The sequence below is a fragment of the Pedobacter insulae genome, from assembly GCF_900113525.1.
Classification (GTDB): Bacteria; Bacteroidota; Bacteroidia; order Sphingobacteriales; family Sphingobacteriaceae; genus Pedobacter; species Pedobacter insulae.
In genome coordinates this window covers 1-115,343 of record NZ_FOPP01000010.1, presented here as the reverse complement: position 1 = coordinate 115,343, position 115,343 = coordinate 1, and the positions used below count along the sequence as shown (strand labels likewise).

Genomic DNA, 115,343 nt, shown 5'->3' with positions numbered 1-115,343 from the left:
GACTCTTGGTATAAAATTGGCAGGAAACGTAAATGGTAATACCGAATTTAGAGATGTATTAAAAGCACCGCGCATTTCCGACAATCTAGAAATAGATTCCCTTTCCTTAAATGAAATCTATATCGGCAAGCTAACCGATACAACTAATTTTGATCAGTCGAGAAACCTGGCAAACGTTTATACTAAAATTGTAACCAACGATAAAGAGACCTTTAGAATTACTGGAGATCTAGATCTTAAAGAAAAACAAATAGATCTGAATGTTAAAATGGACGAAAGCAAATTAACAATACTTGAGCCATTTGTTAAGAAACTGGTGTCCAATTTAAAAGGGAACGTTTCAGCAGATTTAACAGTAAAAGGAGCTTTAAGTAAACCGGAAATTAATGGAGATGTGTCATTTGATGAAGGTCAGGTTACGGTAAACTATCTTAAAACATCTTATAAATTAAATGATGAGGTTAACGTAAGTAAGAGCGTAATCAATATTGATGATCTTACGTTGACGGATTTAGACGGCAATAAAGCAACCGCCAATGGAACCGTCGATCTAAACGATATAGACAATCCTAATATTCAGGTAAAATTGATAGCCACTAATTTTATGGCTTTAAATACAACGTCGAAAGATAATGCTGTTTATTATGGTAAAGCATATGCTACCGGTAATTTTTCCTTCGAAGGGCCTACCAATAATATGCTTATTAACATTGATGCAAAAACGGAAAAAGGTACAGTTTTCAACCTTCCGTTAAATAGTACCGAAACCGTATCAGAGAAAGATTTTATCACTTTTGTAAGTAAGGATACTACGCGCATCGTTAAACGCAAAAATAACTTTGATGGGCTAAGAATGAACTTCAAGTTAAAAGTTGACCCGAATAGTACTGCGAATATTTATACAATCTTAGGAAAACTAAGCGGTAAGGGAAATGCGGAACTCGACCTAAATATTTCAAGTGCGGGAGATTTTGAAATGAAGGGAGATTATATTATTGAAACAGGAAATTTCGATTTTACTGCGCAAGAGGTCATCAATAAACGCTTTGAGATTAGACAAGGAGGAACAATCAGATGGACCGGAAATCCTGCAAATGCACAGATTAACCTAAAAGCAATCTACGCTTTGCGAGCAAGCTTAAAAGACTTGTATACTGCAGCCAATAGAGATGTAAGCACCTACTTAACCCAACGTGTGCAAACAGAGGTAGAGATGGGGTTAAGCGGACTTCTTTTAAAACCGGAGATTAAGTTGGATATATTTTTCCCCGCAAGTCCCGCAGTAAAAGAAGAATTGCAAGCTTATCTTAGTGACGGGGATAATACCAAATACCAAGCGTTAAGTGTTATCATTCAAAGACGTTTCGCACCTGGATCTGGTAAAGAGAATATTGCTAAACAGTTAGGTTCTGTAGGTACAAGTACGGCAACAGAATTAATATTCAACCAAATTAATAGTATACTCTCATCTCTCAACTTAAACTTCGTCGATGTTAACATTAGGTCGTTTAATGATGCGAGCGCATCCTTTAAGTTCTTTGGAGATCGCGTTATTGCAAATCTGGGGATTGTTGACCGTGAAAGTGCGAATGATTTCTCACCAATCGGATTTAATAACGACAATATAGGACGTGAAGTTGAAATTCTTGCCTTAATCAAAAAAGACGGGACTTTGATTGGTAAATTGGCAAATAAACCGCCTACCCAACAAAGTGTATTCGCAAATCCAGGAGTTGACCAAAGTCAGAACGTAACGTCTCTTGGATTAATTTATAACCAGCAGTTTGATACTTTCAAGGAATTCTTCCAAAAAATTACCGGAAAATACCGACGTGATCAAAAAAAGAAAGCAGCTGAAGCAGAAAAACTAAGGCTAAGCAAGGAAGCCATTATAGATCAAAGCAAGAAAAATCAAAAGAAATAACTGAGATAAGTTATCCCTTCATGATATGATGCCCCATCTTGTCTCTTTTGGTTTTTAAATAAGACTCGTTATGTTTGTTGCTTTCAATTTCAATTGCAATGTTTTCAACTATCTCAAGACCATAACCGATCAAGCCAGCCCTTTTAGCTGGATTATTAGACATTAGACGCATCTTCGTTACTCCCTGTGCCCTTACAATCTGGGCACCAACACCATAATCACGTTCATCTCCCTTAAAACCCAATTCAATATTTGCTTCAACCGTATCTAAGCCTTTATCTTGCAAATTATAGGAACGTAATTTATTGATCAGCCCAATACCTCTACCCTCTTGATTCATATATACAATTAACCCCTTACCTTCACGCTCTATCATTTGTAAAGCGGTATGCAACTGAGGACCGCAATCGCATCGACAAGAACCAAATATATCTCCTGTAACGCATGAGCTATGGATACGGGTTAGAACGGGTTCATCAATACTCCAATCGCCTTTACTAATGGCTAAATGCGTAGCATTATTACTTAGTTGGGTATAAGCAGTCATTTTAAATTCGCCCCATGCAGTAGGCAAATCAACGGTTACTTCTTCTCTAATTAAACTCTCGGCAGCTAAACGATAAGAAATTAGATCTTTTATAGAGATGATTTTGAGCTCATGCTGCGCTGCAATCTTCATTAAATCAGGTAGGCGAGCCATGGTACCGTCTTCATTCATGATTTCGACCAACACGCCTGCTGGCTCAAAACCAGCTAAACGTGCAATATCGATTGTAGCTTCAGTGTGTCCGGTTCTTCTGAGCACTCCTTCGCGTCTTGCCTTTAACGGAAATATATGTCCTGGCCTGCCCAAATCTGATGGTTTAGTAGCAGGATCAATTAAAGCCTGAACGGTTTTCGCACGATCATGAGTGGAAATCCCCGTAGTACAGCCATTTCCAATCAAATCTACCGATACTGTAAATGGCGTTTGGTGCAAGACCGTGTTATTTTGAACCATTAAGTCCAATTCTAGTTTAACACAAAGGTCTTCAATTAATGGTGCGCATATTAAGCCCCTGCCATATTTAGACATGAAGTTAATTACCTCTGGAGTTACATTTCTCGCAGCGGTTATGAAATCACCTTCATTTTCGCGATCTTCATCATCAACAACAATAATAATCTTGCCAGCTTTAATATCATCCAGCGCCTCTTCAATCGAATTTAACTTGATTTCCATTTCCTGTATTTCTGACACAAAGTTACAATCTTTAACTACAAATTTTTAAGTAAAATATCATTGGGAAGTAAGTATTCTCCGCCTGTTTTAAGCTGTCCCCTGTGTCTTCTGCCTAAATACTTTCTTAAATAGATTAACCAAGATTTGCTTATAATAATCTATATCAAATATTGCAGAATCAACAGTCGCCTTATAGGTTAAAAATATACCAAGTGGAGTTAAAACAATGACCGCCATCCACATGCCAAATACGTGATCCAATGAGCCTTCCTTAGCCGATTTTTCTGCTACAGTTGATATAATATGGTAAATTAAAAAGAAGACAACTGCAATTACAACAGGTAATCCTAGGCCGCCTTTTCTTATAATAGCTCCCAAGGGGGCACCAATGAAGAATAATAGCAGACATGATACCGCAAGGGTAAATTTTCGCTGGTATTCAATTTTTGACTTTAACACTTCCTTCTGTTTCAAATCATATTCCATTATTCGATTATTCACTACCTGCTGGAGGCTAGAAGTTAAATCAATTGCATTTTGTATTGTGGAATACCTATCCTTTGGCGGTATAACATCGATAATGTTCTCCCTAATTCGCTTAATTGCTGCCTTAGTTTTAGTGTAGCCTTTTACGTAGTGATTTTGTTTATAATAGCTGCCCGCATTCACTTTAGTTGCTTTATTTAAACTATCTATAGTTTTAGATAAAGAGTCGGCACGTTTCGTAAGCCCCCTAAGGTTAAGCATGGGGGCATTGTCCTGAAACTTCTCCTCATCTGTTCGATTAAAACTAGTAAAGCTGGAAAAATCTAACTTAACCTCAGTTTCTTGAAAACGCATCCGGGTATATGCTTGACGAGGGTTATACGCAGTACTTCCATTCCCTCTCGACTCTTCGTACCTAATCCCATCAATTAACTTCAAGATCATTGTACTTCCATCTTCGGTTTTAATCATCCTACCTTTTTTGGCCAAAAGAATTGTCGGAACACCACGTGGATCATTTACCTTAGTATGATCGTAAATCATGATACCGAAAAGCGAATCTGGATTAACTAACCCCTTTCTATCTACCTTAATGGCATAATTCGTAATACTGGTATTAAAAACTCCCGGCTTGATTAAAAATGACAGTTTCTTATTCCTCATATCGTATAGCAATGAATAATATTTACTATTGGCTTTGGGAAGCATATAATCGGAAAAGAAAAAGGATGCAACAGACAGGGAGATAACAAGCACAAAAAGAGGTCGCATCGCCTTTTGCAAAGAAATACCTGCTGATTTAATGGCCACCAGTTCGTAATTCTCTCCCAAGGTACCAAATGTCATGATAGACGACAAAAGAATAGCCAATGGTAAGGCCATCGCCACATTAACGGCAGATTGATACATCATTATCTCTAAAATGGTGTACCACTCGAAACCCTTTCCTATAAATTCATCGACGTATTTAAATAGGAAAAACATTAATAGGATAAACATCACAATAAAAAATGTGACGGTAAAAGGCCTAATAAATGACTTAATCAGCAGTAAATGTATCTTTTTCAATATGCAAAGATAGGTAAAGCCCGCAAATTTTTAGGCACCTATTACGCTTAACAGATAGGTAATTTGATTGTCCCAAATTTTTGTTCTTTCAGCACGCGTTTCATCGGTAGCAAAATCCGTAATAGCTAGGGCAACATCGTTTGTTAACTCATCCTGAACAATTTCCATTTCAAAATAACAATGAGGTTCATCATCAAGCCATTTAAATTTTACCAATTTATTTTCTTTGATGCTGAGCAGTTTAGCTTTTTGAACTTCATCATCCCATGTAAATGTATAAACCTGATCCCTAAAAATCACATCGTCTGCAAACCATTGCGACAAACCATTGGGCTCGCTAATAAAACTAAACAGTATGCGCGGAGATGACCTCAATTCATATTCTAATGTAAATTTTTTCTTTTCTGACATCCTATACACGGCTAATTCGTAAAAATATTGGACTATTTTTTATTTATTATTTCTAAAGAAAAGTAATTTATTCTATATTTGCAACTCTTTAAAAAATAGTATTCCACAATCGGGTTATTATTTTCAAATTGGCGGGGTAGCTCAGTTGGTTAGAGCGCAGGATTCATAACCCTGAGGTCACGAGTTCAACTCTCGTTCCCGCTACCAAAGCGGCAAAAGCGGCATAATTCAGACCCAGTTCTGGTATGCCGCTTTTATTTTTAGTCAAAACCTGCTGTAAATTAGCAACATACGCAAACAGCGAATTTATTCTTGGGGTTCGACATTCATCATTTTTCTTATCATATCCAATACCTTCCGGAAATATCAAAAACTGCAATCGCTGTTTTGTGTAATAATCCGCTGTAAGCCATCTGGACTGCATATTAAGGGCAAAATCAATGGTCAAATCAACACATTCAGAAAGGTTCGACACCCTTTTTGAAGTCTTTAATAAACCACTCTCTATTTCCTTCTTATCGACCTGATATTTTTCAAGATACTTGAGGTATAATTCTCTTGTAATCTCCTCCTCAATAAAACGTTCTTCCAACCGTTCAATCTTTTTATTTAACTCAACTAGTTGTTGGCTTAAGTCTTTATAAACGTCTTTACTTTTTTCATTTCCATCATTCAGTTGATTGAATGTTGTTAGGGCCTGCTTTTTAATAACACCAATAAACTTTTCCGATACTCCGAGATTAAAGTATCCTAGAATCTTTTCAAATCGTTTATTTAAAGCATCAGCATTTTTATTATTGCTACATCCAATTGTACTGCACTTATAATAATGTATTCCCTTTCTTTGAACAATATACCCTCTCATTAGCTTACCGCATGTATGACAATGAAGGAAACGTTTCAAGGGAACGTTTTCGTTATTCTCGACTATTTTATATCCATGTGTATTAAGATCAAGAAGACCATTTACCTTAAGGAAAATTTCCTTTGAGATGAGTTGCTCATGTTTGCCTTCGACAACTGTGCCATCAAGCATCCTATGAACAACAAGGCCACAATAAAAAGGATTTCTGAATATTTCAGGGACTCTTTGATGACAAACCTTTAAGCCTTTTTCGATTAGTCTCTGACGTATTGCCTCATTTGACAATTTCTCTTCAGCCTTCCAAATGAAGGCTTGCCTTAACAGCTTGCCCCTGGAATTTACAACTATTTTCCGCTTGCCATTAACCCTGACAGAATCAAAACCCAACGGTGGTTTTGTAGGCCATTCACCCCGAAGAAGAACCTCTTTAATTCCGGCCATGCATTTTTGCTTGCGCAATTGATTATCAAATTCGCCAAACAAAAAAAGCATCTTCTGCTGCATTTGGCCTGATGGATTTGAAGTGTCGATTGGTTGGGTAACGGAAACAATCTCAATACCCAGTTTCCGCAATTGTCCGCTTAACCATATTGAGTTATCATTACGCGAAAACCTTTCAAGGCTATAAACAATTATGTATGCTATTTTTAACTTGCTTTTTTTAACGAAAGATAGCATGGAGGCAAATTCTTTCCGCTCATCGGTCTGAGCGCTTTCGTACGTTCCTCCAAAATTCGCCAAAACTGAATAACCACATTTCTCAGCATATTTTAAGCAAGCTTTACCCTGTGTCTCCAGACTCAGATTGTTATCCGCCTGCTCTTTTGTACTTACACGGGTATAAATAACACAATTTGTACTTCTTTTGGTGCTGGCTATTTCGCTTCCTTTTGCGAACGATTTAAACAATGAAATCTCTGTCATAATCACGGTTTTAATTTCAATAATTTCCTATTTACAAGATACGAATATTGATTGCAATTATGACTGTTTCTGTTTGCTTTTTTTGTAGAAATTATAAACAATAACAGTTAATTCTTTCAACGTTTTTATCACTTCAAGCGATTCAGCATCAGATAAATGGCTGAACTCATCACATGCTCTTATTTCATCAATAGTAACATCATGCATTCTTTTATTACTGGTCTTTTTAGAGCTATTAAAATCCATTATTTTTTTCACCATCACTGTTCCCTCTCCACAATAATTTATTAAAAAAAATACCGGAGCAAAACTGTCCGGTATTTATACATGCAAAACCAATAGCAGGCTACAGATAGACCCTGCTTCCTTTACGGTCAAATCTTGCCTCATAACGGATATATCCCCCTGCAACAAGATCTTTCAACAATCTGTGGTAAGTTGAAATGCCTGCAATACGAGCCATTGACATAACCTCTATGCGCTTAATTACTATCGGTTCCTTATATCCTTTTTCTTTCTGAAGTTCGATAAGTGCAGCATAAAAACTTACATGCGATGGACCGATACAGGGATTGTTCTGTATTGCCCTAAAGAATTCAGAAAGCAGACTACCGGTTTCCATTATTACATTTTCGCTCCGCGCTTTTTCGCTTGTTTCTTCTGTGGCTTTGAATTTTCATCATCACCTGCACTTTGCTTTTCAGTCTTTTTTTTTGACTGCGATGAAGACTGGTTTTGATCCTGTTTTTTATCTTCACTGTGCCTTACCTCTTTTCCGCTTTCATCAAACAACTTAACAGTCTTAAACTGCGGAACTGCTTTTATACTGCCTTTATGTTCTTCCCCGTCTTTGATATAAGTAACAGTATGCAGGTTGCCTCTTTCCAGCGACCGGATCATCTGTGCTTTCTTTTCTACATCATCAAGTTCCTTGATCGGTTGTTTAGCCAGTTCATCAGGCAGATTAAAACCATAGTTATCATGGTAGTATTTCATTTTAAACTGCCCGTTGCTATCAGCATCTTCAAAATCAAGCTGCACCCATGCATTATACTTTTCGCCTGTACCTTCATAACGGGCATTTTGTCCTTCACCAACTTTCTGAAGTTTTTCCAGTTCCTTATAAACGGACTGCCCGCTCATCAGGTTAAAGGCTTCCTTAAGCGTAAAGTTATTTTCTTTGCCCATATAAAATGTTTGCTTCAGTGTATCCGCTGATTGCTTGACCTCGAGTTCGTACCTGTTAAAGAAAACCATTCCTGTTTCTTCAGAACGCCTGAAGTGCAGCGTAGCCTTTACATCGCCATCTCCGAACTCCGGCTGATGTACTAAAGTAAAAGCAGGTTTTTTTCCGGCTATCTCTGATTTTAAAGCATCGGTCAGGTTATCACCAAACCCGCTGTATTTTACCTGATTGGACAGGTATTCAACATTATCATCATTCATAATTTTTATTTTTTGATTGTTATTAATTAATTGTTCATTTTCCAATCGTTGATATCGGTTGGCTACCATCATGGAAACATCTATACTTCCGTGCTTTTCAATCAGCAGGGAATGATTTTCGTTGGCTTCCGCCATTGCCCTGTATGCAGATCGAATGGCCAGGTAGCCATATTTATCCTGATCTGTCGCCATTTCATAGCAAAACTCCTGCGCTTCATAATCTGTCGGGAAACAGGATAACTCTTCTTTATGAATAGCAGAAAAGCTATTAGGAAACGCTACAAATTCCTGACCTTCCCAACGGTTCCTTTGCAGGTAGTCAAGCACATCCCGATATTCTTCTTTTCTAATCAACATAGTTCACCGTTTAAAGATGCTCTCCTCAGAACTTCATATTTTCCAAATACAATACTTAAAATCAGAAAGAGACGGAACGCATCAGATGCTTGTTGTTTAATCTCAGTGTTAAATGCCGTCCACCATTTTTTTCCATGAGCTGAATAATCAACTCCTTTTTATCGGGAATGGTAAACTTCTGTAAGGCGATAACGAGGTACTGTGTTGATTGCTGATGAAGTATAGTTACATTCCCATGAATGTGCAATGGGGTTTGCTCCAGTTCCTGGGACGCAGTGCGCTTACTTTTTTTCTTATCACGGATAAAGAAACGCAGTTGCTCTATATCATAACTGATATTACTTTTGTTACGAAGTTCCAACTGGTAATACATGATGTTATCTTTAATGTAAAGCCCGTTCAATCCCATGCCTACGCTAAACTTATTATCTCTTGGCCCTCTTATTGATTTTAGTTTCCCTGAAACGTATTCAGATGCAGTGAGTATCTTCTGCTGGTTATCATGCTCCCTTGTGAAAATTGCAACCGGTTCATAGCCCATTGGTTTATCGGCAAGTTCCAGATTGAGCGTGGTAGGCTGCTGTGCAAAATGCAACACGAATGAATACAATGATCCGTCTGCTGTAATGATAGAAAGGTTTGTTTCTTTGAAGCTATCCTTAGCAGCTTTTAACTGCAATACATTCTCAACCCCTTTTGCTTTTTGAACCAATACCTCGGCACTTCCACGGTCTACACTTTTAATCGCATAGGGAAAGATCAGGTTTGTTGTCTTCTGATAGGAAATAGCCAATTGAAGAGGTTCAATTCTGGATTTCGTATCCGTTGCAAAGGTCAGCTCCTGAGCATTGCCGTGCAGTGTGAACAGCACAACTGCGAAGGCCAATAATGATTTGAAATTTTTCATACTTTTATGTTTTATTAAATTGAATTATTTGTTTTTGTTCTGCTTCTCATCAAGCAGCATAATCCGATAGCCGGCCTTCACCATTACTTTCACCAGCTTGATTTTTTTGCTTAACAGGTTTCGGGTAATCTCCATGCCCGCATTGGCTGCCTGTGCACCAAGCGAAGGATCGAGCGAAGCCATACTAAATCCCTGAATGGAACGCTCACCACCCTGTTTGGCGACATCCCTTGTGATCGCTCCGGGGATATAAATTCCGGCAAGCCCATCCATATCGTAAACATTAAGCTCCACCGGAAAAAGTTGGTTATTATTTCTGATGCTTGTAATGGTGATATTCAATCTTTCTCCGCTCAGGCTAACAACCCCGAACACAAACTGATCTTTTGGAATGAACACACCATTGATATATACCGGATCAATAAGGCGAAGCTTTATCGTGCTTCCATTCACCAATGTCTGTGTTTCGTGTACAACAGCATTGATTGCAGTATTGCCACTTGCGTTTAATTGCGTTCCGGGGTTATCCAAACCAAAGAAACCATTAGAAGCAAAAAGTTGCGAAGACTGATTTTCTCCCAATGAACCAATAGGCTCTTCGGATTGGGAGGCGGAGACAGCATACACATTGCCACGGTTTTCTTCCGATGCTTTTTTGATGCGTTGCTGAACCCTTTCCGGATGCTGGAGATCCAGTATGCTTTCAAGCAGGTCACCAGCCTGTTTCATCTGTGGGTCTTCCTGTGCTGTGCTGTTGTTCATGCGATCCATCATATCCTGTAACTGTTTAAGGTCTCCTTCTACCACCTGATTTCCGGCCATGTTATTTGAAGCCATGGGTGGAGTGATGGTTTCGGGCGGCTGGTTTATCGCACGTTGCAACTGGTTCAGTTTCTCATACACCTGCTTTTCATCGGGATCATAAGAACCGCCATCTGAAACGCGGGCAGAACTGTTCTTCGTTATGGGTGCGAAGGATTCATTTGTCAAAAGTGTTTCAGGGCTATCAGGCTCAGCATTGTAATAAGGGTCATTCTTTTGCTGCTTTTCCTTTTCCAGTGCATCCTTTTCTGCCTGGGTGTAGAAACCCATTTTGTCAAGCGGTTCTTCCTTGTTTTTTGCCCCTGGCAATTCTGCATTAAATCCGGCAGGATTCACCTTGCCTTGTACCTGATTGCCACTACCGCCACCAAGCGCCCAAAAAATAAGCGTGATGAAAGGAAGGACAAGGACAGGAAAAGCAAACAGCATCCTACGCTGCTTTTCGATTTTTTGATTTTGTTGTACCATAATGATATTATTTAGAGTGATTAATTATTTGTTCGAGCATGGCAATCGTATCCATGATTCCCGGATGCCTTTGAAGAATACTATCCCTTTGGATTCTACCTGCCGAAGTTTTGCTCAGGCTGTCCATGTGGTACCGGAATTTTGAGATATACCATGACGTACTTCTGTTCTTCATTGGTACATCCGGATCAGATCTCAACACAGCAGCTTTGCTTATGCCTGCCGGTTTTTGAAACTCATAGCTTATAGCGCCAAGGATGAGCCCGACAGCATACGCACATAAAAACAGTGCGATACTGAACAGGATGATTTTTCGCGTGCGGGGTGCCTGCTTTTCAGATTGTGTCCTGAGCCAATCTGCCAGCTTTCTTTTTTGTGTTTCCATTATTGACGTTGTTTAATTTCTACATCATTGTTTGCTATAATCTTCCAGTTTTCGATCAGGAAGCCATGGGGATTATTGTCAGAGCGGTTGATGTTTCGCAGGTAGCCTTCGGTAACCAGGTTGCGCTGTACAATACTTGTAGACCGGATGATTTCCAGTTTAGCAATGCACCGGAACAGGTACGGGTGCGTATCTACGTTAATCAGTATACTGTCTACCCTGATGATCTGGCTTACGTTTCCGGAAATGATATTGCTGTAATAGCTTTTTTCCTTTAGGTTGTCATACTCCCGTTTGGCACTTTGGTCGGCCAGGTACAAAGACTTGCCAATATTCTCTTTGATCAGCTTATCATCCGGATCAAGATTGAAAAATAACCGGTGAAACGTCCGGATATGATCCCTTGCTTCAACCGGGATGTTGTCCTTTCTTTCAGAAGCAAAAGCTTCCAATGCTTTACCGTTTGCAAGCACATACACTTTTTCCTGCATGGTAAATACCAGTTTGAAACTCTTGTATATTGCATAGCAGCAAATGATCGCACTGGTAATGATGACCACAAGGGAGAATGCCCTGATGTGTCTGAATGCTGTATCTATATTTTTTGTTTTCCTGAACATAATATTGCCTTGCTTTACGTTATGAATTTTTATTGCCTGAGAGCTTATCATGTACATAGCTGCCTCCGTAGCCTAATGCATTACCCATCGAACCTGCCATGCCCTTTCCGGTAGCCTGGCCGCTGAGGCCCTCATTAAGAAATTTATCTGCATGCATGATATTACCGGCAGTAGCTCCGGCCGCACCTGTAATGCTGCTGGTACCTGAACTGAATGCATTGGTTACTTTTTGCTGCAATGCACCGCCACCTGCTGCATGTACTATGTAGTTTGCCACTGAAGGAACAGTAAAGTAACCTGCAATGCCGATGACCAGAAATATGAGATACCCGATGTCGGTGGCGCTAAAAAAAGTATCTCCGGCAGCTTCGACCTGCCTGATGTCCATCTTGATCATATTCTCCTGAATTTTGGCGATGACAGCCCCGAAGATATTTGCAACGGGAAGCCATAAAAAGATGTTGATGTACCGGGCAAGCCATACGGTAAGCGTGTGCTGAAAACCATCGAAGACCGCAAGGCCAAATACCAGCGGGCCAAGTATGGCAAGTACGATCAACTGGAATGTACGAAGTGTATTGATGCAAAGCGAAGCGGCTTCAAACAAAATTTCAAGCACCTGGCTTATCGCATTTTTTACTGCATTTCTAAACCCATAGGCCATCTTTTCTGTAGCGAACCGCACATCGTTTCCAACGCCTTCCACCCAGCCTTCCTCCTCATCCCCGTAGGTGTACTTATACCATTTTTCACGGTTTCCGTTTCCATCCGGGCCGACATACATCTGCCATTTGCTGGTTTTTTTAAGTGCTTCCTCTTTTTGTTTCAGCAGCAGTTTGATGGCATTGTTAGACCCTTCAACCATAGCCGCAGTTCCTGAAACGGTGGGCTTCATCACACCATTAATGACACCGATCACCGCAGGAAAAAACAGGATGCATAAACCAATACCAAACGGCCTTAACAACGGATAAAAATCTATTGCTTCAGCGTTTGCAAGGTGCTTCCAGATTCGGGATGCGATATACCAGAGTGCTGCAAAGCCTGCTATTCCCTGGCCTACGCCAATCAGCCTGCTACAAAGCGGCAGCATCTCATCGTACAGTTGTTCGAGCACCCCATGAAGTCCATTTATTTCATTTGCTACGCCTTGTGCAGCACAGATTCCAGGTAATAGCATCCCTATTGCCGTAATCATTACGGCTCCAAATTTTGCTTTCATCATATCTATTTGTTTAATCCGTTTGCTTTTTGAGAAAGGCGTATGTCATGCTGTATTTTTTCCCTTTGCAGCGCAAGCACCGTGGTCTGGTTATTAAAGTAGCGCAGGAACATCACCTTATCTTCCATATCTGCATAGATTGCATCTATTGCCTTCAACCTTTCATCATCACTCATGCGCAACTGGCCTGCCGTCATAATCATGGTCAGTTCTTCAATATTGCGCAGGCTGCTTTTAAACAACCTTTCATGGACACTTGCCAGATAAGCAATTTCATCAGGGCTGAATACATCTGTTTTTTTAAACCTTGCAAAAGCCGCTTTATACTCCTTGATCAATATGATCTGGTATTCGATAATCTCTGCCACCCTTCGGTACTTGCGTACCTGCGGACTCACAGCATACAGCGCATCAAGAAAATTCTTATGAATATTAAAATTGCCTTCCGAAATATCCCTTACCGTTCCATATCCCTTGCTCACAATCTCATAGCCTTTTTTAAGATCGGTAAGTATCTGTTTGAACTGGGCCAGCTTCTCTATGTTCAGGGCCAGTTGTGCAATTTCATCCGCTTGCGCATTAACTTTTCCGATACTGCCCATTGCAATAAAAAGCAGGGCGATAACCTTTAAATTTTTCATATTCTTATTTTTTTAACCCGTTTAAAATCCTGCTGTTTTCAATAGCCTTTTTCTCATTTCTTCTTGATATGGCCAACCGGATAGCAACATTTCCGAAACTTTCAGTGGTCAGGTAGTTTTGCTGCATCCGTTTATAAAGGGCATTGATCCTGGCAATGCGTTCATCATCTTTCATCTCCAGTTTATTGGAAGTGGTTACTGTTTTCAGTTCATCAAGAACCTGGTCGCAGTCTTTCTGTATCCGTTCAAAAACCTGATTCACATAGGTGGTTTCTTCAGCAGTGAGATTGCCTGACTCATCAAGCTGTTTCTTAAAGGTGGCCTGGCTTTTCAGCATGGCTGCCTGTAAGCCGGTAATACCGGCAACCTGCGGATATTTACGGACCAGCGGGTTTACATTTTTCAGTGAAATAAAAAAGGCATTATGCAGGTCAAACTCTCCTTTTGCAGCCTTACTGATAAAGTCCAAACCATCTTTGGCTATTTTGTAACCCTTTTGGATATAGCCGATCTGAACCTGAAGGGCAGCAATCTGCTCCAGCAGGTATTTCTTTTGCGTGGCCTTCTGGTTTATCCATTCATCAGGTGTCTGAGCTTTGGCATAAGTTGACAGCAAACCGGCCAGCATACATAGTATGGTGATTACACGTTTCATTTTTTTAATTATTCAGTTTGTTATTTTATTCCGTAAAGCCGTTTCACAAATGCCCTGTCATGATCAGACTTCGAACGGCTGAGGCTCAGCATCGCATTTTCTTTATTGAACTGGCGCAGGTCATCATAGTTCGTATCGACCCGGTCAGCAGCAGCGTTGATTAGTTCCAGCCGTTTAGCATCGCTCATCTGGGTTTTAAAACTGTTTACAATGAGCATCATCTGATCTACATTCTTTATTGTTTCGGCAAGCATACCCGCATATACTTTGCCCATGTAAATAATTTCTTCGGGCTTAAAATGCTTATCGCTTTTAAGCAGTTTCCATGTACGCTCAAACTCTTTCACCAGCATGACCTGTTTTTGTGTGACCTCCCGGATACGTTTATAATAGCTGATCATTGCTTTTACCCGCCACAGTTCATCATAATATTTACGGTACTGTTCTTTTTGTTTTTCAGTCCAGTTACTGATCTCGTCCAGTTTGAGTTTGCTCATTGTATTTTCCAATACCTTCTGTGCATTCTGCAACCAGATTACCTTATTCTGTTCCCGCTGGATCGCCAGATCGGCTGCCTTAACAGCCTTGATAATAGCCTGACGGATGATCTCAAAAAGAGGGAATGCGTGTGCCTGTTTCACATGTCCGAACGTTCCCATCAATACGATCATCACCACCAATAAAATCTTCTTCTTCATATCAACCTCCTTTGTTATTTATTGCGTAAATCATCTGCCATTGCAGCAATCCCTTTGCGTATGTCTCCGCCAAATTTTTCAGCATACTCCATCAGCTTTACTTTTTCGGTCTGTTCTGTGGTATAGGCGAGGTATTCTTCCAGACTTACCTCGGTGCGATAAACCTTGCTGAGCATACCACCCAAACTGATAAAAACCTCCTTGTATTGTTTTGTGGGATCATTTGCTTTGTTTACCGAAAGCACCAAAGCCTTTTCCTTTTCGGTCAACCCGAGCAGTTCCTGTATCTGATCAAACTTGTTCTGATACTTGCTCTGGTCAAGCAGGATTTTACAGTCTGAATTATTGATGATGGCCTGCTTTACTACAGGGGAGGAAATGATGTCTTCGACTTCCTGCGTGACTACGATAGCTTCACCAAAAAACTTTCGTACTGTTTTGAACAGGTACTTAATATACTCTGCAAAGCCTTCTTTCATCAATGCTTTCCATGCTTCTTCGATCAAAATCATCTTACGGATACCTTTCATTTTTCGCATCTTATTGATGAATACTTCCATGATGATGATGGTTACCACAGGGAACAGGATCGGATGGTCTTTGATGTTATCCAGCTCAAAAACGATAAACCTTTCCTTTAAGAGATTCAGGTTTTCAGTTGCATTGAGCAGGTAGTCAAATTCGCCACCTTTGTAATACGGCCTGAGCACATAAAGAAAATTATCTACATCAAAATCCTTTTCCTTTACTTTATCATCCAAGAGCACGTTGACATAGTCCTCTTTCAGAAATTCATAAAAAGTATCGAAACACGGGAACAGCTCCGGCCTCTTTTCCAGCAACGCATAATAACCGCTTATCGAATTGGATAGCGCCACATATTCCGAACGCTTAAATTCCTCATCATCTTTTTTCCATAATGCCAGCAGCAGGGTTTTTATGCTTTCTTTCTTTTCTGTATCCAGGCTATCGCCCTCACCGATAAAGAATGGGTTAAAACGAATGGGGTTTGCTTCAGAATACGTGAAATAATAACCATGCACCATATCGCACAACCCTTTGTAAGAATGGCCTACATCAACCAATACGATATGGGTTCCCTGTTCATAATAGCTTCGCACCATATGATTGGTAAAAAACGATTTGCCGCTGCCCGATGGGCCGAGGATAAACTTGTTGCGATTCGTGCATATGCCCATTCTCATGGGTTCGTCTGAAATGTCCACATGAACAGGCTTTCCTGTTAAGCGGTCTCCCAAACGGATGCCCATCGGGCTTAAAGAGGAGCGGTAACCTGACTCCAGATTTAAGAAACAGCTTGCCTGTTCCACGAACGTATCAAACGTATCATTCATTGGAAAATCAGCAGCATTGCCGGGAATGCCTGCCCAGAATATCTGTGGCGACCCAACGGTTTCCTGTTTGGCAACTGCATCCATCTGGGCCAGTGCAGAAGACACCATGTTTTTCAGTTCTTTTAACTGTTCCTTTACTTCTGTCCATACCATCACATTGAAATGAGCCTTTACAGGTAAGCGTTGCTGGCTGATCGCCTCGTTTAAAAAATCATTGGTTGCATCGCGGGCAATCAGGTTTTCCCTGCTGTAAGCAGATAGCGATTGCAGGCGAAGCCGCTTGCTTTCCAGTTTTTGAATGGTCTTCTGTGCATCATCAATAAACAGGTACTGGCTGTAGATATGGTTACAAGGCAGCAACTGTCCAAGCGTGCAGGCAAAACCTACACTGAACTTGGTACGGTCTGTGGAATACCTGTCGTAATTGATCCGGCTTCCACAGAGTGCAGGAAGATCAGCAGCATCCCCAAGCGTGTAAAGCTGGCAGTATTGATCACCGACCTTTAACCCTTCATCAAAAACGATGTCCTTTGTCAGCAACGCACCATTGTTATCAGCAAGTGTGAAGTACTGCTCAATTAAGCCCAGCTTTCTGCGCTCACTTCTTAATTCGTCCTCATGCATCCGGGTTAGTTTTACAAAACCACTGTCCTCCATGATGCGCCTGAACTGGCCGCAGGTGTCCAAGAAGTCTTGCAGCAGTTGTGCATTAAGCGTTTGCTCCGGTACAATTGTCCTGCGAAGCAGACTTGAAAAAAGAGAGGTGACCATCTTTCTTCCCGCAGGTTTTTTAGTCAGCATGATATAGCAGTTATGGTCAAGATAAGGACGCTCGTTAAAGAAGCGTTCGCTGCTACGGCTCAGAAAGCTGGTATCATCTTTTGTAAAATCCGGCCTGTGCCTGCTTTCACGAAACCAATCCTGTTTATAGAAGATGCTGTTTTTAGGCAGCACCTTAATGGCCTTGATCCATGCCTGATGAAAAGCTTCATACTCCTGATCGGACAGTGTAAATATTTCCGGCAGGTCAGCTTTGAATACAATTGTTATATCTCCCTGCCTGCTTAAAATGCAGTCATGTTGCACATCCATTATTGGTAATAATTCTTCTAACACGTTTTCCATCTCACTTCGCTTTACCTATATCTTTATTCAATTAATTTGAGGCCATGAATGCCTTTCTGCTTTTTACTTTAATTACTTTCGGAACCAGCCTGCGTGCCATTGCTTTCATCATCCCGTGCTCTCCATATTTGTTGCTCATGCCATAGATCTGAACAACAAGGCCGCTCCCGGTCAGGGCAATAACCCCGATGCAGATATAGGGTGGGAGGCCTATGATATACATGGCCGCAAACAATACCAGCAATGCAATGACGCCACCACCCAGATACCAGATGTATTGCGCTTTCAATCCTTTGAACTCAATGCTTTTGTTAATGCCTTTATTAATCTGATATACACTGTTTGCCATAATCATTACCATTTATTTCTCATCCTTCTTCCTTTACGCATTTCAGCATACATAGCTTCCTGCGTTTTATCCCTCTGCACCGGAACAAGCTGCATCACCTTTGATTGATGACTGTCCTCCAATTCAACTTCAACCGTTTCAGTCTGCCTTTCCTGTTGTTGCTTTAACTGATTCTCCTGTATTTTAATGGCAATCTGCCTTTCCAGATTTGCCAGTTCACTTTTGAGTTCCTGTAATTCGGATTCCTGTAAAAAAGGTTTTTTGATAAGCTGTTCCAGTTTTGGTATTTCCTGATCCATTTCTGAAACCAATTTCTCATATTTTGCCTTCAGGCTTTCCACACGGTCAATAGCATTCAGAAAATGACGGGCTGCAAGCTTGGGGTTATCTATATTTGGAATGCCGTTGTTATAGGTATATTTAATTCCATCGGATGATCGCTGCGCATAAAAACTGTTGGCATAGTAATATTCTATTTTTCCTTTTGACTCGTACACATCCCGATGCCTGCGGATATAAAGGTTGAAGCCGTACAATGTTCCGATTTGTTGTTCCTGTTCGTTGATGTTTTCCGGTTTCCAGTTTTTATACAGGGTGATAAGGTGCTTACCGATGACCTCTGTTGCGGGTGAAGAAACACCCGCAAGCACTACCGGATTTTTCTTTACGCCATCATTTTCAAACTGTAGTTTTTCCTTGTAGTTCTTTTCGTCATCAGTAAGTTTTTTCAAGGTGCTTATGGATGATGCCCGTTCATTTTGTTGCCGTTCGAGTTTTTGTTTGTTTCGGGACACTTCCCTGAAATGGGATACCTTCAGGCTTTCCATTACGGCAACTTTCTTTTCGAGTTTTGATTTCTGCAACAAGGTCGTATCACCCGAAAGGATTGCGATATATTCCGAGAAGTTCATTCCGCTTTTTTCATCAACCGAGCCCTCATCAATGGTGCGGACGTTTAGTTCACAATTTTTCATTTGTGATATGAAGGGCTGTTTGTTTTTAAGCAGGTTAAACTTGTAGTTATCCAGTGACTGCTCTGTTGCATAGATGAAGTTCCGTACCTTGTTTCCGAAATATTGTTTTGCAACCAGGTTGCCCTGCCTTGCCCCACGACCGTTACGTTGTTCCAGTTCAGATGGCTTCCATGGTATATCCAAATGATGCATGGCCACTACACGTTCCTGTACATTCAGTCCGGTACCCGCTTTTTCTGTACTGCCCAATAAAATTCGTATTTCACCCCTGTTCATTTTGCGGAACAGCTCCGGTTTTCTTTTATCTGTCCAGTCATGAATAAAGGTGATCTCATGTGCAGGAATATTGAAATCTTTAATGAGCTTATCTTTTAGTGAATCATAAATATTAAACTCATTTGGCTTAGGTGTTCCAATGTCCGAGAATACGATCTGCGTTCCCTTATATTGGGAACTTTCATTGTAGATCTGCGAAATATTTCTGCCACATACATTTATTTTGTTATCGGTATGATCGCTATATTCAAAGGCATTGATCAGGCGCATATCAACTGCCATCTTTTTGGCGTAGTTGGTTGCGATCAGCATTCGTCCCTTATCTTCTTCACGGGTGAGTGGCCCGCGACCTATCAGGTTCCCATCACCGGTTTTGGCAAAGGCCATCAGGTTCTTGATGAACTCGCGTTGCTCAGGAGTAGGTTTAATGTTGACCAAAGTTTCAACCAGTTCCGGTTTGTCGAGGTTAATATGCCTGGCCGTTTTGTAGTCGGTGATCTCATTGTAGAACAGTGCCAGTTCCGGCACCTTAATAAAATGCCTGAAACGTTCTTTTGCGATAATTTCATTGGTGACCGAAAATTCAAAGTCTGTTGTTTTGCGTGCGAACACCGCTGCCCAGCCATCAAAGTTCTCGATACGCTGCCGCTCCATTTCCTTTGGCCGCAGGTATTTAAAGAGCAGGTACATTTCGGTCAGGCTATTTGAAATGGGTGTTCCGGATAGAAATGTTGCACACAGGTCACTATCATTTCTTTGTTGCAGGGTACGCACCGCAAAAAGCATATTTAAAGCTTTTTGGCTACCTTCTGTATTTCCCAACCCTGATACCCGGCTGTGCCTGGTCGTAAAAGTGAGGTTCTTGAATTTATGCGCTTCATCAATAAATAAGTGGTCAATGCCCATTTCTAAAAAGTTGATTCCGCTGTCCTTCTTTTCCTCAATATTCCTTAACACGGTGTTCAATTGTCCTTCCAGATTGTTCTTACGTATCTCCAGTCCCTTGAGCATCTTCTTTGAAATCTCACCACCCAATTCCCTGATGGTATCAAGATCACGTTCGATATTATCCAGCTCAATCTGAAATATCTCTTTTTGCACTTGCGGTGACTGTGGTATTTTGCCAAACTGGTCGTGGGTCAGAATGATGCAATCCCAGTTGTTGTTTTTGATCTCATGGAAGAGGCGAAGCCTTTTAGCCGGGCTGAAATCATTCTCGTTCGGAAAAAGAACCCTTGCCTTAGGATAGGCCAGCTTATAGGTTTCGGCAATCTGTCCCACATTGGCTTTCAGGGCAAGAATCATGGGCTTATGAACGATGCCGAGCCTTCTCATCTCCTGAGCAGCTACAATCATGGTCAGTGTTTTACCTAGACCAACCTCATGGTCAACCAGCGCACCCTGGTTCTGTATGATGCGCCATGTAGCATTTTTCTGTGAGCTATACAGGTCATCAATGTCTAATGCTTTTTTATTAAGGCCCGGAAATACCAGATGGCTGCCATCAAATTCCCTTAGTACATAGCAATTAAAAGTATCATTATAAAGCCCTGCTAATAACTGTTTCTCTTTATCGGGAAGATCATGAAGCCAGCCGATAAATGAGCTGCGGATCTGTTCGATTTTCTGGTGAGCCAGTTGTATCGCTTCATTATCCGGTATCCTGATGGTTTTACCATCACCAATCGAAACTTCATAAGTGAAAAATGGTGTTGTATTTTCCAATGCATGTTCCAGCATGGTATAACCATAGGTGGTTCTGCCGCTTTTTGGAGTAACGGCATATTCTGTATTCACTTTTATATTATTGCCCGTTCTTACCTTAAAGGCATCTACTGATGGAAAATAACTGATGCTTGCATCCTGTTCAAAAAGTTCGGTGGCAAACCGCTCGTAGAAACTAAGCGGTATCCAACGTTCGCCCAGGTTAAAATCCAGCAGTTCAAAAGGGATGGCTTCCGGCTGTACTTTTCGCAGTGCTTCCACGCTACGCCCATACTGGTAATTTTGCAAAACCTGTTCAGGCAAGTTTTCAGCCTGCTTTAATTTTGCCACTACGTTTCCGCTCAGAAACTCATCGGCAGTTTCCCAGGTATTGCTAAGTGGATTAAGATAGATGTGGTTGCCCAATCCGGTAATCGCTTCGTCCCTGTCTGTTTCCAGCGCAGCACTGATGAATTCCAGATCAACCCTGCCCGTATCATTTAAACTGTGGGCGAGAGCTTCTACAGGATCGGTTGTAACAAAGCGTTCCTTTGTTTTCTGTACCGACTGTATTAAAATATCAGCTTTGACAAAATGTTCACCTTCCCTGCGCTCCAATGAGGAAAGCATGGCAAGCCCGTATGCGGTATCTTCAAAAATCCGTGCTTTATTCTGATTACTGTTCAGCAATCCGTTTTGTGAAATGAAACTGCTGTAAAGCAGATTGAGCTGATTACGCTCTGCTTCGCTGATGCCCTGTCCTTCTATTTCATTGGCAGATAGCTCCAGATATAAATCCCTTACAGCAATGTAATCCATGTAAAAGGCATGATGTGACTGGTCAATGATAGGGATGAACGGAGCGGTATTATTCTCCGTATCCGGAGCACCGATCTTTCCGATAAGTCCTGCATGACTCACCAATGCACCCTCTTTGTAAAATGGTTTTGATAAGGCAACCGAAACATCTTGCTGTCCTGATTCGAATAGCCCTCTGAAAGCATTGTCACCCTCATATGTAAAAGTATTGGAATAACCCTTTAGCTCTTTTGCGAGCTGTTGAAGTTCATGCGCCAATTCGCCTGCCTCTTTCCAGTTTGAAGTAAGCTGGTCGATTTCTTTTGCATTGGAATACAAGCGGTACAGATAGCGGTTGCTTTTGTGCTGTTTGGCGGCAAGCAGTACGATGGTATCATGTTGCGGATTATCAATGCTGCGAATGGTGCTGATGATACGCGCAGTGCCCTTTTGTACCACCGTCTCATCCGCCTGGCTGATATAGGCCATTGCTTTATTCAGGGTTTCTGCCGGAGCAATATCGAACAGCCCAAGCTGTACTGATAATGTTTCTGTTTTGCTTTCTGGCATCGGCAAATAGGTCAATGTTCGCTTTGCCTCCCGGGTAATTACGGACTGCTTTTGCAGTGCCTGCTCAAACCCTACATGATTAAAACGATTGATAAAATCTTCATGGAGTACCTCCTTCATCCGGTCTCCTATATCAGAAATATCACCATGTTGCCAGACACTTTCATGAAGCTGACCGTACTGGTTTTTATCTACTTTCACCTCGCTGCCCACAAATAACTCCGGATGAAGATCCAGATAAGCATTCTTTTGAAATTCGGTCAGACCGTGGGCAACAGCGATGGTAGAAGTAAGCAGTACCTCATTTTCCGAAAGCTCTTTTTTATTTACATTCTTCTGAACGATCAGCAAATGGTTTGGCGCTTCGGTATTTCCGGTATCCTTCATCAGGTTGTCCGGCATAGCAATCAGGCTTATAAAATCGGCACGATCAAAAAGGTATTCCCGTGCTGTTCTGTTAGAAGGGCTGTTTAAAAACCCATCCGTTGTGATATAGGCCATCAGGCCCCCATCCGCCAGCTTATCCAATCCTTTTGCAAAAAAATAGTTATGTATTTTTCCTGATACAGCTTTATCAGGATAGGATTTATCATATACTGAAAAATTTCCGAACGGAATATTGCTTACTACAAGATCATACGTTCCGTTCTCTTTATTTCCGGTGTTTTCTAAACCGCTGACTTGTGTATCGTTTTTAATCGCTAATGAGCTATTGATTGCCTGTAACACCAGGCCGCTGATGCTATCCTTTTCTACAGCAGTAATATGCTCCAGTTCTGCAAAAGCTTTCACCGCTTCATCAATAAACACACCTGAACCGGCAGAAGGCTCATAGATGCGTTTAGGTTTGATGTTGTTTGCTGCCAATACACTATACAATGTCTGCGGAACAACCGGAGGGGTATAAAAAGCGGTAAGTACACTATTGCGGAGCGAACTGATTACTTCTCCATACGCTTTATCACGGAAGTTCTCTTTGAGCAGTTCATGCAACTGCATCATATCTGCATGAAGTTTCAGGTCCTGGTTGGTGGCACCATTCGCTTGCCATTCTTCCGTTGAGCCATTTGGATAGAGTATGGCTTTGATGCCGCCAAAGCCAGCATATTTGCGCAGGTCGGTCAGATCCGCATCGGATAAAACCGCACCATTCCGGTAGCCGATAGCCAAAAGGATTGCCCGGATATTATCCCTTAACTTATTTGAAACATTGTAAGCCATTGCTGCACATTTTTCTCACTTCACTTCTTGGCATGTTTAATTCAGGTAGTTTGCTATGTCTGCAATTATCGCATAGCGCAACAACCGATTGTCTTCATTTTGCTCTGAAAATCTGAAAGCGGTAAACGTATCCCTGCACACTTCAATTAAATTCACGAGCTCGTAGGTAAGCACTCCTGCTTCGGTAAACTTTTCAAAATCATCCTTAAATTCTTCTTCCAGTATCCTGTTCAGAAACAGGTATTTTGAAGGCCGAAGCTCACTGGTCATTTCTTTTAATGCCCGTTGCTGTGTTTCGTGCAACTGCACCCCATCAGCCAGCCATTGCCTGACCTTTGGCATCACAACTTCTATCTTATCATTGATGTAATTGCTCACCTTAAAATCTTCCTGTAAACTGAGCAGCAGTTCCGGGTTATGGTCAACGATGTATTGATGAAGTTTTGTTCTCAATGCTGTCTTCATAATGCTTGCTTTTTATATGCCAAAGAATGAACGGATGACCGTTGCCACAACAACAAGGAACACACAACTGCCAAACCATGCACTGGCCACCTTGCTGGTATCGGGGTCGCCATTGTTCCATTTCTGGTAAACTTTTATTGCACCGATCAGCCCCAGTATGGCACCTATTGCATACATCAGGTTGGTGCCGGAGTTAAAATATCCGCGCACTTCATTGTTTGCCGCATCAATGCCGGCATTTCCGTTCTGCGCATAGCATATCACCGTGACCGCGATAAACAGGCCCGTAAGCCATACCTTTTTTTTATACTGCTTCATAATTATTCTGTCTTAAAATTTTGCTTTTTAAAAAGGGAGGGCAGCACATCTCAATCTCCTCAAAACCTACCCACGGCCGCCCTTTCCCTTTACGCCCGGTTGTTACATCAACTTTCAAACACACCAATCTTGAACCGGGCAATACATTAGCGGGATAAACTCTTCCACGCCTCTTCCAATTCTTCCTCACTTAGGTTTATCCCGCAATTCTCTCTGGCCTTTTCCATGATATAATTATTAAGGGCATAGCGGTAGCCGGGGCGGCTTAGCCCGCCAAAGTTTGCAACGCTGGCCTTAAGCTGATCAATCAGCTCAGGTTTTGTTGCCTTGTTGCCCGGCACCAATATGCTATGTCCGATTTCTTTTACCGTGCGCTCCAGGTCATCCATCAGTTCACCTCCGGTGTTTTCATTCAGATCCCCATCCGATTGTATGGGTTCATCTTCATCTGAAACATCCTCTTTAAGGCCTAACTTTTTCCATACTTCTTTTCTGAAATACAGCAGTAAAACCAGCAGGTAATAAATAAATGCAGCACCACCAACTACAAGCAGGTATTGTGTCCATGTAATGTTTTTAAATAGCTCGTTCATCATTTTATCGTTTATGCTTTTTCAAATTCAACAGGACAAAGTTGCGGTGGTTCAAAACCCTTTTTTCCCAATATCAACCAAGCTGGGGAAGATTTTTATTTTCACTTTTTTGAAAGTTGAACGGGAAGAAAAAGTTCAACCATATTAGAAAAAACAGAGGATTTGCGGTTTTAAACCAAGAAGCATGTCTAAATGCAAAAATCTATACCAGAAAGCGATCAATGAACAACACAACATTGTCCAAAGTTGGTGTTAAGATTATCGCAGTAAAAACCAAAAAAAAATGTGACCATGGTATAAAAAACCTCGGCAAAGAATCATTACGCCAGCCAGAAGTGGCACATAGAATTTTGTAATTTGAAACATATTTGCCCTCATAATGTTGAATGTACTCTGAACACAGGAATATGGACAACGGAATATTTATATTTACCTGTAAATACGAGCCCAATAAAGTTTCTCACTTATTCGATAACCGGGCTTTTGTGTCGTTAGAGAACTTCAATCAGGTTCTCAATGCTAACTTATCCTTTGTTTGCCAGAAATTTTTGCCTCCGATCCAAGCAATACTCATTTTAAAAATTGAACCCAAACTTACCCTTAGAGATAAACCGATGCTGGTTTTTTATTCACGACCTGTATTATTTACAAGCCATGAAAAAGGTTATTTGATTATGATGCCGGCCATTTCTAAAGCACCTGTGTTATTTGACATTGATGCAACATCAGATTATTATGAACTTGAAATAGAAAAGATTTAGACGAATAAAAGTTGAAAATAGGTTTATTTGCGTATTGATTGCACGGCACAGCCGTGACATTTCATACAGAAATATGGTTGGGTAAAGGTCCTCGGAAGAGGGCCTTTACTGTTTGTAATACCATTAGATTTTTTTCCATTACAATTGATGATGTTGCTCATAACCTTTCATCCATCCTGCGTTCCAGGTTCTCTTTAAGGCTGTCTAAAAAAGGTGTCCTTCCTTTCTTGCGGTTGGAAAGATCGGTAAACGTACGATAGTAGTTTCCTGCCTGAACATTGAACGCAATTTCCAATGCTTTCATAATCTGGTTCAGGTCTGCCTTGCCATAATTTGCTGATCCGCGTGCAAGCAACGCATAGGCAAGTTCTACCAATGCTGCTTTGCTATCTGTCCACAGCAAGTTGGTTCCCTTTATATCAGGTTTGACGGGCAGCAGTTCTGCACCGGACTTCAGTTGTTCAATGATTGTTGCCAGCCAGCCATTCAGTTTTTCAAAGCCGAGCAATTTAGAAAGTACAGCACTGCTTTTGGTTGAAAACATTGCATCCATATCTACATCACATTCGGGATAGAAAGAAGGGTGATTGACATTGCGCAGGAACCATTTATCATCTTCGCAGGTATGGCCGAGTGCATGGTACACATGCAAAATCTTGTGCCGTTCCATGAAATCGCTGTTCCTGTCTATGGCTTTACGGTAATAAGCGATAATAACTTTCCTGTCACCCTGAGGTTTATTGCTCTCTATAAAGGCAAGTTCTTCATAATAGATCAACAGGTGATGGAATCCGGGTTTGATCTCTTTGAAAAAAAGTACTTCTTCTGAAATGTCTTTAAACTCATAAGACCTGATGAATTCTTTTAGTTTGCTCAATGTAGCTTCTACAATCTCAAAACAAGCTTTAGCTTTAAATGCCTCACGCCCGGTTACCATTGCCAACAGGTTTAGTTCCTGTTCCATTTGGTCGTACAATTGACTGGTAAAGTGTATCATGGCTGTATGTGTTAATGCCTCGTTTAGGAGGCGCTAAAATGCATACAGGCAAGGGAAAGTAAAGATTAATAAACGTGTCAATTCATCCGAAACACATCAAAATGAATATTGAAATATTTCAGTTTGGATTGAAGTATGATATATCGGAACTAATGTTTAAGCTGAATTAAACGGATGTTGTTTTGTAAAAGCATTGAATTTTCATTTTTTGTAGGGATTTATCCCTACAAAAAATCAGATTTAGCTGAAATTTCTTGCTTAGTACCTCTGCCCAAATAAATTTACCGTATGAACCTATGGAACACGATCAGGATTGCTTACGTAGAAGATCAGACTGGAGTGCGGAATTCAGTATGCAGGTTTTTAAACGCACAAGCGGATACCGAAGTAACTTATGATACAGATAGCGGTAAAGAATTGCTGATGCACCTTCAACATGTGGTGCCTTTGCCAACTATCTGCATTCTTGATATATCAATGCCTGAGATGGATGGGCTTACCCTTTTAAAGAAAATTCGTAATAAATGGTCAAAGCTTCCATGTCTTATTTATAGCATGCACCAGGGAGAGCTAACAATCGCTAAGGCAATTCACCTTGGTGCAAATGGTTACTTTTCTAAAAGACACAGTTATGAGGAACTGTATCAGGCTGTAAAAGATATTGTAAGTAACGGTGTAGCCTATAGCAAAGATGCGGATAGCACTATGTTCGAACAAGTCTTAAACAACGAGATCGAAGTACCTAACTTATCAGATCGGGAAATGATATTTATAAAATACGCAGGCTCTGAACTTTCTTATAGCGAAATAGCCACAGCTATGCAGATTTCGGACAAGACCGTTGAAACGTATAGAAGCAGATGCTTCAGCAAACTTAACGTAGCAAGCAGAGTAGGTTTAGCAATCAAAGGCATTGAATTGGGCATAATTAACATCTAATCAAATATGAATATGAAAAGACACATTTATTTTATTCTCACACTTTCAGTATGCTATGCATGCACGACAAAACAGGACAGCACAGATAAACAGCATGTAAATTCGGTCACACCAATAGACAGTTTCTTTGTTCCTGTAGATACTGCTGATGAAATGACATCCAGCTATATTGCCAGTCTGGGTGGTGATGCAGATACCGACCTCAATTATTGGACTGTTGATGCAGATGCCTTACGCGATTATCTTACGAATACCGACATTAAAAAAATGAAAATTTCTCTGGCCCATACCACTGAATATATCAATAACGGCAATTACGGAGTGCCTGCCGGTTACTCTCCTGCGGCCTTAACAATTATAATGACTGGCGTTAACAATGATGGCGGAACGGTCAACTACAATTCGACATGGGCAATGGACCGCGCTAAACCTTGTCCGCCCGTTTGCCTTATAGAGGTAGCCAGTAAACACTAGTATATATGTATCTCAATTTTATATTTTACGGCATCTATCTTTTCTGCCTGATCTTTTGTCTTATCGCTGGCGGAATGAATTGGCACGTCATGCAGCCATCGCTGAAGATTTTCTATGTGTTTGTGTTACTCGTATTTATTGGCGAAGTCGGAGCACTCATAATGGAATACCATACAGGAAACAATACCCAGCTTTATAATTTCGCTGATATTGTACAAGCAGTTATTGTTTTCATATACTTCGGACATAGCCTGAAAAAGCCGGTTACAGGAATCGTGCTTGCCCTGATCAGTTTGATTTTTGGCATTTATAACTATTACTGGCTCCAGGAATCTGACCTGATCAACAGCAATTTTCTTTTATGGAGCGGTCTGGTTGTTATCAGCCTTGCTTTGTACAGCCTGATTTTTCTTTATAAAAAGGATGGAGTAACAAAGCTCAGCCGTTTTGCGCTCTTCTGGATTTCATCAGCACTGCTTCTTTATTGGATGTTTAACCTTTTAAGCCTTCAGGTGTTCAATACCTTTGTGCAATCTAACCTGAACTATGCGCTTATACTCAATGCCGGACATATTGCAAGCAACGTAGTATGTTACTCCATTATAGCTCTTGTATTTCATTTTACTCCCCGATTAAATCAATAACACCATGAATTTGGACAATAAGACCCTGTTGCTTTTAGTCGCTGCTTTTACAACAATACTTTTATTGCTTACCGCAGTTTTTGTATATGTGGTATACCTGTTCCGCAACCGTAAAGGAGAAGAATATTCTGCGGAGAACATTCGCCTGATGGAGTGGAATAAATCTATGGTAAGTGAGCACGAGAGATACCTTAAGGAATTGTCTACCCGGTTCCATAACAAAGTTCAGCAACAGACCCTGCATATTAAGCATATGTTTGGAATGGCCAGGAAACAATACGGGAAAAGTCCGGCAACTGATTTCGATGAGATCAGCGAACTGCTCGATGAGCTTTTCGATGATGCTTCACAACTGACCAGCTCAATGAATCTGGAGTACCTTCGCTCACAAAGCCTGGTCAATCTTATAGAAAGAGAGCTGGAAGAAGCTAAGAGGCTCGACAATATTGATTATGAACTGGATTTTGCAGACGAACCCCACCTTACAGAAGATGTAAAGATCATTGTATATCGTATTGCGCAGGAGGCGATAGCAAACATACACAAGCATGCAATGGCTTCTTTCATAATTGTTTCTATGTTGCATTCCAATGGAAAATTTATCCTTTCCATAGAAGACAATGGGAGCGGGCTCAACAGGGAACAGATTTATGGAGCAGTAACGCATGGCATTACCAATATGCGCAACAGGGCTGCCATTATCAATGCTCGGTTTGATATCAGTTCCGAAGAAAGGAACGGAACTAAAATAACATTACAAATGACTGTTTAGCGATGCGCGTTGTACATGATCATATCGTTGCACTGAAAGAATTCATCGAAGGTCATTTGGATGAGACGCTTTCAATATCTGTAATTGCGGACAACTATTGTGTCAGCATTTCAACTCTGCGCAAACAATTCAAAAAGCAATACAGTATACCACTCTACAAGTTTATTTTAAAGCAACGTATGGAACGAGCAATGTTAATGCTTAAAGAAAGACGACATTCTATTACCGACATCTCGTTGATGGTTGGGTACAATGACCTTTCTAATTTTACTCATGCGTTCACCAATTACTTTGGCGCAACACCGAGCTGCATCGTCAAAAATTTTGATGAGACAGCTAAATAGATATGTAAAAACCACGTTGGTCAGAATTCACAATATATTGGTCACAATTCACAATAAATTGGTCAGAATTCATAAGTCTATGCCAGCAATGTTACTATAGATTTGTTTTATAATAAAACCCAATTTATTATGAACCCAACTGTTGTCAAAATCATTTCATACTCACTTGTTCTGCTCTTCATTTACGCAGCAGCCAATAAGCTATTAGACTACCAAAAATTCACTGTCCAGATCGGACAGTCTCCCATACTAATAGGTTATGCTGGTTTCATAGCATGGTTCATACCAGCTATAGAAATTGTTATAGTGCTATTGCTTTTTCATCCTAAAACATTGCTTATCGGCCTTTATGCATCGTATGGGCTGATGGCAATGTTCACGGGTTACATTGTGGTAATTCTGAATTTTGCAGAACGCGTGCCATGCTCTTGTGGAGGGATACTGGATAAGATGGGTTGGCATGAGCACCTGATCTTTAATATAACTTTTACCATTCTGCCAGTGATTGGCATTTTTTTACAGACCCATCGCAACAAAAAAAAATACGAAGCTTATTCGCATACGATATTCTTTGGCCAAGGAACAGGGGTTGCCGAAAACCTGTAAAAGAGTAGGCACATTTCTTTTAAAATTAACAAACAAATTTATGAAAAAACAAATTTTAACACTGGCAGTTCTTGCCACATTAGCCGTTGGTGGAGCAATTGCCGCTACAAAAATGGCTGCTCCTCCTTATTATAACTCTAACGGGGACGAAGTGGACTGTAGTGGAAGTACAACCTCATGCGAAATCATCGAGCTTTACAGCGAGCCTGATCCGGAACTCCAGGGTCCTCAAAACCGCATCCCAACCAGCGAAGTTGAAGGCCTATCATTTGACGAAAACTAAATTCTATGTGCTGCCTGTCATTGCAGGCAGCACTTCTTTATGAAAAAAAAATTAAGTATCATATTAATAATAGCCGTTGTTATCCTAGTGATAACTTCCATCTTTTTATACAATGTTGTAGATAAACGTCATAATGGATTTTCACGTTCAATAATCAAACTGGACTCAAAGTTAGATACTATAATAGATGTAGCTAATAAGAACTATTTTTTTCATGAGGACCAAAATGATGATCGGATCATATTAAAGACATTCAAAAAATGCAACCAGCTTCTAGAAATAAGACGGCTAGATGGTATACTATCTGTAAGAAATATCGAAGTATTGCCTGCTTACAATTTGAATACGAGATTTTCTAATTGCACAATAGCAGATTCGGTTATCTTCCTAACCAACTCCGCTGGTGAAGTGCTAAGAATAAAGCCAAATGGTGTTTCGGAGTACTTTAAGGTACCAGGGCTTATCTTTGACCAGTCTCACGCTATTTCACCGCAAACGATTATTGTACGTGCCATTAAAAAATATGGTCAAATTAAGCAGAGAGAAATTTGCCGGATTGAGCTGGTAACATCAGCTGTGGTGACAGCAAGTTTAACACTTCCAAAACAAGTAGATGGCTATTTCTGTACGGATGGGTGGATGCGATATAATAAAGAGTCATCCAGCTTGTTGTACATGTTCTATTATAGAGGAGAGGTATTAAAAATGGATACAAACCTTAGTAAAATCTCAGTGATTAAAACCATTGATACAATCTCTACAGCAAGAATAATTACACAAATTCACCAAAAGCATACATCACAGGGTATAACTGAGAAACATACTAGCATGCGTACTTCTCGAAGTTCTGTTAACTACTTTTTTGCTATGGACAAAAATAAATTATTTATCCTTTCAGCTTTAAAGGCAGAAAATGAACCGTTACAGTTTATAAGAAAGAAACAATTTATTGATGTCTATGACATCAAAGCAGGGAAATACCTTTATAGTTTTTCCCTGCCTTTTTATAAGGGTTTTAAAATCCGAGACTTTTCCATCGATAATAGGAAGCTTAACGCTCTGTACGGCAACTACCTTATCTCATATGACATTAAAGAATCCCAATGGTGAAATTACAATGCATCAGGGTGGTCGCTTAACCTTGCAGAGATCATTCTTTTATCGCAGAAGAGATAACTTTGATAATATCATTGTTCTCTATTGACAGATCAAGTTTCTGATAGATATTGCCTTTTTTATCGACAATAAGCACAAATGGCAATGCATTTACATTGAGCTGCTTTAAAAAGGGATGGGACAAGCCTTGTCCACCCGTATTTAGATTAAGATGCCTTCTTGTACTATATTTACCAGTATTTAGGCTATTAATCCAATTTTCCGTCCTTTTATCAACGTTTATAGATACGACTTTAAATTGCTGTTCTCCCTCGAAAGAAGGGCTGATATCCTGGATTAATCTCCTCTCAAAGTCCATGCATCCACCGCAACCAGTTGCCCAAACTTTAATTAATAAAACTTTTCCTGTTAGGGTTTCCAGGTTAAAAGGATTACCAAGTAAGTCAGTAAAAGTTGGCTCAGTAAGTTTATTCCCTCTTTTCAATCTGCTTCTATAGTCTAATGCTTCAGAAAGAAGTTCAGATTTGCCAAGGTACCTTCGGGCGTCAGCGACCAACGAATCAAAAGAAAGGCTTGCACTAGAAGTTATATTTTGTAAAGTATAATTGCTCATAAAAAATTCGGCTAGTAAACGCTCTCTGACGGGACCGCTATACTGATTTGTGATAGCATGATAATACTGTTCTAACGGTATCGACCCAACGTTATTTCCCATCAATCTATCTGCTCGAACCCGATCAAACAACGCTCCTATGTATCTATGGCAATTTATACTACCGGCAGTAGGCAGTTGAGTGAAAATTGGACTAAATTTCAAATATGAAGCCCGTATCTGATCTCTGACTTCCTGACTAGTCTTCTTGAAAACAAACAGATTGGAGAGCAACCATGACCAGTCACCATAATAATTGGCAAATTGCAAATTAATGAGTTCTTTCATTTCCGGGGATAGATTAGATTTTTCAATATGCTCTTGTTTCCTACCGTTGTAGTCTTGCACCATTTGTGCATACTTCTCTAAAGCACTTTCAAGATTTTCTGTAATCGTTAATTTGAGTTTACTTCTTTCACTAAAATATTCTTTAAACTCGTCTTCTAGTTGATTCACTAGGTTGTACTTTTCTGATCCATTCCCAGAGAAAGCAATTGAATCTCTTTGATTGTTTCTAAATACTTCGAAGTTTACATTATCTGTGTGCTCCATAAAATAACTATAGGATAACCTTTTATTTCCTTGCTTTATTGTGATCATGATCATGACAGGTTTCTTAAATTCTTCCAATTCAAAGCGAAACTTGCCTTTCTGATATGCTTTAAAGTATGACACCGGATAGTCAGAGTATGTCCAGTTCTTGGTAAAGGTTTTCACAATTAAACTATCAGGAGGTTTTGTATAGTTGAGTTGTGCTGTGAATTTCGCTCCACCTTCGTAAAATGCCAGGCATTGAAAAGATGAAACAATGCTTATTAGTACTAAAATTGTATGTTGTATCTTGCTCATTTTAATATCCTTTATTTTGTACCAGACTTTTATTGCGGGTAATTTCAGCGCTTGGTATGGGATATAGTTGATCGGTTGATTGCCATTTGGCTTTGATAGGTGCCAATATTTGATCAGCTTTTCCACTCCGTTTTATATCGAACCACCTATGCCCCCATTCGGCAAAAAGCTCAACCCGTCTTTCGTTTTCAATAGCCTGCAAAAGATTAGATTGAGAAATCGAAGGATTAATGTTTTTAATCAATGATAAACCTGCTCTGCTTCGGATTTGATCAATATCGTCAATGGCTGAACTTAACTGATTTAAGTGCCCTCTAGCTTCCGCACGTATTAGATATTGCTCTGCAAGTCTAAAAATCATGCTATATTCAGATATGGTTGAGGAAGTTTTAACCTTATACTTGAATGGATAGTAATAAGTCCCTGTAGTATTTGTGTAGGTTCTAACCCAAGCAGCTTTTCTTTTATCATTTGCCTCAAATGCATTTTGAACAAAGTCTGGGCGCAGAGATGCAAACGTAGGAGTTGCAGTCAAGATCATTACACTACCATCAGCAGTATTTCCGCCAGCGGTTGGTACGAGCTGCCAAATAGCTTCCTGGCTGTTTTTGAGGAATATGTCATCATACGCTACAAGTTTGTATGTAGCTGTTTTGGCAATTACCATACTTGCATATTTATCGGCATTCGCCCAATCTTCATTATACAGATACACTCTTGCCAGCAATGCCTGCACCGCACTTTTATTTGGGCGCACACGTTCCGTTGTAACATAGTTTTCAGGAAGCAAACCTTCTGCCTCTCTAAGATCTTTAACTATCTGCTGATATATTACGTCAACCGAAGAACGCGGTTCTACCGCCATGATGCGATAGTCGGTATTTAGATTTAGCGGAACAGGACCAAATAAATTAACAAGGCAAAAATTTGCAAATGCTCTTACAAATAGCGCTTCTCCCCTTAGTTGGGCTTTAATAGGTTCTGAGACACCATTTGGAGATGATAAGCCCTCAAGAACTGCATTTGCTGAATAAATAGATTTGTAAGGACTTTGCCATAATGTTGTGATTGTGGTGTTTGTAGTGGGAATGTCATTCTCATAAAAATTAAGGGTTGTTACATAACCAACTAGGTCATCAGCACTAAGCCCTGTGATAACAGATATACTTCCTCCGTTGCCAGAGGCATATCCGGTCAATGCCATTTGACTATAGATACCTGTAATTGCGGTTGTCGCTAGTTCATCTGTTTTAAATATTTCCGATTGTACGAGACTCTGCTTTGGAGGGCCTATTTGTAAGAATTTTTCACAGGAACAAAAGCAAATTGCAATAATTCCAAATATTAATGATTTAAGTTTCATAGTTTAAAAATTAAAGGTTAATCCTTGCCCCAAGTACCCAACTTCGCAATGGAGGAAGGTTGCTAAGGCTTTGCGTTTCTGGATCTAGACCAATGTATTTTGTTATGGTAAAAACATTCTGTGCCTGTAGAACTATCTGGGCATTCTTTACTTTTATTGAATTCATCCACTGCTTGGGAAGATCGAAGGAAAACGATACGTTGCGCAACCTTACAAATGACGCATCAGTGATACTCAGACCACCTAATTCGGCTGCGTCCGAGTAACCGACCGATGTTTTGGTTATGAATCGTTGGATCATTGTTTGATCGTCTGCTTTTTGCCACCTATTCAGCACTATAGTGGGTTGGTTCTGTGGATTTGTTGCAGACCATCTGCCTGGTGCGTTGAATATCCCAGACATATAATTGTTACCTGTTTGCTTTGTAAATGACCATGTAAAATCGAGATTGAATTGTTTGTATTTAATCGAATTTTGAAGCGCACCATAGAAGTATTGCCCAATGTATTTTATGATATATTGATCACTTATATCTATTCTTCCGTCTTTGTTATAATCCTCAAATTGGTATAATCCGGTTGATTGATTAATTGATGTATTATAGACTTTTAAAATGCTTAACGGCTCACCTATCGCGTATCTCCAATAGTTGTTCGATTCTGCGAGTCCGGGATAATTAATTAATTTATTTTTTGGCACCGTGAGGTTATAACTGGTTGACCAGCTCCACTTGGGATTTTGAATGACATTCCATTTAACATCTATTTCAAAACCCGTATTTTGTACAAGTGCAGGTAAATTCGCCTGTATTGTTTGTAGTGATGCGCTTAAAGGCAAGGTATTACCCACCAACTGATTTGAAGACCTGTTCCTGTAATAAGCGGTTTCTAACCGTAACCTGTCTTTTAGAAATCCAATCTCTAATGCGGCTTCCAACTTTTTATTGGTCTCCCACGCATAATCAGGGTTGCCCAATCTTACGGGCGTTAAGGTTTGATTTCCCTGATAAGTGCCGGCAGAGTTATTCCATAGCTGCAAATATTGATAGTCTGGAATTTGATCATTGCCAGTAATACCTACACTTCCTCTTAGTTTACCGAAGGAAATAAAGCTCAGCCTATTCTTAAAGAAGGATTCACTAGAGAATACCCATGCTGCACCAATTGCACCGAAGTATGCAAACTTCTTTCCAGGCCCAAATCTTGAAGAGCCATCTCTTCTTCCTGTAAGATTTATAAAATATTTATCAGCCAAACTATAATTCAATCGGGCAAATCCAGCAATGTAACGGTATTGTACATATTTAAGTTCGCTAACTGTAATCGTTGAAGCTGATGCGAGATTTTCTAACAGGTCATCGCTCGAAAACCCACTGCCATTAATCGTCCTTAGCTGTGATGTACTTTCTTGTATACTCAAGCCTGCAAGTGCATCTATTTTCCCTGGACCTACCTTTCCATTATAATTAACCTGTGGTTCGACCAGTAAGCTGTTCCTGAAATTATCCGAATATGCGGCAGTTCTGCCAAGTGGAGAATTGTAATTAGCATTTGATGGCGCTAGAACAGAGGCTGGGGATTTTCCAAGTTCGTTTCTGCTAATTGTTGTATAACCACCGGACACCTTTAAATTTAAGCCTTGACTTAATTTATAATTAAGTGTAAGGCTTGCCACAAATGTATTAGTGCCAGATTGATTAGTTCGAGCTGTATATGCTAAAGGATGATTTATTACGGTATTGTTTTCAAAATTTATCTTACCACTTTGATTTAACAAACTAGGAAAATTCGGAGGGAGCAAAATTAATGAGGTAAGATCAGACCGAAGGGTTGTTGCAGCAACATGACTGTAACTACCATTAAATTGCGCACTAAGTTTGCTTTTTGAGGAGCCAAAACCTAAGCTGGTATGTAGCCCGACTCTTTCATAACGTGAATCGCCAAGGAATACTGTTCCCTCTTTGTAGTAATTTCCACCAAGCAGGTAATTGTTGTTATCGTTCCCACCCGAAGCGCTTACTAAAGCATTGGTTGTGTTCGCTCTGTTACCAATCAAAACCTCTTGCCAATCTGTATATCTACTTTTATCCCATGCACCATTTATATCATATTCGGTGCTTGCCGGTTGTAAACCGTCATTTGAAAGACCCTCCATACGCATAGCTATATATTCTTCAGTATTTAATAGCTTCATCTTGTTCGCAACTTGATTTACGCCCTGCATGACAGATGCGTTAACTTGAGGTGATGAGCTTTTGCTATGTTTTGTTGTAATTAAAATAACACCATTTGCCCCTCTTGAACCATAAATTGCTGTAGCATCTGCATCTTTTAGTACTTCAATGCTTTCTATATCATCGGTATTTATTGTGCTTAATGGATTAGCGGCAACATAAATCGAATTTGATGTAGACCCTGAAAGTGTTTCCGAAGGAAAGATTACACCATCAATTATGTATAACGGATCTGTGCCATTTGATATGCTGTTCCTGCCGCGAATTTGCACTGTGAACCCACCGCCTGGAACTCCAGTTTGTTGCGTAATCATGACACCAGTCATTCTGTTCTGCATGGCCATTAATGGATTATTAACCGGTTGTTTTGAAATAATCTCAGAGTCAATTCTTGAAATAGAGCCTGTTCGCTCGCGGTCTTTAACCTTGTAATAACCAGCATTGATCTCCACTTCTTCCAGCTTTGAAGTAACCTGTTGTAATGTGATGGTCAGATTGGCTTTGGCTTTAACCTCCTGTGTGATATAACCCAGGTAACTAATTTCTATGATGGCATCCTCTGCAATATTCTCTAAATAAAATTCTCCATTTGCATCAGTTATCGTCTGCAAGGTGGTGGCTTTAACTTTTACGGTTGCACCGGATAAAGCCTGCCGGTTTTCATCCATTACTTTTCCTTTGACATCAATGGAACTAAATGCATCCATTACCCGGTCTAAAAAGTTTTTTTCCTTTTCCTTTAACACGATGGTCTTATCGTTAATGGTATAGGTCAGGGGCTGGTTTTTTATGCAGGCATCAAGGGCTTCCTTAAGTTCTGCATTCTTGAGGTCCAGTGTAACTTTTTTTGTGTTCTTTAACAGGTCGTCCCTATACCAGAAAAGATAGCCTGTCTGCTTTTTTATTTCAGCAAAGACCAAACTGAGTTCGGCATTTTTTGTCCTGAGCGTAACATTCTGCCCACGCACATTAGCCGCGACATTCATGAATGCCAGTCCGATAATAAATGCTGTGAGGTATACGCGCATGATAATTTGTTTTAGGGGGTGGTTTATCCGTATCTGCTTTAAAAGCAGATGCGGGTTATGCTGCTTAAGCCAATCGTAAAAGGCATTGCAGCGTATAAAAAAATTCATACTTTTGTTAGGTTAGGTGGTTGATAATTAATTCTGTTACGGACGGTATTAGTATTGACGTTTCACCCGGCACTCCCGCTTGTGTTCGTAGCACAAGCGGTTTTTTATTGCCGGGCATCATTAACTAATTAACCTAAATTATTAAACTGATTTACTGCATAGGCGCTGGGGTTTTAGTCATAAATGTTGTTGTTTTATTTAAGTGTTTCATTGTTTGATCACCAATGTTTTATTATTGGCATTTTCCTTTAACTCGAAGTTGATGCCGTTATCTTTGAGTACGTTCAGCAGTACCGATAGCTTACTGTTCCTTGAAATCCCTCCGCTAAATAAGTTTGGGTTTGCCTTTCCCTCGTAAATCACTTCTATATTGTACCATCGCTTTACCTGCCGCATAATCTCATTTATGGTAGCACTTTTAAAGATGATGTTTCCGTTTTTCCATGCTAGTGCGGTTTCCATATTGGCAGCCTGAACTTGAAGTTTCCCGCCTTCGTTAACAGATTGTTCCCCTGGTTTGATGATCTTTGAGTTTGCAGACGAAGCAATTTTTACCGAACCTTCTTCAAGGGTCGTGATAATTCTGCCTTCATCAGCATAACTGTTAATATTGAAATGGGTGCCCAATACCTCTACGGTCTGAGTTGAAGTTGAAACCAAAAAAGGCTGACGTGCATTATGTGACACTTCAAAGTAGGCTTCGCCAATTAACTCTACCATGCGCTCTTTCCGGCCAGAAAATGACACAGGGTATTTAAGCGAGGAAGTGGCGTTGAGCCATACTTTTGTGCCATCAGGCAAACGCACCTGATAAGTTCCCCCATTAGGAGTTTGGATTGTATTGAAGGTGCTGGCGGAAGCCGAACTTTCCGCCATACTGTAGGAGATTACACCTTCTGAATTTTTCGTTGCTATTGCTCCGGATTCATTTGCAAGAGTACCGGTTGCTGCATTTTCAAGATTGATTTCCCGGCCATCTGAAAGGATAAGTTTAGCTCTGTTACCTCCAGGATCAACATCAATAACAGCAATTGAAGAACCAGAGGATATTTTTTCCTTGCCATAATGATAGATGAGTACCCCACCCAGCGCGACAATGATGGAGGCTGCCGCTGCAACGACACCAAGCCTTAACCTCCTGATCGGTCTGAACTGGTTATCTTTTCGGATTAAAAGGTTAAGTTTTTTTTCAACACGATCTGTTAAAGGGTTAAGCCTTGCTAGTATATCCGCATTGGCTTCAACACCTTCATCGAATTTTTTATCTACAAGTTCATAAAGATAGTTGCGGGCTGGGTTACTTTCAAAAAGCTTTAATAGTTCACGGGTTTCTTCCGGATTGGTTTCCCCTCTCAAGTATCTATCGAGTAGCTCTGATATATATCGGTTGTCCATTTTCGTAACGGTTTTAATGTATTACGAATGGGAGAAAATAAATCACGGTCGGGGGCGCAAATTATTTTGAGAACAGGACAGCCAAAAGAACATAAAGCTGAAAGCCTGGTCTGCTTGTAAGAAATATTTTAATAGAGTGCATGGATTTTTGGATATGGTCATTGACGGTTGTTGTTGAGATGTGATACTCTTCAGCAACTTCTTTATAGCTTTTCCCTTCTATCTTGCAATGGACAAATATTTTCTTACGCTGTGGTGGCAACTGATCAATTGCCTGTTGCAAAAAGGCTTCATTCTCCTTTTTAAACAGGCTTTGTTCCACATGCTCGTACAGTTCACTTGTTGCAGCAATGATCTGTTGTTGGATATGTTGTTCTTTTGCTGCTCTCCGCAACAGGTCTATGACCATATTTTTTGCGATCTGGTACAAATAGGCTCTTATTGATTTATCGGGGTCGATGTTACCACGCTGAATCCAAAGGCGCATGAAGAGTTCCTGCAACAGTTCTTCAGTGAGCATCTCCGACTTCACCATGCGAAGGATGCGGATGCCAAGTTCCGTTTTGTACTGCTGGTAGATTAAATTGAACGCATGATGGTCACCCTGCTTCAATTGCTGAAGCACAAACAGGTTGTTATTTATGGGACTATCGGCTTCCATAAATCATAATTATTAGCTTGAATAGCCGAGTTCAAAACTGAGTTCGCCAGTTGCTGTTATATTTCCTGAACCCTGCCACCTCGGAGCTATTGGTTCCTTATCCTGGAACCATTTGCCATTGCCTGCAACCGAAGGCACTTCCAATGAAAATGGCAATCTGTTCTTAAAGGCGATTGCTGTCTTTGCCGACAGGTAATCAATAAACAATTGATCAATATCCGACAACCATTCGAGTTGTTGCGATGTGAGCTCTATATGGTCATCAATCCAACCAACAAAGTCCTGGTGCACGGCATCGGCTTCATCAAAAAGATCCGGATCAGAAAGGGAATACAGGTTGGTCTGTAATGTAGTGATGCCCGCAGTCGTTAAAGGTACTTTAGTGTCGCTCATATCGCTTAAGGTTGGTGTAACCCTAAATTTCCGAAATTTTTCCCTTTCAAACGGTAACAATATTGTTACAATAGAACAATGTCAAAGCTAAGCTTGTTCAATAAACTGCTAAAAACTGTCTATGCAGGATTCATCTTCACAGCTACTGATAATAAACTATAGGGATCTGATATTTCGCCTGATCGTTTGTCTTATAGGGGCACACATTATCATTCTGACCGGAGAGGATATTTCTACGCTTAAAGCTTTTACGATTAAATCATACTATCCCGTTCTTGCCATAAATTATGCGATTGCTCTTATCCTGGCATGGATTGTAAGAAGGATTACGATTAAGTTAGATAGGCATTTTAGTTGGGAAGTTAATCTGTGGTTACGTTTTCTTATGCAGTTTTTGTTTGGGATTATATTGGTATCACTTGCCTGTTTTATATTGGTTTTTATCTATTTCCGTTCCTTTGATAGAAGTATAATGGAATCAGATTATATGGTTTACCAGTTTCCCCTTTCTATCGCACTGATCGCACTATTGAATTCTTTTTATGTGATCTATTACTTTTATCACCGGGTAAAATTTCTTGCTGCCACTGTAACCTCAAATGAACAGAGCTACCGTAGCTATATTGCAGTATTAGATGGAAAGCAAACGATTTCTTTACCATGTGAAGAGATTGCGTACGCCTATATTATCGGCAGGGAGGTGTTAATTCGTACATGGGACAAAAAAGACTACTTATGTGATCCCAATCTGGATGAACTAGAAGGCCACCTTGACCCGAACAAGTTTTTTCGTATCAATCGGAGGCTCATTGCACACCGTTCCGCATGTCAATCCTATCAGCCATTAGAATACGGCAAGCTTAAAATAGAACTTGTTCCTGTTCCTATTGAAGATGTTACTGTAAGCCAGCGCAAAGCAGGAGCATTCAAACAATGGATCCAATAAACGGTATCTCGACAGGATATATCGCTAACAGGTAGAAGCATGGAGGTGAGTATTTCAATGTTTATTTTCTTCCATATTTACGGAACGCAGCAATAAACTGATAGATAAAGAAACCTACTACAATTTTTCCTGTCCAATCAAAAAATGCAGACCATCCGTTCAGTTCGTCTTTAGCAGCCAAAAAATCGTTCCTGTGGGTTATATCTACAAAACTAAAATAATAGCCAATTAGATTCCAATCAAGAGGATTGCTGGTAAAAAGTCTACCTATGCTCCATAAATACATTGAATAAATCGGAATCGAAAACATGAAAAACCCCTTTATGGCCCTTTTAATGGATAAGCCGTGATCATTTGAAAAGCTGTTAATCCACAAAATTGCTTTGTCCCAGGAATGTAGTCCTTGTATATTTTTTAACGCCTCATGTGATATTGCATGCAGTTTCTGCGCTTCGTATACATTGCCGGTTTCTTCAAGTGCTTTTTTCAATTGCAGAAACATCTCATACTGTCTCTTTTCATAGTTCTTAGGCCTTTGTTCAGCATAATGTACATTTGGCAGGTTCATGAATCTCGAAAACGCATTATAATTGTCCGGGAAATCACAGGATGTAAAGATCGCTTTAGAAAACCTGGTCCTAAAAAATGAAATTGCATTATAGCTTTCAAAAATAACCCGGTCAAACTTTACATGGTCAAGATTACTGCTATGAATGCCTATCTTTTTTGAGGCACCACCAACAGGCTCAATATCATAAAATGCTACCTCGCCTTTGGGCTCAAAGTCGCTGATATACCATTCGTCAATCTTTGTATTGTCCACTAATATTTTTCCATTAGATGAGCCTCGCAGCGAAAGAGACTGTAAGGGTATATCGGTAATAAACGTTAATCTGTCATGTATTTCAGAATCATAAGAAATGCTTAGAATAACTTTCAGATCCCATGGGAGTTTCTCGGTTTCAAAATTCGAACTGCAAATGATCTCTGTCGTTTTATCTATTGAATATCTTTGAATACTTTCAATAACATCCTTGATTTCGGTATTGTTAAAATAGTATTGAATAAACATGCTTTTCCATTCGCCCTCATTAAAGTTCTCGTTGGTATACTTTATATTAACTTTCTGTGCACCATTTATGAATACTCCACTTGTGGTTACACAATTGTTAAAAGTGATATCTAAAAGATTTTCTCCGCTTATCCGTGCATTTACAACACAACTAAAAAAAGATAAGGTCAGATTTTTCGATTTAATCTTTTCTATCACCAGACCGTCTATAATACAGTTGAAAAAAGCCATGTGGATAGTCCCAAACTCGATGTCCTCAATATTTTCGATGGTAAGTTGAATAAATCTGCACCGTGAATAGTTAAGCGTAGTAGTTCCTTCCTTATAGGTTGTCGCACTGAAATCTTCATTCCTGACAGAAAGCAGAGCCGGCCCAGGTTCTATGTTCCTGATGGTTTGGTAAGGGTTTGCTCGTAATAATGAAGGCATGGTGCTCATGTAAGTTAGTGCTTTAGTTTAATCTCCTATTTTATATTCCTTAATTTCAATTGAGCCATCGCTGAAAGTTTGATATATTTTTAACCTATTTCCAGTTTCCTCAAAACTGATTCTTTCGTCATATTCCCCGTCACGCCATCGACCATCGACATTGGCCCAAACTAGCGTATTACCATCAATCTTGATTTTGTAGTCAAACTTTTTGGAATCAGATTTTCTCATATAAGAAACATAATAAAGTTCATTCTCAGATCGAACTTTGATGTTCTTTGACGATTGTCCCATTATTGATGAAATGGCAAACCGTGCCACATCAGACTTGGAAAAATTAATCAAATCTGCTTTTGCTGGTTTATAAGTTTCGACAATACCTGTTTGCTGATTAATTGATGCCCGTTCCTGTTGTGGTGCCGAAGAACCACCACAAGCTGTTATTGAAGCAGCGATGATTAACAATAGGATATTTTTAATTCGTTTCATATTTGATATAGTCATGATTCTGATTAAATTTAAATTAGTTCCTTTCAAAAGGCCACTGCGCTACTTTGATCTCATTCATTAAACTAAAAAAGTCATTGAATTCAGCTGTATATGCTCCACCGATAGTCCGCTTCATTTTATCATTCACCAGATCTTTTGAAGCATTGTAATAGGAAGTCTCCCTTTTGCTGTCAATATCCCAAATATCAGAACTCCTTTCTGATAAATGAACATAAGGTATAAGTACCGAATCTCCGATAATGTCCAGAATTTTTTTCAGGTTCGCTCTCATCTCCTGTGAGAGGTCTTTTAGATGATCAATCGAAAGCACAACCAGTAAAATAAAATCAGTAAAACGGGATGCGATCAGATTTGCCTCATACCCGCCATAATACATCGGCTTGAATGCAAAACAAATACTGCTTAATTGCTTTATGTTATTATCGGGAGCATCAAGCAAATACAGTAGCACATACCCGAGTGTCCTTTGATATTTTTCATTTAAGAATTCAGTAGAACGAAAAGGATCTGAATTGTTATCAGGAGCAACGTAGGTCACCAGATCATTTACGATCTTTTGTACTGCTGTTAAAAGAGACGTAGTTATCAGATCTCTTTTAACTTTGGGAACGTTCGTGAACGGGACATCGTTTTCAATCGCCCACCAAAAAAATGCGATATAGGTATCAGGAAGATCAAACTCTTGCAGCCAAAGCACATCAGTCGCATCATTAGGCTGTATTCGTTCCAAAATGACTTCATGAAGTAACTGCTGTAAACTCTTGAAGAGTTCGTTTTCGTTCTGGTTTCTGTAGCTGATGCCATATACATGCACAAAAAGTGCCTTTCCGATTGTTTCCCAGTATTTTTTAACAAAAACTTCGACAATCTCTCTGTTCAACCATGCAGGAGCTTTTCTTTCCGGCCCTATATCATCTAAGATACTTGCGGCAACAAATGCGGCCTCTGTAGGACTCGTGGAAATAGCTTGCAGTACCTCCTCAGTAGTTGCTTCCAACTGAAAATTGTACCATCCCATCAAAGTTGCGCGCAACAAAGGCTTCATCACAAGGATATGCCTGTATGCTAAATGAAGACGTTTGTTAGGTTGGACAAGTTTTTTAACATCAATAACGGGATCGGTGATATTGTGAAATCCCTGAGAGCTCCTAAAAATGTCCAACCAATCCTGAACTGTTTTCGGTTCGCTCCCCCAATAGTGATGATGGTTAAAATAGTCTTTGTTTAAGGCGACAATTAACCGGTTATAAATGGTTTCGCACTCCCCATCGATAATCGCTTTAAAATCATCTTCCAGACTTTTGGTAAATTTATCGTTGCTACTAATCTGACTTAGCACGATATAAATATTGCATAAGGCAAGCTCGTTACCTTTATATAGCCTTACAAACTCGATGAATCCCTGCCTGAAATCCTTCTCTGCACTGGCTTCAACGCATAAATAACCCTGATGCGCCTGAAACGGATACTCCCTTGTTCGCGGGCCATCATGAAATGAAAAATGTAAATCCTTGTTGCCTTCGTAATGTTTGTCCAATTCTTTAAGGATAAACCAGTCGGGCTTGGTTTTGGAGTCAATGACCGAAGACAACGATTTGAAGAAGTCTGAACTTTTAGATGCTGAGCTCATTTTTCGAAAACTTTAGTAGATTGAAATATTTCATAGTAATCTGTGTTAATTGCGCTTGATCGGTTATGGGCAAGAAATCGACCTCGAACATATTTCCTATACTGGTTGTAACAACAATGCATTTTTCCAATTTCTTTCTGTCGGCAGAAAGAGAAAACCAATATCTGTTGTGAAAATCATTTGGAGCGTTGTTAAATTTGATTGAAGAATCAGCCAGATAATCCCCTAATTTATTGCTGGCAATAAAATTCCTAAACAAAGTTTCGTATCGAACAAACCGTTGTTCAGTAGTTGTTCCTGTAGAATCTTCGTCCCTATCAAAATGCTGGTTCGCCCTTGAATTATATCCCAGTATGGTAAGTTCCGAAATTTCTCCCATTACCGCAGCAGTAGCTATAGCATTCAGCATGCTTAATTGGCAATCGGTCAGCATAAACTCTTTGGTAAGCTCGTTTAGCTTTATATTATTTATAAAGTATGGATCAGCAATTACAAGATTTGGCCCCAGGTAGTTGAACAATTCCTTGAACGTGTCCGATAGCTTGATATTGCCGTCCTCCGGATTGGCATAGACATCCTTCTGCCAGGTATAAGTGCTGAATGTCTCAGGCCTGGGCTTGCTTTTCTCTATCTGCATATGGCTGCGGCCATATATGTCATTTAGGGTTCCCGATGCCATGTTAACATCAAATTTGATGTCCTTTATCAATGTATAATCTATCTTTTTGAGTGCCATATCATCAACAAGAATTGTAACACTGCCCTTTCCACTTTGATCATCGAATGCAGCCCTAAAAATACCGTTAGACCTGTCGATTTCAGATCTTCCGCTTTCTACACCATTTTTATCGGAGAATATCGCTGCATATTTCTTTTCCGCCATAAAATCCTCCTGATAAAACCCGATCATTCCCGCCAAAGAAGCACGGGTCCTGCTTCTTTCGCCAATAGGCTTTCTTTTATCTATCACTTTTTCTGCTGCTTCTTTTGAACGCGATCCGTGAAAGGTCAAATATGCTTGGCGCATTTCAACTGATCCGAAATTTTTTTTTGTCAGGTTCTTATACAATTCATTTTTTTCATACAGCCCAACAGGATACAAAGCTTTGATGTCAGTCGTTGATTTTTGATAACCAGATAATATTTGGAGGTTTTCCTTCTGGAGGAATGCCTGTGGGAAATGCGACATATCTGCAACTAACAACTGCACAGTTTCATTTTGGTTCCTGTCATAAAATGGATCAGGAGTATACATCTCCTTTGTAAAGGAAGGGAGGCGAAATTTTACCAGTTGGCCATCTATTTCACAAGACTTCGTTAACAGGAGGTGATCATATCTCTGCTTTATCAAATCGTCCTTTCCACAAGCAAACCAATGTTTTACTTTAAGCTTTTTCCAGACAATCGCAGCACTCCCTTTCCTGCCTGTGCCGGGATACCAAAACAGTGTATCCATCCCAAAATAATCGGGAACGGTTCTAACTGAAATATACAGTATATCGTTATCATACCTTATCCCATTTTCCTCATGGTCATACGTGAGAATGCTCAGCACACTTGCGTTGGGAAATTTATTTCGTTGCTTCATAATCTGTGTAGCAGGTTTATAGTCCTGTTGATAGCCCTAAAACGAATGTAATAAATTTTAGATGGTTTACTTAACTTTTTGGGCTGTTCCCTGCGGGCGGGCTTTGTGCTCATAGTCCTCGCTGCGCTGCGGGCTAACCGCTCCAATCCCTAACAGGTTTCTTTTACTGTTGATCAGGGTACATTTATGCCCGCAACATGCCGCCTGTATACAGGCATGATTGATCTTCTTTTCCAATCAAAACGGTTAAAAAGGACAGCGAAGTTTGTACAGGCCCAACCGCACCATGCCGCAAAAGACTACGGCATAAACACCACCTTCCCGCAGCCCCTCCTTTATTCCGTTTCCTTTTGCCTTTTACTCAAAGCCTGTACACTTCCGGAGCTTTCTTTTTTACCGTTTTTTCTTTTGAAAAAGTTTTGCTTTTAGGTGGCAGACGGGATTAAGGAAAGAATAAAAAGAGGATTTAACAATTAATTCAGAAAACTATGAACATCATCGGACGGCTTACAAGGGATGCGGAAGTGAACACCCTCCCAAGCGAAAAACAGGTAGTCAGATTTTCGGTAGCAGTAAACGACAGTTACCGAAACAAACAGGGCGAACAGGTAAAACTCACCGAGTATTTTAATTGCGCCTACTGGTTAGCTCCAAAAGTGGCGAAAGCACTGACAAAAGGAACACTGGTGGAACTAACAGGCAGGGTAAGCGCATCGGCATGGCTTGGCAGGGATGGCGAGGCACATGCATCACTCAATTTTCATACTTCAAACATCAGGTTCTTTGGAGGTGGCAGGAACAGTGAGGCAGTAGCAGATCGCAGCGCAGGTACTCCCAAACCGTCCGCTAAGAAAACCAAAGATAACAGTGCAGCAGAGGACGACCTCCCATTTTAATTCAAATCAACATTCAATCATTTAATAAATAAAATTATGGCACACAATCTTAATTTCAATGAGCAAACAGGCAGGTACAGTTTCTTCAGCGTACAGCAAAAGGCATGGCACAATCTCGGGCAGGTCGTAAAGGACTACCCAACAAGCAGCGAGGCAATCAAACATGCAGGACTTGATTACGAGGTCATCAAGTCACCATTATTCACCAAAGGCAACGGTTTATCGGTGAACGATAAAAACGAACTGGCAGAGGGCAGCAGCATTTTGCTCCCCGACAATTTCGCTACCATGCGTACAGATACAAATGCAGTTTTTGGTGTGGTTGGCAAGGACTACCACATCGTGCAGAATGCCGATGCATTTTCATTCTTTGATGCCATAGTGGGCGGTGGGGATGGTATCCTGTACGAGACGGCAGGGGCTTTGGGAAAAGGTGAACGGATTTTTATTACCGCCAAGCTGCCCGGTTATATCCGTGTAGGTAGTGGCGATGATGTTACCGAAAAGTACATCTTCCTGACCACCTCGCACGATGGAAGCGGAAGCATAACCGCTGCATTTACCCCTATCCGTATCGTTTGTCAGAACACGCTCAATGCTTCGCTTCGCAGCATGTCCAATGTGGTGCGCATACGCCATACTTCGGGCGCAAGGCAAAGGTTGGAAGATGCTCACAGGGTAATGGGGCTCGCAAATACAATGACTGACCAACTGGAAGGGATTTTTAACCAATGGGCAACCGTGCGCATTACCGATAAGGATGTGAAAAAGCTGATACAATTGGCACTATGTCCCAACAAAGAAACGATGGACTTCCTTAAAAAGGGCAGCGAGGATGAAATATCCACCGTGTTCAAAAATACCGTTGAGGATGCCTTTTCCTATGCAATGATAGCAGACACACAACAGATGGAAACCACAAAAGGGACGGTATTCGGGGCATACAATGCCATTACAGGCTACTATCAGAATGTGCGCAAGTACAGGGATGATGATGCCAAGCTGCAATCAATCATCATGGGAGGAACAGCCCAAAGCAAATCACAAAAAGCATTTGAACTGTGTGCGGCATTCTCACAGGATGGCGCGGACATTTTCAATTTTAATTAACCACAAAAGGCAGGCCGCCTTCGGGCGGCTGCCTTTAAAATCAATCACGGATATGAAACCGATAGAAAATCTGAGCAACGTAGAAAAAGCAAGCCTGTTATTCGGGCTTTTTCCCAAAGAAATGCCTGAACTGATAAAATTCATTCATGGGATGAGCCTTGCCATGTTGGAAGATGAAGAACGGCAAAGGCAGGCATGGGATAATGGGCTGATGACCTATGATTTTTGGCTGTCACTGGTCAGGGATGGCAAAGTAAAGGTTGAGCGGTACGGCAAAAAACTATGCCTCAACGGCAGGCTGTTCAGCGAGCAATTGTTTGATGGCTATATAGCCGTATTCACCACCCACTGCATGGAGGTTTATATCACCGCAAGGCAGCATGAAAACGCAAGGTTCGTACTGGCGGTGAAGATGCTTTTTAATTTATAACATAAAAATACAAAAATATGGAAACGAATTTTTTTGAACAGGTAGCAGGGCTTCAACTTAAGGGAAACCTGCAAATCACCATCGGCAACGGAGCTGATGATAACCTTGTCGTATCGGTCATGCTCAACAACGAGCAGTGCGGAGACGATGCCAAACAGCTTATACCGCCCCTTAGCCTGAAGGGTACAGCCAAAGATTTGGACGAGGGATTTTTTAAGCAGATAACAACACCCCTGCAAACAGTTTCGGGCTTGATGGTCAATATGGAAGTTTTTATGAAGCAGTTGGAAGAAGTCCAAAAGCAATCGGCAATGGAAAAGGATAAAACCGATAAAGCGAAAAAAGAAAAGGAAAGCAGGGACAAAAAATACAGGGAAGCCATGTCAAAAGCTGATGAACTCGAAAAGGAGGGCAAATTCAGGGAGGCATGGGTAAAAGTTCCCGAGCCAAACCTGTATCCCGAATACGAACAGGAAATCAGGAAACGCAGAACAGCACTTTCGGCAAAGTTTGAACCTGACCTTTTTGCAGAGCCTGCAAAGGAGGAGGAAATGGAAACCGAACCACAAGGCGGCTTTGATGAAGATAATGAAACGGACGATTGATAAACACAATAAAATAAAGGACTATGTTATTAGCAACACAATTAGAACGGGTATTTATACTCAATGACAACGGGCAGGAAATAAAACTGGCAGACCCCGAACCAAAATGGAGCATACAGGCGGTACTGAATTTCTATTCCAATACCTATCCCATACTGACCACCGCAAAAATAGCTGCACCTGTTATAAGGGATGATACGGTTCAGTACCGCTTTGAAAGTGTAATGGGAACCAAAGGTTAAACCAAAAACTTAAAACAATGACGTATGCAACCACATATCATATCGGGCATGATACACCTGCCCAAAGAGCCAAAGCAACGCAGGTTGCACCAACAGTTAAACGGGTTCGCAGAATGGATGCAAAGAACAAAAGATGCGGTGGAAGTCCGAAAGGACAAACAACAGTCCGTACCGATTGCCATGTTGCCGATGGTTTTCTAAGAACCGCTTTTCTGCCAAAACTGGCAGAGACGGAAACAGTACAGGCTTGCAGGAAAAATAAAAAAACGGAGCACGATTTTTATCAGTCCCTTTCCCGATTGGCAGGGTATTACGGTATAGAAACGATGCGTTCAAAGGATTACGGTTATCCCTACAATATCGCACTGGCTTTATGGTACACCAAAGCACAGTTGAAAGATAAGGTAAGGGATTGGGAAGAAATCAGGCTGATAAAGGACAGCAGCAAAACATACTTCATGAGTGAGGAACGATACGATACAAGTTCCACGCTGTTCTATATACCTGTTGTACCCCTGTACCGAATGCTCAGAAACCCGAAGCGGAAACATACCGCCCGTCTTTTACTATCGGTTTGCAGCTACCTCTACCATATTGCTGATGTTCCATACTACAGGCAGGAAGACAGCTACCTCTACTGGCAGTACGACATGATAAAAGAATGGATAACAAGCGATGATGAAACCGAAGAGTCCGCTATGTACCTGAGCGAACTGGAGCAGGCTGAATGGATTGGCGAACACATGGAACAAAAACTGTTCAACCGTGCAAACCTTTTGTTTTTTAAAGAGCGGCTGAATGGTTTTACATGCAGGGATACTTTAGACCTTGATGCCATGAACATGGCTATGGAAGCCTTTGCCCTTTATGAACAATATCCCGAAAGAACCATATTCGCAAATGCACGTCCCAACGGGCAGGTTGATGAAGATGAAACGGATGGCATGGTCACAATGGACAGGTACGTTTCGTTTTGTGCCGATGGCAAGGGATGGCTGAACGAAAATCTCTTGCAGTGCATCAATACGGAATTGCAGGAATATACCCTGATGGAAGAACCTGCCCTTATCAGATGCTTTGACGGAAGCGAGATAACAGACAATACACTTTGTTTTGAGAACCGCTTGTTTGCGCTGATGGAAGAACTGATATACATATTGAACAACTTTTAAATTCTGTACAATGGAAGACATCACAGAAAATTTCGGAACCCTGTACCATCCCAAATCCGCACTTGTATTCTATCAGTCAAAGGGAACTACTGCTGATACCTATGTGGAATATTTTGAAATGGACAAACAGGGCATACCGATTAATGCCCATCCGCTGACCATAAGGGAAGCGAACCAACTGGCAAGGGCTTTGAAAACTGCAAAGCAGCAAAAAGAACCCTGCCTCAAACCCGAAGGGATTATCGGAAACCATGTACTGCACCTTGATGCGGTGAAGGGGAGAGCTGTATGGTTTACCAAGACCATGCGCAGGGAACTTTACTTTACAGAAGATTTGGGCATTGCCAAAGGTTGGGCATACGTACCACCCATGCTGTGGGTAGCGGACAGGAACAGCCTGTCGGTATTTGCATTGGGCAGCAACCGCAGACCGACCGAAAAAACAAGGTTGTTTAACGCTCCTTTTTTCAACGTGTATGAAAATGGAAACGTGTGCATGGGTAATGTGGATGTTCGGATAAAAAAAGCCGCTTCATTGGAAGCGTTTACCTCCGATTGGGAGAAGTATTTCTTCAACAGCTACTTCAGCCATCTGATGGAAGCTTATAACCCTGTAAAGGGCAATTGCGTAATGTTATGGGAAAGCCTTGTAAATACCAATGAACCATTCCCAAAGGAAGTATTGAAAAAAAGTAAGATAAACCTAAAGGATTTACTGCGATGAACAACGAAAAATCAACCGTCCATTTTACGGACAACTATCTGATTAACCCCACCAATCCCATATCGGTAAATGTTATCGGTGCAGGAGGAACCGGTTCAAAAATATTGACTGCCCTGATGGAAATCAACCACAGCTTAATCGCCCTGGGCCATGCAGGCCTTATCGTCCGCCTTTGGGATGACGATATAATCAGCGAGGCCAATCTTGGCAGGCAGCGATTTGCATCATGCGAGACAGGACTGTACAAATCGGTGGCTTTAATCAACCGTGCCAACAGATGGGCAGGTACAAACTGGAAAGCGGAAACCGTAAAGTTTGAACGGGACTGTATGGACAGGTTGCCCGAACATGCGGGGGCGGCTATCTGCATCTCCTGCGTGGATAGTGTGAAGGCGCGTTTTGAGATTGCGGAAATATTGAAGCGGCTCAAAAACGATAACTTCCACCTGAACCGTGGGCGCTACTGGATGGACTTCGGCAACAGCCAACATACGGGACAGGTAATACTATCTACAATCGGTAATATCAGACAGCCCCGTTCGGAAAAATATGAAACGGTGGAAAACCTGCCGTTTGTTACCGATGAATTTGCCGACCTGCTAAAGCAATCGGAACAGGGTGATGATACACCAAGCTGCTCCCTTGAAGAGGCATTGGAAAAACAGGATCTTTTTATCAATTCCGCACTGGCACAAATGGGCATGGCACTATTATGGAAATTGTTCCGTGACGGGATGCTCACATATCGGGGATTTTTTCTTAATTTGAAAACATTCAGGACACAACCTGTACAATTGACCTAAGCGATGGGAACAAGTTTTTTATTATTGGGCAGCATTGCCCTTATCATTGGGATAGCTATCCGCTATGTCATCGGGCGAAGAAAATTTAACCGCAGGAGCAGCACGGGTATGCAACAGTTCAGCTCTTACGAAAAGGCAGTCGGTATCACGCTTGTTGAACGGTTCTTCAGGTTCATCGGTTTGCTTCTCATTCTTGCAGGACTGTTCGTTATCGCTTTCGGATGGTGGTATTCCAAACAGGAAGCCCATGAGCAACAGATAGAAAATGTTAAGCCGCTAAATTAAGGCGGCTCGCTGACAGCACCCTCTGGACGAGGGAGCAGTCGCTCGCATTCAGCGGTGCAGTCACGCGGCACAAAATGCTGACCATACACCATTCCCCTTTGCGCAGTTTTCACCGTGAGACTGCTTTTTTTTGTGGCCTTCATTTCATCTTTCCACTAACATAACTGCCCGAATTTTTAAAGCTACATGATGGCTGAAAATAACATCTGTATTTATCGTAAGCGCAAAACCTGTTCTTGTACCCTTTCATAAAAGTGCTTGGGGGTTTAAATCAATTACTGCGCAAAGTTCGGCATCCGGTCTTCGGGGCGCAGCAAAAAATTCCGCCATAAACACAAACTCCCGCACACCCCTTCATTTATTGCGTTGCTTTTTGCGCTGCTCGACCATTGCCGATTGTGTATCCATAATTAATTTTTAATCACTTAATAAATATGTTATGGAAGCTTTAAAAAATTTTCAGGTTGCAGAGATTGAGTTATCTTATAAATCAAAAGTTGCCGCCAAAGACAGGCCTGTCGCAAATCGATCATCAGCGTGTTATGAACTGCTGTTAAAAAACTGGGACATGGATAAAATAGAACTCGTTGAGCAGTCAAAGGTAATTCTGCTCAACCGTGCAAACCATGTGCTGGGAATCTTCGACCTTTCAACAGGTGGAACCTGCGGAACGGTCATTGATATTAAGCTGGTGATGATTGCCGCCTTAAAGATGAACGCATCTGCACTGGTGATTTCGCACAATCATCCCACCGGCAATCTTAAGCCAAGTACGCAAGACATCCTCATTACTGAAAAACTGGTCGCTGCCGGAAAACTACTGACCATTGATGTAAATGATCACATTATCATCACTGCCAACGGATACTATTCATTGGCAGATCAAGGGGACATGTAATCCCCTTTCTTCTATCCTTTGATGTGCTGTAACCCTTTCAGGTTTTTAATGAACTCAGTAAGCTGCGATTTTTCAATGCAGCTCTCAATTAGCTCTTTCAGTTCATTCCGCGATTCTTCCGATACAGCTTCCGCAATGCCGTTACCGCCTTTTGATAATAGGCCAAGCTCAACTACCTGGCTTAATAAAAGCACGATCCTGCGGGATGGCCGCAAATCAATCCTTACCGTTTCATTCATGCCCGGAGCACTCAACAATGCTTCATACACGAGCTGCAAATTTTTGTTTTCCATACTACATTATTTTAAATCCTTCTTCACCCGACAAATGTACCGATATACCAATTTGCCCACCAGTTTCAAAATCGAACAGGTAACTGTTTTGCAGATGTGCTTTTATATTTTCGTATTGGCATTTTTAGGTATTCAATATGTGAGGTTGATATGTGTTACAGGATAACTTTTCAGATTTTCTCAAAGCTGGGACTAAAACATTCCCAAACCGGGTTTCCTGCATGCTCGCGAAACCGGCAAGATGTTCCGAAGTGATACTTCGGCATCTTGGCCCATCCTCGAAACTCGGTGGGCGTTGCCATTTTTAGGTTGAATTTTAAGTGAAAGGGATAAGGTGATGAAGGAAGAAGAAACTAAAAAAATGAAGAACAAATGGCTTCATTTAAGGCTGGATGAAGACGAGTACAAGCTGCTTACCGACAATTTTTCAAAGACCACAGAGAAGAAACTGAGCCGCTATGCCCGCAAGGTTTTTCTTTCAGAACCGGTAACTGTGGTACACAGGAACGGCTCCCTTGATGAGCTGATTGCTGTACTTGTAAAGGTACAAAATGACCTGAACGGGGTAACCAACAACTATAACCAGATGGTGCATAAGTTGCACATGTCGGACAATGAACGTGAGCTAAAGGCATGGATTTCGCTTTATGAAAAAGAGAAGGAAATACTGTTCAAAAACATTGCTGAAGTAAAAGAACTGATCGCTGAAGGGGCAAAATTATGGTTGCAGTGATCGGTTCAGGAACATCAATCAGGCGCACTTTTTTGTATAACGAAAACAAGGTCAAACACGGCCTTGCGCAGTGCCTGATGGCCGGAAACTATCCAGTGGGCTTAGAAGACCTGAACGAAAAACAGCGTTTGAATATGCTGCTGAAAACGGTTGCCCTGAACCCTGATGTCAAACGAAACAGCATCCATATCTCCCTGAACTTTGCACCCGGTGAACAGCTTTCTGATGAAAAGCTAAGGGAGATTTCTGGTGAATACATGCAGCAAATTGGTTTCGGAAACCAGCCCTATCTGGTATACCGCCATGACGATGCAGCACACCCGCATATCCATATCGCCACCGTAAGAATCAGACCTGACGGCACAAACATTGATACATTTAACATCGGCAGAAACCGTTCTGAACCTGCCCGGAAAACAATTGAAAACAAGTATGGATTGGTCAAGGCAGAAGAGCAAAAAAAGCAGGCTTTCAGTCTTGAGCCGGTCAATGCAAGCAAGGTTGTTTATGGTGAAAAACCTACGAGAAAAGCTATTTCCAATGTCCTTCAGGCAGTGCTTTCAGGCTATAAATATACATCGCTTCCCGAACTGAATGCGGTGCTGAACCAATATAACATTGCCGCAGACCGGGGCAATGAAACCTCCAGAATATTCCGTCATCACGGATTGGTTTACCATGTATTGGACGCAGATGGAAAACCCGTTGGCGTGCCTGTAAAAGCCAGTGCTTTTTATAATAATCCCGGAATGAAGTTCCTTGAAAAAAAATATCTCGCCAACGATGTAGCCAGGCAATCGCACAAGGCCAGGGTTAAGAACACCGTGGATCTTTTACTGCTTCGCAACCCAAAAATGAACCTGGATCAATTGGTTTTAAAACTAAAAAACGAAGGCATCCATCTTACCATCCGGCAAAATGCCGATGGGATAATCTATGGCCTAACATATGTCGATCACCGCACAAAATGTGTTTTCAACGGAAGTAATATCGGCAAGGGATACAGCGCAAAAGGATTGCTCGAAAAGCTTCAGGGAATCTCATTAAAGCCCGAAGACAGGAAACTAAAAACCATCAATCCCCCGGAAAAGGAAGAAAAGTCTGTGCCGTTTATCTCTACCAATCCTGATACTGCCATTGGTGGGAATGATAATGAAAAGGGAATAATTGAAAGCATCATGGGGCATGAAAACAGCTCCCAGAATGTTCCATTTGACTGGAAACGCAAAAAGAAGAAAAAGAAAAGAAGATAATATAAAGATAAAGGAGGAGAAAGATTATGGCACTTCAAACAGGAGAAAACGAACAGGCACTCAGAAAAATAATGGATTTTACCCGGCTCATCAGTGTCTTTATCCTGATGCTGCATTGCTATTATTTCTGCTATGCAGCCTTTAAGATTTGGGGACTGACCGCTGAACTTTCAGATAATATACTCGGCAATATTTATAATACCGGGCTATTTTCTACCTTTCATAAATCCAAGCTGATTGCCCTTGGCATACTCCTCATTTCACTGATCGGGGCAAGGGGTAAAAAGGATGAAAAGCTCAGCTATAAAACCGCATTTGCATACATCATTCCCGGACTGCTCATATACTTTTTAAGTGGGTTGGTTTTGTATGCTCCTGTACAGGTTGTTACTAAAGCAATTATTTATATCAGTATAACAAGCGTTGGTTTTTTACTCTTTATGAGCGGGGCAACATTGCTTTCGCGTATCATTCGCGATGCGCTTAAGAACGATATTTTCAACTCCGAAAACGAGACCTTTCCACAGGAGGAAAGGCTGTTGGAAAACGAATATTCCATCAATCTTCCTGCTACCTATCAACTCAAAAGCAAACGCAGAAAAAGCTGGATCAACGTAATCAATCCCTTCAGGGCACTGCTTGTTTTGGGCAGTCCCGGTTCAGGAAAAAGCTACTTTGTAATCCGCCATGTAATTACACAGCATATCCGAAAGGGCTTCGCCATGTTCGTTTATGATTTCAAATTTCCGGATTTATCGCTGATTGTTTACAATACATGGCTAAAGAACAGGCATAGGTATAAAGGGCAATCCGAATGTTATTTTATCAATTTTGACGACCTGACAAAGAGCCATCGCTGCAATCCGCTAGACCCGCTTTCCATGACCGACATAACCGATGCAGCCGAAAGTGCAAGGACTATCTTAATGGGATTGAACCGTGAGTGGATTAAGAAGCAGGGTGATTTTTTCGTGGAAAGCCCGATCAATTTTCTGACCGCCATCATCTGGTTCCTGCGCAAATATCAGGATGGAGAATATTGTACCCTGCCACATGTCATTGAATTTATGCAGTTGCCCTATGATGATCTGTTTACCATTCTGCGGACTGAAAAAGAGATTGAAGTGCTCATCAACCCGTTTATTAATGCCTATATGAACGATGTAATGGAGCAGCTCGAAGGGCAGATTGCATCCGGCAAGGTGGCCATCGCAAGACTGTCATCACCACAATTATATTATGTACTGTCAGGCAATGATTTTACTTTGGACATCAATAATCCTGGTGCTCCTAAACTGGTATGTTGTGGTAACAATCCGCAAAAGATTCAGATTTACGGAGCAGTGCTTTCACTCTATGTGAACCGTTTGGTGAAGCTGGTGAACCAAAAAGGAAAGCTGAAATCAAGCCTTATTTTTGATGAGTTCCCGACCATCTACCTTAACGGCATAGACAGTCTGATTGCCACAGCCCGCAGTAATAAGGTAGCCACAACGCTAGGTATCCAGGATCTCTCACAGCTTAGAAAGGACTATGGCCGTGAGCAGGCAGATGTAATCATGGGTATTGTCGGGAACATCATTTCAGGACAGGTAACCGGAGATACCGCCAAACAATTGAGTGACCGGATCGGGCGCATCATGCAGGACAGGCAGAGCCTTTCAATCAACTCCGGAGATACGTCCATCAGCAAAAGCAAGCAGTTGGAAGCTGCCGTTCCGGCATCAAAAATTGCTGCTTTGAGCAGTGGTGATTTTGTAGGGATGGTAGCTGATAATCCTGATGAAAAGATAGAGCTGAAAGCATTTCATTGCAGCATAGTAAATGACCACAATGCCTTGAAAGCCGAAGAAGATGCCTACGTGCCAATCCCCGTAATCAGGCAGGTAAACAACGGTATGGTACAGCGCAACTATCTTTTAATCAAACAGCAGGTACAGGACATTGTGCAAACAGAAATACAGAACATGATGAACGACCCGGCTTTGGAACACCTGATTATAAAAAAGTAATCATATCCAGACAATTGCTATTTCACAACTTATTAGAGAAAAAAGGATTGATTTTGAACATCAGAAACAGCTAACCGGAACTCCCGGAGGAGTTCCCAATTAGCCTGTATAACCATTAAACCCCACGAGGGCACTTCAATAACCGCAAATGCGGTTGACATTAAAGTAATGCCTTAATGACGGAGCAAATATGTTACTTCTTTTAAAAAATCCAAGTAATATCTCTCTTCATTTAATATCCGAAAAGAAATCGGTAAATGTTATCTCGTATAACATAAATAGCTTTCGAAGATGGGTTATCCGATAGCCTGTTCTGCCGTTCTCCATCCGTTCATAAATTGCGTCAGGTATCCCTGTTTCATCCAAAATATGCTTTTGTGAAAAGCTGTTTTGTGCTCGGAGCAACCGGAGTTTGCTGCCGATTTGAGCAGTAATCAAGGTCATTTTTACTGATGTTTTAAGCAAATATAATCGGCAAGTGTATAAATGGTAAATTGAATTTCAGCAAAATCATTCTTTGCAAAACAATTTAATTCCTTAAAGACTGTTACAAAAAATCACACGTCACATTGTTGTTAAAATCAAAAATTACCTCTTGTGAACAGATATTTTATTGCCGCAATTAGAACAGCAATAACAACAATGATTACCGCCATTATCAGTTTACCCTTTTGATGCTCTTTTATCTTTTTTTCGTAATTGGTATTCATTTTATTATTACGGAAGATATAATCTCGGCTAAGTAATTAAAGCCAATTTGCGTATTGCGTATCAAATAGTTTTAGGATTTAAACATCTGATGTCTTGTAATATTGACATTTCAAGTTTTTCTATAAAGAATTACACTCTCCATGGGATAGCTTTTACTAAACGCCTTTAACGAATTAGAACAAAATATTTTTTATTTCTTTCTATTATTCTTTAAAATTCAACACAAAGATGTATATCAAATGACTAAATACCTATGGTTTAAAATCAATACGGATTCCTACTTGTTGATCTGCTTCACTTATTCTTACATGCTTTTTGCCATCATTAAGAATTTGAATTGAAAATCTATTCTTTGAACCTTTAATTCTGATATACTGGAATGTATTATCAAAAATATTCATCAATACATAAGGAAACACATCGTTTCCTATCAAATTATTATTATAGACATTTATTGATTCTCTTTCAAAAATTCTATTTACTTTAATGCCATGATGATATATCAAAAACGATGATGGAATGCTAATGTCTAAGAATAAATGTTGAATTGAAGAATCCGAAATGCTACCAAAATACTCACCTTCTGCTTTAATCAATTTTTGCCAACCAGTCTGCACAAATTCTCTTTTACCATAGTAACCATATGACAATAGTGTAGACTTCCATGTTAAACAATTTATATAATAAACCAAATAGAAGTTTGTACCACTAATCGTGCATCCCATTATACCCCTATTGTATGTACTGTCGAGGAAAACGATCGTATCAGCTCTAACAAGAAAATCATCTCTACGACCAATATACTGCTTCTGCCAAGTAATAACTTCTTCTTTGTTACTCAAAGAATTAATCACTGCTGTTTCAGCTACTTTTTTGAAAAGAATTTCTGCACGATAATAATCATTAATAGCAGATGCAGGGAAATAACTAATTGTTACTAATAGTAACAGAAAAGTTCTAATCAATTGGTGTTTCAGTTTCTTCTTTTCCATCATATTCATTTTCTCTATCTTTTGCAAATTTTTCTGACAGTGCCTCCCATCCCTTCTTCCAAATATTCTTAACATAATCATAAGCATGCTTTATATTATAAAGGAAATGAGCTGCCTCATGCTTCATTACTCTTCCGACTCCTGTTTGTCTATAACCTGGTTCTCCTAGCAATGCTTTTTTATTTAGATCATCAATTTTCCTTACATCAATTGTAATTACTGTTTTCCATTTGCCAACAACCTTTTCATGAGTTTTATATTCTTCGATATATTTTTTAACTGCTTCAAAATCATCAATACCAAGTTGCTCAAATGCTCCCTCACCATGTTCCAAATCATAAGCCTGTTGTGCTGTTAATGTAACATAGTCATATTTCATTTCAGTATTCCCAAGTTGATGGATTGTATAATTTCCACTTGTGTTGCTGGGTAAAGAGTTAGCATTAACTTCAACATCATTTTTATTCAAGAAATTATATAAGGCTTTATCGTCTTTTCGTAAAAGTTCAATTGCTTCATCCACTCTATCTGCCAAATACTGTTCATTAGGATTTTTTAAAGCTAATTTTTCTCCGTTGTTAGAATACTCATAATATGCATTTCTTATTTCTAAACCATCTGCATCTATCGCAAAAATTGGTGTATTTCCAGCAAATTGGTACGGTGTCCACCATGGAAAAGCTGAGCATAATGGATCTACACTCAAAAATTTCCCTAATTGAGCATTGTAAATCCTGAATCCATAATCATAAGTCCAGCCACCTCCTCCTAAGCCTTCTTTGTCAATTTCCTTTCTGTTAAATTGATATTTGTATTTATAGGTTGTATCGCTCTGCCAGCTTTTCAGCGAACTACCGAATGGATAGTAATAATTTGCGTTTATCACATCAGCTTTAAAATAATCAACGCCGCTGCCCACAGGTGTTTTGCGATCACTAACTGTCGCTAAAACATTGCCAAGGTGGTTGGTTAATTCATATTGTTTCTGTGCAAGCATGTAATAAAATTGCGTAGTATCTATATGCAATTTAATACTATCCAGCACATCATCTACAATTATTTGTCCTAAAGAATCAAAACCGTTTATTGTTATGTCTCTCTGGAACAAAGTGGTATCGGCATATCTCACGCCAAACCTACTGCTGCCATACAAATGATGCTCGGCAAGTTTGAGTTGCTGGGTGTAAATTAAATTGCTTGCAAGGCTTTCGTAAGCCTGTTGCCCCCACCTGAGTTTTACCAGGTTCATGTAGGTGGTTATATCAAATCCGCTCAGGCCTGCAAGGGTTTCGTTCAGGCTTAATAAGCTTTCATTTATTGCATGTTGTATCAGCAATTCGCTATCATCATCCATGGCCAGGTTTAATAAAAAGGCATGGGAAAGATGAGATATGATGCTAACCTTGGCAAGATGCTGATAACTGTATGAACCTGTTAAGTAATCATTTAACATGGTCAGCTCAAGGCAGCCGGCCAATCCGGTAAAAAAGCTAACCCCATCCAATATTCCCGCGGGGTCTAATGCTGCTATAATTTCGCTTTCGCTGTTTGAGTTGTTTATATTATCAACCATGGCCGAGTAGCCGTTAATCATCATTAACGAACTGATCAGCGCATTGCGGTCGTAATAATCGCGCATATTCGCTGCAAGTTCTTCGCAGCTTACCGGGAAACAATCAAACGGAGGGAACGGGTCGCACACCTGGTACGTAATGCCAAGGCTTATGCAGGTGGGCTCCAGCAGGTCTGTCATTCCGTTATCGCACATGTATTTTAAGGTATTATACAGCACATCATTGTTGTGGAAAAACGCACTAATTACATTCGGCTGGTTAACCCCCGAACAGCTTTGCAGGTTGGTCATGAACTGGGCCTTATCATAATAAATCAGTCCGCTTAAAAATGCCTGCTGTACGGTCACATCATTATCATTCATATAAGACACTACTATATTTGCCAATGTATTGTCCCAGCCCAGTATCTCTGAAAGGTCATAGTTATCCAGCACATTAAATCCCGCCCCGTTAATCACCAGCCGGTCTATCAGCAATGCTTTAAATTCCGAATTGCTGCTGTAATTATCCTGCATCAGCTTTATCAGGCTGTCTGTGCCAAGGCTGTCAATAATCCAATCTGTAATAGCCGCAATATTCAAATCATCATTGGCTACATAGCTCTTGCTGTTGTAAGTAGCCATTACATTGCCCTGGGCATCTCTTACATAATACTGTTTGGTCCAGGTGTTTTCGCTGGCTCCGGCTTTCACTATTTTTACCGCTCTTTGCCCCGAAGCATCGTACTTAAATTCCAGCCCGGGTTTTGTACTGCTTTCGCTGCGTTTGATGTGCCGTAATTTGCCATATACATTCCATTGTATGGTATCTATCTCTTCGGCTACATCTTTGGCCAGGTTGCCTATGGCATCGTATTGGTAATTGTCGCCTGTCTGGTCGTCTATGTCATCAGGATAGTCACCCGGATTCACCACATCATTTACACGCTTAAGCCGGTTGGTGCCGGGGTAATAGCTATAAGTAAGCTCATCTATTTTGCTGGTACCGGCTCCATATCTGACCTGGGTTTTTATGTTGCCGTTGGGGTCGTAGCTAAAGGTGTTCATGTAGTCGGATTCTATATCGGCAATTCCTTCCCATATATTTCCGGCCACATTCACATCGGTTTTAGTCGTCATTTCTGTTATCCGGTTCAACTGGTCGTACCTGTAAATGTTGGCCATCGGTTGGTTTGCGGTCATTAATGGCCGTACGGCCTGCACCATGTGGCTGATGTTGCCATTATACAGGTGATTGGCATTGAGAAAAGGATCAGCAGTTATATTAGCCACAAAGGCTGTGGCGGTATTGTAATAGCTGTTGTCTATGGGTTTGTAATCGCCATTGTAATAACCCAGGGTAAAGCCATATGCATCGGCTGCAAAGGCCATGTTCCCAAATCCGTCTTGTCCCATGTCGCGGGTACTGTCCAGCGTGTTGCTGTTCACACCTTTAAGCCAGCCGTGTATGGTGTAGGCATAATCAACTCCCTGCACATTTTTGCCGCCCAGCTCCATGCGGGCAAGCGGCCCGTGCCTGTAATATTTATACGCGGCATCATCGTCCCACACCACGCTGTCGCTGCTGGTATGCACGCTCCGTAACCGGTTGTCGGCATCATACACATACTTATGGTAAAAGCGGTCGGGCTGGCCGGGCTGGTAACGAACCATATTCACCTTGCCGCTCACCAGGTCGTAATGGTAATGAATGTATTTATACCGGTTTCCCATGCCTTGCAGCTCGGGGTAATCCTGCACCAGCACATCTACATTGCCGTGCAGATCGTAGCTGTAATGGGTGGCGTAGCTGTAGTTGCTTACATTGTATTCGTAGTAGGCAACTGTGGCCACTCTGCTGCGCAGGTATTGTTGCCCGTAAGTAAACAGGTTGTTTATTGTTGTGCTGTATGTATTGTCGTAATAGGTTTTTGTAATCTGTGTTTTATAGCCCCTTGCCAGCCATGCCGGGTAATAAATATTATAATGAAATTTAAGGGAGTCTTCGTGTATGGCGGTGCTGCTTATCTGGCCCACTTCTGTTACCCGGTTCAGCACATCGCGCACGGTATAGCTATATACATTGCCCTGCGCGGCCTGCCGGCTGTTCTGGCTCACAACAAGCCGTCCAAGCAAATCGTAATAAAAACGGCTTTCTCCGGCATCGGGTGTTTTTTGCCAGCGCACCTGCCCCAGGCTGTTGTAGCGGTAATTGGTGGCCAGAGTATGGGCGGTATGCACATGTGTGCCGGCCTCATAGGTTTTCCGGTTGCTGTTCAGCGTTTCGGTAAGCTCCGGGCTTATATCCAGTGTATCTACCCCTGCAGGAGGTACTGTTTTAAGCAGGTTGCCCGCCAAATCATAATAATACAAGGTGTAATGGTATTCGGCAAAGTGATATCCCACGCCAATCTGTTCATTTTCTACTGCGTTATCTAAGCAAAAACCATTGTATTCATCGGCAAAGGCCAGCTTAAGCGAATCGGTATATTCCCGGTATGCTTCCATGGCATTGCTGCGTGCAATTTCGGTAAGCTGCCTGCGGCAGGCTCCGGTATCCAATGGCATCACTTCAAAGTTGCTGCGGAAACAAAGCTTAGGCATTACAAAAGTGCAGCAATTGCTCAGGCCATCGCAATCGGAGCTTATGGTGTAAGTGTTCAGCCATCCTGCAGAGCCGGCCACCAGCAAGGCCATGCTGCTGTTGCCCGGGTAACTGCTGATACCCATCAGGGTGTCCATCGCCAACATCTGCATACTGCCTGCCATGGTGTATTTACATATCTTTTCCCCCTGGCTTATCGAAAAGGTAAGTACAACCCGCAGGGTATCACTCTCGTCAAAATCCAACAGTTCATAAAATGCATCAGCCCCGTTGGTATCTATCAGCGAAGCAAATGTATCATGCCCCAGGTTTATAATATCATTATCAAAAAAATTATCCTCCCTATGGAGCATTCTCATCAGCCCTAAAAGATCATAAGCTTTGCTTGTTGGAGCGCACACCTGTGTTTGTTTTTCGCCACCGGTACTTTCAGGTTGTGTTTCGCTTATCTGCACATCATAGCCATACCAGTTGCGCAAATGTCTTTCGCCCTGCTCCGGCAAAGCCGCTTCGCGCACCAGCTCCGGTTTGGTTTCATATACCTGTTGCTGGTATTTAAGCAGCTTATCATATATATCCGTACATGATTCGCATACATCCCCCTTCACCGTAAGGTAGTTGGTATCGAGTTGCCGTATGGTCATGCTATCTGCAGATACCCGTCCATGACCTTTGCGTGTGCTGAAATTGGTGTAATAGCTCACCTGGCTGCAGTGTTCCAGCAGGCTGTCCACCACATCATATATGGCCTGCTTTTCCGTTATGCTTTTGGCCGAAAGATCCAAGCACCATCGGTATAAGGTATCTGATGCTACATAAGTATTTTTAAGCATGCGGAAATAACCTGCACCCGGCATGGTCAGCCCAAAGCGCATACACACCAGGGAGTCAATTTTATTGCCCAATATGCCGAAACATCCTGACTGACTGAAAGCATCTATGGTAATGCCGCAGGCACTCACCGGCTGCATCATGGAACGGTAACTAAAGAACCTTGCCTTGAAAAACGAATCCAGCTTGTTGGTGTATTTTGTTTTTTCACTTTCGGGCAAATCGCTGAGGTTAAAGCAAAACTCTGCACTGTCGAGGCTTATGGTGGCCATGCTTTTATAGGTAATCAGGTAGCCTTTTTCATTGTTAATGGAGTTTAAAAAGTTATTAAGGGTTAGAAATGAAATTGAATCGAAATCTGCTTTTACCCAGTAATCACAATAAGTTACCTGCTGTTCCTGTCGGTCGAACAAGTGGCAACCGGCCATAAAGCTTTCATATTCATTCCACGTCAGGTTATTATTCAGGTTATTATTTAAGAAGCCTGTCATAGCCTTTTGTGTGGTTGCTACATTTATAGCCGGGTTATTATACAGCACCATGAATGAATCCACAACTTGTTTCACCTCGGGGCAGGTACTGCAGCCGCAGCGGTTGTCTTTACTATAAGCCAGATTCCCGGATGCCGGAACTATGCAGTTAAAGACGGGTACACAACTCAACCAACCCCGCAGCTTATAAGCGAAACCCGAATCATTGTCCCATGCCATAATGGTAAAATAATGCCTGCCTTTATCAAAATCACCTGCAAGAAAATACTCGCGTAACTTATCTTCATCAGGGCGCAATTGATAGAAGCTATCAACTAATCCAAAGTCAAATTCCCCGTCACCATCTATCAATTTCAGCGTAAGCTGGCACCCTGTTAACAAACCGGTATCCCCCAGATGCATGATCATGAATGAATCAGTCAGATAATCCATATTGTAACGGTTGCCACCAGTAATGCCTGCTATTGCCGATGGTAAACCTGCTATGGAAAAAAAATCGTCCACGTTCTGATACGGATTGCCGGTGTAATCTGGATTTACTGAAACCAGGGTATTTACATATACCCAATTCCCATTCAGATTGGTATAATGAGTAGCCTTTGCCTTTTCATTCAGTACGTTTTCAAGGAACATAGGCGTGTATCCCGAATCAAGTAACAAGTCACGTATATCTGCATTATCACAGGTGTAATCGCGTATTCCTTTATAATATCTTTCGAGGTCTTCGCACTCAAAATTATATTGAAAATTATAATCCCTGTCTTCTTCTATATAGGTGCGTTTAAATGATCCGGGCGTGCTGCCGTTTGCATAATCTCCGCACATCCCACCGTCAAAGCAACTCCTTACCGTTAGCAGGTGAGGCCTTTGTATAATTCTCATTGTCCGTTTCCATGGTAATATATGCGAGCGGTATATGGTATCGAATATCAATGCTGTTACTACAAAACTGTTGTATAAAGGATCATACCTGAAATCAATAAAAGAATCTATATCCGCTATTTCAATACCACTTCGCAACGGGTCACCGTAAGAAAGACGGCAATTTTCTATCGGTATATTTTCACCATACAAGATTCCAAAAACCGAAACGCCCATAAAATAAGGGTCACTTAATTTGTTCTGATCATCCAGACAATAAGGCTCATCCTGGTCGTTAGAAGGAAAAGTAAAGGATTGATAGCCATCATACCGGCTCCAGTCTAAAGCAAATTTTTGCACATAGGTTGGTGATAACTCATCCATGGTATAGTTATACCATCCTCTGTTATCTATTGAATTTCCATCATGGGTTCCAATCCAGTACTCCGGTTTATTGATGGATATATTATCAAATGCCCCGGGTTCGAGACGACCAACATACAAAGCCTCGTTCATTACATCTATTAAATCCAGTGTTCGTGTATTTACAGGGGTAACACAGGATGGTAAAGACAGCTCGTCTTCGCAATCTCCACCGCTCATATACTCTGCCATCAGGCTGTCGGCAGTGCCATTGCGTATCGCCCTGGCCATTACCATAAAGCTATCGTATTCTGTTGAGTCCACCCGGAATGGACTACCATACAGGGTATCAGTAGTACTTTCTATGCATGAATCCCTGAACATCCTTAAACAGTTGCTGAATCCTGTAAAACGATAAGGATTCGCAACATCGTCACTTCCTGCAATTACCATAAATGTATCTCTGCTCACATATTCAAAACCAATGATTTTAGCATGACCCGAAAAGAGGTATGCTGCTATATCGCTGTTAATATTAAAGAATACGTTACACCGTTCTTCCGGATATAAAGAGTCGCTGAAATTTATGCGCCACTGGTGCACACTTCTTGACGCCAATGCCCCGGGATAATTCTGTATAACCTCATTGCTGCCCACGATCTCATACTTAAACTTATGTGGTTTAAGGTATGTCTTATAGGCCATGTATCCCGTATCCCAAAAGCTCACACCGGTTTTAAGTGCTGCCCCTCTGTGTAGAATAGAATCCATTAACTGCCTGATACCTAAACCAGTTGAGTCCAATGTCTTTACACTTCTTATACACCGGCCTTCCATGCTGTTTGGCACGGAATCATGTATTTCAACCTGCTTTGGGATAATTACGTTGTTTTTCAGGCACTGGCATTCTGCATCGGCCTGGCTTTGGGTAAAGCTGTGCGTGTAATTATATGAATTGCTCAGCAAGGAGGAGCTGCAACCTATCTGGTTAATTGCAGCCGTACTGTCTTCGCCATAAAAATAATTGAGCAATTGCTGCATGCTGCGAAAGCCCACATTATAATGTGCAGGCAGGCTGGTAACCGGGAATAAAGAGGGTGGATTTGAAGCAAGCCTGCCGCGCTGGCATAGCAAAATCAACGAATCCTTCATGGCTGTGTATGCAGTTGTGGCCGCAGCAGGCCGGTAAGGGCAGGCCTGTAGTTCTTCCAACCATTTTAATGCGGCATTATAGCAGGTACTGTCCTGTCCGAGTTCATCTCCTATGCGCTCCTTCATCTCTTCACCCACAGCCGCATCACCAGCGCTGCGGTTCAGCCCGTCACTATAGCCGGTGTAATACCGCCTTATTTTGGTTGCATAATCACCACATCCTGTTTCTCCTACATAACAATTTGGATAGGTGATACCGGGAGTTATATTGGTGTAAAGGGTGAGGGCATCCTCTATATTTTCGTTAATTATCTCCTGTTTCAGGCTGCTGTACATCCCATAGAAAGCCTGCATAAACTCAGCCCGGTCGGCCTTGCTGAAAAACAGGCTGTCCACCACACGCCTGTCCCTGAATGCCTGCAAACAGGCGTATTGTTCATACGGGTCGGTAATGGGCGAACAAAAGGTTTGCATGGCAGCCATATCCCAGATGCTGTACACCGTATCATTCACCGTCCTGAAATTAAGCATACGGGTATTCATGGTGGTTTTAAGCGTAGGATTCGCATGAAAATAAGGATCGCGGCCTGTGGTATCTGTAGGGAAACCCATCTTTAACCCGCTGATGCCGGTGGGGTTCAGGTATCCGTATTTAAATGCCGTGTCGTAGGATGTCATCGCATTTTGCTCTGCATCATAGGCATAACTTTCGCTCAGAAAGTTTTTGCAATACAGGTAAAAAGGGTATTCCGGGTGAAACTTTACCAGGCTGTCGGCCCAGCTGCTTTTAAAGTAGGTGATAAAGTGATGCACATCGGCTTTGTATGCCGAATCAATCGTACCGTCAGCCAAAAGTATTTTGTCCAGGCTGTCGTTGGTGCTGTATGCCTTAATGGTTTTGTAGCGGGTCACCCGCATCACCGAGGTCATCGTATCATTGTCAATCAGTTTAATGTTTCCGTTTTCATCATGCTCGTATGTGCAATATTGCCCGCCAGGGCTCACATCGCTTTTCATCTGTTCCAGCATGGCATCGCAATACCCGTAAGCATCGCCCTGTCCGCAGGTATCGCATGGGTCGCAACCCGAAAAATCGGTAGAATCGAGCGCCTGCTGGTAAAATGATTCGAAAGACCGGACACATTCGCTCTGGTTCCTGTAACGCTCAAAGTACAGAGCGGATGCACCCGGGTTAACATACAACCGCTTCGTTAATGCATAAGTACCTTTATCCAGCCCTGGAATCATAATCAGGTTGTGCAGGGTATCAATGCTGCTTTCCAAAGCCTGCAAGTCACCCAGGTGATCCAGGATATTTACCGATGCAATGCTTTCACAAAGGGTATCCAATGGGTTCAGGAAACCCAGCGTGTCTTTAAAGCTGAAAATAACCTGGTTACAGCTTTTGTTAAAAAGCGTGAGCTCATAATTATACACGCACTGAAAACAGATCTCAGCACATCCTTTATTAAAGGAACTGCTTAGCATCCGGTAATCAATATAAATGGGGCCTTCCTCGCTCACGGTATGCTCATACGACAATTCAATGCCATTGGCGCTCATTACATTATTATCCTTAATGCTGTTCACCATAAAGCTTGCCGGCCTGTTTTCAGGCAATGCCTGCAGGTTAGCAGGGCTTGGCCCTGATAAGGCGGTGGCTACCACCCGTCCGGTCATGTCGGTATAGCTCACGCTCACCTGCCCGTTGGCATCGGTTACCGTTTGCTTTTTGTAATGGGAAGCCATACCGGTTTCCGAACCGAAAAGCCGGTCGAGCTCTGCCTGCCCGGGCTGGGAATATTCATAAAAGGTTTCATGCCCCGTGCCAAGCTGGTGGTCGGCACCCACGCCACCCTGCCTGCGTACTCTGCCGGTGTTGTCGGGCATGTACTCGGTTTGCACCATCGGGTAACCTTGAGCATCGGGAACATATTTCTGAAAATCGGCCTTATTTGGATTATTGCCTGAATAATAGCGCGATGCCCCGGATGATACTGATAAGGAATCGGCCGTTTTTAATATACAGGCCGCCTCGAGCGAATCAAAATCCAAGGCCGAATATGGCTGACCGGAAGCATTGCGGTTAAAAGCATCATAATAGCGAAGCCTGTCATAATACCCTGTATCTTGTTTCAATGCAGGCACAGGCAATATTTGTATGGCGGGTCTTCCCGTATAGTCATATTTGCTTTCGCCTACAATAGCAGTATGGTCGCTGTTGCTGATAGCCACCTGCTGTCTGGGTTTAAGCAAGCCGTCATAATAGCCCACCATGTCCTTTCGCTTGCCGTCTTCTGCATAGCTCACCTGGTAGTTCCAGTTCAGGCTGTCGCTTTCGTGTGCGCCTGTTACGGCAGTATCAGCGTAATCTGCCACCATTCCGCTTTGCGAGGTATCCGACCAGGGACTGAATTTTTCATATTTACGGTATATGGAATCAAGTCTTACCCTGCGTACCCGGTAAAGTAAGTAACCACGTTCAAATACATCTTCTATGGTGTAATTGTTATCACTTACACGCACACGGGTGGCATTGTTCTTAAAGTTATAGGTTAGCTTCTCAGCCGGTTTGTAATAGGGCTGCCCGCTTGCTGGCTCATATGTTATATTCTGGAATCCAACCTCTTCAATTGAGCAACTCGCCTCATCCTCATTATCCAGGCCCAATGCGAAGCTTTGTTTAACAGCCTCAAATTCCAGATCATAAGTTCCGGGTGCGGTTATCAGAAGTTGCCCTAATGCACTAAAGGAAGCGGAATCATAAGCGGTTACAGTGAGTTCCTTACCGTTGGTAAGTGAACTCACTGTCAAGGTTATCTTAAACGTTTGTTGTGGTACTGTTGTAAAGGGTCTATAAATGTGTTGCTCGTCATTTATGTTCATTTTTCCGTCTGCTATTGTGAAATCAACAGGTTCCCAACCGTAAGTGCTACCTTCATCTTCGAAATCGTGTAACAAAACAGGGTAATCCCTTAAAAAGTCTGTGTAATTACCCCCGTAATCATCCACATGAATCCATTCCAGTTCAAATTCAGTGGGTGATTTTGCTACTACTGGCGACCAGTCTATCCTGATTTTCCCGGGAGTAAAACTATGGGTCAGATCAGTGCTGCTCACCACCTCATCATAACTGCTTTTTTCATACCGGTCGGCCCTGATTTCCTGCCGGAGCACGAATTTCCGTTTCAGGCTGCCGAAGCTCACACTGCCTCCTGTGCCCGCATCGGTTACCGAAAGGATATTGCAGGTAAATTTATGTGCACCTGTAAAACGATATACTGAAATATCCCGGTAGGGCTTGTATTGTTCAGGGTCATAACTCAGGGGAATGCTTACATTAAAATTCGTTTGTGTGCCGTTTACATCCCATCGGGTTACTTTTACCAGGAACATATAGCTAAACTTGCTTACCGGTGCTGTATATTCATCGTCTACAAACAAGCGCACAAAATCCTGGGCTTCGTAATTGATATAATCATTGCGCCAGCCCGATGAAGGATTGATTAAAGTTTCGTACAGGGCATCCTGTACTGTATCTAATGCCTGGTTATAGGCACTCATGTCCTCGCCCTTATTTTGTTCAAAAACAGGAGCCTGTGCATATGCTTTTACAAAAGAGATGAACAGTAGAACAAAAAATAAAAGTCTTGTTATTTTCATGGCTTTATGATTACAGGGTAGTAAATACTTCGTAGCCTTTCAGGTAGGAAGCGGGTTTCACTTTATTGTTGGTTATGCTTGCAATGCGTTTGATATTAAAAATTTCATCGTTGATTTTCTGATTGGCTTTTACATGGTGATAACTGATCACCACATACGGTTTGCCGGTATATTTCCAATCCAGCCCTGATGCATCCCGGTATTGCATATGAAGTGCTTTTACCATATAGTTTTTGGTATCATACACCACCTTCACCATGCTGTAATCTCCGGCTGCATACTGAATGCTGATTTCAGCAGTAGATCCATCCGTTTTTTTATAGCTCATGCGCCCTTCTTTTTCCAGCAATGCAGCCAGCATATCAGCCTGGCTCATCTCCGCCTTTTCTGTTTGTGCTTTGCTGGTTTTATAAGCCAGTATCATTTTCTGCTCATGATTTGCAGTAACGGTATATTCATCATTGCTGATGGTTTCTGTTTGCAATCCCCTCATGCAGGTTTTTGTACCGCTCTTGTAGTAGGCTCCGGTCTGGCTTTCTATCTTTTTATCCAGGTTGTCATGCGAATACAACAGGTAATTATATCGGGTTTCAAAGCTTGAATAAGAAAGGTATTGGGTGCTTATTTTTTTAAGTTCCTCGCGGGGTTGCTGCGCCCATAACTGTCCGCCAGATAACATAAGCAGAAAGAATAATATTTTGCGGATGTTATTACGAATGAAGAGCAGGGGAGTGAAGCAATCTTTTACTATCTTGCTGAGAGGACCCGATAGCCATCGGGTCGAAGCATTTTTTTTCATAACCTTAAGGATTAAGTGGTTTTTGAATGCCATTACGCGATTCCTGTATGGTCATGATCCCTTTCACAGTTTCTTTTTTAATGCGAATGAGCTTGCCTTCTTTATCGTACTCATAAAAAGTGGCGAAGTTGTTCTCATCCAGTATGGCCATTACCTTAAGCAGCACCGGGTGATATACATAGGTTTTCATGTTGGACTCAAAAGGATGGATACGGATATCATCCAAGTAAGCATTGTAACTCCCCGTGTTTTCTATACTTACATTCATGTATTCTGCATCGGATGGAATGGTGATGGTTGCTTCAATGCGCTGCCAGCCTTCTATAATTGGCCCCGATGCTTTGAATACATTATTTTGCGTAACACTGCTATTTTTATACATTTTAACCCTAATGTAACAACTGTCATATGTGTTGACCTCGTACCTATTACTATCTCTTCCCATTACCCAGGATGATATTACATATGTTTTTGATTTCCCGGGCATAAAAGGTAGACGGGCATTGCTGATAAGAACATCATCATATCCGTTTGAAATGCTATTCCCTACCGGCATAATCAACATTGAATCGATCAGGCTAGTCACCGTCCCAGTGGTTTGTGGTCCTATAAGCAGACTTTTTGTACCACTGTGGGATTGAGTTGATGTAAGCGATGGTGAAATTAGTGACAACGTACCTGTCATTATATTGGTATCATTGCGCCCTGCGCGAAAACTCCAGTGGAGATCATTAAAATTTAAGCATCCTTCGAAAGATAAGTAATCTTCAAAATTATCGGACGCTATATCCTTTATTTTAGCATAGGATGCATTTGCTGTTACAAGGTTTTGTGAGTAACCGTATAATTCAGCCGAGTAGTTTCCGAGGGCATCCATTGCTTCAACAGGATTTACCCTTCTGTTTATTCGAGTTATGGTATTGGCACTCACCCAGCGTTTATCGTTGCTTTCAGAAAGATAATCGCTCTCCTCAAAATTCCAATATGGTACAAAAGAAGCATATGACCCGTCTTTTCGAATGAATGTAGTGTCGGCCAGATATGAATATTTTCTATTCTCAACAAACACTTTCGTACGGTGAGGAAGCCAAAGTCCTTTATTCCCAGTAACAAAAGGATTATATCTGTTTACTATTTCATATCTACAATACTGGTACGTAGTGTCTAACTCTTTAGAAAGGTCATGCATTGGCCATTGCTCTGAATATGTTTGCGCCCCGGCCTCAATCACCTCATCATTATCAATTGACAGAGTGTTCCCTGAAATTGGTGAACCCGACATAACCAGATTGCCTACCGAAGAGCTCAGCATATTCTTATACCCACTTGAAATGATTTTTACTCTATAAGGTGTTTCCGAAACAGCTCCAAAATGGAACTCTCCACCAGGATTAAGAATCTGAGGCTTCTCTCCGCCACTTACAGGAATCACATCCAGAACCCAACCTGGATAAGTAGCATTAAACACATCAGTGATCATCAACTGGTCTCCTTTGTGAAACACCCCCGGTGTATGTACACTGGACGTAATTCCATCAGTAGTTGAATTTGGCATAGTAATCAATTGAGTGATCCCTGTGTTTTCATAAGCCGCTCCCATACCCTCATAAGCAAAATGAGCAGGGTAGTTAAAGTTATAAATCGGGTCTTCAAACATATTGCTGGTTTGGGTAAGCAATACATTGCCGCTTAGGCCATCGTACAACAAATTGCGCGTGGTGATGATTGACCCCTCATCCTTTACAGTTGTACTTTCCAATATGCCGTATTTCTGGATCACCTTGGTAACGCTGGCCGACTGCCGCCTGCTCATTGCATAGCTGAACTTTGGCCACGGAATGGCCCATGCTACAGGTATAACACCTGCAAGATCAAACTTTGCATTCACCTCCAGGCCCCCGTTCCAGTCCACCTGCTCGTTTTGCCGCAAATCAATGGCCATATCAATCTCCTTCCCAATCATGGCATCGCTGATGCTGCCATCGCGGTTTAATACTTTCACCATATTGTCTTTCTGATAGGTATAGCTCACTTCCGAAATAACCAGGCCTTTCCCATTTGCATCTGTGAGCTCGCTATATACACCGGTTGATTTCGGTTTGCCGTGCATGTCGTTCACCACCACACTGTACCCCTGGCTGGCTGCATAATAATCTTTAGTCACCACCTTAAGCAGTGACGAAAGAAACTGGCCTGCCCTGCCAGTTCCTACCGAAGCGGTTTTCAAACCGGTTCTTGTTACCTTCACCGGGTAATCCCTTGCGGTAAAAAAGCGGTTTTCACTATATCCTGTCCCGGTGCGGTTTACACCTGTTTTGGGCTTATTTCTTACTGTAACTTTGCTATAACCTACACTTGCTCCCGGGTAAAAGCTTTCTCCGAAAGGCTCCTCCACATAAAGTTCCATTGCCGGCATGGTGGCATTGGTTTCCTTCTCGTATGTTTCCACCAACTGCCTTAAAGGGTTCTCTTCACCGCCTATCATGGGTTCATAGGCAGCTACACCGCTGCTGATGGTACCATAAACCTCATCATTCAATGTATAATCATATACCTGGTTGTAATTTCCGGTTTTGTCCGCCTGATCCATGTTTGCCCACGAATCACTGAATGTAAGTTCCTTTACCCGGCAGCCGCCTCCATATTTAAACATGCTTCCGCACCCGATGCGCACCCATGATTTGCCTTTAACAAAACGATCGGCAATACCATTTGCTTTCAGTGATTGGTACTGCCCCCTGAACATATCCAGACCCTCCGACCAGCTATCCAGTAATCCCTGGAATGCGCCTACTCCACTGCTTGATGGCTCCGAACCGGGATGCAATACTTTATTCATGTAAGCTGTGGCAAATTGCCATGCAGCTTTACTGATGGGGTTCACCGGATCAGATTTATTCCAAAGCAGGTCACCCTGCGGAATGCTGTTGATTTTAACATAAGCCAGCTCCGGATTGGGGTCGTTTCCCTTAAAACCCACTTCTGGCTTGTTGAAAATTACGCCTTTCAGCTTATCATATTTTCCTGTAACTATCGGACACCAGCCGCTAATGTATTCCTCTTTATTGTCTTTTACTTTCACCAGGAATTTAAAATAAAGCTGTTTAACGTCTTTAAAGCATGCTTCAAGTTGCTCCTGTGTGCTTACCCCGGCAGGTGGCTCAAATACCAGGTAACTATAGATTTTGTCTCCTTTTTCGCTGTACAGTCGCTCATACCCAGCTGCATCTTTCGTGAATTTTTTAATGCTTTCTTTCGAATCGCAGGCACCAATAATTTTAACCATCTGCATGGCCTGCCTGTCCTGAACAAATGCGTAATCATCGCTTTCGTAATGCACTTGTATACTACCACCCGAAGGCAGGCGCACCTCATTCATGTTCCATGCGCTGGCATATAAATCGGCACTGTCTTTTGGCATGCTCTGATCCACATAAGGGAAATCGCGGTTCGGTAAGCTCTCGCGGTTGGGCTTGTAATTGCCCCAGCGGTCGTATTCGGCCATGTTGTAATCCGGGTTATACCCATAATTAAAGGTATACGGGCTCATGGCTCCCTTGCCCGAATGACCGTATAAAAAGTACAGTTTCTTTAATGTAAGCTTGCCTTTTGTACCTGCAGCAGCATTATCATTCATGTAATTCACATTATTGGGCACATTGCTGCAGAGGCTGTAATCATATTCAAACACCACCTTTTTTACAGGTGTTGCATTGGCTCCGTTCAGTTGCTTATCGGGTAATGAGTATAGCACAATGGTATCCAGCTTCATGGTGGTTTCATCATTGTTTTTCCCTCCGTTGGGGCCATTCACTCCCAATGCATCTTTCCTTGGGCTGGTCTTAAACTCGGCCACGTGTGTGCGCGATTCGATGCTGTGCAGGAACCAGATCTCTTTGGTTCCGTATACATAACTGCCCTTGTCGTCCCATATATCGGAATATAAGCCCTGCTGGTATTGCGCTTTGTTTTCTTCAGCCGGAACACGCCATCGGTATTCCGCGTCATGCCGGGTGTAATTAAACAATACATAATCGCCAATATCTCCTTCCGAAGGTTTGCCATTTAAATCCGCATCCACATAATTGGGGCTTAATACGGCTGTAAGCAGGTAGGAGTGAGCATACCCCGGCTTAATTTCACGCGAATAAAAACGGTCATGCCCTTTATCATTGCCCATGCTGTTATCAGCATCCGCTGTGTAATCTATAAGGCCGCGGTAAAAATCAATGTTATAGCCCTTGGCATTAAAGGTGACCTCTTGCTGCTCGTTATTATATGCAGGTATGGCATACACGTAGCGACTTCCATCGGGATTGGTCTGGGTAATTTCTCCCATGTGGTGGCCTTTATCGCTCACCGGCCGGTTGATTTCGCTGTATGCGCCCGGATTCTGGCTGAATACACCCGGAACATACGATCTGAGGGTTGGCATCATACCCAGGCCATCAGCAGCTTCCTTTGCCGTTAAAATACTGATGAGTTGCGCACGGGGTTGCCGTTCTTCAACCGGATCATACTCTGTAATTGCCCCTCCACCAGTATGATCACTTTCAAGTGACGCTTTTATATCGGCATAATACGACAGACCTTGTCCGTTCATTTGCAGCCTCGCTGCCGTTTCACCCATTAAGCCATTGTAATAACCTATATCTGATGCTACTTTCTCTCCACCTGCCTGAAAATAATAATTCTCAATAAGGGGATTATCTGTGTTATTACGAAAATGGAAGTCTGACAACTTATTGCCCTTATCCTTATTCCACACACCGCTGGTTGTTGTTCCACCTGAAGGGGTATAATTCAACCCAAGATGAAAAGATGCAGGAACAAAGCCCAACTCAACACCTGCCGTTCCCCAGTTGGATGTAGCATTGGTATAGGTTGGGTCGTAATATATGCCCTGATTCCTGCGATGCGCCCTGAACATGCCTCCTGTGCCCTGACCGCTTACAGACAAAAAGTCGAAGCTTGATGATACCAGAGGCAGGTTTTTGGTGTCAGGCCCGAAAGTTCCGTCACGCTCCCTGCTGAAATCCTGAACCCCGTTTTCATCATTCGCTATGCCTTCTGCATACATGTACCCGTATCCACTTCTTTCTATATGCTTATCCTGCAAAGTGGTTGTAGAGAAAGTACCGCCCAGCCTGAAATTCTGGTGGGCTCCCCAAAAGGAGGTACCAATGGTGAGGTTGTAATTCTGAAGCGTGGTTTTGAATGAGTTATTGAGAGTGGGAAGGTCAGCTATCGGTGATAATGGAATGGATGCGCCTGTACCAGTGGAAAAAGATGTGCTGAATCCTTCATCTTTATCCCCCCAAGTTTTACCGAAAGATGGGCCGTTTATTGCCATTCTTAATCCCGAGCGCGATCCCATGCCTATATTGGCTCCACCCGTTTTTTCCTTCCATAGCTTTTTTGTAAAACTGAGATCATAATTAAATCCGCCCTGTGAACTCGCGGTAGCTCCCACTTTAATGGTTGTATTCGGAATTCGGAAACTTGGGCCGAAAAACACCCCAAGCCCGCGGTAATTATTATGACTGATGCCCATATTAATCCCCACAGTTGAATATCCTTCGCCAATTTGTGCACTTGAATCTATTTTAGAGTTAGGATTTTTCTTCAAATCATCGGCAACCCTTTCATTAATTCTTCCTTTTGTTGCTTCGGTTTGTTTATCGGTTAGACCCAGTATCTCAAATTCCGCTCCTGCCGTTAAGCCCCAGGTTATATCTTCTTTGATATTGGATTCATAGGTAATTTTATCTCCCTTAAAATCATCAGGAAGCCCGCGCATGGTGCGGTTAATGACGCCTGCATTGATGTTCCAGCCCAAGCCGGTCCAGCTTGCTTCCTGGTCCATGCCGATACCCGAATGGTACGCAATGTTTATGGGATAGCCGCCCACATCCAGCAAAGGAATATTGTAATTAAAATCCCCCGAAAAAAGGTCAACCATATCGGTTGTTCCCACAGGTTCAAAACTCTCCATCTCAGGCTGAGATGGCCCGCCTGTTAAGGCATAACACATGGTGGGAAAACAGATTTCACCAAGAAGGTTTAACGCCATAAACAGCGCTACAGGTTTAAGGTACTTACGTGCCATAGGTTCAATACTTAGGTTTACTTATGCTTATCGCCCAACTTCAACAATCCGTCTTTATATTTTTCAATCTTTAAATTCAGTTTCGTATCCCCTTGTCACCACTTTTCCAATCTAATGGAATTCACTCCCTAATTAATCCATTTTCCTATTCTCTCATTTCCCCATTCTTCCCATTACCACATCATCGCATTTACAAATTATCGCATTCTCTTATTCTCCCATTACTACATTCCCCATCTTACCCCCATCCACTTTCACCTTCAACTGCCCTACACCAAACACCTGGTCATCATATACCATTGTCAGGCTTTCATTCAAAGGTTGTTTAACCTGTCCGCTGCGTGGTTCAAATGCAAGCACAATCACACTTTCACTGGCCAGTCCGTATGTTTGTTCGAGGTGGCAAAAATTGCAGTCAAACGTATCCGATGAACTGTACAATTTAAAATCATCCATCCCCTCATTGAAGAAATGGCCTGTACGCATAAAATAACCGGCTTCATCTGTTCCTTCTTTCAAGGCTGTATTGCTGCCATTGCTCCGTATGATAAAATTAAAATGAAGGTCATTGCCCAGTTGCTGCCTTCGTTTGGCAAGGTATTCAGGTGCTATTTCATTGCTGCGTGCTTCCTGCGCTATCATGTAATCAACGGGTTTGTACTGCAATGTAAAAGCATACTCGCCCATGTTGCGTGTTACCCGTAATCCGTTTCCTTCATCTTCAACCCATCTCACATAATCCGCAGGCTTCATGGTTTTATTGCATGCAAACAGCACGGTAATAAAGAATAGTATGCAGCACATGCGGTTCATAACCCTTCGTGTTTTTTGTTGATGTAAGTGATGATTTCTTCCGTAATGTTTTTATCATCTGTTCCATACATTACAGCCCCGTTGCCATTTGCTCCCAATATGATTTTTATCCCATGTGTTTTGCCATATTCCTGCACATACTGATTGATCTGTGCCCAGATCTGCGAATCATATTTATCGGCCAGTTCTTCATACTGCATTTTCGCCTCCCGTTCCCGCAATACAAGCTCCTGTTGTTTCAGTTCAATAGCCTTTTTCAATTGGTCATCCTTCCCGTTTTCATAACGGAGCATGGCCATTTTCAATTCCATCCTTAAACTGTCAAGCCGTTCGCTTTCTTTCTGAACGCCTGATTCAAGTTGTTGCTGCAATCCTTTTTTCATGCGAAAGCCTTCATACACTTTATTGGTTTCTATGTATGCATAGCCATCACTTTTTATAAGAAGATAAGCGAAGAGACTGAGCAAAATGACTCCATTCGCCAGCCACATGATGATATTTAACCTTTTCATTTTAAACGAAGCGGGTTTATGTAATAAAAATATACTTTATACAGTTCTTCACCGCTACCCAGCTCAAAACGGTACTTCTGTTTGTGCTTTAAATGCTGCTCCTTTTCAAGGTCAATTTCAAACCAGTTATCTTTGGCAAGTGCCTGTAAAATACCTTTGGTATAAACAGGGGCTCCGTCTTCGGTATAGATGGCATAACGCAGCGTTTGCGGATATTTACGCTGAGTATGTTTAATTTTAAGCGTGCCTTTGGCATAATAAACCTGGTAAGCCGCAGAATTTTTTATATCAACATACGACTGATCGGGAAACACGTCTGCTTCTTTCAATGAATCAGGTTGCAGGTTAAATTCCCATATTTCTGTCAACCCGTATGAAGCACCGTTTACCGAAACAGCTTCCACCTGCCATGCGTAATTTTTTCCGAATTTCAGTTCAGGTGCATTAAACGGATATTGAAGCGATGTTTGGCTGATTCCCTTCTCATAAATCAATGGCCTGTTACGAAGCATTCCATCAAATGCGCTTTGATCCGGATAAAGTTCAACGAGCGTAAGCGTATATTTAACTTCATCAGGATTGCTGATTGGCCCCGGAAATAACCAGGTAAGTAACGGATTTTTTTCTTGTACGCTTTCTTTATTGCCCGGGTATATAAGTATAGGGGGTGTAAGCACCTTAATGCTCACCGGCATACATTCCTGAGCCTTCACCTCTCCCGTTAATGCATCAATAATAAATAAACAGTACATGTATTCACCGGTCGGAAAGCTTCTGCTTTTTTCATCGCTTTCGCGAACTTTGGGGTTAAAGTAATTGATGGATTGCGTTTGTACATTCTGATGGTTTAATGTCACCACAGGTTCATTAAGCGTGAGCGGAGCCGAAACCGCTTCAAACAGAGCAGCTCCGCTGCCGGCATTTACGGTAGCTTTCAGCTTTACCGATAATGGTGATTGCATCGGGTTAATGATGGAAGCATTCCATATATCTGCACTGCCAAATGTATTGCTTAATGAGGGGCTCAGATTAATCTGAATATTCTGTGCCAGTAGTTTTAATGGCAAGGTAAAAAGCAGGCATACCGCCAACAGTTTTACAGGTAGAATTTTTAACATAGGGTTTATCAAACTTTAATTTTAAAGTTGATATTTACAAACATTTTCTTGAAAACTTTTACCTTTACGGCCCTTGTTGCCCACTAAATCACACAAAAGCACTGTTATTTTTTTGCGAATATCCGCATGCCTGTTGATGCTTTTTTCCAAACAAGTGTTTGCACAAAAACTGCAATTTTATTCTTCCTCTTCTATACCGCTTTATCCAAGGTTCACTGATCTGTTTGCCGGCCTTGTTTCAAACAAAACAGGTAATGGTATTAAAGCAGATTTGACATTTACACTCAGTAATTCAACTGGCATAGTAATCAGTGATTCCATGAATGACTTTGTTATTCCCACCGGCCTTAGCCGGTTTATGCCTGACAGCCTGAAACAACTCTTTTTCGCAAGGCTGCCTCATATTGATACCTCTTACCTGCAACCGGGTAATTATACCTTTGTTATGCAGATCATTACTAAAGAAGCTACGCTAAAAAACAATCGCAAAGTCAGCATTCCGCCCTTTCGCCTATTAATAAAACAGGCAGGAATAGATAGTCTGAAAATAGAAACAGTACCGGCACTTGATCATTTACAAATTTACTGTTGCCGGGCACAGGTTCCGCGCTTTGGTAAACGTATGGTTAAAACCAATTGTTACACTGCCGGTGATACCCTTATAAAAGCACAGTTTACCGGAGACAGCCTGATAGCATATCAATATAAAATTGAAGTTTACCGGGGCACAGGATTTATTGGAAACACTACTTATAAATATTGGGATGAATTGCCTGATTCCTTGTCGGAAACTTTATCATCTCCCGAAACCGCATCAAATAAATTATACGGAAAGGTTCGGGTGAGTGCTGATATTGCAATAGAATACAACTATACCAATGTTCGTTACGCCAATCAATTGTCGGCCCCACAATATACACGGCTGTATTTTAAACCTACACTTACCGTTATGGGAATTCCCCTCACTTTTAACACCATGCTAACCACCGAAAGTAATAATAATTATCCGGTAAATTTTTTTCAGTTTGGATTTGATGCCGGTAAATTTCAACACAGTTTTGCGAATAATGCAATTAAAGACCGCATGGATATTGAACAGGGTTTGGAGTTGAATAAGTTGGAATTGGATGAAGTAAACCGTTCGTTGAGCAAATTTAAAACAACTCAACCGGGCTTGGATTATGATAGTAACCTCCCTGATTCCACATCTGTTAAACACAAACTAAAATGGAAGAGGAGGAAAAAGCATATAGAGCAAAACGATTTAAAGTTTGAACAGCTTCGCCATAAAAAAGAAGCGTTGGAGTACGCCAGATACAAAGACTCGGTTTACCTTGCTACACGTTATGCAAGCGATTTTCCCGGTGATACACTGAAACGATTCTTAAACAAACGCCCTGATAAAAATCTGCTTAAAACATTGCTTGCAATCCGTTCTTTAAATGTAGGCTTATGCACACCCCATTATTCAGAAGTCACCTTATCGCAGATTCCGTTACAGGGCATTCATGCCGACCTCCGGTTTTCACGTTGGCTTGTTTCTGCTACTGTTGGTAACCGCTTAACTTTTGAACCTCCTTTAACCAACCGCGAAACCTATATTCCGCGCTTTGTAAACAAAACCTATGCCGGCAAATTAGGCTGGATAGAGCGAAGGAGCAATAGTGTTGTTTACCTTTCCTTCTTTCGTTTCATTAACCAACCCCAATTAATTAACCCGCAGGCTGCCCAAAATGACATAGCCTCCATCACACTGGAAACAAGTATTTTTGATTGGATGCGCTTTACCTTGGAAGGTGCAAAATCATTTTATCAAAGCAACGCGGGCAATTATTTGCAAAACGAAAAATACAACCTCATTGATGCCTGGAATAAGGATTTTGATAATACAGCATTTAACTCCGCCATCAACATTACAGCTGCTAAAAACACAGCTTTTTCACTCAGCGGAAAGCTAATTGGCAGTGGGTATTTTACATTAGGCATTCCGTTTCTCAGAAACGATTACCTGGAATACTCGGCTGCATGGAAACAGTTCTGGTGGCTGCGACAGATAGAAACAGAATTTTCGTACATGCAAAACCGCGATAACCTGATCAACAATAAAACACATTCAACCATTCTTACCGGCTATGGAGCCATGCTAAAAACTCATTTCCGTACACGCCCGAACCTGCTAATCATCTATAAGCCGTTCAATTCATCTGCGTCATTTGAAGAGAATCTTTTCAACCCGGTAAACGTACAACCGGTGATTATCACGCAACAGTTCTACCTGTTTCATGCCACTGTTTTTTATAATAAAACATTACCTGCTTTATCTTTTTTTAAAGCCACCGCTGCTACTGCAAAGAAATCAAACTTATCCTCATCGGTTAGTTTTAACCGAAGCAATAACCAACATTCCACCGGAGATATTTATACCCTTGAAACGCTTACCGGAAACCTGGCCTTAACCGATAAAAACACCCGGCAGATGACTTACAACCTTTCTTTATACCGGTCTTCGATAGTTGCGAATAACGCCATGCTTCATAACCTGGCTTACGGCACGCCTGTGCTGAAAAACAGGCTGCGGCTTACCACAGGCGCTTTGGCGCAATTTATAAACGATGGAAGAAAACGCGGTGGTATTTATACTCAGGCCACCGGCAATTTCAAATCATTGAGCGTTTCAACCCGCTTTAACGTAAACTATCTTAAAGGCAATTGGTTTGAAGGAAACAATTCCTTTGAAACCCTGGTGAATCTATTTGTTGAGTGGCATTTGTAAACTAGAAAAACTACAATCAGTGTATCAGACTAAACGAGATATTTTATTAAGCAAAACATAATTGGCTCATTGCTTTTTTCTCATTTGGTCATCTACTTTCCAAAGTTGATAGCTGAGCTGATACATCAAGCGAAATGCCTTACAAGAGTCTTCGAGCAACGAAACCCAATTATTATCCATCTCCCATTTTAGTGTCAAACTTGGGTATTCCCATTGGCAATTGCCATCGTTCATGCGTTCGGTTTGGTTGAGCATAAACGTCCTGATGAGTTGGAAGACAGCACTTGTTTTATTCTCAAAATATGAACGCTGTTCACTATTCAGTCCACCACCACCTGATAGCTCGAACTTGCCAAGTGTTTTCAGTTCCAGAAGAGCCGCCCAAAAATCATCGGTCATAAACCGCATATTATCCGAATGTTTAAGATTGGTTTCAAGATAGAAACTTTTCATATCCATACCCCAGTCAAATACAATATCCATTTTTCTTGAGCGAAGTAATAGGTACTGCCCAAAAGGAAAAATAGAGCATTTTGAAGTATCCCATTCATCTTTGAATTGTCCAAATGAAAAGAAGTTTTCTGCGATTTCGGAAAGAAGACCATTAGTCTGGAAGAAGATACGCTCATGCTCAAACTTGTCTTGAATTGCATCTGGATTGAATTGAGCCAGCAGGTGATCGTTTAACTGCTGTTCCCAGATTTCAAAATTGGGTTGGTTTTTATTGATTATATTCTTTAAGTTGGCCATAAATTTAGAAAACTCTTTGCCGTAAAGTTAACGAATCGCCTTTTGACTTATGCAAAGGAAATGAGCAGTATCCCCAGACCTCGTTTTCTGGAAAAACCAAATCGTAATCATACAAAGTGTATCATTACATTATTTGTCGCATGTTTTTGATAAGGTGAAATTGATGCTAAATTAATATAGCATTTTGTAACTTTAAGAGTTACATGCAATATGGAACCGACAGCCGACATAACTATCGTGTATATTTTATCAAAAATATCTTTGCTTATTATAGGTTGGATATTTTAAAGGGTACTCGAATATGTAATTTCACAGAATGCCGAAACTTTTAAAAAAGGAACCTATCATATGTCTCGACCAATTTGTGGTGAGTGGAATGTTCGACAACTCGAAGGAATGGTTAAGGATAAAGGAAATGGTCGAAATCACCGCTAAGAGTGGTTTGGCAATTTATCCGATGCCATTGGAGCACATTGTGGAAACGGCCTCCAAATTTGAGGAAAGTGCAAGGGGGCAACATAAGTTTTTTAGGACAATTTCCAATGGCTATCATTTTAAGCATCATGCTGAAATATCAGCTCAACTGCTTGTTTCTTCTGTTAGAGGCAACAATATTACTTTTAATACATTTATTAAACATTCGGTTCCGAATGATAAATTTGAAGGTTCGCTAAATACCATCAAGCAGAATAATGCAAAATATCAGCGAATGATTTCTGAGGGCACGCTTTTTATAAATCATCTGCGATCAAATAGCAAACAACAATCTATTGCAAAATCCGTGGCCGACCGCATGGTTTCTGCTGTGGTGTGGATCAACGCTAATGAATTAATTGATAGAATGCAAGAACTCGTGGCTAAAGGTGGTATAATTACTAGAGGTGTTCAGTTTAAAGATCAAGAAGTTCCACATTATATCGATTTGATTATAGAATATCTTCTTAAGAAAAATAAGCTGCTTACTAAAGAAGCTATCGAATTAATAAAAATGTTAAAAAAGGAACGCTACAATTTTGTTTCAACTTTAAATATCAGAGCTCATATTGAAGGCTTATGGAGTATTAAGAAAAGAAAAGAAACGTCAAGTGATCACATTGATTTAATGCGCATTTCGACCGCTCTTCAACCTGCAGATATTCTTTTTACAGACAAGGCCAGAAAATCAGATTTGAAGGAATTAAAGTTTGATGTCAATTATGGTACAACGGTTTTGTCAGGAACAAATGAAGATATTGACTACTTTGAACGCTTTTTGAGTAATTTGATTGACACAAATAAGCCACGAAAGTTAAGTAACCCCATAAATGCAAAGTCCTAAAATGTCCGTCAAAACAAACCAACTGAACACTATATCACATAAAAACGAACTCGACTGGGAGGAATATGAAGCCATCACCAAATAAATCTATGAGGTGCTTGGTGGGCAGTATGGATAGAAAAGTTAAAAAGTTCTAAACTATTAAATTTAATGAGACATAATTATAATTTGTGATTAAATATTTAACAATGTATGTCACTTCAAAACTTTCAAGGTAAATAGGATAAGGTCTATTAACATCTTATAGAACATCAAGGGTTAACAAGATTGTAATTGCATTTTATGTAGATTTGGCACTATCAAAAATTGTATGGAAACTATAAGTGAAAATGAAGATTTTAAACTAGCGTTAAAGCTAATCAATAGTACAAATCGCTGTATTTTTATTAGTGGAAAAGCTGGCACTGGAAAAAGTACTTTCATTAAGCACCTGCGAAAAAAAACTTACAAGAAATTTTTAATTGTAGCTCCAACAGGAGTTGCTGCAATTAATGCCGGTGGGGTAACCATTCATTCGCTTTTTAACTTTCCTCTATTACCTTTTCTTCCGTTAAATACCAAAACCTTTGACGAGCGAAAAGTAAATTCTACTTCGAAAAAACTTTTACTAGAAATCGAAACTATTATAATTGATGAAATATCGATGGTTAGAGTCGATATCATAGATGCGATTGATCATACTTTGAAAAAAATAAGAGGATCTGACAAATCTTTTGGAGGTATTCAAGTAGTCTTCATCGGTGATTTAATGCAATTATCACCAATTGCCACTGCGCAGGAGCAAGCTTTGCTTAGTACTGTGTACGAAAGCTTATATTTTTTGCATTCAAAAGCTTATGAAGAGGCGGCACCCATTGTCATTTCACTTGAAAAGATATATCGCCAAACTGATAAAGAGTTTGTCGACATTTTGAATGCAATAAGGAATAATTCAAATCTTGAGAAATACCTCGGAGCTTTAAACAAGCGCATAATTACAAATCCAAATTACCAGACGGCTATAACTCTAACAACTCATAATGCTGTAGCAGATGAGATCAATCGGGAATCAATTTCCTTGGTGCCAAAGCAAGCGTATTCCTTTACCGCAATCATTACCGGAGAATTTGACCGTGATAATTATCCAACTGACTTAATTTTGTCAATTAAAGTGGGTGCTAGGGTGATGCTGCTTAAAAACGAAAGAGGTAAAACAAAAAAGTACTTCAATGGGAAGATCGGAACAGTTTTAAATATCGAGGTTGATAAAATAGAAATTGATTTTGGCGAAGATGAAGCTTTTATTGTTCAGCGTGAAATCTGGACTAATCAGAAATTTTTAGTTTCTGCAACTGGTCAAGGCATTACTCAAACAATTTCTGGAACTTTTGAACAGTTCCCTTTGAGGCTAGCATACGCTATTACGATACATAAAAGCCAAGGCTTAACATTTGACGAGGCAATTATTGATCTTGAGAAAGTCTTTGTTCCCGGACAAGCTTATGTCGCACTTTCCAGAATTCGAAGCTTTAATGGATTGCACCTAAAGTCTCCCATAACGACAGATCAGGTTTTGGTTGATCAGAATTTGGTCAAGTATCTAGCTAATATGACAGTTGGTATTACAAAATCTAATCTTGAAATAGAACAGAATCAATATTTGATTATGAAATTGCTAGAGACCTTTACAATATCCCCAACGTTGGCTGATAGTGGTAAGTTGCCACAGTTAATTTTTCCTTTTGCTGTTTCTAACGCTTTAGTTCAGTTAATAAAAGTTTCCAGCAAGTTTTGTAAAGAATTAAGCGCGATGATTGAGTTGACAATATTGGATAAGCCAAAATTGCACGAGAGAGTTGTTAAAGCCGCGGAGTATTTTATTAATCAAATGCAAACAGGACTAATAAATCCGTTGGAAGTATCAATTAAAAAATACAAAAATGATTTTCACTATAGCAAAACAGTTAAAGAATTACAAGAAATACGAACCTACTTGATAGGTAAAATTGCAAAGATTAAAGCAGTGAATGATCTAACGAATAAAATCGTAATAACAAATGATTTTTCTGATTCGTCTGATAATATAAGTAATCTAGAGAGAAATACCACAAAGTCAAGTACTATCGTTAAAAATCCAAGTAACGACAGTGTTCAAGAGAGATGCTATTCTCTTTTTAAAGTTGGAAATAATGTTTACTCAATAAGCGAGCAATTGAAGATTAATTCAGATGCTGTATTTAACCATCTTACTCCTTATATTCAAACAGGTGAAATTGATATCTTACAATTAGTTAGCAATGAAAAAATTGGTTTGGTCAGAGGCTTTTATGAAAACGGAAAGGATAACATTTTTACTTTAAAAGCTCAATTAGGAGCCACATTAACCTTTGGTGAGCTCAAAGTTATCTTAGCATTTTTCAAGGCTAAATAATTTTTTAAAAAAAATGCTTGCAATACTTAGCAATGTTAATTATATTTGCTTGTGAAATTTAGCAACAGATAACAAATGGAGAATTATATAGGATATTTTAAAGCACTTAGAGAATCCAAAGGCTTGACATTAAGGGAAGTAGAAAGACAAACAGAAGTTTCAAATGCATACTTGAGTCAACTTGAATCGGGAAAAATAAAACAACCGTCCCCATTAACACTGCATAAACTTTCAGAAATATATGGAGTGGGATACGATATACTAATGGAAAAGGTAGGTTATCCACCTTTAAAGAAAAAAGTAGCTGAAATAAATCGGGACAAAAGTTCTATTGCACTTAGAGTTGGAAGTATAACTGAAGATGAAGAAGTTGAACTTCTGAATTACTTAAAGTTTATGAGAAGCCGTAAAAAATGATTTGGTCAATATCAAGTGATAAGCAATTTAAGCGCTGTCCGCACCAGTGGTACTATAGTAATATTGTAGCAAATGCTAAGGTGAGGAAGGACCCCTATAGGCGAGAAGTTACCATATTGTCTAAACTTCAAACAATTGAGGCTTGGAGAGGATCTGTAGTTGATGGTATTATTAGTACTTCCTTGGTAAATGCTCTAAACAAGAAGTTTCCAATAAAGAAAGATTACTTTTTAAATAAAGCGATGGAGGTTTTTGACAAGCAACTTGAGTATGCAATCTTTCAAAAGTACAGAAATACTGAAAGTGGTTTATCTAATGATGAGGGATTTGCCGCACTACTTCCTTACGAATTTGAAGAGCAGATTGATGATTCGACCATTGTGCAAGCGAGGGAAGATGTTCTGACAGCCCTAACTAATCTTTTGGACGATCATCCTTTTATAGATTATTTGAAGTCAGCAAAATATCTAGTTAGCCAGCGAACATTAATTTATCCATTCGACAGATTTAATGTAAGAGCAATACCCGATTTGATCGCATTTTTTGAAAACGACCCACCACATATTTTTGATTGGAAGGTTCATACCTACGGGAACGTTTCATATGATGAGCAACTAATTGCATATGCCGCAGCATTGTATAAGGTAGCTCACATAAAACCGCATGAAGACTGGCCAGATATTTCGAAGTATAGGATATTTGACTACAGGCTAACAGAATATCAGTTATTGCATAAAGACCGAATTAAGCGTGATTATGAGGTTACAGAATACGCCCTTGAAGAATTCAGCGACCGTATAAATGCAAGCATTATCGAAATGTATATGTGCGGTTGTCATAAGAAATATGATCAATTAACACCTGATAAATTTCCTTCAACCAAATATTTTGAAAATTGCCCAAAATGTCCTTTTAAAAAAATTTGTAAATCAAACAATTATGAAACAGGAGACAGTTATTTTTCCAATTAATAATCTTCATCTATTTACTTCAGACTATGTTCTGTATGAAATATGCGGAATGAATGACAATGATGAAGATTATGATAGCAATATCCAGTTTATAGTTAAGAGTTTATCTTACAAACTTAAGCATCCGGTCACTGCTATAAATAAGGAGAACAAGCCATTTTTAGTTATTAGGAATGAAAATGAGATTATAATGCGTGTGCCCGAAGAATATATTGTTAAAAGGGATGTTATGGTCTGTTTTAAAAAATTAAATCAGGTATTTCGCATAGATTTTTTAAACTATGATGAATCGACTAAAAATATAATATTAAGATTTTTACAATTTGATATACAAAGCGAACTTAATAAAAATCGTTCTCTATGGCAACCTGGTTCAGGTGATGCTTTTTATAACGAAAATCCAATAGAAACATTTAGAGAGGTTGCAATCTACAATGGCTTTTACGTTAGAGTTGTCGAACTCCCTACCAAGGGATTTGGATTAGCTATTGATGTAACTAAAAAGTATGTATCATCCCAACCTTTAGATGTGCGACTGACCCGTAAGCAGTTTAAAGAACAAGATGTGAGAGGTTCACATTTAGTGTATCAGTATGGTTCTAAGAAATATGAGATAAGGGCAGATCAATATAGTGATCTGACGGCATCACAATACAAATATTTAAGACCAACAGATGGAGTAAAAATTTCACTACTTCAAGACACTCAAGAAAAATTTGGAAAGAGTATGCCTCCTGAAGTAGCTGCGCTACCAGATGATGCTGCTGTTCTCATATATAAAAACAATGATGGTGAAGAGCGCAGAATAATTGCAGGTCTGTGTTATAAGGTTTATGATACCGAAGACCCCATAGTAAGCAAACTCCATAAAAAATCTATCATAATACCATTTTACAGGAGAAGGTTTATCAGGGCGGTGCGAAATCGATTCTTAAAGAAGTTGATGTTTGGAAATCTTTCCATAGATGTATCAGAGCTCCCCCTTGTAGTTGATAAAAAGAAATTTATAGTACCGGATTACCTATTTGGCAAAAATACAACAGTTTCAGTTCGAAATACATCAAATGCAATCAATGTTTCTGTTAACCAACTTGGTCGTAAAAGAAAAAGTCTTCTTTTAGATGGAAATGTAGGTTTTTATACTAATGCAACTTTTCAAGCTCAGTACTTTATTATACCACAGACGGTTCATAATATGTATGCAAATCATAAATATTTTTTGAATAATCTTATAACACAAGTTAATAAAATGCACCCAACCGAGGAAGGTTGGTCTCCAACAGTAATAACTTATGATGACCGGAATAAAAGAAATGTTGTTGAAATAGGTTTTGAGATAATTCAAAAAGTTGCAGAGAATGTGACAAAAAAAGGTGGTTACGCTGTAATTATGCTGCCAACTGGCATAGCACGGGTCAAAAGGCAGCATGATGACCTTGCCGCTTTAGTAGTCTCTGAGTGTCATGAGGAACACGGCATTACCTCAAGTATAATGCATAGTGACACTTTGAAAGACTGTTATGAACACAAAACGATTAACGGTCAATCCACATATGTAGTAAAGCAAGAACGTAGGGGAAAATACACTGGCTACGTTGATGGCGTAGCTATCAATCAGGTTCTATTAAATAATGAACGGTGGCCATATATCTTAAATTCACCACTAAATGGCGATCTTACCATAGGTATCGATGTTAAAAAGAAGTTAGCCGGATTTACTTTTGTAGATAAATTCTCTAAAAACATTCTCACAAGATTTGACAAATCCGATAATAAAGAACGTTTATCTCATGGACAAGTTGTAAAAATGCTTGTCGGCAATATATCGTATATAGCGAATCGATCTGAGCAAGCTATTGAGAAAATTGTTATTCACAGGGATGGAAGATTATTTAAGCCTGAGAAAGAAGGTATTTTAGAGGCAATAAGAATTTTGAAAAATAAGGGAATACTTCCTACAAACTCGTCTGTTAACTTTGTAGAAATACCCAAACACTCAATTATGCCTTTTAGATTATTTGATGTTCAAAAGGATTTTGACATCTATAAAATAACAAATGACAATGGACTTGTTCAGAATCCAGAAGTTGGTACTTACACAATAATGAACAGTAAAGAAGCATTTATTTGTACAACCGGAAAAGAATTTCAACATGGTGGCAGTTCAAACCCATTATATATTAAGTGCGAAACAGAGGGAATGACAATTGAGGAAGTCCTTGAGGATATTTATATGCTTTCTTGTTTGGCGTATACCAAACCCGATGACTGTTCACGTTTTCCAATTACTATTAAAATAACTGACCGAAGAATTAATACGCTAGGAAGTGAATATGATGAAGAACATCTAGACATTCTTAAAGCCGTTCACAATTAAAATTTACTATTATGAGTAATTTAGGATTAAACACAAATCTTTTTCGTGTAACTGGAAAATATTTGGACATCTTGAGTGAGTTTATTGTAAGAGTTAAAATAAACTCAGAAGTAAGTGAACAAAAGAAGGAGCAATTAATTGATTTACTTAAAAAGATCAATGATATCGAAAATACCCAGCCGCAAATCCAGTTATTATCAAGTATTATCGAAAGAGAACTTCGCCATGATCAAAAAAAATTAAGTGTTTATATAAAATCTCTTATAACAGAATTGGAAGAAAATAAAGTAAACGCAGCACTCCCCAAAATTGAATTTATTGCAGAAATATTAGATGGTGAAAACAGCGAAGCATTATCAAAAATGAAAGGTGATTAATTATGCATTCGTACATTAATGGAGCAATAAAGGAAGCAATCGGTAAAGGCAAGGCCCTGATGCAAAAGATTCCAGGGGCACGTGAGTTAGGTTTATATTTCTCTCCGCTCGCCACAACTGCTAACAGAGAGATTGAGGGGTTTATTGCAGAACTTAACCATATATATTCAGATGAAGGATATAATAACGTAATAAATATTCGGCAAAAATTTGTCCAGTATAAAAGAATATCTGGGGAACTCTCACACATTGAAAATGTTGTTATTGCCGCGATGAGTAGAAAGGCCACGGATGATGACTTTGTCAACAAGTTGGTTCACGAAATTTGCCAAGAAATCAATTATCCTTTGCCTACTCCAGTGGCTTCCTGTCTTTCACAAAAGTATTACAATATTTATCCCTCTTACAATCTAATTTGCATACCATTACTTGAATCGGAATTTTTACTTCATTTAGCAGATATTTATCATGAATTAGGACATCCCTTAGTGTCATTAGATAATCCAAAAGTAGAAGGCTTTCAAAAAAACCTAGGATATTTCAATGTTACTGTAAAGAAACATTTTGAAGATGAAATTAGTAGAAGAGAATTAAATAAAGCTGCACCAGATGATTTTGATCCAATCCATGTGTATAAGGAGTCTTGGTTAGCAAACTGGTCTATTGAATTTTTCTGCGATCTTTTCGCTGCCTACACATTGGGGCCGGCCTATCTGTGGTCTAATTTGCATATGTGTACAAGCATGTCTTGGGACGTTTATAGGATTCCAACATTTCAAAAAATTTCACATCCTCCTGATGACGCTAGAATGAAAGCGATTATGTTTGGTTTGGAGCTTATTGGATTTACTGATGAAGTTGCAGAGGTGAAAGAAAAATGGGAAGAATTTAAGATGATAATTGGTGCGAAGAAGGATAGCGAGTTCAATATAGCGGTTCCAGATAAGCTTTTGCGTTCTGCAGCTGAATTCTGTCTTGTTGCTACAAAAGAAATAAAATGTGATATTGCTACAAAAGATATGACAAAAAGCGTTTCAAACTTATTAAACTCAGCGTGGGTGGAATTTTGGAAAGATCCTGAAAATTTCGCTCCTTGGGAAAAAAGTGCATTAAACGACTTTCGTACGAACCTTCGTTAAAAATCTTGACAGAGAATAATATCCAAACTATCTATGAAAACAAACCACGTTATACTTTATACTGATAAAAAGCTTGCTACGACATATAGAGCCTCTGGCCCTGTTCCAGAAAATTTATCGTTTAAATTGAAACCAAATACATTACAGGGTTCATCAAAAATAAATATAGCAATTGAGGAAATGGATAGTGGTAAAACTAGCGATTTGTACAATCGAAATAGTGATGTCATTGCAATCGCGCCAATAATGCCTTTAAAACTAATTCAACCTATTAACAAGCCACTAAAAGTAACTGATAGCAAGATAAAAGATGAGCTTTGGAATATTGAAGCTGTTGCTGCAAGCAAATCAGAATTTAATGGTGCTGGTATAAGAATAGCAATTTTGGATACTGGAATTGATAGCAAACATATAGCGTTTAAAGGAATGAAATTGCATGAGAAAGATTTTACAGGAGAAGGCAACGGAGATATTGAAGGACATGGCACACATTGCGCTGGCGTAGCATTTGGAAGAGACATCAAAGGAAGAAGGATCGGAATTGCCAATGCTAGTGATGATGCATTAATAGCTAAAGTATTAGGAGTGAATGGTGGTGGGAGCGATATTTTAGTTAATGCAATAAATTGGGCTGTTAATTCTGGTGCAAATATCATATCAATGTCGTTAGGAATTGATTTCCCAGGTTATGCCGCGCAGTTGGAAATGGATGGAATGCACAAGGAGGCAGCAATATCTTCCGCTTTGGATGGTTATAGGAAAAACATTTTGTTATTTGAAAGTCTTGCTAACTTAGTTAGAGTACAATCACAAAATAAATTTACGCAACCAGTTATAATTATTGCTGCCTCTGGCAATGAAAGTTCTAGACCTCAATACAGGATTAATGTAAGTCCGCCTGCGGTTTCTGAAGGTATAATTTCTGTAGGTGCTGTGGGAAAGGAAAAAAGCAATCTATATGTTGCTCCATTTTCTAATATGGATCCTACGCTTTGCGCACCAGGAGTTGATATAATTTCTGCCGAAGCAAATACTAACGGTTTAATTTCGTTAGATGGAACAAGCATGGCTACCCCACATGTGGCAGGAATTGCAGCTTTGTGGGCTGAAAAACTTTTGAAAAAAAATCAATTTAACGCTAACACATTATACTCAAATATAACGGTTGCTTGTAAAGACGACAAATTGAAAAAAGAGGATGCAGATGACTATGGTGTTGGAATTGTTCAAGCCCCATTTAGATAATAGATGCTTTGTCATAGTTATATCAATAATACCTCAAATTTTTACTTCATCTAGAATAGTTAAATCGGTATAAAAAGTTAGATTGAAGCCCACTCAAGTCCACTTTAAGAGAATATTAATAGTTCAAATTCTTTGCTTCATAAATTGCACTTAAATCCTCATAAAAGTTCGCAAAAAATCCTGTTCCTTCTACCAAATCGGCAAAAGCGGCATAATTCAGACCCAGTTCTGGTATGCCGCTTCTTTTTTTAGTCAAAACTTGTTGTAAATTAGGGAAAATATATGTTTCTCTAATTCATACTTTCTGTTTATATTTAATTAGTAGCAAACATTAAATAATTTAACATAGTTATACTATAACTTCAGTTTCAAGTTCACTTCAAAGCTCCCATTAGCATAGTTACGCAGTTGACTCGTTTGGCTAGTATAGGAAGCCCCAATTAAATATTGTTGTTTAATTAATAAACTGGTCCCTAAACTCATGCTTTTATTGCTGTGATACATGCCCATCAGCATGAATTGATTGTTTACTAAACTTGCATTCGCTCCTAAATCAAAAACCTGATCAAAGCCTTTAACGCCTCGGTAAGCAATACGAGGCTCCAATTCAATGCCTCCCAAACTTTCATCCACATTGAATCGATAACTAGCTGCGGAATAAAAGGTGGCGATGTCGGCCGACTTCACTAAAGACCTCTTAAATAAAAAATTGAGGTTTGGCAAGGCAGCTTCTATACTAAAGCCACTCTTTTGGTATACAAATCCAAAATCGCCATCAATATAGGTTTCCCTTTGATTGTACCGCGCCACCAAGGGGTCGTTAGGATCGCCAGAAATGGCAGACTCCGAAACACGTTGATTCATCATGCCAAGTGAGAGTCCGAAACTCAGGTGACTGTCTTTACCATTCAATGGTAAATGGTAGGCATAACTTCCCGTAACATGGGTTGTTTTTTGTAATCCCGCTTTATCTACATTCACATTTAAACCTAAACCCGTTTTCTTAAACCCATAATCGACTGTTAAGTTTTGTATTTCGGGAGATCCTGGAATGTTATTCCATTGTTTACGATAATTTAAATTTAAGTTCAATCCACTATCAATTCCTGCATAGGCAGCATTCCCTAAAAAACGATTATTAAAATATTGCATCGTTAAAGGATTTAACTGTGCATGTACTATACCTGTGCTCAGCATTAATAAAATAATTAACGCTATATGTTTTATTTCTTTCATCTAATTAATCTCTAACGATGGTGATAAATCCTTTAAAAACTCGTTGCCCATTCCCGAAATCTACGATATAGTAATACGTATTTTCAGATAATGGGGTGCCGTTAAGCATCCCATTCCAACTGTTATCGTATCCACGTTTCTGATAGACAACTCTGCCTCCTTTATCAAATACTTTAACTTCATTATTTGGATATAAATCGATGTTTTCAACTTTCCAAACATCGTTAATGCCATCACCGTTAGGACTTAAAACATTAGTAGCTATTATTTTAAAATCCTCGGTAACGGTAATTGTAATGCTTTTACTCGTACTACATCCACTTGAATTGCTCGTTGTAACGGTATAGATGGTTGTTTGACTAGGTCTTATCGTTAGTGTTGCCGTATTCTGACCGCTAATGACGCCATTCTCATTAGCCCAAACGTAGCTACCACCACCCGTAGCGGTTAAAATTGCTGCATCACCTTTGCTTATAGAAGTTCCCATACTGCTTGTAAGTTGGAGGGCTGGCAAAGCATTGACTGTTAAACTACCGTTAATGTATGCTATGTTGTAATTATTGCTCGCCGCTCCTGCCAAAGTAATGAGATACGTACCTACTGTACTTCCTGTGGTATTTACCGAGGCACTAGCTTTGCTATTTAAACTATTTTCGTTATCAGCGCCCTTAAATCCAGCATAGCTGATGTTGAAACTAGGTAAACTAGCACCTTGACATATCGAGGCATTTGTAGCAGAAACTATGAGATTAGCTTTGGTAATGCTTAAGGTGGCTGATAAAGTTAATGGCGCATAATTACCTCCACTTATGCTAGCTGTCACGATTTGTGAACCTACATTGGTTAAGCTATTGTTGCTATACACTACACTCGTACCTGCAGGCAAATTTCCACTGATAGCCAAACCTTTAGCTGTACCATCGTATCCAAAACTTTGTGAGTTGAAGCTGATTCCTGTTATCGGGGCATTCATAATTTTAAATATTGCACCAGTGTAACTAATATGATAATTGCTGCCTGCACTCAAACTACCTTGATTAATGGAGTAATTGCCAACATTCTCTCCCACTTCCCTACTTAATGAACCGGTAAAGCTATCTCCACTTAGTAATGCCGGAGTAACGGTATAAGTAAAAACTGGATCCACTGTTCCAAACAATTTATGCTGATCTGCATCTACATTAACATTAATATCTTTTTTCGTGATGATTAAGGCACCTTCTTTAAATGCAATATTATAATTACCAGAGCTAAGGCCTGACGGATGAATGGTATAGCTATTTACTTTTTTAGCACCTTGAGAGCTACCCGTATATTTTAAAGTACCACTTAAAACATTTTTGTTATCACTATATACAAAACCTGAATAACTTACCTCATTCCCTCCTGTATAAATTAACCCATCGTAAACTTTATGATCACTATTTGCCGTAATAGTTAAATTAGCTTTTTCAACAATCAAATTGAAACTTATTGGTGTTGCTGCATTAAAATTACCATTACCTGCTTGTAAAGCAGTTATAGTAGTCGTTCCTACCGATCTAATGGATACTTGGCCGTTACTGTCCACTCCTGCAACCATGGTATTACTACTAGTGTAAGAAACCGGTAGGCCCGTACTGGCAGTTGCAGAAGCATTTACATTAGTATCGCCATAGGTTTTATATACATTTATTCCAACAACCTGGCTATTGAAGGTTAAAGTATTTGCAGAACTAGGTAATATATTTAAGTTTCCGTTTTGATAAGTCAAGTTGTAGTTATTACTGGCTAGTCCTGAAGGAATAATGGTATATGTACCACTATTCAATGCACCCTGACTGGTTCCGGAATAGCTTAAAGTTCCTGTTAAGTTTGTGGTACTTTCCCCGGTAATGAAGCCGGAATAACTAACTCCATTTCCGCCTTGGTAAGCTAAATTATCGTAAGTTTTAGTAGCATCATTTGCTTTTACAATCAGGTTTTTCTTCGAAACGACTATGGTAAATTTTATAGGCGTAGCAGCCCAATAATTTGTATCACCGTTTTGAGTAGCAACAATATCTGTGGTTCCCGGTCCTTTTATAGTTACCTGACCTGAAGTACTTACCATGGCTACTGCTGTATTGCTGCTGCTGTAGGCTACGGCTAAACCCGAACTGGCAACTGCTGAAGCATCAATAAGGGCATCGCCATAGGTTTTATTTAACGTGCTACCAGCAGTTTGGTTACTGAAACTTAACGCATTCGAATTACTTTTATTAACGATTAATTGTCCGTTTACGTAGGTAATGTTATAGTTATTACTCGAAAATCCACTTGGAACAATCGTATAAGTACCGGTATTTATTGCACCTTGTGCTGTACCTGCATATATTAAAGTACCTGTTAAATCGCTTACAGTTTCACTATTCACAAAGCCTGTACTTAGTATGCCATTGCCCCCTGAATAGGCTTGTCCGTTATATAATTTATTAGCGTTATTGGCTGTGATAGTTAAAGCCGCTTTTGTAATCGATAAACTACCATCCTGATAAGTAATGTTATAATTGTTTGAGCTGAAACCAGAAGGTGTTATAAAATAACTGTTCACATTTTTTGCACCCTGTGCCGAACCTGAATAACTCAAGGTCCCTGTTAAATTACTAGCATTCTCGCCATTTACAAAACCGGTATAGGTAACGTTGTTTCCTCCAGCATAGCCTATTCCATCATATACTTTATTGTCGTTATTGGCAGTAATCGATAAATTAGCTTTGTTTACAGTTAAAGTAAAACTAATTGGCGTAGCCGCATTAATATTCTGATTGCCTGGCTGAATAGCAGTAATGATAGCTGTACCAGCGGATTGAATGTTAATTTGTCCTGCAGAACTCACAGTTGCTACAGTGGTGTTATTGCTGTTATAACTAACTGTCAACCCTGAACTTGCAGTAGCTGATGCATCTAAAACTCCACTGCCGTAAGTTTTGATGACGTTGCCGCCAGATACTTGGCTGGTAAAGGTTAAAGTATTTGCTCCACTAGCTACAATATTTAATATACCACTCTGGTAATCGAAGCTATAGTTGTTACTACTTAAACCGCTTGGAATAATAGCATAGGTACCTGTATTTATTGCGCCCTGACTGGTGCCTGAAAAACTTAAAGTCCCAGTTAAATTGCTGGCATTTTCACCGTTGATAAAACCTGCATAACTTACACCATTACCTCCTTGAAAGGCAATATTATCGAAAGTTTTGGTGGCATCGTTAGCTTTTACTGTTAGGCTCTTTTTGGCAACGTTTAAGGTTATTTTTATGGATGTGGCAACTCCATAATTGCTATTTCCGCTTTGATTTACGATAATATCTGTTGTGCCTGTCCCTATAATATTTACTTGCCCCGTGTTATCTACAGCGGCTACATTGGCATTGCTGCTACTATACGAGGCCTGTAAACCCGAACTGGCAACTGCCGAGGCATTAATACTGGCATCGCCGTAAGTTCTATTTACAGTGGCTCCTGCCGCTAGCGTGTTAAATGTTAGGGTGTTTACATTATTTAAGTTGATGGTTAACTGCCCATTAACATAGCTGATGTTGTAGTTATTACTGCTCAAGCCACTTGGAATGATGGTATAAGTGCCTGTATTTATTGCACCTTGTGCTGTTCCTACATACGTTAAAGTACCTGTCAAATCGCCAACACTTTCGCTATTTACAAAGCCCGTACCTTGTACACCATTACCTCCACTGTAGGCTTGTCCATCGTAAACTTTTGTTGCATTATTAGCAGTTAAAGTTAATGGTATGGCATTTATAACACCGTTATTAGTTGTTAACGCCGTAGGGTTAGCTATTGTATAATTTGTGGCATTTGCTCCTGTTAAGCTTAAGTTCCCCAAGGCCAAAGTTATAGTTTTGCCAGTCCCAGCATCTTTACTATCGTAATTAATTACGTTACTACTTAATGCTAATTGTACATCATCACTATTAATTACATAGCTAGTAGCAAGGCTTAAATCTGTAATGGCAATGGTACCTTGAGTATTCCCATTGTAATTTTTATTAAACACAGCACTTGGTTTTATGCTTGCTGTAAGGGGTTTAGGGTTAATGGTTAGTGTGAAATCTTTGGTTTCGGTAGCAAAACCAGTTGCCGTACTTGCATTTACCGTAATATTAACTGTACCTGCTTTTTTGATGTTAATTTTCCATTTATTGCCATCGGCGTTATCTTGATAAGCCTCGGCAATGCTATTATCGGCACTCGAGTAGGTTAAGGGCTGGCCGCTATCTACAGTGGCTCCTGGCTCAAAGGCTATATCGCCATAGGTTTTGGTTACATTACTTACAGTTATAGTCTGGGCAACTTCTTGTTGAAGCTCGTAAGCACCCATATCTATAATGCCATTGTTATACAAACGTGGGTTGCCTGCTAAATCTTTATCGGTATTTAAATTAACTGTATAAAGTGCATTGCTACCCGAATTAATAGTTGGGCTACCTTGTTTTAACGTGTAATCTCCTCCCGTGTTTAAACCTGGTGCTAATGGATCTAAAAATATTTTATTAGCATTATCTGTATAATTAACCATCGCAGTACCCGATGGATTTTCTTGCACTAAACTATATTGATATTCAGTGGCTTGAAGATACCCAGTTGTATAAATCCCATTATTGTTACCATAAACAATGGTATTGTATAACCTTAAATTTGCGTTAGAACTGTAAATTCCGCCACCTCGCTGTGATGCCCTATTTCCGCTAATTGTTGAATTAGTAATAGTAAGATTACTGAAGTTGTCATTAAAAATACCTGCTCCAAGAACTGCTGTATTACCAGCAATAAGCACATTTTTAATAATTGCCGTACATTGGCCTAAATATATACCACCCCCAAATTGAGCGCTATTATTTTTTAGCGTTAAATTAACTAACGCAATTTGTGATCCATTTATATGGATACCTCCACCATAATTCGGGTTTATAAAGGTGTAATTAATGAACTCGAAAGAATCATCAGAACCACCATTTCCAAATACAATCGTAAATCCATTAATCTCGGTCGTAGTTTGAAACGGAGAAATAGTTTTGGATGAAATTACTACATTATATGCATCATTTTCAGTTTTTGAATTACTATTGTCTAGATCTCCGCTTAAAGTGCTGATATTGGCAGTATTACTTAAATCCCTTTGTGCTAAAGAGGTTTCATTTCCAGCAAATCCTCCATATAAATTTACATTATCAACCATTAAAAAACTATTGCGTTGGCCAGCCGGAGTGCCAAAATTTGAATTAAATGGGCTATATTTTGGCTTGTAAGTTCCACCTGCTACCCAGATTTGGGTAATAGCGGAGTTTGTTTTTGCAGCTTTCAGGGCATCGGCTAATTCTGGCGCAGCATTTGCCCAACTACTTCCTGTTTTTGTACCTGCACCATTTTGTTTTACATAAACAATACCACTCGTGGGCGTTATGGTTTGCCCAATAGTTTTTAAGCTTGCAAAGAGCAATAGATAGAGTAAAAGTTTCTTCATCGATGGGATTTATATTTTGTCAATTCGGTTTTCGAAGTAAAACCATGTCAACAACATTGCTATTATCCCAATTAGCACAATAACAATTACCCACTTTCTGTTTTTCGAAAACATCATAGGGTAAAATTGCCTACTCTTTAGCCATTTGAGGGTAAATTGAGGCGGACAAAAAAGCGGACAAATACAATTTTAGATGTGTATCAGGCGTTTACTATGCTTAAACAGCAATTCTTGAACAAGATGAATTTAAAGCGTACGCCCTGCTTTAATAGGCATCCTGCGGATACCATGTGGCTAACTTATAGATGTAATTTTCTAAGGTTTCGCCTTCCGGAATAGGTAACCGTTGTTTTAACCGGCGCTTGCTTCTGGCTACACTTTCTTTACTAATCCCCAGCATATTCGCCATTTGACTATCTTTTAGCTTTAAACAAATTAAGCTCGCTAAACGTTCCTCTGCTGGCGTAATGTTTTTAAGAATGGCTTCCAATCTTACAAAAAATCCAGGATAGGCATCTGTTATCATAAGCCTAAATTTTGCGAGCTCTTGATCGGTAACCAGAATATATTTCAATAAAGAATTGTTTTCTTTATCAAAATCAATTATCTTATTATTTTTTAAAGCTTTAGATAAATCATAAATAATTCGATCTTTTTCTAAAATGTGCTTGCTAAATTCTTCAACATGTTTTCTAGCTTCATACATGTGCTTTTCCGTTTCTTGTTGCTTGGCAATTAGAAGTAATTTTTGATTTTTAACTTTATTGAGCCTATTTTTTATCAATAAAACCGCTATAATGGTTAAAAAAAGTATAAAAGCTAAAATAAAGTTCCGTACCATTTTTTCGAATTCAACCTTAAGATTTGCTTTCTCTATATTACTTTGCAAATCCTCTAACTCCATTTCCAACTTTAGCCTTTCGGTTTCTAAGGAATTTAACCAGTCACGATGCTTATCTCGAATTTGTTCGTAAAGTTTAAAATATTTAAAAGTGCTGTCAGTATGTTTAAGTTCGGCAAAGCTTTTAGCTATCCCATATAATGACGAGACCCTTTCTTCATCTAACTTCATTTTAGTGGCAATATGAGCACTAATCTTCCACCTGCTAATCGCCTCAGTATATTTTTTTTGATTATACTTTACTTGTGCTATTAAATTCTCTCCGATGGCAATATTAATAGAATCTTTGTTTTGTTTAACCGTGGTTAAATATTCTTCAACTAATTTTAATCCTTCCTTCTCATCCCCTTTAAGCAATAAAACTTGCCCAATCCTACCTTTTGCAATCGCTCCCCAAATATCATTCATGATCTGTACATCAAACCTATACTTTCTAAGCATATTAAGTATATTTTGATAATAATAAGCGGCGCTATCTAATTTTTTAAGTTTCAGATAGCTTGCGCCAATAATATCATTTTGAAAAATGTAATCCGCAGAATCTTTTTCATTGCTAGTTTTATCTTCATGCAAAGAATGCAATCCATAAGAAATGCTTTCTTTATATCTTTCTGCCCTATAAAGCGCAGAACTTAATTGAAAATATCTATTTTGTTTAAAATTGAATAGTTTAAGACCCAATTTCTGCTGAATTAAAATAGCTTTAAAACTGTACAAGAGAAATTTACTGTCATCCCAATAATTGGCTAATGCATAAATGGCAAATAATTCTGATTTTAACTGCTCATCCTTTAATTTATAAGCAATTTTTATTGCATTTTTCATGTTTTCTAAATCAGCTTTGCTTTGCCAAATTTTGTGCGATGTTTTGATTAGTATGTCAAACATTACTATCCTTACATGTAATCTATCGTTTGGATGATTTCTCAAATATTGATAAAGCTCAGCAACTAATTTTTGATCTCGAGGAAGATTTTTTCTATCTCTTACTTTTCTATAAGGGGCATAAGTTTCTTCAGCTAACCTCGTCTGACTAGTATCGCTAACTTTCCAAGCTTTAATGTATGGTGCTATCCTTTTGTCTTGTGATTGAGCCGTAAAACTTAAGAGAAAAAGTATAAAAAGCAGATAGCAACCGTGTGAATATTTCATTTAAAAGCTTATAATATAGCTATAAAGGCACATATTTAGATCAATGTACTTAATCATAAATATACAATATTGCGTTAAATTACAATCTTAAAATTATAGCTATTTAAACTACAAAATAATTGAAGAGCGAAGAATTTTTACTTTACTATATATAGAATAAAACCGTTCCAAATAAAAATTAAAAAACTTATAAAAAGCAAAAAGTCTTTGAAATTACCTCCAAAGACTTTTAAAGGACTAATATTTTCAGCACTGATAACTTAGTCTATAACAATTAAATAAAATATTCTTAATTCAGAAAACTACCATCTCCCCTACGCATAGGTTGTGCATTATTACGACCCCTAGCTCCTGTCCATTTTTGCAGGCGCATACTTAGCCTAACCATGAAATAACGGCTTAATGCATTCGTTTTGGTGTCAGTCTGTGTTCCATCATCGGAAATGTTGCGGTTAACAAAATTATTTTGATTAAGAATATCAAAAGCCTGGAGCGTAAGCGTCGCTCTCCTTTTCCACATTTCCTTTTGCATATAACTGTCAATTACCAATGGATTCGCACTTATGTTCGCATTAATCCCACTGATGAAGTTCTTACTAGCGCTATACCCTAAAATCCAGCTCTGCCAAGCAATAAATTTACCGTCAATATTCAAAGAAAGCGTCTTAGTTAAACTTCCAAGTGATGTTGGTAAAGTGTTGCTAGACTTAATAAAACTATACCCAACATTTGGATTTACCTCCATCCATTCATTAGGATTAATACGAGGCCCAAAACGATTATTCATATTCCAAACAGAGGAAGTATACTGAATATTTCTACTCATGGCTACGTTGTGATTATGATTCACACTCCCCTTAAAGGAAAGATTATATTTTCTATCTGCTAACTGTTTGTTAATGGAGTAGTTACCACCTACCCGGTAAACACCAGACATGTTTAAATATCTGGTTTCATAAACGGTAATTCCGTCTTGTATAATCTCTACTGAATTCCTTACCACCGCATTGTTAACGAAGGTTGCATTCATATTTACCGAGTAATTTAATTTCGCATTAGCGATATAATTATTATAAGAACCATTGATAGCATGGTTGAAAGTTACTTTTAAATCTGGATTACCTACAACGGGACTTTGGGGATTTGAAACGTCCCGCACCGGTTGGATCTGATCAAAACTTGGTTCATTGGCATTTCCAGAATAATTGATCTGCATGCTATGCTGACGGGACCATAAGTACTGAAATCTGGCAATGGGAATAATATTAAAACTACTTCTATTTGTAGTTGTGCCTAAACTAACTTTTGTACCACTTAATAAGGCGGGAACTGCAGTTGCACCTAGTGAAAACTTAATTTTAGATCCAGTATTAATGCCGTAACGATAATTAACGGCAATTCTGCTCTGCAAAAATGAATAGTCATAAATGTTGCTTAATGAGTCTATCACCTTTGGAGCACCTCCCGCATTAATATCGCTAGAAATAGTCTTGTTATCATAACCATTGTAGTTCACCTGTGTATTAATTTCGAATTGTGATTTCAAGTTAATTGGTTCAACGTAAGTAACGCTCCCCCGATAAGTACTTCTTAAATTATCCCGCTCTACCAAACGATGTGTTAAAAGTTGCTTTTTTACCACATCTGTCGTTCCATCTAAATATTCGACTACATTTGAATTACGATCCTGCTCCGATTGTGTATTTACCGAATTTACGCTCAGCTGAACGGAAAAATTCCTTCTTGGCTTTGCAAACAAATGTTGATAGAATAACGTTGCTTCCAGGTTTGGTGTTTCATTTATGCTCGTATTTGAACCAATCTGGTCTTGATGAATAGAGCCTGTTTGGAAAATAGAAAACTTGCTACCCGATAATGACGAAGTATAATTGATGGATGGCGTAAATTTGATATAATTATTGCTATCCAAATCTGCCTCCAACTCCAGATTAAAATTATGGCCCTTCTTATTATTGTCACCCTTACTGTCATTCAAAATAAACAGTGATTGATTACCAACGGGGCGAATCGTAAGGCTATTATTTAAGGTATTTACATTGTCAAAATTGTAGCGATAGTTGGTGTTAATTTTAATTTTTTTACCAATTTGATCTCTAAAAGAAAATGCACTATTCCCGTTGTTTGTAGTTCCACCACTCCCACCTGAAGAGTTGCTACCGCCATTGCCACCTCTACCACCACCGCCGCCGCCATTATCTCCACTATTTGCGACTCCATTTACTGTATTATTTAAGCGCGCATTTACACCGATAGTTTGATTTTTATTCAGTCTCGATGCGAAAACAGACCCTTCATATCTTTCATTATTACCCCCACCGGCTCTAATATTGGCGGTGTTACCCACAGACTTATCAGCTCTGGTTACAATATTCAATATTTTCTCTGGATCTCCATCTTTAATTCCAGTCCTTGCAGCTTGATCCCCGTAATCATCAACCATTTGTATTTTATCCACAATTTCGGCTGGTAAATTTTGTATGGCGGTCGACACATCTCCTCCTAAATAGGTTTTACCATTGATTTTTGCTTTTGTTACAGCCGTACCTTGGTGGACAAGAGATCCATCAGTTCCTACTTCCATTCCCTCCATTTTCTTCAACAATTCATCTACAGTTGCATTCTCCCTAACAATATAATCGCTCGCTCTATACTCAACAGTGTCCGTTTTATAAGTTATGGAAGGTGTACCATTTATGACTACTTCATTTAGTGTATTTGCCGGAGCCTCTTTCAAAATTATGGGATCCATTACGATCCTGGCCACTGCATCATTCTGCTTGAATTTTGCTACGAGCGACTTAAAACCTAAATTTGAAATAGCAAGCGTATAGGTAGCCGATTTTACGTTTTTAAAGACGAAAACCCCATCTCCGTTTGTAACGGTCACCAAGGTATCTTTTTCAGATGATAAACGTACTGTAGTACCCGGAATACCGAAGTCTACCGTATCTTTCACAATACCACTAATTTCCCTTAAAGCTACCGGTGGGGGAACGCTGGAGGGTTTTGGTGTATTTTGAGGAGTTTGTGCGTAAACACTGGTCGTATAGCACAACAACAAGCTAAAAAGGGCAAGTCCTTTTGCAGGGTATTTAAAAAAATTCATCATGATCGGCTAAATAATAGAGTTTGTTGTCAGGATTAATTTTTAATGAGGGTGTATTTACCCCAAAAATCTGTTGGACTCATCAGATCTTGCATGCTGTTGCCGCCGCCAAAGTTACCTCCACCGCCAAAGCCACCTCCTCCACCACGCCCGCCACCATTACCAAGGTTACCACGTCCGCCGCCACCGTTAAAGCCGTTCATCACTAAACCATTCACTTTGAGTTGGTAAGCGAATTCTTTAGGTTTATCAATTGAAAGTGATAATAAATTTAATGGAATCGCTAATTCATAAATCATTGCTCCATTGTTATCAAACGAAGCTACTGTCTTTAAACCGTACTCATTATAAATTGAAATCAATGAATCAGTGATTAGCTTAAAGCCTGAAACCTTAATCTCTTTAACGGTTGCCAATTGTGCTTTGTGTTGAACCAAACTCGCCGAGTCACGTTGAGCAGCTGATAAAGGGGTTCTGTTCTGAACCTGACCTCCGCCAAAAGCACCTCTTGCTTGTCCACCTCCCTGCCTACCGCCACCTTGTCCGCGAGGAACTCTTTTCACCAAGGGATAAGTTACGCTGAAAGATTCTTTTTCTTTTTTCTTCCCTTCAGTATTTATATTAAAAGTTATGCCCCCAGCCATTATCTTGTTAATAACCGGAGTTCCAATTCCTTTGATTACGAAATATAGATATTTATCATCGTTTGCTAAACTATATAAGAGTGATGTTCTTTTGTTATCGGCCGCTAAAGTTTCACCCCATTCAGTTGCTTTACCATCAATTCGTAGATTAACTGGAGCAATTAAGGACGTATTTTGAATATCCGGAACTTTCTGCGCCTTAAGCGTTATACTTAGGAAAGTTAATAGGGTAAGTAAATAAAATTTGATCATTTGTGTTTAAGTAATAGTTGATAATTACATGGTTCTCACAAATAGACTAACAAAAACACCAATGGCTTAATAAGAAAATAGAATTAAATAAATAGCTACGCTCATTTAGCAACAAAATGCTATCAAAATAGCAGTCAGGATTAAAATCCCCACTAATTTGTTACGGAAAGCAGGAAACAAAAAATCCCTTAGCATGCGCTAAGGGATTTTAATATTAAAATATATTAAACTAGTTTGCTCTGTTATAAGTTTCAGCTAGTAATAATGCGTTATAGGCATTCACAATTCCGCCACTTACGCAAATCTCTGAAAATGCAGAACGGACGGTTTCACCTTTTTCATTTTTATATTTTACTTTATGATCAACCTTGGATACAGATTTAATAATAATATCTCTAACTTCAGCAGGCTTTAAGTTAGGATAGTAACTTAAAATCAATGCCGACAATCCCGATACCACGGGCGCTGCCATACTGGTACCATCATTTTCTTCATATTTAGAATTAGGTACTGTTGAATTAATCATAAATCCAGGCGCAAAAACATCAACATTATACTTTCCATAGTTAGAAAAAGATGCCTTTAAATCACTGTCGTCTTTATATGAACTAGCGCCTACCTCTATCCAGTTGGTTGCATGAGGCAAGTTGAATTTTGCAGTGTCGATCACAATTTCTGGTACCTTAACTTTGAACCCGCGGTCTCCATAGCCATAACCATATGGACTTGGCTGATTTTCTACCCTTTTAGGAGGCGTAAATCCAAATGTTTCCCTTTTTGGATTAGCCTTCCAATAGGCTGTAGCTTCAGGACTTTCGAAATACTTATTTGGATAATTCTCGACTTCATCATTATTGCTATTGTCGTTACCAGCAGCATGAACTAACAGCACGCCTTTAGATTCCGCATACTTCACGGCTTCATCAACGGCTTTCTTATCCCACTTAAAACCTTTGCCAAAACTCATATTTATAACACGAGCGCCATTGTCAACAGCATAGCGGATGCCGTTAGCCACATCTTTATCTCTTTCGTCACCTTGAGGCACTACCCTAATGGACATAATGCTTACATTATTTGCGACGCCCAAAATACCTAATTCATTATTTCGGTTTGCGCCAATAATTCCTGACACATGTGTCCCATGCTCTGGATCAGGGCCCGCAACATCATTATTTCCATAATACCGTTGAGCAGAATTGGAGTAATCATCGCCAACCATCTCAGCCCTCTCGTCAAATTTTTCGTTGAGATTGTAACGTAACATTACATCAAGTTCTTTATATCCTTTTTCTATTGTGGTATAAAATTTTTCGATCCCACCTTCATCTTTAGAACCTTTTCTAATGATCTTAATGATTTGTTCTTCGAACTCATCATCTGCCTTATATCTTTCTATGTCTGCTAATGATGGAATCTTCTTCTTATTTGAAAATGCAACTGTATCTAAAACCTTTTTGATGGCAATATAAATTGGGAAGGCTTGGCTGGCTTCATCAAATCTTCTTCCAAATTCCGCTTCAGCCCGTTTATATATCCTAAATTCAGCTCTCTCTGTACTATCTAAAACTGTAGTCATAATAGTTGCCTGGTACTTAGGCTTATATTTCTTTAAAATTCTAACCAGCTCTAAATTATCATAGGTCAGATTGCCTTTTTTGGACCCAATAAAATTCCAACCATGTATGTCGTCAATGTATCCATTATCATCGTCATCTATCCCATTATCAGGGATTTCTTTCGGGTTGGTCCAAAGTACATCTTTTAAATCTTCATGTTTAATATCGGTTCCACCATCAATAACAGCTACAATGATCTTTTCTTTCGGGGTTTTATTAACTAATAGTTCTTTATAAGCCTTTTCGGTACTGATACCAAAGTATCCACTTGTGGCGAGATCCAGGTTAAACCAATTTTTGGGAAGTATTACATTCTTTTCTTGTGCAATAGCCTGGGTGCTTGTTGCAAATAGCAATATGATAAATATATATATCTTAAGTTTCATAACAGATTGTGCTTAAAAACATTAACGTAATTTACAAAAATACGGTTTTAAAAATCGTGCACTTAAAGTTACATCGTTTTTAACAAAATTTAACATGTTAAAAACCTCTATAAACAAGAAAAGCCTGCAACATTCGTTACAGGCTTACTTTAAGATTTGGCGCCGACCTACTCTCCCACATGTTACTGCAGTACCATCGGCTCTGGCGGGCTTAACTTCTCTGTTCGGAATGGGAAGAGGTGGACACCGCCGATATAGGCACCTAAATATTTTTAATGTTAGTAGTTAGCCTTTAGCAGTTAGTAGTTAGACGAATTTATCTAAATACTATGTACTAAATACTATGTACTCAACAATTGACATATTATTGAAAGAAGTTAGTTAGGAAGAACAAACAACAGTCTATTGCTCTTGAAAGCTTCGGGTTATTAGTATCACTCGACTGTGCTGTCGCCAGCTTTACATCTATGACCTATCAACGTAGTAGTCTTCTACGGCCCTATATGGAATTCTCATCTCGTGGCTAGTTTCGCACTTAGATGCTTTCAGCGCTTATCTATTCCCAGCGTAGCTACTCTGCAATGCCCCTGGCGGAACAACAGATTCACTAGAGGCTAGTCCAACCCGGTCCTCTCGTACTAAGGTCAGCCCCACTCAAAATTCCTACGCCCACAACAGATAGGGACCGAACTGTCTCGCGACGTTCTGAACCCAGCTCGCGTGCCACTTTAATCGGCGAACAGCCGAACCCTTGGGACCTTCTCCAGCCCCAGGATGTGACGAGCCGACATCGAGGTGCCAAACCTCCCCGTCGATATGAGCTCTTGGGGGAGATCAGCCTGTTATCCCCAGCGTACCTTTTATCCTTTGAGCGATGGCCCTTCCATGCAGAACCACCGGATCACTATATCCGTCTTTCGACCCTGCTCGGCTTGTCTGCCTCACAGTCAAGCAAGCTTATGCTATTGCACTCCGCGTACGGTTACCAAGCGTACTGAGCTTACCTTTGAAAGCCTCCGTTACCTTTTTGGAGGCGACCACCCCAGTCAAACTACCCATCAAACAATGTCCCCGACTTGGTCGGGTTAGACACCGAATACAGAAAGGGTGGTATTTCAACGTTGGCTCCACGACGCCTAGCGACGCCGCTTCAAAGCCTCCCACCTATCCTACACATCCTGTATCCAATGTCAATGTTAAATTGTAGTGAAGGTGCATGGGGTCTTTCCGTCCCGTTGCGGGTACCCGGCGTCTTCACCGGGACCACAATTTCACCGAGCTCATGGCTGAGACAGCGCCCAGATCGTTACACCATTCGTGCAGGTCGGAACTTACCCGACAAGGAATTTCGCTACCTTAGGACCGTTATAGTTACGGCCGCCGTTTACTGGGGCTTCGATTCAATGCTTCGGTTTAACCCTAACATCCCCTCTTAACCTTCCAGCACCGGGCAGGTGTCAGGCCTTATACTTCATCTTTCGATTTTGCAAAGCCATGTGTTTTTGTTAAACAGTCGCCTGGGCCTTTTCACTGCGGCTGATATTGCTATCAGCGCCCCTTCTCCCGAAGTTACAGGGCCATTTTGCCGAGTTCCTTAGCCATGATTCACTCGAGCACCTTAGAATTCTCTTCCCGGATACCTGTGTCGGTTTGCGGTACGGGTTTTTATAACCTGAAGCTTAGCGGTTTTTCTTGGAAGTCTGATTACCTGCACTATCCACTTACCCGAAGGCTCGCGGTACTATCAGCGTTCAGCAGGATCGGCGGATTTGCCTACCGTTCCTATACCTACAGCCTTCAACGATCTATTCCGTCAGATCGCGGCAGTGTCACTACTCCGTCCCCACATCGCAGTTATAAAAAGTACGGTAATATTAAACCGTTGTCCATCGAATATCCCTTTCGGGTTCTCCTTAGGCCCCGACTAACCCTGATCCGATTAGCGTTGATCAGGAAACCTTATCCTTTCGGTGGGCGGGTTTCTCTCCCGCCTTATCGTTACTTATGCCTACATTTGCTTTTCCAGAAGCTCCACCATAGCTCACGCTACAACTTCGCTGCCGCTGGAATGCTCCCCTACCGTAATATAAATATTACCCATAGCTTCGGTATACCGCTTAATGCCCGTTTATTATCCATGCACGATCGCTCGACTAGTGAGCTGTTACGCACTCTTTAAATGAATGGCTGCTTCCAAGCCAACATCCTAGCTGTCTATGCAATCGCACCTCGTTAGTTCAACTTAGCGGTAATTTAGGGACCTTAGCTGATGGTCTGGGTTCTTTCCCTCTCGGCGCGTGACCTTAGCACCCCGCGCCTCACTGCAGACCATGTTACATAGCATTCGGAGTTTGTCTGGATTTGGTAGGATTTGACTCCCCCGCACCCAATCAGTAGCTCTACCTCTATGTAACTCAATGTCCACGCTGTTCCTAAAAACATTTCGGGGAGTACGAGCTATTTCCCAGTTTGATTAGCCTTTCACCCCTACCCACAGATCATCCGGAAACTTTTCAACGTTTATCGGTTCGGTCCTCCAGTACGTGTTACCGCACCTTCAACCTGTCCATGGGTAGATCACAAGGTTTCGCGTCTACCTCCCCTGACTATACGCCCTATTCAGACTCGCTTTCGCTTCGGATCCGTGTCTTAAACACTTAACCTTGCCAGAGAAGAGTAACTCGTAGGCTCATTATGCAAAAGGCACGCCGTCACGCCACCTGGACGCTCCGACCGCTTGTAAGTATACGGTTTCAGGTTCTATTTCACTCCCCTGTTCGGGGTTCTTTTCACCTTTCCCTCACGGTACTGGTTCACTATCGGTCTCTCAGGAGTATTTAGCCTTACCGGATGGTGCCGGCAGATTCCCACAAGGCGTCTCCGACCTCGCGGTACTCAGGATACTACTAGCCTAGCATTACTTTCCTGTACCGGGCTATCACCGTGTATCGCTGGGCTTCCCATCCCATTCCAGTTCATTTTGCTAATGACACATCGTAGTCCTACAACCCCAGTTATGCCGTAACATAACTGGTTTGGGCTCTTTCCCTTTCGCTCGCCACTACTTAGGAAATCATTGTTATTTTCTCTTCCTCTGCTTACTTAGATGTTTCAGTTCGGCAGGTTTGCGCACTATGTGCAACTGATCTTCAATCAGCTAGGTTTCCCCATTCAGAAATCCGCGGATCAATTCATATTTGCTAATCCCCACGGCTTATCGCAGCTTATCACGTCTTTCATCGCCTCTGAGAGCCAAGGCATCCCCCGTATACTCTTTCTTACTTTCTTCTCTATATAGCCTTTTGCGCCTATATAAATGCTTTTTTGATAATTGTTAAATCTTCATGCCCGAAAGCACTCCAAACTAACAACGTCTCTATTGTTGTTTGCTCTTCTTTTTTAACTTCTTCCAATATGTCAAAGAACTTTTCTATCCCGGTATCCCATCGCTGGAACACTATTTCCGTGCTTTTATAACAGCACCGGTGATGGTGGAGAATAACGGAGTCGAACCGTTGACCTCCTGCGTGCAAGGCAGGCGCTCTAGCCAGCTGAGCTAATCCCCCAAAAAAACTTAGCGTTTTTGTAGTCCCGTCCAGATTTGAACTGGAGACCCCTACATTATCAGTGTAGTGCTCTAACCAGGCTGAGCTACGGGACTGCTTCGATGGTGACTGTTAGTGCGATCTGTGTCCGTTTCCTTCGTAAATCGCTTCTCGCAGATCGTAATCATCTTCCAATCTCGCCGCTGTGCCGGTATGCACCAACTGGGCTTCATCTTCTGGGTTTTTCCTTAAGAGATATATATCATTATCATTTTTAGCGCATCGGGTAGTCTATCCTACTCCAGAAAGGAGGTATTCCAGCCGCACCTTCCGGTACGGCTACCTTGTTACGACTTAGCCCCAGTTATCGGTTTTACCCTAGGACGCTCCTTGCGGTTACGTACTTTAGGTACCCCCAACTTCCATGGCTTGACGGGCGGTGTGTACAAGGCCCGGGAACGTATTCACCGCATCATTGCTGATATGCGATTACTAGCGAATCCAACTTCATGGGGTCGAGTTGCAGACCCCAATCCGAACTGTGAATGGCTTTTTGAGATTTGCTTGCTGTTGCCAGCTTGCTGCCCTCTGTACCATCCATTGTAGCACGTGTGTAGCCCCGGACGTAAGGGCCATGATGACTTGACGTCGTCCCCTCCTTCCTCTCTGTTTGCACAGGCAGTCTGTTTAGAGTCCCCACCATAACGTGCTGGCAACTAAACATAGGGGTTGCGCTCGTTGCGGGACTTAACCCAACACCTCACGGCACGAGCTGACGACAGCCATGCAGCACCTAGTTTCGTGTCCTTGCGGACGCATCCATCTCTGGATACTTCACTAACTTTCAAGCCCGGGTAAGGTTCCTCGCGTATCATCGAATTAAACCACATGCTCCTCCGCTTGTGCGGGCCCCCGTCAATTCCTTTGAGTTTCACCCTTGCGGGCGTACTCCCCAGGTGGAATACTTAACGCTTTCGCTTAGCCGCTAACTGTATATCGCTAACAGCGAGTATTCATCGTTTAGGGCGTGGACTACCAGGGTATCTAATCCTGTTTGATCCCCACGCTTTCGTGCCTCAGCGTCAATGACACCATAGTAAGCTGCCTTCGCAATCGGTGTTCTGTGACATATCTATGCATTTCACCGCTACTTGTCACATTCCGCCTACCTCTAGTGTATTCAAGCCCATCAGTATCAAGGGCACTGCGATAGTTGAGCTACCGTCTTTCACCCCTGACTTAACAGGCCGCCTACGCACCCTTTAAACCCAATAAATCCGGATAACGCTTGGATCCTCCGTATTACCGCGGCTGCTGGCACGGAGTTAGCCGATCCTTATTCCTTCGGTACATTCAGCTACTTACACGTAAGTAGGTTTATTCCCGAATAAAAGCAGTTTACGACCCAGAGGGCTGTCTTCCTGCACGCGGCATGGCTGGTTCAGAGTTGCCTCCATTGACCAATATTCCTTACTGCTGCCTCCCGTAGGAGTCTGGTCCGTGTCTCAGTACCAGTGTGGGGGGTCATCCTCTCAGATCCCCTAGTCATCGCGGTCTTGGTGGGCCGTTACCCCGCCAACTAACTAATGACACGCATGCCCATCTCAATCCTATAAATATTTGATCATTGTACCATGCGGTACTGTGATTTTATGCGGTGTTAATCCGAATTTCTTCGGGCTATCCCCCAGATTAAGGTAGGTTGCATACGCGTTACGCACCCGTGCGCCGGTCTCAAGGTTGCAAGCAACCTCTACCCCTCGACTTGCATGTATTAGGCCTGCCGCTAGCGTTCATCCTGAGCCAGGATCAAACTCTCCATTGTAAAATGTTTTGTTCGAACACTGACCATTTTGTATTCTAGTGTTATTAAAATTAAATAGTCTTATTCTATTATTATGTTGTCTGATAGAAACAGACTTAAAAAACTGCAACGGTAACATGTACTTTGTTTCCGTACTGTTTGCCCCGCTGCGCTTATGTAATGATATCTCTTTAATGAACTTTTCGACCTTGCCTCACGGCGGTCTGTTATATGTGGCGACTTCCTGTTTTCCGTTCCAATGTGGTCTTGTTTAGTCCACATATTCCCTTCGGTCTTCTGTCGTTTCAATCTCGTTTTTTTCGCTTCCCCAACATCCGTTGAATGGCGCCCGTTTCGTTTGGGACTGCAAAGGTAGAAAACTTTTTATTTATTCCAAACTTTTTTTTACTTTTTTCAGAACTTTTTTTTCAGCCCCCTGTTTGATATAATCAATCCGTCTCCCATGTCAATCACCCTCACTTAATCCCCCCCTCTTTTTCCTTCTCTCGTTACCTCCGTAGCGGGTTGCAAAGGTAGAAAACTTTTTCTTTTTCGCAAACTTTATTTTGAATTATTTTCAGGTTTCAGCTAAGTAGCTGTCCACCTGATATTCCCCTCCAAAACGCTATCTCAATAACCCAATCTGCATCTTTATCCTTTTTCCCTTCCTCCGAAGCGGGATGCAAAAGTAGGAAAATTATCCGCC

At 40.5% G+C, this 115,343-nt stretch carries 82 protein-coding genes, 3 tRNA genes and 3 rRNA genes (1 of these 88 running past the window's edge); 33 read left to right on the top strand and 55 right to left on the bottom strand.

Going from position 1 to position 115,343, the window contains the following annotated elements:
* On the top strand, positions 1–1,924 hold the end of the coding sequence (locus BM207_RS15830) for a translocation/assembly module TamB domain-containing protein (protein WP_090996716.1). The gene continues 2,438 nt to the left of window position 1, outside the view; 1,924 of the gene's 4,362 nt are visible here — the last part of the coding sequence; its start codon lies off the left edge, out of view; it ends in the stop codon at positions 1,922–1,924.
* A 10-nt stretch (positions 1,925–1,934) separates the two neighbouring features.
* On the opposite strand, the gene BM207_RS15825 is transcribed toward BM207_RS15830, so the two are convergent.
* The 3 genes from BM207_RS15825 to BM207_RS15815 form a co-directional block, all read right to left on the bottom strand.
* On the bottom strand, positions 1,935–3,146 hold the full coding sequence (locus tag BM207_RS15825; RefSeq protein WP_090996531.1) for a bifunctional 3,4-dihydroxy-2-butanone-4-phosphate synthase/GTP cyclohydrolase II: 1,212 nt from the start codon (positions 3,144–3,146) through the stop codon (positions 1,935–1,937).
* A gap of 87 nt (positions 3,147–3,233) precedes the next feature.
* Positions 3,234–4,700 carry an LptF/LptG family permease gene (locus BM207_RS15820; protein ID WP_090996528.1) on the bottom strand — a complete coding sequence of 489 codons (1,467 nt, stop codon included), beginning with the start codon at positions 4,698–4,700 and terminating at the stop codon, positions 3,234–3,236.
* A 30-nt stretch (positions 4,701–4,730) separates the two neighbouring features.
* Positions 4,731–5,111 (bottom strand): START-like domain-containing protein, encoded by a 381-nt coding sequence (locus BM207_RS15815; RefSeq protein WP_090996525.1) that lies wholly within the window; start codon positions 5,109–5,111, stop codon positions 4,731–4,733.
* A 130-nt stretch (positions 5,112–5,241) separates the two neighbouring features.
* Here BM207_RS15815 and BM207_RS15810 point away from each other — a divergent pair.
* A tRNA-Met gene (locus BM207_RS15810) sits at positions 5,242–5,318 on the top strand.
* Here the strand turns inward: BM207_RS15810 and BM207_RS19465 are convergent.
* From BM207_RS19465 to BM207_RS15720, 18 genes are all read right to left on the bottom strand, one after another.
* Positions 5,275–6,900: a recombinase family protein gene (locus BM207_RS19465; protein WP_394332975.1), complete on the bottom strand. Its 1,626-nt coding sequence runs from the start codon at positions 6,898–6,900 to the stop codon at positions 5,275–5,277. The two genes, BM207_RS15810 and BM207_RS19465, sit on opposite strands and share 44 nt — an antisense overlap.
* Before the next feature lie 57 nt (positions 6,901–6,957).
* Positions 6,958–7,146, bottom strand: coding sequence for a hypothetical protein (locus BM207_RS15800; protein WP_143095983.1), 189 nt, complete (start codon positions 7,144–7,146; stop codon positions 6,958–6,960).
* A 100-nt stretch (positions 7,147–7,246) separates the two neighbouring features.
* Complete coding sequence (locus BM207_RS15795) at positions 7,247–7,522, bottom strand: hypothetical protein (protein WP_090996519.1); 276 nt, start codon at positions 7,520–7,522, stop codon at positions 7,247–7,249.
* A 2-nt stretch (positions 7,523–7,524) separates the two neighbouring features.
* Entirely contained in the window at positions 7,525–8,703 is a 1,179-nt protein-coding gene (locus tag BM207_RS15790) for a hypothetical protein (protein ID WP_090996515.1), read from the bottom strand.
* A gap of 61 nt (positions 8,704–8,764) precedes the next feature.
* Complete coding sequence (gene traN / locus BM207_RS15785; RefSeq protein WP_090996512.1) at positions 8,765–9,610, bottom strand: conjugative transposon protein TraN; 846 nt, start codon at positions 9,608–9,610, stop codon at positions 8,765–8,767.
* A gap of 24 nt (positions 9,611–9,634) precedes the next feature.
* Positions 9,635–10,900 (bottom strand): conjugative transposon protein TraM, encoded by a 1,266-nt coding sequence (traM, locus tag BM207_RS15780; protein WP_090996509.1) that lies wholly within the window; start codon positions 10,898–10,900, stop codon positions 9,635–9,637.
* A gap of 7 nt (positions 10,901–10,907) precedes the next feature.
* Entirely contained in the window at positions 10,908–11,285 is a 378-nt protein-coding gene (locus tag BM207_RS15775) for a hypothetical protein (RefSeq protein ID WP_090996507.1), read from the bottom strand.
* Positions 11,285–11,905, bottom strand: coding sequence for a conjugative transposon protein TraK (gene traK / locus BM207_RS15770; protein WP_090996710.1), 621 nt, complete (start codon positions 11,903–11,905; stop codon positions 11,285–11,287). Before traK ends, BM207_RS15775 begins: the two co-directional genes overlap by 1 nt.
* A gap of 19 nt (positions 11,906–11,924) precedes the next feature.
* Positions 11,925–13,130: a conjugative transposon protein TraJ gene (gene traJ, locus BM207_RS15765; RefSeq protein ID WP_218155067.1), complete on the bottom strand. Its 1,206-nt coding sequence runs from the start codon at positions 13,128–13,130 to the stop codon at positions 11,925–11,927.
* A 2-nt stretch (positions 13,131–13,132) separates the two neighbouring features.
* Entirely contained in the window at positions 13,133–13,768 is a 636-nt protein-coding gene (locus BM207_RS15760; RefSeq protein WP_090996504.1) for a hypothetical protein, read from the bottom strand.
* Between the two features lie 4 nt (positions 13,769–13,772).
* Positions 13,773–14,423 (bottom strand): hypothetical protein, encoded by a 651-nt coding sequence (locus tag BM207_RS15755; protein ID WP_090996501.1) that lies wholly within the window; start codon positions 14,421–14,423, stop codon positions 13,773–13,775.
* A 20-nt stretch (positions 14,424–14,443) separates the two neighbouring features.
* Positions 14,444–15,121, bottom strand: a complete 678-nt coding sequence (locus BM207_RS15750) for a conjugal transfer protein TraI (RefSeq protein ID WP_090996498.1) — start codon at positions 15,119–15,121, stop codon at positions 14,444–14,446.
* Between the two features lie 14 nt (positions 15,122–15,135).
* Positions 15,136–17,601, bottom strand: coding sequence for a TraG family conjugative transposon ATPase (locus BM207_RS15745; RefSeq protein WP_090996495.1), 2,466 nt, complete (start codon positions 17,599–17,601; stop codon positions 15,136–15,138).
* A 31-nt stretch (positions 17,602–17,632) separates the two neighbouring features.
* Positions 17,633–17,950 (bottom strand): DUF4133 domain-containing protein, encoded by a 318-nt coding sequence (locus BM207_RS15740; RefSeq protein ID WP_090996704.1) that lies wholly within the window; start codon positions 17,948–17,950, stop codon positions 17,633–17,635.
* A gap of 5 nt (positions 17,951–17,955) precedes the next feature.
* A complete protein-coding gene (locus BM207_RS15735) occupies positions 17,956–23,493 on the bottom strand; it encodes a helicase-related protein (RefSeq protein WP_090996492.1) in 5,538 nt (1,845 codons plus the stop codon).
* 36 nt (positions 23,494–23,529) lie between these two features.
* Positions 23,530–23,958: a DUF1896 family protein gene (locus tag BM207_RS15730; protein ID WP_090996489.1), complete on the bottom strand. Its 429-nt coding sequence runs from the start codon at positions 23,956–23,958 to the stop codon at positions 23,530–23,532.
* Positions 23,959–23,970: 12 nt separating this feature from the next.
* Positions 23,971–24,276: a DUF4134 domain-containing protein gene (locus tag BM207_RS15725; RefSeq protein WP_090996486.1), complete on the bottom strand. Its 306-nt coding sequence runs from the start codon at positions 24,274–24,276 to the stop codon at positions 23,971–23,973.
* Positions 24,277–24,422: 146 nt separating this feature from the next.
* Positions 24,423–24,872, bottom strand: a complete 450-nt coding sequence (locus tag BM207_RS15720) for a hypothetical protein (RefSeq protein WP_090996482.1) — start codon at positions 24,870–24,872, stop codon at positions 24,423–24,425.
* A gap of 404 nt (positions 24,873–25,276) precedes the next feature.
* On the opposite strand from BM207_RS15720, the gene BM207_RS15710 reads away from it, so the two are divergent.
* Positions 25,277–25,630, top strand: coding sequence for a hypothetical protein (locus BM207_RS15710; RefSeq protein WP_143095982.1), 354 nt, complete (start codon positions 25,277–25,279; stop codon positions 25,628–25,630).
* Between the two features lie 157 nt (positions 25,631–25,787).
* Here the strand turns inward: BM207_RS15710 and BM207_RS15705 are convergent, their stop codons facing one another.
* The gene (locus tag BM207_RS15705) at positions 25,788–26,627 is read right to left on the bottom strand and encodes an RteC domain-containing protein (protein ID WP_090996471.1); all 840 of its coding nucleotides are present in this window, start codon (positions 26,625–26,627) and stop codon (positions 25,788–25,790) included.
* 288 nt (positions 26,628–26,915) lie between these two features.
* Between BM207_RS15705 and BM207_RS15700 the strand changes: the two genes are divergently transcribed.
* The 8 genes from BM207_RS15700 (at position 26,916) to BM207_RS15665 (ending at position 31,799) form a co-directional block, all read left to right on the top strand.
* Positions 26,916–27,566, top strand: coding sequence for a response regulator transcription factor (locus BM207_RS15700; protein ID WP_090996468.1), 651 nt, complete (start codon positions 26,916–26,918; stop codon positions 27,564–27,566).
* Between the two features lie 12 nt (positions 27,567–27,578).
* The gene (locus BM207_RS15695) at positions 27,579–28,040 is read left to right on the top strand and encodes a hypothetical protein (RefSeq protein WP_090996465.1); all 462 of its coding nucleotides are present in this window, start codon (positions 27,579–27,581) and stop codon (positions 28,038–28,040) included.
* Positions 28,041–28,045: 5 nt separating this feature from the next.
* Positions 28,046–28,684: a hypothetical protein gene (locus BM207_RS15690; RefSeq protein ID WP_143095981.1), complete on the top strand. Its 639-nt coding sequence runs from the start codon at positions 28,046–28,048 to the stop codon at positions 28,682–28,684.
* 4 nt (positions 28,685–28,688) lie between these two features.
* Positions 28,689–29,456, top strand: a complete 768-nt coding sequence (locus BM207_RS15685; RefSeq protein WP_090996460.1) for a sensor histidine kinase — start codon at positions 28,689–28,691, stop codon at positions 29,454–29,456.
* 2 nt (positions 29,457–29,458) lie between these two features.
* The gene (locus BM207_RS15680) at positions 29,459–29,800 is read left to right on the top strand and encodes a helix-turn-helix transcriptional regulator (protein WP_090996456.1); all 342 of its coding nucleotides are present in this window, start codon (positions 29,459–29,461) and stop codon (positions 29,798–29,800) included.
* Between the two features lie 129 nt (positions 29,801–29,929).
* Positions 29,930–30,406, top strand: a complete 477-nt coding sequence (locus BM207_RS15675; protein WP_090996455.1) for a MauE/DoxX family redox-associated membrane protein — start codon at positions 29,930–29,932, stop codon at positions 30,404–30,406.
* 40 nt (positions 30,407–30,446) lie between these two features.
* Positions 30,447–30,689 carry a hypothetical protein gene (locus BM207_RS15670; protein WP_090996452.1) on the top strand — a complete coding sequence of 81 codons (243 nt, stop codon included), beginning with the start codon at positions 30,447–30,449 and terminating at the stop codon, positions 30,687–30,689.
* A gap of 39 nt (positions 30,690–30,728) precedes the next feature.
* Entirely contained in the window at positions 30,729–31,799 is a 1,071-nt protein-coding gene (locus BM207_RS15665) for a hypothetical protein (RefSeq protein WP_090996449.1), read from the top strand.
* A 40-nt stretch (positions 31,800–31,839) separates the two neighbouring features.
* Here the strand turns inward: BM207_RS15665 and BM207_RS15660 are convergent, their stop codons facing one another.
* The 6 genes from BM207_RS15660 to BM207_RS15635 all read right to left on the bottom strand — a co-directional run bounded on the left by BM207_RS15660 (position 31,840) and on the right by BM207_RS15635 (position 40,488).
* Positions 31,840–33,306 (bottom strand): TlpA family protein disulfide reductase, encoded by a 1,467-nt coding sequence (locus BM207_RS15660; RefSeq protein ID WP_090996446.1) that lies wholly within the window; start codon positions 33,304–33,306, stop codon positions 31,840–31,842.
* A gap of 1 nt (position 33,307) precedes the next feature.
* Positions 33,308–34,669, bottom strand: a complete 1,362-nt coding sequence (locus BM207_RS15655) for a RagB/SusD family nutrient uptake outer membrane protein (RefSeq protein WP_090996443.1) — start codon at positions 34,667–34,669, stop codon at positions 33,308–33,310.
* Between the two features lie 10 nt (positions 34,670–34,679).
* Positions 34,680–37,931, bottom strand: coding sequence for a SusC/RagA family TonB-linked outer membrane protein (locus BM207_RS15650; protein ID WP_177217144.1), 3,252 nt, complete (start codon positions 37,929–37,931; stop codon positions 34,680–34,682).
* 315 nt (positions 37,932–38,246) lie between these two features.
* A complete protein-coding gene (locus tag BM207_RS15645; protein ID WP_090996437.1) occupies positions 38,247–39,434 on the bottom strand; it encodes a FecR family protein in 1,188 nt (395 codons plus the stop codon).
* A 61-nt stretch (positions 39,435–39,495) separates the two neighbouring features.
* Positions 39,496–40,095 carry an RNA polymerase sigma factor gene (locus BM207_RS15640; RefSeq protein WP_090996435.1) on the bottom strand — a complete coding sequence of 200 codons (600 nt, stop codon included), beginning with the start codon at positions 40,093–40,095 and terminating at the stop codon, positions 39,496–39,498.
* A gap of 12 nt (positions 40,096–40,107) precedes the next feature.
* Positions 40,108–40,488 (bottom strand): hypothetical protein, encoded by a 381-nt coding sequence (locus BM207_RS15635; RefSeq protein WP_143095980.1) that lies wholly within the window; start codon positions 40,486–40,488, stop codon positions 40,108–40,110.
* A gap of 121 nt (positions 40,489–40,609) precedes the next feature.
* Between BM207_RS15635 and BM207_RS15630 the strand changes: the two genes are divergently transcribed.
* Complete coding sequence (locus BM207_RS15630; RefSeq protein ID WP_090996429.1) at positions 40,610–41,434, top strand: LytR/AlgR family response regulator transcription factor; 825 nt, start codon at positions 40,610–40,612, stop codon at positions 41,432–41,434.
* Between the two features lie 61 nt (positions 41,435–41,495).
* On the opposite strand, the gene BM207_RS15625 is transcribed toward BM207_RS15630, so the two are convergent.
* From BM207_RS15625 to BM207_RS15610, 4 genes are read right to left on the bottom strand one after another with little or no spacing between them, the layout of a single operon-like run.
* Complete coding sequence (locus tag BM207_RS15625) at positions 41,496–42,935, bottom strand: hypothetical protein (protein WP_143095979.1); 1,440 nt, start codon at positions 42,933–42,935, stop codon at positions 41,496–41,498.
* Between the two features lie 27 nt (positions 42,936–42,962).
* Positions 42,963–43,424 (bottom strand): hypothetical protein, encoded by a 462-nt coding sequence (locus BM207_RS15620; RefSeq protein ID WP_090996423.1) that lies wholly within the window; start codon positions 43,422–43,424, stop codon positions 42,963–42,965.
* A 34-nt stretch (positions 43,425–43,458) separates the two neighbouring features.
* Positions 43,459–45,075 (bottom strand): hypothetical protein, encoded by a 1,617-nt coding sequence (locus BM207_RS15615; RefSeq protein ID WP_090996420.1) that lies wholly within the window; start codon positions 45,073–45,075, stop codon positions 43,459–43,461.
* Positions 45,059–46,663 (bottom strand): hypothetical protein, encoded by a 1,605-nt coding sequence (locus tag BM207_RS15610; protein ID WP_090996417.1) that lies wholly within the window; start codon positions 46,661–46,663, stop codon positions 45,059–45,061. Before BM207_RS15610 ends, BM207_RS15615 begins: the two co-directional genes overlap by 17 nt.
* A gap of 488 nt (positions 46,664–47,151) precedes the next feature.
* On the opposite strand from BM207_RS15610, the gene BM207_RS15605 reads away from it, so the two are divergent.
* Genes BM207_RS15605 through BM207_RS15570 form a run of 8 tightly spaced genes read left to right on the top strand, consistent with a single transcriptional unit; the run spans position 47,152 to position 52,645 of the window.
* The gene (locus tag BM207_RS15605) at positions 47,152–47,559 is read left to right on the top strand and encodes a single-stranded DNA-binding protein (protein ID WP_090996415.1); all 408 of its coding nucleotides are present in this window, start codon (positions 47,152–47,154) and stop codon (positions 47,557–47,559) included.
* A gap of 36 nt (positions 47,560–47,595) precedes the next feature.
* Entirely contained in the window at positions 47,596–48,669 is a 1,074-nt protein-coding gene (locus BM207_RS15600; protein WP_090996412.1) for a DUF932 domain-containing protein, read from the top strand.
* Positions 48,670–48,721: 52 nt separating this feature from the next.
* Complete coding sequence (locus BM207_RS15595) at positions 48,722–49,099, top strand: hypothetical protein (protein WP_143095978.1); 378 nt, start codon at positions 48,722–48,724, stop codon at positions 49,097–49,099.
* A gap of 17 nt (positions 49,100–49,116) precedes the next feature.
* Complete coding sequence (locus tag BM207_RS15590; protein WP_090996406.1) at positions 49,117–49,704, top strand: PRTRC system protein E; 588 nt, start codon at positions 49,117–49,119, stop codon at positions 49,702–49,704.
* Between the two features lie 23 nt (positions 49,705–49,727).
* Positions 49,728–49,946 (top strand): PRTRC system protein C, encoded by a 219-nt coding sequence (locus BM207_RS15585; RefSeq protein ID WP_090996403.1) that lies wholly within the window; start codon positions 49,728–49,730, stop codon positions 49,944–49,946.
* Between the two features lie 17 nt (positions 49,947–49,963).
* Entirely contained in the window at positions 49,964–51,118 is a 1,155-nt protein-coding gene (locus tag BM207_RS15580) for a hypothetical protein (RefSeq protein ID WP_090996400.1), read from the top strand.
* A 10-nt stretch (positions 51,119–51,128) separates the two neighbouring features.
* The gene (locus BM207_RS15575) at positions 51,129–51,842 is read left to right on the top strand and encodes a PRTRC system protein B (protein ID WP_090996398.1); all 714 of its coding nucleotides are present in this window, start codon (positions 51,129–51,131) and stop codon (positions 51,840–51,842) included.
* Positions 51,839–52,645 (top strand): PRTRC system ThiF family protein, encoded by an 807-nt coding sequence (locus tag BM207_RS15570; RefSeq protein ID WP_090996395.1) that lies wholly within the window; start codon positions 51,839–51,841, stop codon positions 52,643–52,645. The genes BM207_RS15575 and BM207_RS15570 overlap by 4 nt, the downstream gene beginning before the upstream one ends.
* 21 nt (positions 52,646–52,666) lie before the next feature.
* On the opposite strand, the gene BM207_RS15565 is transcribed toward BM207_RS15570, so the two are convergent.
* Positions 52,667–52,894, bottom strand: a complete 228-nt coding sequence (locus tag BM207_RS15565) for a hypothetical protein (RefSeq protein ID WP_090996392.1) — start codon at positions 52,892–52,894, stop codon at positions 52,667–52,669.
* Between the two features lie 475 nt (positions 52,895–53,369).
* On the opposite strand from BM207_RS15565, the gene BM207_RS15560 reads away from it, so the two are divergent.
* Complete coding sequence (locus BM207_RS15560) at positions 53,370–53,828, top strand: JAB domain-containing protein (RefSeq protein ID WP_090996389.1); 459 nt, start codon at positions 53,370–53,372, stop codon at positions 53,826–53,828.
* An 11-nt stretch (positions 53,829–53,839) separates the two neighbouring features.
* On the opposite strand, the gene BM207_RS15555 is transcribed toward BM207_RS15560, so the two are convergent.
* The gene (locus BM207_RS15555) at positions 53,840–54,121 is read right to left on the bottom strand and encodes a hypothetical protein (RefSeq protein WP_090996387.1); all 282 of its coding nucleotides are present in this window, start codon (positions 54,119–54,121) and stop codon (positions 53,840–53,842) included.
* 361 nt (positions 54,122–54,482) lie between these two features.
* Between BM207_RS15555 and BM207_RS15550 the strand changes: the two genes are divergently transcribed.
* The 3 genes from BM207_RS15550 to mobC are packed head-to-tail and all read left to right on the top strand — an operon-like array spanning position 54,483 to position 58,119.
* Positions 54,483–54,854: a plasmid mobilization protein gene (locus BM207_RS15550; RefSeq protein WP_143095977.1), complete on the top strand. Its 372-nt coding sequence runs from the start codon at positions 54,483–54,485 to the stop codon at positions 54,852–54,854.
* Complete coding sequence (locus BM207_RS15545) at positions 54,842–56,107, top strand: relaxase/mobilization nuclease domain-containing protein (RefSeq protein WP_090996381.1); 1,266 nt, start codon at positions 54,842–54,844, stop codon at positions 56,105–56,107. The genes BM207_RS15550 and BM207_RS15545 overlap by 13 nt, the downstream gene beginning before the upstream one ends.
* A 26-nt stretch (positions 56,108–56,133) precedes the next feature.
* Positions 56,134–58,119: a conjugal transfer protein MobC gene (gene mobC, locus BM207_RS15540; protein WP_090996378.1), complete on the top strand. Its 1,986-nt coding sequence runs from the start codon at positions 56,134–56,136 to the stop codon at positions 58,117–58,119.
* Positions 58,120–58,347: 228 nt separating this feature from the next.
* On the opposite strand, the gene BM207_RS15535 is transcribed toward mobC, so the two are convergent.
* The 8 genes from BM207_RS15535 to BM207_RS15500 all read right to left on the bottom strand — a co-directional run bounded on the left by BM207_RS15535 (position 58,348) and on the right by BM207_RS15500 (position 80,691).
* Complete coding sequence (locus tag BM207_RS15535) at positions 58,348–58,563, bottom strand: helix-turn-helix domain-containing protein (protein WP_090996375.1); 216 nt, start codon at positions 58,561–58,563, stop codon at positions 58,348–58,350.
* Positions 58,564–59,081: 518 nt separating this feature from the next.
* Positions 59,082–59,825, bottom strand: a complete 744-nt coding sequence (locus BM207_RS15530) for a hypothetical protein (RefSeq protein ID WP_143095976.1) — start codon at positions 59,823–59,825, stop codon at positions 59,082–59,084.
* Positions 59,788–71,340, bottom strand: a complete 11,553-nt coding sequence (locus BM207_RS15525) for an RHS repeat-associated core domain-containing protein (RefSeq protein ID WP_090996369.1) — start codon at positions 71,338–71,340, stop codon at positions 59,788–59,790. The genes BM207_RS15530 and BM207_RS15525 overlap by 38 nt, the downstream gene beginning before the upstream one ends.
* A gap of 10 nt (positions 71,341–71,350) precedes the next feature.
* Positions 71,351–72,139: a LolA3 family protein gene (locus tag BM207_RS15520; RefSeq protein WP_143095975.1), complete on the bottom strand. Its 789-nt coding sequence runs from the start codon at positions 72,137–72,139 to the stop codon at positions 71,351–71,353.
* Between the two features lie 4 nt (positions 72,140–72,143).
* Positions 72,144–78,248, bottom strand: coding sequence for a carbohydrate binding domain-containing protein (locus BM207_RS15515; protein WP_090996365.1), 6,105 nt, complete (start codon positions 78,246–78,248; stop codon positions 72,144–72,146).
* A 210-nt stretch (positions 78,249–78,458) separates the two neighbouring features.
* Positions 78,459–79,001, bottom strand: coding sequence for a hypothetical protein (locus BM207_RS15510; protein ID WP_090996362.1), 543 nt, complete (start codon positions 78,999–79,001; stop codon positions 78,459–78,461).
* A 56-nt stretch (positions 79,002–79,057) separates the two neighbouring features.
* A complete protein-coding gene (locus tag BM207_RS15505) occupies positions 79,058–79,573 on the bottom strand; it encodes an OmpH/Skp family outer membrane protein (RefSeq protein ID WP_090996359.1) in 516 nt (171 codons plus the stop codon).
* Entirely contained in the window at positions 79,570–80,691 is a 1,122-nt protein-coding gene (locus BM207_RS15500) for a hypothetical protein (RefSeq protein WP_090996356.1), read from the bottom strand. Before BM207_RS15500 ends, BM207_RS15505 begins: the two co-directional genes overlap by 4 nt.
* A gap of 154 nt (positions 80,692–80,845) precedes the next feature.
* Between BM207_RS15500 and BM207_RS15495 the strand changes: the two genes are divergently transcribed.
* A complete protein-coding gene (locus tag BM207_RS15495) occupies positions 80,846–83,464 on the top strand; it encodes a hypothetical protein (RefSeq protein ID WP_143095974.1) in 2,619 nt (872 codons plus the stop codon).
* Positions 83,465–83,530: 66 nt separating this feature from the next.
* Here BM207_RS15495 and BM207_RS15490 read toward each other — a convergent pair whose 3' ends face one another.
* Positions 83,531–84,214 carry a hypothetical protein gene (locus BM207_RS15490; RefSeq protein WP_090996348.1) on the bottom strand — a complete coding sequence of 228 codons (684 nt, stop codon included), beginning with the start codon at positions 84,212–84,214 and terminating at the stop codon, positions 83,531–83,533.
* Between the two features lie 316 nt (positions 84,215–84,530).
* Here BM207_RS15490 and BM207_RS15485 point away from each other — a divergent pair, with 316 nt between their 5' ends.
* The 8 genes from BM207_RS15485 (at position 84,531) to BM207_RS15450 (ending at position 94,468) form a co-directional block, all read left to right on the top strand.
* Entirely contained in the window at positions 84,531–85,532 is a 1,002-nt protein-coding gene (locus tag BM207_RS15485) for a hypothetical protein (RefSeq protein WP_143095973.1), read from the top strand.
* A gap of 310 nt (positions 85,533–85,842) precedes the next feature.
* Complete coding sequence (locus tag BM207_RS19410; RefSeq protein WP_090996342.1) at positions 85,843–87,942, top strand: AAA family ATPase; 2,100 nt, start codon at positions 85,843–85,845, stop codon at positions 87,940–87,942.
* A gap of 75 nt (positions 87,943–88,017) precedes the next feature.
* Positions 88,018–88,359, top strand: coding sequence for a helix-turn-helix domain-containing protein (locus BM207_RS15475; RefSeq protein ID WP_090996339.1), 342 nt, complete (start codon positions 88,018–88,020; stop codon positions 88,357–88,359).
* Positions 88,356–89,330, top strand: a complete 975-nt coding sequence (locus BM207_RS15470) for a PD-(D/E)XK nuclease family protein (protein WP_090996336.1) — start codon at positions 88,356–88,358, stop codon at positions 89,328–89,330. Before BM207_RS15475 ends, BM207_RS15470 begins: the two co-directional genes overlap by 4 nt.
* Positions 89,299–91,707, top strand: coding sequence for an argonaute/piwi family protein (locus tag BM207_RS15465; RefSeq protein ID WP_090996333.1), 2,409 nt, complete (start codon positions 89,299–89,301; stop codon positions 91,705–91,707). Before BM207_RS15470 ends, BM207_RS15465 begins: the two co-directional genes overlap by 32 nt.
* A gap of 11 nt (positions 91,708–91,718) precedes the next feature.
* Positions 91,719–92,084, top strand: a complete 366-nt coding sequence (locus BM207_RS15460; RefSeq protein WP_090996330.1) for a hypothetical protein — start codon at positions 91,719–91,721, stop codon at positions 92,082–92,084.
* A gap of 2 nt (positions 92,085–92,086) precedes the next feature.
* A complete protein-coding gene (locus BM207_RS15455) occupies positions 92,087–93,223 on the top strand; it encodes a hypothetical protein (RefSeq protein WP_090996327.1) in 1,137 nt (378 codons plus the stop codon).
* A 33-nt stretch (positions 93,224–93,256) separates the two neighbouring features.
* A complete protein-coding gene (locus tag BM207_RS15450; protein ID WP_090996324.1) occupies positions 93,257–94,468 on the top strand; it encodes a S8 family peptidase in 1,212 nt (403 codons plus the stop codon).
* 115 nt (positions 94,469–94,583) lie between these two features.
* Here BM207_RS15450 and BM207_RS19150 read toward each other — a convergent pair whose 3' ends face one another.
* The 12 genes from BM207_RS19150 to BM207_RS15395 form a co-directional block, all read right to left on the bottom strand.
* Positions 94,584–94,724, bottom strand: a complete 141-nt coding sequence (locus BM207_RS19150; RefSeq protein WP_177217143.1) for a hypothetical protein — start codon at positions 94,722–94,724, stop codon at positions 94,584–94,586.
* 98 nt (positions 94,725–94,822) lie between these two features.
* Positions 94,823–95,704, bottom strand: a complete 882-nt coding sequence (locus tag BM207_RS15445) for a PorP/SprF family type IX secretion system membrane protein (RefSeq protein ID WP_090996322.1) — start codon at positions 95,702–95,704, stop codon at positions 94,823–94,825.
* 4 nt (positions 95,705–95,708) lie between these two features.
* On the bottom strand, positions 95,709–101,207 hold the full coding sequence (locus BM207_RS15440) for an MBG domain-containing protein (protein WP_090996319.1): 5,499 nt from the start codon (positions 101,205–101,207) through the stop codon (positions 95,709–95,711).
* Positions 101,208–101,472: 265 nt separating this feature from the next.
* Complete coding sequence (locus BM207_RS15435; RefSeq protein WP_090996316.1) at positions 101,473–103,260, bottom strand: helix-turn-helix transcriptional regulator; 1,788 nt, start codon at positions 103,258–103,260, stop codon at positions 101,473–101,475.
* A 289-nt stretch (positions 103,261–103,549) separates the two neighbouring features.
* The gene (locus BM207_RS15430; RefSeq protein ID WP_245768136.1) at positions 103,550–106,390 is read right to left on the bottom strand and encodes an outer membrane beta-barrel protein; all 2,841 of its coding nucleotides are present in this window, start codon (positions 106,388–106,390) and stop codon (positions 103,550–103,552) included.
* Between the two features lie 32 nt (positions 106,391–106,422).
* On the bottom strand, positions 106,423–107,283 hold the full coding sequence (locus tag BM207_RS15425; RefSeq protein WP_090996314.1) for a hypothetical protein: 861 nt from the start codon (positions 107,281–107,283) through the stop codon (positions 106,423–106,425).
* 229 nt (positions 107,284–107,512) lie between these two features.
* Complete coding sequence (locus BM207_RS15420; RefSeq protein WP_090996312.1) at positions 107,513–109,288, bottom strand: S8 family serine peptidase; 1,776 nt, start codon at positions 109,286–109,288, stop codon at positions 107,513–107,515.
* Between the two features lie 154 nt (positions 109,289–109,442).
* A 5S ribosomal RNA gene (rrf, locus tag BM207_RS15415) occupies positions 109,443–109,554 on the bottom strand.
* Between the two features lie 143 nt (positions 109,555–109,697).
* A 23S ribosomal RNA gene (locus BM207_RS15410) occupies positions 109,698–112,576 on the bottom strand.
* Between the two features lie 201 nt (positions 112,577–112,777).
* Positions 112,778–112,854 (bottom strand) — tRNA-Ala (locus BM207_RS15405).
* A 20-nt stretch (positions 112,855–112,874) separates the two neighbouring features.
* Positions 112,875–112,949: transfer RNA gene (locus BM207_RS15400), tRNA-Ile, on the bottom strand.
* Between the two features lie 189 nt (positions 112,950–113,138).
* Positions 113,139–114,658: ribosomal RNA gene (locus BM207_RS15395) — 16S ribosomal RNA — on the bottom strand.
* Together the 16S, 23S and 5S rRNA genes with 2 tRNA genes alongside form the textbook arrangement of a ribosomal RNA operon.
* Between the last annotated feature and the right edge of the window lie 685 nt (positions 114,659–115,343).

Coding starts and splice junctions, on each gene's coding strand:
- BM207_RS15825 (WP_090996531.1), bottom strand. CDS start 3,146: ATGGAAATCAAGTTAAATTCGATTGAAGAGGCGCTGGATGATATTAAA.
- BM207_RS15815 (WP_090996525.1), bottom strand. CDS start 5,111: ATGTCAGAAAAGAAAAAATTTACATTAGAATATGAATTGAGGTCATCT.
- BM207_RS19465 (WP_394332975.1), bottom strand. CDS start 6,900: ATGACAGAGATTTCATTGTTTAAATCGTTCGCAAAAGGAAGCGAAATA.
- BM207_RS15800 (WP_143095983.1), bottom strand. CDS start 7,146: ATGGATTTTAATAGCTCTAAAAAGACCAGTAATAAAAGAATGCATGAT.
- BM207_RS15795 (WP_090996519.1), bottom strand. CDS start 7,522: ATGGAAACCGGTAGTCTGCTTTCTGAATTCTTTAGGGCAATACAGAAC.
- BM207_RS15790 (WP_090996515.1), bottom strand. CDS start 8,703: ATGTTGATTAGAAAAGAAGAATATCGGGATGTGCTTGACTACCTGCAA.
- traN (WP_090996512.1), bottom strand. CDS start 9,610: ATGAAAAATTTCAAATCATTATTGGCCTTCGCAGTTGTGCTGTTCACA.
- traM (WP_090996509.1), bottom strand. CDS start 10,900: ATGGTACAACAAAATCAAAAAATCGAAAAGCAGCGTAGGATGCTGTTT.
- BM207_RS15775 (WP_090996507.1), bottom strand. CDS start 11,285: ATGGAAACACAAAAAAGAAAGCTGGCAGATTGGCTCAGGACACAATCT.
- traK (WP_090996710.1), bottom strand. CDS start 11,905: ATGTTCAGGAAAACAAAAAATATAGATACAGCATTCAGACACATCAGG.
- traJ (WP_218155067.1), bottom strand. CDS start 13,130: ATGATGAAAGCAAAATTTGGAGCCGTAATGATTACGGCAATAGGGATG.
- BM207_RS15760 (WP_090996504.1), bottom strand. CDS start 13,768: ATGAAAAATTTAAAGGTTATCGCCCTGCTTTTTATTGCAATGGGCAGT.
- BM207_RS15755 (WP_090996501.1), bottom strand. CDS start 14,423: ATGAAACGTGTAATCACCATACTATGTATGCTGGCCGGTTTGCTGTCA.
- BM207_RS15750 (WP_090996498.1), bottom strand. CDS start 15,121: ATGAAGAAGAAGATTTTATTGGTGGTGATGATCGTATTGATGGGAACG.
- BM207_RS15745 (WP_090996495.1), bottom strand. CDS start 17,601: ATGGAAAACGTGTTAGAAGAATTATTACCAATAATGGATGTGCAACAT.
- BM207_RS15740 (WP_090996704.1), bottom strand. CDS start 17,950: ATGGCAAACAGTGTATATCAGATTAATAAAGGCATTAACAAAAGCATT.
- BM207_RS15735 (WP_090996492.1), bottom strand. CDS start 23,493: ATGGCTTACAATGTTTCAAATAAGTTAAGGGATAATATCCGGGCAATC.
- BM207_RS15730 (WP_090996489.1), bottom strand. CDS start 23,958: ATGAAGACAGCATTGAGAACAAAACTTCATCAATACATCGTTGACCAT.
- BM207_RS15725 (WP_090996486.1), bottom strand. CDS start 24,276: ATGAAGCAGTATAAAAAAAAGGTATGGCTTACGGGCCTGTTTATCGCG.
- BM207_RS15720 (WP_090996482.1), bottom strand. CDS start 24,872: ATGATGAACGAGCTATTTAAAAACATTACATGGACACAATACCTGCTT.
- BM207_RS15710 (WP_143095982.1), top strand. CDS start 25,277: ATGGACAACGGAATATTTATATTTACCTGTAAATACGAGCCCAATAAA.
- BM207_RS15705 (WP_090996471.1), bottom strand. CDS start 26,627: ATGATACACTTTACCAGTCAATTGTACGACCAAATGGAACAGGAACTA.
- BM207_RS15700 (WP_090996468.1), top strand. CDS start 26,916: ATGAACCTATGGAACACGATCAGGATTGCTTACGTAGAAGATCAGACT.
- BM207_RS15695 (WP_090996465.1), top strand. CDS start 27,579: ATGAAAAGACACATTTATTTTATTCTCACACTTTCAGTATGCTATGCA.
- BM207_RS15690 (WP_143095981.1), top strand. CDS start 28,046: ATGTATCTCAATTTTATATTTTACGGCATCTATCTTTTCTGCCTGATC.
- BM207_RS15685 (WP_090996460.1), top strand. CDS start 28,689: ATGAATTTGGACAATAAGACCCTGTTGCTTTTAGTCGCTGCTTTTACA.
- BM207_RS15680 (WP_090996456.1), top strand. CDS start 29,459: ATGCGCGTTGTACATGATCATATCGTTGCACTGAAAGAATTCATCGAA.
- BM207_RS15675 (WP_090996455.1), top strand. CDS start 29,930: ATGAACCCAACTGTTGTCAAAATCATTTCATACTCACTTGTTCTGCTC.
- BM207_RS15670 (WP_090996452.1), top strand. CDS start 30,447: ATGAAAAAACAAATTTTAACACTGGCAGTTCTTGCCACATTAGCCGTT.
- BM207_RS15665 (WP_090996449.1), top strand. CDS start 30,729: ATGAAAAAAAAATTAAGTATCATATTAATAATAGCCGTTGTTATCCTA.
- BM207_RS15660 (WP_090996446.1), bottom strand. CDS start 33,306: ATGAGCAAGATACAACATACAATTTTAGTACTAATAAGCATTGTTTCA.
- BM207_RS15655 (WP_090996443.1), bottom strand. CDS start 34,669: ATGAAACTTAAATCATTAATATTTGGAATTATTGCAATTTGCTTTTGT.
- BM207_RS15650 (WP_177217144.1), bottom strand. CDS start 37,931: ATGCGCGTATACCTCACAGCATTTATTATCGGACTGGCATTCATGAAT.
- BM207_RS15645 (WP_090996437.1), bottom strand. CDS start 39,434: ATGGACAACCGATATATATCAGAGCTACTCGATAGATACTTGAGAGGG.
- BM207_RS15640 (WP_090996435.1), bottom strand. CDS start 40,095: ATGGAAGCCGATAGTCCCATAAATAACAACCTGTTTGTGCTTCAGCAA.
- BM207_RS15635 (WP_143095980.1), bottom strand. CDS start 40,488: ATGAGCGACACTAAAGTACCTTTAACGACTGCGGGCATCACTACATTA.
- BM207_RS15630 (WP_090996429.1), top strand. CDS start 40,610: ATGCAGGATTCATCTTCACAGCTACTGATAATAAACTATAGGGATCTG.
- BM207_RS15625 (WP_143095979.1), bottom strand. CDS start 42,935: ATGCCTTCATTATTACGAGCAAACCCTTACCAAACCATCAGGAACATA.
- BM207_RS15620 (WP_090996423.1), bottom strand. CDS start 43,424: ATGAAACGAATTAAAAATATCCTATTGTTAATCATCGCTGCTTCAATA.
- BM207_RS15615 (WP_090996420.1), bottom strand. CDS start 45,075: ATGAGCTCAGCATCTAAAAGTTCAGACTTCTTCAAATCGTTGTCTTCG.
- BM207_RS15610 (WP_090996417.1), bottom strand. CDS start 46,663: ATGAAGCAACGAAATAAATTTCCCAACGCAAGTGTGCTGAGCATTCTC.
- BM207_RS15605 (WP_090996415.1), top strand. CDS start 47,152: ATGAACATCATCGGACGGCTTACAAGGGATGCGGAAGTGAACACCCTC.
- BM207_RS15600 (WP_090996412.1), top strand. CDS start 47,596: ATGGCACACAATCTTAATTTCAATGAGCAAACAGGCAGGTACAGTTTC.
- BM207_RS15595 (WP_143095978.1), top strand. CDS start 48,722: ATGAAACCGATAGAAAATCTGAGCAACGTAGAAAAAGCAAGCCTGTTA.
- BM207_RS15590 (WP_090996406.1), top strand. CDS start 49,117: ATGGAAACGAATTTTTTTGAACAGGTAGCAGGGCTTCAACTTAAGGGA.
- BM207_RS15585 (WP_090996403.1), top strand. CDS start 49,728: ATGTTATTAGCAACACAATTAGAACGGGTATTTATACTCAATGACAAC.
- BM207_RS15580 (WP_090996400.1), top strand. CDS start 49,964: ATGACGTATGCAACCACATATCATATCGGGCATGATACACCTGCCCAA.
- BM207_RS15575 (WP_090996398.1), top strand. CDS start 51,129: ATGGAAGACATCACAGAAAATTTCGGAACCCTGTACCATCCCAAATCC.
- BM207_RS15570 (WP_090996395.1), top strand. CDS start 51,839: ATGAACAACGAAAAATCAACCGTCCATTTTACGGACAACTATCTGATT.
- BM207_RS15565 (WP_090996392.1), bottom strand. CDS start 52,894: ATGGGCTTCCTGTTTGGAATACCACCATCCGAAAGCGATAACGAACAG.
- BM207_RS15560 (WP_090996389.1), top strand. CDS start 53,370: ATGGAAGCTTTAAAAAATTTTCAGGTTGCAGAGATTGAGTTATCTTAT.
- BM207_RS15555 (WP_090996387.1), bottom strand. CDS start 54,121: ATGGAAAACAAAAATTTGCAGCTCGTGTATGAAGCATTGTTGAGTGCT.
- BM207_RS15550 (WP_143095977.1), top strand. CDS start 54,483: ATGAAGAACAAATGGCTTCATTTAAGGCTGGATGAAGACGAGTACAAG.
- BM207_RS15545 (WP_090996381.1), top strand. CDS start 54,842: ATGGTTGCAGTGATCGGTTCAGGAACATCAATCAGGCGCACTTTTTTG.
- mobC (WP_090996378.1), top strand. CDS start 56,134: ATGGCACTTCAAACAGGAGAAAACGAACAGGCACTCAGAAAAATAATG.
- BM207_RS15535 (WP_090996375.1), bottom strand. CDS start 58,563: ATGACCTTGATTACTGCTCAAATCGGCAGCAAACTCCGGTTGCTCCGA.
- BM207_RS15530 (WP_143095976.1), bottom strand. CDS start 59,825: ATGATGGAAAAGAAGAAACTGAAACACCAATTGATTAGAACTTTTCTG.
- BM207_RS15525 (WP_090996369.1), bottom strand. CDS start 71,340: ATGAAAATAACAAGACTTTTATTTTTTGTTCTACTGTTCATCTCTTTT.
- BM207_RS15520 (WP_143095975.1), bottom strand. CDS start 72,139: ATGAAAAAAAATGCTTCGACCCGATGGCTATCGGGTCCTCTCAGCAAG.
- BM207_RS15515 (WP_090996365.1), bottom strand. CDS start 78,248: ATGGCACGTAAGTACCTTAAACCTGTAGCGCTGTTTATGGCGTTAAAC.
- BM207_RS15510 (WP_090996362.1), bottom strand. CDS start 79,001: ATGAAGCCTGCGGATTATGTGAGATGGGTTGAAGATGAAGGAAACGGA.
- BM207_RS15505 (WP_090996359.1), bottom strand. CDS start 79,573: ATGAAAAGGTTAAATATCATCATGTGGCTGGCGAATGGAGTCATTTTG.
- BM207_RS15500 (WP_090996356.1), bottom strand. CDS start 80,691: ATGTTAAAAATTCTACCTGTAAAACTGTTGGCGGTATGCCTGCTTTTT.
- BM207_RS15490 (WP_090996348.1), bottom strand. CDS start 84,214: ATGGCCAACTTAAAGAATATAATCAATAAAAACCAACCCAATTTTGAA.
- BM207_RS15485 (WP_143095973.1), top strand. CDS start 84,531: ATGCCGAAACTTTTAAAAAAGGAACCTATCATATGTCTCGACCAATTT.
- BM207_RS19410 (WP_090996342.1), top strand. CDS start 85,843: ATGGAAACTATAAGTGAAAATGAAGATTTTAAACTAGCGTTAAAGCTA.
- BM207_RS15475 (WP_090996339.1), top strand. CDS start 88,018: ATGGAGAATTATATAGGATATTTTAAAGCACTTAGAGAATCCAAAGGC.
- BM207_RS15470 (WP_090996336.1), top strand. CDS start 88,356: ATGATTTGGTCAATATCAAGTGATAAGCAATTTAAGCGCTGTCCGCAC.
- BM207_RS15465 (WP_090996333.1), top strand. CDS start 89,299: ATGAAACAGGAGACAGTTATTTTTCCAATTAATAATCTTCATCTATTT.
- BM207_RS15460 (WP_090996330.1), top strand. CDS start 91,719: ATGAGTAATTTAGGATTAAACACAAATCTTTTTCGTGTAACTGGAAAA.
- BM207_RS15455 (WP_090996327.1), top strand. CDS start 92,087: ATGCATTCGTACATTAATGGAGCAATAAAGGAAGCAATCGGTAAAGGC.
- BM207_RS15450 (WP_090996324.1), top strand. CDS start 93,257: ATGAAAACAAACCACGTTATACTTTATACTGATAAAAAGCTTGCTACG.
- BM207_RS15445 (WP_090996322.1), bottom strand. CDS start 95,704: ATGAAAGAAATAAAACATATAGCGTTAATTATTTTATTAATGCTGAGC.
- BM207_RS15440 (WP_090996319.1), bottom strand. CDS start 101,207: ATGAAGAAACTTTTACTCTATCTATTGCTCTTTGCAAGCTTAAAAACT.
- BM207_RS15435 (WP_090996316.1), bottom strand. CDS start 103,260: ATGAAATATTCACACGGTTGCTATCTGCTTTTTATACTTTTTCTCTTA.
- BM207_RS15430 (WP_245768136.1), bottom strand. CDS start 106,390: ATGATGAATTTTTTTAAATACCCTGCAAAAGGACTTGCCCTTTTTAGC.
- BM207_RS15425 (WP_090996314.1), bottom strand. CDS start 107,283: ATGATCAAATTTTATTTACTTACCCTATTAACTTTCCTAAGTATAACG.
- BM207_RS15420 (WP_090996312.1), bottom strand. CDS start 109,288: ATGAAACTTAAGATATATATATTTATCATATTGCTATTTGCAACAAGC.